The sequence below is a fragment of the Persicitalea jodogahamensis genome, assembly GCF_014651615.1.
Taxonomy (GTDB): Bacteria; Bacteroidota; Bacteroidia; order Cytophagales; family Spirosomataceae; genus Persicitalea; species Persicitalea jodogahamensis.
In genome coordinates this window covers 615802-719086 of the sequence record NZ_BMXF01000004.1, presented here as the reverse complement: position 1 = coordinate 719086, position 103285 = coordinate 615802, and the positions used below count along the sequence as shown (strand labels likewise).

The following is a 103285-nucleotide window of genomic DNA, read 5'->3' as shown; positions in this document are numbered from 1 at the left end:
AGAGAACTAAATGAGCATTTAGGTGCTTGCCGTATAAATCCGCCCATTTCCAAGAAGAACCCCTAAGGGGAGTTAGGGGTTCTTCTTGGAAATACTATTTAAACAAAACCCATTTAAATAATGCGGGGTGTTACGTATTTGAATTATTCCTTTTTATACTTTTGCTCATCACTGAGCGAAACTTTCGGTGTGTGGCAACATTAACCACCCTATATATATACCCATTCATTATTATCTTTTGAATCACAAAAGATAATAAGAACTGCCTTTACGATCAGAATCACACCTTAATCAATGTTTAACTATTATAATCCCAATAACATAAGAATTAAGGTTCTAGACCGACCGCTCATTTTATACCCACTTTATTAGTTGGATCATTTGTCAGCACCTACTGAGCTTGAAGAATTATCGATCTATCCAGCCTCTTACATCCCCGCCTTCCCTCGCCCTAATCCCTCATACACCGCATCCATAATCGACGTCCTTATATTCAGGGTATATAATCTCGTATTCTCCCGGGTAGGGTACACCCGGTTAGAGAGGAAGACAAAATCCAGGTCATAGGCCGGGTCCATCCAGACCATAATGCCCGTGTAGCCCGTATGGCCGAAACTGGCCGGGCTGGCGTAGCGCGGGGCATTGCCGGTGTACTGGAAGCTGGGCTTGTCGAAGGCGATGCCCCGGCGGCTTCCAAGCTCGGGAAACTGGTAACGCGTGAACTCAAACATCGCATCGCGGCTGATGTATTGCTTCCCGCCATAGTACCCATTTTGCAGGTACATCTGCATGATCTTCATTAGGTCATTGGCATTGCCGAAAAGTCCGGCGTGGCCGCTGAGGCCACCCAGCATGGCCGCGCCCTCGTCGTGTACCTGGCCGTGCAGTTGGGCCATTCGGAAAAACGTGTCACGCTCACTCGGTACGATTTGATCCAGTTTATAAAAACGCTTGGGGTTGAAAGTAAGCGAATTGGCCCCGATGGGTTCGTAGTAGTTCTCCTTCAGGTAATCCTCAAAGTCTACGCCCGTGATATTCTTGACGACCTGCGGATAGAGAATGAACGACAAATCGCTGTACACGTAGCCCTCTTCGGGATTGAGCGGTGAGTCCTTAATGGATTTGTAGATGACATTCTTGTAGTTCTTATGAATAAACAGACTATCCCCCACGACGGAAGTAGGGTACTTGTCCGACTTCGTAGTGCTGAAGGAGTTCTTTTTCCAGCTACCGTCGGGCTTCTGCGCCTCGCGCCAGAACTGAATCCATGATTTTAACCGGGCGCTGTGGGTAAGTACCTTGCGCCAGGGAAGGTCGGCCTTGTTGGATTTTTTGAGGAAGGGCAGGTAGTCCTTCATCGTGGCGTCGAGGTCGAATTTCTTCTGATCGTATAAGCTGAGTAAGGCCAGAGTGGAGGCGGTTACTTTGGTAACAGAAGCAAAATCGTAGAGATCGTTAATCTTGACAGGCTCATTGCCTTCGTAAGTATGCTTGCCGTACGCTTTCCGGAAAAACACCTTGCCGTCCTTAGCAAGTTGCACCACGCAACCCGGCGTGGCTTTCTGGGCGATGGCGTAGTTGGCGATGGAGTCAATCTTGAAGGTGATCCACTTTGAATCAAGCCCCACTTCTTCGGGGATCGTGTATTTCAGGCGTTTCAGGTCGGGTGTGCTCAGGCCCGTGCCGTACGGAAATTGTGCGTTGACGGTCACGGGCAGCCGCCCTTCGGCGGGAATAGCGCCAAAGATCAACTGAGCGGACAGGTCCTCGGTGTAGGGAGTGAGTTGGTAAGCCATCACAATGGCTTTGGCCCGCTCGGGACGGTCGATTTTATTCAGCACGTAAGGATTTCCAAAGAGTGTGACGGCGGCTTTGCCTGTAGCGAGCAGTTTGTCCAGCGTGGCCGTCATCTCGGGGGTCATACCAAAATTGGTGCGGGGCGAGATGCTGTATTGATGCACGCCGACCAGCAGCAGATCGTATTCCTTGATCTTGGCATCCAGCGCGGCCAATTGCGACGCGCTCGGTTTGGTCGGAATGCTGTAGGCGTCGATGGTGGTGTAAAGGTTCAGCGTCTTCTGGAAAGTGGTGATGGAATCAGCCCCAAGGGATATGGCGGCAATCTTCAGACTGTCCAGACGGCGCAGGGGCAGGAGGTTGCTATCGTTTTTCAGTACCGTGAGAGCCTTCTCAGTCAGAAGACGGTTGGTGAGGTCGGCAGCGGCGGGGTTAAGGTCTTCATAAAGGTTTTCCAGTTTGATAGGCTGAAAATTGTCGAGGCCGGCCCAGGCTTTTGCCTGAAGTACCTTGTAGCAACGCGCGTTGATGTCGGCCTGGGTAATGTCACCGGCAGCGATCGACTTCTTGATTTCGGCAATGGCCTTCGGTACATCTTCGGTAAATTCCAGCAGGTCCATGCCCGCTTCCAGGCCCATCGCGTCAGCCTTGCCGTCGGAGAAGTACTTGGTCACGCCCTTCATGTTCATGGCGTCGGAGAAAATCAAGCCCTTAAAGCCCAAGTCGTCCTGCAATAGCTTGGTTACGATGGGCTTGGATAGGGTAGAGGGCAGATTGGGCGTATTGTCCAGAGCCGGTATGCTCAGGTGGGCGATCATGGTGCCCGCCAGACCATTATCCACCAACACTCTGAATGGATACAGTTCCAGGGAGTCCAGTTGGGCGAGCGTCTTGGGAATCAGGGGCAGGTCGTAGTGCGAGTCGGTACCCGTGTCGCCGTGTCCGGGGAAGTGCTTGGCACTGGTGAGCAGGCCATTATATTGCATGCCCTTCATGTAAGCCAGCGCCTTTTCTGCCACGCGGTACTTGTTCTCACCAAATGACCGGAAATTGATGACCGGGTTGTTGGGGTTATTATTGACGTCGGCCACCGGCGCAAAGTTGACGTGTACACCCAACCGTTTGGCCTGACGGGCCAGCTGCGCGCCCATGTCGAAAATCAGATCATCGTGGCCCTGCATGGCACCCAGCGTCATCTGGTACGGATAGCGCACCGTGCTGTCGATACGCATGGCCAGCCCCCACTCAGCGTCCATTGCTACCAGCAGAGGTACCTTCGAGAGCGCTTGGAACTCGTTGGTCAGCCGCGCCTGCGGCACCGGCCCCCCCTGAAAGAAAACTACCCCGCCGACTTTGTTTTCCTGAATCAATTTCCTGACGTAGTCCGGATTGCTGCGTTCTGTGCCAATAAGCGACCGCTTGACATCTGAGGTCGCCGCCACCATGATGAGCTGCGCGATGCGCTCGTCGGGTGTGAGGCTTTGGAACACCGAATCAACCCAGGCTTGCTGCGGGGCATTCAGGCGCAGGAATTCGGGTTTGGTTTGGGCGTGGGTAGTTTTTGTTTGGATAAAAGCGATGGAAATAAGCAGCAGCAGTATGGCTTTCTTCATGTCGGATTTTGGGCGAAAGATTGGTTGGGTCAAAGTTTGGAAATAAGTGGGAGGATTGCAATTGTACGGCCCAAGCGACCGATCACTCAAAAGTGGGTACCGCTTACTTGAAAGCTCTAGCGCGGCGACGGGGGAATCGCTATTTTTGGGGGAAATGCCTCCAGACTCCATTATCTCACGGACTTAACCCCATTCCTTATGAGACTGACCCCCACCTTTTTGCCACGAATTTTGCTGCTGTGGCTGGCAGCTCATTCGGCCTTCGCCCAGAACACGGTACTGACCACATCGACGACTATCGCTGGCAAGGGTATCGATAATGTCCTAATAGGACCGTCTAACTCGTATTCTACCAGTTTCACCGGCAATGCTAACACCTTTGTTGGGAAAAACGCCGGTGTAGAAAACACCACTGGTGGTAATAACTCGTTTATAGGGTCCCATGCGGGATTCTCCAACACCACAGGTGGTGGCAACTCCTTTCTCGGCTTTGGTGCCGGACGCAGCAGTACTATCGGAAACAACAACACGTTTGTGGGTTTTTTTGCCGGATTGTATAACACTACCGGAAGTAGCAATTTGTTCACCGGCGCCTTTGCTGGGTACGCTAACTCCACCGGTAACTTCAACACGTTTATGGGAAACTCAGCCGGACACGGTAACCAAACCGGCGCTAGCAACTCGTTTGTAGGATATGAAGCTGGATACTCAAACTTTTCTGGCTTTGGCAATACTTTTATGGGCGACAAGGCCGGATATAGCAACTTCTCTGGTGATTACAACACTTTTGTGGGGTTCATGGCTGGACGTCTTAATACTGGCCGCGGCAATACCTTTATGGGCAGCAGCGCTGGGTCTGACAATACTAGCGGTGAATACAACTTGATCTTGGGCTTTCAGGCCGGAACCTACAACACCACTGGCAGTTTTAACTCATTTATGGGCAGGCAGGCCGGAGCCACCAACACCACGGGCAGCAACAACTCATTTATGGGAAACTTCGCCGGACGCTCCAACACCACCGGTAGTAAAAACTCATTCACGGGTAACGAGTCTGGATACAGTAATACCATTGGCAGTAATAACTCATTCACGGGAAACTTCGCCGGACGCTCCAACACCACCGGGGACAATAACGCCTTTTTGGGGGGCGAGTCTGGATACAGCAACACCATCGGCCATAGCAACTCGTTCATGGGGAACCTGGCAGGATATAGCAACACCAGGGGAAATAATAACTCATTCATGGGTATCTCAGCTGGATATAGCAACACGAATGGTAATAACAACTCTTTCGCAGGTGCCTCTGCCGGACACAGCAACACTACAGGAAGCTATAACTCGTTCACAGGTGACGCTGCCGGATACAGGAACACTATCGGTGACTACAACTCGTCCACAGGGGCTTCTGCTAGACTCAATAACATTACTGGTAGCTATAACTCCTTCATTGGTAGTTTCGCTGACGCCACAGGAGCCAACAAAGCGAACCTCCAGCGCGCCACCGCCCTTGGCTTCCGCTCCTTGGTCGCCGTTAACGACGGCCTGGTGTTGGGCGATACGGCCAACGTCAAAGTTGGCATCGGCACAGCCTATCCCAATCAACGCTTTACGTTACGTGGAAATATCAACTTCCTGGCCTACGACAACTCGATGATGATCAAAAACCAACCCTTCCTTCACTTCAACGAATACGAGAGCCTGGCCCTGGGCTTGGGGGCGGAACTACCCAAAGATGCCGAGGAGACGCTGGTGCTGGGCAGCGAAAGTACCCTGGTCAAGATCCCTTCCGGGTCGAAAGAGGCATCCGGGCTCGTACTTGGCCAATATGCCCGGCAAGATAACGCTGGAAAGTACCTGACAGTTAATTCCCAAGGCAAAGTGATCCTTACCCGGCCGCGCATCTACGTGCAAAGTACCTCCGAGTGGGCTGATAAGGTTTTCGAGCCAAACTACTCCCTCCGTCCTTTGAGCGAAGTAGAGGATTTTATCAAGAAGAACAAACGCCTGCCCGGAGTGCCTTCGGCGGAGGTGATGGTGGCCGAGGGCGTGGACGTGACGACGATTATTGCCAAACAGATGGAGAAGATTGAGGAGCTGACGCTTTATGTAGTGGCGCTGGAGAAGAGGCTGGCTGAAGTCGACGAGTTGCGCAGACTCGTGCTTGCCATCTCTGACACTAAAAAAGAAGAGAAATAAAACAAAGAAATTTTCAATAAGAAAGCAGCTCTGGAAATTTTGAGGCCACTTTTATACAGCGATTGCTACTTGAATTGTCTGCATGACCAACTCCTAAATAGGGTTCGCCTATCAATTCAAGGAACTCTAGCCTTTTTTAGCGTTTAAGGCAACCTGCCTCTCTTACAGTTTTTAAAATTGTATCACTCCACCCTAAAAACGACCAGTATGACACAGCGACAGAAAATCAACCTTTGCAGTATTCTGCTTCTTGCCTTGCTTTCTCGTGTGAGCTTCGCCCAGAACACCGTGTTTACCTTCTCCTCCTCCGGTCTGCCTGGTGGTGGCACAGGCACTGCAAACGTAGTGATGGGCCCATCCAATACTTACCCGGCAGCCGACAATGTCAACCAAAATGTCTTCATCGGCGAAGATGCAGGTATTTCTATCACCACCGGAAACTACAATGCTTTCGTAGGTTCTAATACTGGAAACGCTCAGACAACGGGGTTTAATAACTCATTTTTGGGCTCGTTTGCTGGAAACAAAAACACTACGGGAAACTACAATGCATTTTTGGGTTATGGTGCAGGAAGACAAAACACGACAGGAACCAATAACGTGTTTGTGGGTGCTACGTCTGGAATCAGTAACACGACCGGGAACGGCAATTCGTTTACGGGCTATTATGCTGGATATCAAAACAAAACCGGTAGCTCAAACTCATTCGTAGGATATGCAGCTGGAGCCTATAATACATTCGGTAGCAACAACACATTTTTGGGTACTTTTACCAACCCAACAGGCCCAAATAAAGATAATATTCAGCGTGCTACAGCCCTCGGGGCGTATGCCGTTGTTGGCGTCAACGACGGCCTGGTACTTGGCGACACCACCAACGTCAAAGTCGGCATCGGTACGGCCTATCCCAACCAGCGCTTCACCCTGCGGGGCAACATCAACTTCCTAGCCTACGACAACTCGATGATGATCAAAAACCAACCCTTCCTTCACTTCAACGAGCATGAAAGCCTTGCTCTAGGCCTGGGGGCAGAACTACCTGCCGACGCGGAAAGTACCCTGGTGCTGGGTAGTTCACAGACGCACGTCCAACTACCCGGCGTGGCGGCAAACTACCTTGCGAACAGTGGACAGGTACTCACCGTCGACGCCAGCGGCAAGGTACTTCTGACCAAACCGCGTATCCAGGTGCAAAGTACCTCCGAGTGGGCTGATAAGGTCTTCGATGAAAACTACCCGTTGCGGCCTCTAAATGAGGTAGAAGATTTTGTCAAAAAGAACAAGCACCTTCCGGGGCTGCCATCCGCAAAAGCCATGGTAGCTGAAGGGATGGAAACTGCGGCCTTCAACACCAAACTGCTGGAAAAGATCGAGGAGCTGACGCTGTATGTAGTGGTGCTGGAGAAGCGGCTGGCAGAAATTGAAAAAAGCCCGAACCTCGAGCAGAAGTAACGCTCGACTTTCAGGCTTTTGTTGGACTTGTCGTTTGGGCAGAGGTGCGATCAAAAATCGTCCCTGTCGCGGCGCTTGAATTCTCCTCCCTCGCGGCTGGGGCGATCCCGGTTGCGGTCGCCATCGCGGCGCTGGTAGTTGCCGCCTCCACCGCCGGGGCGTCCGCCACCCGGACGAAAACCTTCGGTGCGCTTCGTGTTCTGCGACTCGTTCACGATCAATGCCCGGCCCATTATTTCCTGGCCGTGCAATTTTTCAATGGCTAACTTGGCTTCTGCTTCGTTGGGCATTTCCACGAACCCGAATCCCTTGCTCTGGCGCGTCATCTTGTCCATGATAATTTTGGCAGAAGTCACCTCGCCAAATTCCTCGAAAGTTTCGCGCAAATCCTCTTCCTTCATCTTGAAAGGAAGGCTTCCTACATAAATGTCCATTCTATTGATGTTTAAATTTTGCTAAAAGTACGTTTTTTGGTGATTTCCAAATACTGTGCCCGAAGGAATTAGTTGTTTTTTTTGAAAGAATGGCCAAGGTGAAGGATATGGCTGCTTGCCAAAAAGCCCTAGATTTGTTTTTACGGTTGCCAAAAATCAAAAATTATCTTCGCTTTAATGAAAAGAACCTTACTCCTCTGCCTTATCCTGTTCTTTAGCGGAAATACCTTCGCACAAAATAGAAAAGGCGCCGCTAGAAGTGAATCAAAAACGGGGCAAACTCCCACAGACAGCCTGGACAAAACATTTCAGGCCCTGAAATGGCGCAACATCGGCCCATTTCGGGGCGGCCGGTCGGTAGCTTCCAGCGGCGTGGTCGGTGACCCGCTCACTTACTACATGGGCAACACGGGAGGTGGTCTATGGAAAACCGAAGACGCCGGAGTGTCGTGGAACAATGTGTCCGATTCATATTTTAAAACGTCGTCGGTAGGAGCGGTAGCCGTGTCCGAGTCCGATCCGAACGTAGTTTTCGTAGGCATGGGCGAACACGCCCCACGTGGGGTGATGACCTCCTATGGCGATGGCGTATATAAATCCACGGATGCCGGAAAAACATGGAAGAAGATGGGATTGGACAAAACGCGCCACATTGCCATGATCCGAATTCACCCGCAAAACCCTGACATCGTCTACGTCGCAGCGCAGGGCGCTCTCCACGGTCCGACGGAAGAGCGGGGCGTCTACAAATCGACGGACGGTGGCAAAAATTGGCAGAAAACCCTGTACGTCGATGAGAATTCTGGTTGCGCGGATATGAGCATGGACATGACCAACCCGCGCATCCTGTACGCGGCGATGTGGGATCATCGCCGCCTGCCCTGGCAGATGGTCAGCGGTGGCAAGGGCAGCGGTCTCTATAAGTCAACTGACGCGGGCGAAACCTGGACAAAACTGGATAAAGGCTTACCCCAGGAGATGGGAAAAATGGGAATCTCGGTGTCGCGAGCCAACCCTGAGCGTGTTTTTGCCCTGATCGAGTCCGACAGCGAGAAGGAGCAGGGGGGTGTTTTTCGCTCGGATGATGCGGGCAAAAGTTGGGAACGCGTGAGTAAAGACCACCGGACGGTTCAGCGCGCCTGGTACTACATCGAGATATTGGCCGACCCCAAAGACGAGAACACCGTATATGTCCTTAACTCTCCCGCCCTCAAATCGATTGATGGCGGCAAAACATTCAGCCGGGTTTTCAGCAAAACCCACGGCGATCACCACGACCTCTGGATCAATCCCGGTAACAATAAAAACATGGTGCTGTCGAACGACGGCGGTGCGGCCGTCAGCTTCAATGGCGGCGAGACTTTTTCGTACCAAAATGGCATGCCCACTGCTCAATTCTACCGGCTCAGCGTGGACAATCTTTTTCCCTATCGCATCTATGCCGGCCAGCAGGACAACTCTTCCGTAATGATCGCCAGCCGTAGCACCACGGGGAGCGGAATCACCGAAAGCGACTGGGACCCCTCGGCTGGTGGCGAAAGTGCATTCCTTGCCTTTGATCCCGACGCACCCAAGTACGTAATGGGGGGTAGTTACCAGGGAACCATTGAACTATTGAACCTCGAAACCAGAGAAGGGAAGGGGGTGATGATTTCGCCAATCCAGTACCAGTCGGTGCAGGCGAAGGATATGAAGTACCGTTTCAACTGGAACGCGCCGATCATCTACTCCCGGCGGGAAAAAGCCTTCTACCATGCCGGAAATAAAGTTTTGAAAACAACTGATCTGGGGAAAACCTGGACCGAACTATCGCCCGACCTGACCCGGGCCGACACCGCCAAACTGGGGCTGGGCGGTGCGCCGTACACCAATGAAGGCGCGGGCGGCGAAAATTACGCCACGATTTCGTACCTAGTGGAGGCGCCGGATGAAGCGGGCGTTTTCTGGGCGGGAAGCGACGACGGGCTGGTTCACCTCACACGCGATAACGGCCAAACCTGGACCAACGTTACCCCAAAGGGAATGAATGAAACGCTCGTGAATTGCATCGAGGTATCGCCCCACGACAAAGCCACGGCCTACATCGCTACAACGCGTTACAAATTCAACGATTTCGCACCTTCGCTTTACAAAACGACCGATTACGGAAAATCCTGGACAAAAATCAATGAGGGGATTCCCGACGGTGCCTACACGCGCGTCATCCGCGAAGACGACCAACGGAAAGGCTTACTGTACGCTGGCACCGAAACGGGATTGTACCTTTCCTACGATGGAGGAAAAAGTTGGCAGAATTTTCAACTAAATCTGCCAGTGACGCCGATCACTGACCTTAAAGTACACCACAGCGACCTGATTGCCGCCACCATGGGCCGCTCGATCTGGATTCTGGATGATTTGGCTCCGCTGCGGCAATACAACCAAAATATTGCGAAGGATGGTCTTTGGGTGTACACACCCGAGGACGCTTACCGTGTCTCCGGCCGTTCGGCCCTGGACAAGGTAGAGGGTAAGGACGATCTTCTTCCGGTCAAGAATTCCATGGTAGGCGACAACCCGGCTACGGGCGTGGTCATTTATTACAAGCTGCCAGCGGCTCCCGATACCAGTCAGGCCATGAAACTGGAAATCATGGATGGACAGGGAAATCTCGTCCGTGAATACAGCAGCAAAGAAGACGAGGAATTCGAGACCTATCCCGGTGGTCCCTCGGCAGATGACTTGCTGCCGATGAAAGGCGGACTGAACCGCTTCGTGTGGGATATGCGGGCCGAAACGATGCCCGGTGTCCCCAAGGTTTTCATCGAGGGGAGCTACGACGGGCACAAAGTCGCGCCGGGAAAATTCACGGCAAGGCTCACCTACCGGGATTCCACCCGATCCACCGACTTTACCATTCTGCCCGATCCTCGCATTGAAGCTACCACGGCCGATTACGCCGAACAGCAACGTGTCCTGACTTTGGTAGAAGATAAAGTGAAGGAAATCCACAAGTCGGTACTGGACATGCGCAAAGCCAGAAAGCAGATTTCCGAACTAGCTTCCTTGCTGGCAGAAAAGCCCGCGCAAAAAGTTGTGGCAGACACAGCAAAGGCTTTGGTGAAAAAGATGAAAACCTGGGAAGATAAACTGGTGCAGAATAAATCGGAATCCAACGACGACGTTATCAATTTTTTGAATATGCTTAGCGCTGACTACATTTTCGTTCGCGGCGAACTGGATTCCAATGTACCTATCGTGACTAATGGCCAAAAGCAGCGAATCGCCGAGCTGGACGGTCAATGGGATAAGCTGAATGCCGAGAAAGAGAAGCTGGTGGAGGATATATATGCCTTCAACGTCTTGTGTCGGTCGAAAGGAATTGAGAAAATTACAATGCCGTAGGTCAGTCAGGAGTTTTGTTTTTTATTAAACTCCTGCCCCTTAATCTTTAATCGCTCCACGTAGCCCCAACTCGACAACTTCCATGTCTTTGACTTTCCCGGATTCGATAGAAAATCGCAGCAGCGTCCGCATTTTGTGAAAACCTTCCTTTCCCGCGGCACCGGGATTGAGGTAGAGCATATTAGATAGAGCCGGATCACGCATGACGCGCAGAATGTGTGAATGGCCGCATACGAAAATATCGGGCGTCTGGGCCCGCAGGGCAGGGCGTACCTGCGGATTGTAGCGCGGCGGATACCCCCCGATGTGGGTAATCCAAATATGAACCCCTTCTACTTCGAAATGTTGATTTTCGGGAACCATGGCCCTGATGGATTGTCCATCGATATTACCCGAAACAGCGCGGAGCGGCTTGAAAGCTTCCAGCTTTGTAATAATTTCGCCGGTTCCAATGTCCCCGGCATGCCAGATCTCGTCGCAAGCCTTAAAATGGTCAAAAACGGCTTCGTCGAGGTAGCCATGAGTATCTGAAATCAATCCAATTCTTTTCATAAAAATATAAAGGGTGTGCTTCCGCTCAGGAATGCTGCCATTTTTCAGCCATTAACTAAGAGTACCTATGTCATTTAACACAAAGGTAGCCGGAATCGGCTATTACGTTCCCGAACAGGTAGTAACCAACCATGACCTGACCAAGGTGATGGAAACGTCAGATGAATGGATCCAGGAGCGAACCGGCATCAAGGAACGTCGCTACGCCAAAAAACATGAGGAAACTACCACGACCATGGCTGCCCGGGCCTCGGAAATCGCGATCGAGCGGGCGGGCATCAGCCGGGAAGACGTGGATTTTATCATTTTTGCCACCCTCAGCCCCGACTATTATTTTCCTGGCTGCGGTGTGCTTTTGCAGCGCGAGCTGGGCATTACCAAAACGGAGATCGGGGCATTGGACATCCGCAATCAATGTTCAGGGTTTATTTACGGACTTTCCGTAGCGGATCAGTTCATCAAGACCGGAATGTACAAAAATATCCTGCTAGTTGGCTCCGAAATGCACTCGATGGGACTGGAGTTCGATACTCGCGGTCGCAACGTGACCGTGATTTTTGGCGACGGGGCAGGAGCGGTCGTTCTGCAACCTACCCAGGAAGAAGGGCAGGGGATTCTGACAACCCACCTGCACTCTGATGGCACCCATGCCGAGCAACTGGCGATGCTGAATCCCGGCAGCCACGGCGGATACCATTTGGGAAAGGAAAATTTTGGCTATCCGGATGAGGAATACGGAGAGATTTTTATCTACCCAGAATTACTTGAACGCAAAAACGTGTATCCTAATATGGAAGGCCAACTCGTGTTTAAGAATGCCGTCGTGAAATTTCCCGAAGTGATCAAGGAGGCTTTGGAAAAAACCAATCTGCAAGCCAGCGACATCGATATGCTCATTCCGCATCAGGCCAATCTGCGTATCAGTCAGTATGTACAGCAAAAGCTTGGACTGCGCGACGACCAGGTTTGGAACAATATCCAGAAATATGGCAATACCACCGCCGCCTCCATTCCTATCGCTCTGTGTGAAGCCTGGGAAGCAGGGAAAATCAAGGAGGGAGATTTAGTTTGTCTGGCGGCTTTTGGGAGCGGCTTCACGTGGGGTTCCGCGCTGGTTCGCTGGTAGACTTCCTAAGTAGGGTACTGGCGAAAACATACCTATTCAATTCTTCAGAAGGATGATGCCTGGTTATCAGGCATCATCCTTTTTTTGTGAAAAAAATTATATAAGTAAGTTGTATAATAAATTATTCTTTATTTTTGGAAAAGTATGATTAGTCGTTTGTTTAAACTAATTAGATAGTTTACCTTTAAGGAATTTTAACACGGGTCTTTGCAACCTTTTACCAAAAAAGAAGACCTTGTTAAAATAGGTCCCTATGAACTCAAACAACAATTCACTCCTAAACCTACTCCGCTCTCTTGAAAAAACTCCTGCTCCCGCTCCTGCTTTCCGTAGTGGCTGTGGCCGTTCAGGCCCAAAACTCCGGTCGAATCACCATTAAAGGCACAGTTGTGGACACGGCCGGGGTCGCATTGCCAGGTGCGACGGTCATGCTGCTGGCCCCCAAAGACTCCGCGCTGGTCAATTACAATCGCTCCGACGAGGAGGGTCAGTTGGAATTCAAGAATATCAAACGCGGCTCGTACATTCTGAAAATCTCCTACGTCGGCTATATTCCCGAAGACATCCCAATCGAACCCAAGGAAAACGAAGTCGTGGATGTCGGGAGCGTCAAGCTAAAGATCCTGAACCAGGATCTTTTTGAGGTGGTCATCAAAACGGCCCGCGCCCCGCTCAGTATCCGGGGCGATACAGTCGAGTACAACGCCAGTTCATTCAAGGTGCCACCGGGCTCGACGGTGGAAGATCTGCTGCGCCGATTGCCGGGAATGCAGGTCGAGCAAGATGGAACCGTACGGGCGCAGGGACAGGAAGTACAGCGCGTCACCGTGGATGGCAAGCGATTTTTCGGCGGCGATGTGAAGATGGCCACCAAAAATCTTCCCGCAGAAGCCATCAACAAAGTGCAGGTGTACGACAGCAAATCGGAACAAGCCCGGCTGACGGGGGTAGATGACGGCAAGAAGGAAAAAAACCTTAATCTTGAACTAAAAGAAAGCCACAAGAAAGGCGGATTTGGTAAGGCCACCGTGGGGGCAGGTACCAAGGATCGCGTGGAGGCGAAAGTAAACTACAACCGATTCAACGACAAGCAGCAGTTTGCGGTAGTTGGTTTGGGAAACAATACCAACCAAACGGGTCTTTCATGGGACGACTATCAGGACTTTCGGGGAAGCCAGTCCTATAACTGGGGCGACGACGGCGATTTTGGCTTCAGCAACGGCGGGGGGATCATCTTCTATAGTGGTAATGACGATGCCGAAAGCCTGACCATTTCGGCGGGAGGGCGGCCTGAGCAAGGCTTTACCAAAAACTGGGTGGGGGGCGTCAACTATAATTACGACAACAAGAAAACCCTGTTCAGCACCAACTACTACTTTAACCAGACGGACAAAATGCAGGACGCTTTCTCGTCCCGCGAGAGCATCTTGGCTGCCAGTAGTTTCCGCCGGGAAGATGCCAACAGCCGCAATAATCTGAATGCCAACCACCGGGGAGGAGTTCGGCTCGAACAAAAGATCGACTCGCTTAACACGTTGGTGATCATAAGTAATGCCCGTTTTGGCAGCGGAAACTCGCGTTATGTTAGCGACCAGGAATTTTACCGGAGCAACGCCTCCGGTGATCTCACCCAACTGGCCACCGAGTCGGATCTTGACAACACCAGTCTTTTCAATTCGTTTTCCATGGGCAACACGGCCCTGTTTCGCCACAAATTCAAGACAAAGGGGCGCAACTTTTCGGCTAGCGTAGGCTACAACATCAACAATTCCGACGGTGAGTCGAACCAACGCTCCACCAATGTTTTCTACAACGAAAACGAGCCGGACAGTACCCTCAGGATCAATCAAACCAATGAAACCAATAGTCTTCGCACCCAATTGAAGGCCAGCCTACTCTATATCCAGCCGTTCGCCAAGCACTATTTCTGGGAAACCTTCTATAATTTCAGCTTGCGGCAGGATGAGGTCAACCGCGAAGTTTTCGACGTGAACATAGACAACAACACCTTCATACCCAATAACCAGCTGAGCCGCTACTACACCAATAATTTTCTCTACAACCGTCTGGGAACCAGCTTTCGTTATTCGAATAAAGGTTTGAACGTTTCGCTGGGCGCGGCGGCCCTGCAGTTTGACCTGCAGGGGGACTTTAAGAATTCAAAACTATCGTCTACTCTGACCCGCATAGACCGGCAGTTCAGTTTCATTACGCCCAATGGGAATGTGCGTTACGATTTGAAAAACAATCGCAACCTCAATCTCAGCTACAGCATGAGCGTCAACGAACCCAATATCCGGGATCTGCAGCCCATAGTCGATAATAGCAACCCACTCTACATTACCGAAGGGAATCCTAACCTGATACCGGAGTCCTCACACAATGTGAACGCGGGCTACCAGTATTTCAACTCGGCCAGTTTCACCCAGTTTTTTGGAAATATTTACTACAATTACCGGGTGAACCAGGTGGTGTATAACCAGCAGGTAGACGAAAACCTGGTCACCCGATCGCGGCCCGTCAATATCACGGGTGGTTCGAATACGGGCCTATACTTGAACTACGGTTTCCCGTTGAAGAAAACGAAGGCAACCCTCAACCTCAATGGCTCATTGAACGCCAATAAAAATTTGATCTACGTCAATGACATCCTGAACCGAACCAATTCGAACGGCTACCGATTCGCGACGAACCTGAGTTTGACACCCAGCGATAAATTCACGTTTTATTTAAACGGTAACTGGTCCGTCACCAACACGAAATACTCGGTGAACACAAGCCAGAACCAGCAGATTTATAATAATTCGTACGGAGCGGAGATGAATGTCAAATTCCCGGCAGAAATCTATTTTTCGAGCCGGTTTAACCTCAACACCTACGTTAATGATCGTTTTGGGTTCAATCGCGCACAGCCGATTTTGAACATGTCCCTGTACAAAATTATGCTGAAAAGCAAGAAAGGCGAAGTCCGGCTTTCGGCCTACGATGTGTTTAATCAGAACCAGGGAATCCGCCAGTTTGCCTCCCAGAATTTCGTGACCACCGAGCAGGTGAGTACTCTGGCGCGGTACTTTATGCTGAGCTTTACCTACAACATGCGGGGCGTTACCGGCAGCGTCCGGCGTCGGGGGTATTTCTGATTCTAAAGTACCAGCGGTGAGTGTTATATGTGTCTAATCGCTTCACTCATCTTTCATCACTCTTTTTCACCAGGCCATTTACAACAATGAAACAAATCCTTGCTTTTTTATTTTTTTTCCTGACGGTCCCGGCCATTGGCCAGGAATCGGAGGGTATCATCACCTACGAACAGGTGATTCACTGGTCAAGCATCTACGCTAAACTTGACTTTTTGAGTCAGGAAGAGAAAGACCGGATAAAGTTAACCTGGGGTAATGACGATGAGGGAAGAAAGACAAAGATGAAGCTGTTCTTTACCCCATCCCAAAGTAAATACACGTACGAGAGCGACCAATCTGTGAGCGATGACGGCAGATATAGTTGGCAAAATGACGAATACCTGATTTTTCGGGATTTTGACAGGGAGAAAAAAATCGAGCTGATTGAGATGCTGGGCAAAACGTACCTGATCGAGGATTCTCTGAAAACACCCAAGTGGAAGGTGATGAATAAAATCAAAGACATCAACGGGCACGTTTGTATGCTGGCTATGGCGGAGGACACTATCAAAAAACTGAAAGTGGAAGCCTGGTTTGCGCATGACCTGCCGATTCCCGTGGGGCCCGGGCAGTACTTTGGGCTTCCCGGTGCCATTTTGGAGCTGGACATGAACGACGGCGATGTGTTGATCACGGCGACCAACATTGAAATGAAACCCGTGGGCGAGGCTATCGAACTTCCAAGAAAAATGAAGGGTAAGAAGATCAATAATGATCAATACGATAAGATGATATGGGAACACATGCGCGACAGCATGGTCATGCACCGCAGTCCGTATTGGTCCATGCCTTATTAGCATGGACCTTATGGGAACACACCTACTTCGGGTGGCTGGATGGTGATGTGGGGTACTTTGGATACGACCGGAAAACCGTTTCCTGACGGTCTGTGCTCCACTTTGTTGTTCCAATGGCACGTTATTTTTGAGTATTTTAGGAATTAATTCTTCTTTTTGGTTAAACAACACTAATTTTGCGGTTTGAAATCAGCCGAGCTTTAAATCAAGGCGTTGTCCTTTCGTACCGTATTTTAACAGTTTGTAAACCTCAATCCAATTTCTTTAAAACTCACTAATACCATGCAAAAGACCATCGTAGCCATTGCCATCCTTTTCACACTGGGCTCCTGCGCCAGTAAGAAAAAAATGCTGGCCGTCCAGAATGAACGGGATCAAATTCAACTCCAACTCGACAAAGTAAGAACTGACCTTAGCGACTGCGACGGCAAAGTAGCGAAGCTGAACACGGACCTACGCACCACCCAGACTGATCTGGATGGAAAAAATGCGAAGGTGAAGGAATTGCAGGATCAGCTGGACTTTATGAAAAAGAACAACAACGCCTTGCTTGATCGCATGTCCGACCTTTCCGTCATCAGTAAGGAAGGAGCTGAGAGCATTAAAAAGTCCATGGATGTGATGAACAACCAGGGAAACTACATTCGCGACCTGAACAGCAGCATCCAGCGCAAAGACTCACTGAACATGGCGCTGGTAATGAACCTGAAGCGGTCATTGCAGGATGTTAGCGATGAAGACGTGCAAATCGAAGTGAAGAAAGGGGTAGTTTATGTCTCTCTCTCTGACAAGATGCTGTTCAATTTCGGTAGCTATGACCTAACCGCACAAGCTGAGAATGTACTTAGCAAAGTGGCCAAGATTCTGAATGACTACAAGCAGATCGATATTCTGGTGGAAGGCCACACGGATAACGTGCCTTACCGCAGCGGAAATCTGCAGGACAACTGGGATTTGAGTGTTAAGCGTGCTACTTCTGTGGTTCGCACATTGCAATCCAAGTATGGCGTTGACGCCAGCCGGATGATTGCCGGTGGCCGGGGCGAATATCTGCCCAAGGTTGACAACGGTTCTAAGGAAAGCCGTAACCTGAACCGTCGTACTGAGATTATCATTACGCCTAAGCTGGATCAGTTCTTCAACCTGTACACCCCACAGGCTGGAAAATAATTTTCTGAGCACGCAAGCCATTGTGCCAGCGCTAAATTCTAGAAAAGCCCCGTCAGAATATTTCTGACGGGGCTTTTTTCTTAAAATTTGCGAATGCTTATGGAGAATGCCGATGCGGGATTTTGAACGAGCAGTTGCTGGAAATCTGAGTCGGTGAAACCTTTCCTCTTCAACAACGGCCACACGCGGTCAAAGATGTTGGTATAGCCCGCAAAACTACCCATCGGATCGGGTTCGCCGGGGCGATACCAGCCCGCATCGTGGGATACCAGTACTTTGGATAGTAATTCATGTTTTTTCAAGAGGACAAGCGATTCCGCGTATTCTTCGAATTTTCCCCAGCCCATCCCGTCCAGGCTTACCCAGCCTCCCTGCCGGGCAGCTTTGAGGTAGTAGCTTCTGTCCGTTTCTGCCTGGGCGTGTACCCACACAAAGGCACTAGGATGGACTCCCATTTCCTTCAATAGCTCGATTTCTTCAAAGGCGGGTAGGGCAGGGCCTGTGTGTGAACAGATAGTCAGTCCGGTGGCGAGATGGGTTAGAGCGGCGGCTCGTACTAGTTTCTGATGCAGTTTTGAAAGGCTGCCACTGTTCACGCCAATTTTTATGAATCCGGGCTTTATCCCGGTCCCCTCTATTCCCTCGTTAAATTCATAAATCCAGCGGGCAGCCAGTTGGGTCTCTGTTTCGGTGAAGGCCCAGGGGGGCAGGTACTTGTTATCTACGGCTCCGTAATACCCCGTATTGGTGATAATGTTCAGCTTAGATTCGAGCGAGATTTCTCGAAGCAATTTTACGTCACGGCCCAGAAAAGCCGGGGTACAGTCCAGTAGGGTCTTCACCCCCCTTTGCCTGGCAAGAATCAAATAAGGAACTACTTTTTTTATGATCTCTTTCCTGGCCCAGCGCTCATCGGAAATTTTGTCTGCCCCCACAAAATCAACCATAACGTGTTCGTGGGCCAGGGTCATGCCCATCTCACTGGCCATCATCTGACCCCGCACGCTCATTACTTCCGAACTGGCCGAAGCCCTTCCCAACAGGAGCGGCATAGGTAACGCCGTTTTTAGAAAAGCTCTTCGTATCATGTCAGTGGCTAAAAAATGCCATTATCGGTTTTATGGATTTCTAATCGTCGACCTGGGCTTACTATAAACTACACCGCCTTTTCTATCCCAGAAGTAAATCCCTCATTTCCACCCTGATTTTCTTCTTATCCAGCTTGCCTACGCTGGTTTTCGGGATTTCCGGGACAAAGACGATGCGATCCGGCACGTACCATTTCTTTATTTTTCCGGCTTCGACTTCGGCATCCAGGTAGTTTCTTATGACTTCGTCATTGAGTTTGTTCGCGAATTCGGGCTTGGCCACCACGATCGCATAGGGGCGTTCGCCCCAACGCTCATCAGGCAGGCCTACCACCGCTACTTCGGCGACGCCTTCTATCTGGGAGAAAATGTTCTCGATGTCCAGGGAGGGAACCCACTCGCCGCCCGTTTTGATGACGTCTTTTACGCGGTCGGTAATGCTGACGTAGTAGTCGGGACCAATGGAAGCGACATCGCCCGTGTGCAACCATCCGCCCTGCCACAGCTTTTCAGAATTTTCAGGATCTTTAAAGTAGCCTTGCGTCATCCACGGACCGCGCGTCACGATTTCACCGACCGTCTTGCCGTCGTGGGGCAGGAATTCGCCAGCGTCGTCAATCAGGCGCATTTCGACAAATGGAGCAATACGGCCAGCTTTTGTTCGCAAATCCAGTTGCTTTTCCTGATTCCAGTTCTGTTGCTCATCGTTCAAATGCACGATGGACATTACGGGGGCCGTTTCAGACATGCCGTAGCCCTGGGATACGTTGATCCCTAGGTCGAGCGCGGCTTTGGCCAGCCCCCGGGTAAGGGCCGAGCCGCCGATCACCACCTTCCATTTTGACAAATCCACCTGTTTGGCTACCGGGCTATTGACCAGCATTCCCAGAATAGTAGGCACACAATGTGAGAAAGTGACCTTTTCCTTCAACAATAATTTGAGGAGCATTTCCGGTTCGTACCGACCGGGATACACCTGTTTGTTATTCAGCATGGTGGCAAACAAAGGAAATCCCCAGGCGTGAACATGAAACAAAGGTGTAATGGGCATGTAAACATCCTGGTGAGAGAACGGAACAGCCTCATAACCTGTGAACAAGGACATCAATCCCATCGTGTGCAGGAACAACTGTCGATGCGAAAAATAGACTCCTTTCGGATTGCCCGTGGTACCCGTTGTATAAAATGTGGTAGCCCATGTGTTTTCATCAAAATCTTGGAAGTCGTAGCTTTCACTGGCCTCGGCCAATAGCGATTCGTATTCACCCAGGGTATCAAATGACGTTTCGGAAAGCTCTGCTTTCGCCTCACCGTATACCTTGTCGCTCAACACGATAAACCTTTTCGTGGTGGTGATCTTATCCTTCACGGCTTCGATAATGGGCAGGAAGTCTTCATGCACCAGAATGATGCTGTCCTCGGCATGCTCGATCGTATACAAAATCTGCTCGGGTGAAAGCCGCACATTGACCGTGTGCAGAATCGCCCCCATCATCGGGACCGCGAAGAAGCATTCCAGGTAGCGGTGGCTGTCCCAGTCAAGTACGGCCACCGTGTCGCCGGCATTGATACCCACCTTCGTGAGGGCGTTGGCCAGCCGACGAACCCGCTTATTGAACTCAAAGTAGTCCATTCGGAATAAATCACGGTAGATAATCTCTCTGGTCGGGTTGAAACGAAGACTTTGCGCCAGCAGGCTTTTGATCAGCATCGGCGGTTCGTAGGCCGAGGGGGTGCGGGGAATCAGTTTGGTCTGGATCACAGGATATTTGCTAAGGGTAAGAATTAAGGTTGAGGTGTTACGCGAAGGAGAGACGTTTTCAGTAAGTTTGGTGTGCATTACAATTAACGAAAGCTTTCCGAAACTTTTACCATTTCATCTTGAAAAATTGCCAAAATGAAAAATGATCCGCTCTATCCGACACAGGACATAATTGAAGCTGCACACGACCGTATAAAACCGTATATCCACCGTACGCCAATCCTGACCAGTCAAACCCTGGATGAAATTTCGGGGGCGGAGATTTATTTCAAATGTGAAAATTTTCAGAAAATCGGCGCATTCAAGGCGCGTGGCGGAGTGAACGCCGTGCTAAGTCTGGCGTCCGGCGAGCAGGAGCGCGGCATTGCCACCCATTCTTCCGGAAATCACGCTCAGGCTATTGCCTACGCGGCTTCGGTGGTGGGTGCCAAAGCTTATATTGTCATGCCCGACAACTCGCCTCAGGTAAAAGTGGATGCGGTGCGCGGGTATGGAGCAGAGGTGACCTTCTGCAAGAATACGCCCGAGGAGCGGCAAAGAATTGTTGATGAAGTGGTAGCCAGAACAGGTGCGGTGTTTGTTCATCCTTTCAACGACTACCGGGTCATTGCCGGACAAGCGACTGCCACCCGCGAGTTGATCGAAGATAGCGGGGTAGTTTTTGACACAATCATGGCTCCCGTCGGCGGGGGAGGACTTTTGAGTGGTACTTCGCTCGCCGCGCATTATTACTCTCCCCTGACAAAGGTTATTGCTGGCGAACCTGAAGGCGCAGCGGATGCCGTGCTGTCTTTCAAGACTGGAAAGATTGAAAAAGCCCCGTATGTCGAAACGATTGCCGATGGGTTGCTTACCTATCTGGGTGACAAGACATTGGATATAATTCTAAGACATGTGTCAGATATTCTAACAGTGTCAGATAATGAAATAATCGCTGCGATGCGGCTGATTTGGGAGCGAATGAAGATTATCGTAGAGCCTTCCTGCGCAGTGCCCCTGGCCGCACTGCTAAAAAATAAGGAACGCTTTGCCGGACAGAAAGTAGGGATGATCTTGACGGGTGGAAATGTGGATTTAGGCAAACTACCTTTCTAGATTTATAGAAATGCTCCTGAATTTGGATGCTCACCACATACCTATCAATCCAGACTTATAGAAACTTTTCTCCGCATTAGTCCTGGTTTTGGTGCAAGCATTGATAGCTGCTGAATCAGGGGAAAACAAAGTCACTTGCAACGATTTTATTCCACTTTGCTGTTGTACAATAAATCAATGTATATACATTAATCATGGAAATAGGAATCAGCACTTTTGTAGAAAACACGCCAGACCCGGCCACCGGGAAATTGCTCAGCCCTGAGAAGCGGATGATGAACCTAATGGAGGAGGTGGAACTGGCCGACCAACTTGGCCTGGATGTCTTCGCCATCGGTGAACATCATCGTTCCGATTTCGTGGTATCCTCGCCCGCGGTGGTACTTGCAGCGGCAGCGGTCAGGACAAAACAGATTCGTCTTTCCAGCGGTGTGACGGTACTTAGCTCTGACGATCCGGTGCGGGTGTTTCAGGATTTTGCTCAGGTGGATTTGCTTTCGCACGGGCGGGCCGAAATCATGGCGGGGCGCGGTTCTTTCATTGAGTCATTTCCGCTTTTTGGCAACGACATGCGGGATTACAATGCCCTTTTTGCCGAGAAACTGGAACTGCTCATTGCACTGAATAAAAGCGAAAAAATCAACTGGAAAGGTAAACTGCGGCCTTCCATAGACAATAGGGGCGTCTACCCCCGGCCCTTCCAAAAAGAGCTGCCCATATGGGTTGCGGTAGGTGGCACGCCCGAATCCGTGGTGCGCGCGGCCAATTACGGCCTGCCGATGGCGCTGGCGATTATTGGGGGTGGGCCGGAGCGATTTGTGGCTTTTACAGATCTTTATAAAGAAACGTACGAAAAAGCCGGACATGACGCTACCCATCTCCAATTGGCGATCAACTCGCACGGCTACATCGCCGACGACTCGCAGCGGGCAGCTGACGAATTCTATGGACCTTATGCCCATGTGATGAGTAAAATCGGTCGGGAACGAGGCTGGCCAGCCATGAATCGCGAACAGTACGAAATGATGCGCGGACCGGGAGGCTCCCTCCTCGTAGGCAGCCCAAACGAAGTGACTGACAAGATTTTATGGGAGTATGAATTGTTCGGGAACACCCGTTTTCTACTGCACATCAGTGTCGGGACCATGCCCCATGCCCAGGTGATGCACTCCATTGAGTTGCTGGGAAATGTGGTGGCTCCGGCGGTCAGGAAAGCGACCGGAGTTTTGGTTTAAGGGCTACAGCTCGAAGAAAATCACGTAATTTGTCTGAATACAATAAAGCAGGTAAACCTTACATGGGAGAAATCGATCTCCCAATGAATGAAATGAACGATACTTCTGCCCAACTCGACGAAAGAAAAAGGATTGATGCCCTCAAAAAGTACAACATTCTTGATTCGTTGCCTGAAGCGGATTATGATGCCATCACCCAACTGGCGTCCTATATTTGTCAAACTCCGGTTGCGCTCATTAGCTTCGTAGATGAAAAGCGGCAATGGTTCAAGTCGCACCACGGATTCGACAAAATAGAGACCAGCCGTGAAGTCGCTTTCTGCGCTTACAATATTCTTGATCCATCGACTCCCTTGGTGGTTGAAGACGCCAGGGTCGACGAACGCTTTGCCAATAATCCCCTAGTGACGGGCGATCCTCACATTGTGTTCTATGCAGGGGTTCCGTTGGTCAATACCGATGGGTACGCCCTGGGTTCCTTATGTGTGATTGATCAGGAAAAAAGACAACTTACGGAGGAACAACTTACGGCTTTGGGTTTGATGTCCAGGCAAGTGGTCAGTTTGCTTGAACTTCGGAAAGCGAACAACCTGTTGTCGGCAAGTCAGGAGCAATCCAGGGTAGAAGGGATAGAGAAAGATAAAACCCGCGCGGCATTGGCCGATAGTGAAGCTTTATTCAGAATGCTTATTGAAGAAGCATCCGTGGCTACTTGTCTCTTCATGGGAAGAGAACTGATAATCGATATTGCCAATCAGCCCATGATCGACATATGGGGCAAAGGGAGAGCGGTCCTGGGCAAGCCGCTGTCGATAGCCCTTCCTGAGTTGGAAGGGCAACCATTCCTGGCTATTCTGGATGAGGTTTTTACTTCTGGGGTTCCCTATGAAGCCAAAAGTATACCCGCTGATTTACTGGTAGATGGCGTATTGAAAACAAGTTATTTTGATTTCACCTACACACCCCTTCGAAACGCCAACGGGGAGGTATTCGCTATCATGGATATGGCGGTGGATGTCACAAGTCAGGTATTGCTCCGCCAAAATCTTGAAGCCAGTCAGCAGCAGTTACTCCGGATGTTTGAGCAGTCACCAGTTGGCATTGCCATTCTCAATACCGATAGGCACACCTTTCGAATGGCAAATCCGTTTTACGGAAAACTTGTAGGCAGGACACCGCAGGAGCTCATTGGTCGGCCACTTTTAGAGGCCTTACCGGAATTGAACGGCCAGGGGTTCGATCAATTAATCGATCAGGTCATTGAAAGCGGAGAACCCTATGTCGCTAATGAAGTAGCAGCTCAGTTGGTAAGAAACCAGCAATTAGAAACCATTTATGTGAATTTTACCTACCAACCGGCGCGAGAGTTTGATAATGCTCCCATTACGGGGGTAATGGTTGTTGCAATCGACGTTACGCAGCAGGTTTTGAGTCGTAGAAATATCGAATTAAGCGAATTGCGTTACCGTAATTTGTCCGAAGAGTTGGAAGAGAGAGTGGCATGGCGAACGCAGGAGCTGGTTACTGCAAACCAGGATCTGTTGCGTTCTAACGACAACCTCCAGCAGTTTGCCTACGTTGCTTCGCACGATTTACAGGAACCTCTGCGGAAGATACAATCGTTCAGTTCCTTGTTGAAAAACAAGCTTGGTTCGGAAATGGGACCGGAGGGAATGGATTATCTTAGTCGGATGAGTGCTGCCGGCGAACGCATGTCCACGCTGATCAAAGACCTGCTCGCGTATTCCCAGATATCCACCCGCCAACAATCCTATGGCGAGGTTGCTCTCAATACTGTAGTAGCCGAGGCGCTGAATAATCTGGAATGGCAGATTCAGGAGAGGCAGGCCCGGATAATGCTGTCCGATTTGCCCGTGATCAATGGCGATGCGTCACAGCTGAGGCAGCTCTTTCAGAACCTACTATCCAATGCAGTGAAATTCACCCCGGATGGAACGACACCGCAGGTAGTTGTAAATTGTGACATTTGCGATCGCACGGAATTACCCGAAGAAATAAGCCCTAACAGCCAATCCAATCAGTTTTGCAAGATCAGCATCAGCGACAAGGGAGTGGGTTTTGATACCCGTTACCTGGACCGGATTTTTCAGGTATTTCAGCGTCTTCATGGGAAGAACGAATTTCCCGGAACTGGCGTAGGTCTGGCCATATGCCAGCGGGTCGTGGAAAACCACGGCGGAGGAATTACGGCAAGTAGCGTCCATAATCAGGGGGCGACATTCACCGTGTACCTGCCAATTGAAACAGCAGCGTAGTTTAGGTTGAGACCCTACTCCAGCCAGACAATCTGCGTAAACGCCCCATTGGCTGCTACATCCCATACTTCCAGGCGCACCCATTGGCGGCCTTTGAGGTCGGGCGAAAATTTGAATGATTTTCTGCCAAATTCCCTCGTGTCTTTCAAGTCAATCACTTCGCGGTAAACTTGCTTTCCATCTCCGGAAATGATCTCGGCGCGGTTGAGCGGGAAAGTCCAGCTGGCGTCAAACGTGATTTCTGCTTTTCCTCCCGCGCCTAGTTTGGTAGTTTCTCCTGCGCCCATGCCGTTCACTGTGAATGAGGGGAGAAGGATTTCGCCCGTAGTTACGAAAAACTTGCCGTTACGCATCGCATCCAGCACGGGTTGCCAGCCGTTTTCAAATTGGGGCATTTCGTCCAGTTGGAGGTAGTTGACATTCAGGTGGCCGTAGAGTTCATAGTCGGGTTCTATTTTGAAGAGGTCGGCTTCGCCGATAACAATCTTCTTCTGACCCCAGTTGGCCATATCGTCCATCAAATCCAGCACCCGTCCGTTCCCGAGTTTGGGCTGCGATAGGTCGGCGGGCATGGCTTTCCAGGCTGCGCCCAGAAAACGATCCGATTTGTAGAACGTTTCGTCCTTGTATTTGTCAGGATAACCCGTAGAACCCTTGGTGCGGGCGTGGGCGGTCCAGGCCAGGCCGTTCTCCAATTCCAGTAGTTTGAGCATTTCCGCTTTGTTGGCAATCCGATACAGTTTTCCGTATTCAGGACTGGTTTCAACGAAAGGTTGATCTTTTTCCCGCGACATCAGCCAGTAGACAGGTTTCGGGAAAATATTCATCCAGTGCCCTCCCAAAAAATTATTGGGCTCTTCACCGGGGAGCAATAGGAAGTTTCCGCCCGACAGCCGGGCGCATTCATCGAAGAGTGTTTTTAACTCGGGCCACCGTTTTGCTTCCGGTCCCCGGGGGCTGCCCGGCCCGTGAAACTCGCCCAGATGAACAATGTTGACGCCCGTATTGCGGAAGGCCTTGACAAATCCCGGCATGTCGGGCAAAGGCTTACGTGTAAGTACATCGTCCACGTGCTCTTGGTGAAAGTGGCTCGCCATCGTACAGTATCCCGGCAACGGGGCGTACGTGTCGCTATGGGTGAATGCCTTAACTTTTTCCAGCGTTTTTCCATCCCGCTCGGTACTTAGCAGGCAAAAGAAATTGAACCGCTGTTGGGTATTGGGCGGGGCATTGAACCAGGGTACCCAGCGACGGTCGCCTAGTAGGTCGTGGCGGATTCCCATGCCGTAGCCCAGAACGAGATTGCGGTAGTTGGTGCCGTGCCAGATGTGTTCAAGGTTATAGGCATTGTCGAGTGGATAGAAAAACTGGTGTGGTGCCGGAAAAATGGCCAAACTACCTTCTTGCCCCTGGCCAATAATAGTGCGGTACTTGACCGCCATCTGGCGAGCGGGATCATTTTCTCCGACTTTCGCATCCCGCATGAAATTCTCTGTATCCGACCAGTACAGCCTTTCCCAAGGAGTTTTTTTACTGACCAGTCCGGCATCGTAAATGACCGCGGTGGAATCCACGGTAGTACTCATTACCGCCGCCACATTCATGAGCGGACTGCCGTTATAGAGCGTAAGGTTGTACGAGCCGCTAAATCTTCCCGCCGAAGCACCATCGATAATAATTTCAGTATGCCCGCCGGAGGTCACGACTTTCACGTTCTGCTTGTCCAGTACAACCGGGAAGGTCTCGTGAGGTAGATAGGCGGTTTTGTCAAAGAAAATATTCCAGCCATTTTGTGAAATTAAATCCCGTTTCCCGATGGTCAAAATCACGGCCGGGTCCAGGTCGCTGGCGATTGTTTGGTAGTTAGATTTGGGGCCGATCTGCAAACTACCGATTAGCGGCTGGGCTTTCCGCAAATCTACCTTTACTTTTCCGTACTCGTTTTCACCGGCAGGCCACTCTACTTCCAGGAAATCTCCATTGACTCGGGCCGAAGTACCGTTTTTGGGATCGAAGCCTTTCAAATCAACGGGTACTTGCGCTTTTGTGGAGGCACAAAGGCACAGTGTAGCAAAGGCACAAAGTACAAGTACCCTGGCTGAATTCTTTCGATTCAAAAGTCTCATAACTTTTTTCAGGTAAACATCTGCTTATAAAACGCCAGCCCTTCGCTTGCCAGCTCGTCGGCGCTATTGGCCAGTGGACGCTAAATGCCATCATCTGTCCTCCCTACGTGTTGAAGGGGTGATCAAGGGGTGTCGAAACGCAGCGCTGATTGGAATAATGATGTGGAAAACCAACGAGATACCAGTATATAATGTCGTGGTGAAGGTCTGATTTGGACCTAGCCCAGCACGAAAAACGAATTAAAACTAAACATGTAGAAACATATGGTTTCCCTGTTTTGGGCGAGGGCAGTCGGCCGTTGCCGTTCGAATCTCTCCGTATCCACCAACTCCTCGAAAGATGATGCATTCGAGAAGTTTTTTATATTAATGACACAGTACTTTCTGTTCCAAGTCAAGTGGTTTATAAATGGCAAAATATTCTCAAGTAGTTCAACTCTTTATTTTAACCGTTGAGCAAGTAGTTCTTCTAATTTTTCTCCATCATCGCCTTTGAACCGGCCAATAATTTTCCCCTGCTTATCAATAAGGATTTTTGTCGGGAAGGAATGCACGGCGTATTTATGTGCTATCGCCGAACCACGCGAAGCTTCATCAGTATCTAGGATATTCTTCCAAATACCTATCTTATCCTTTTCGACTGCTTTTCTCCATGGAACTTCTTTGTCATCAGTAGCTACCCCTATAATTTCGAAGTTCCGATCTTTGTACTGATTATAAAGTTCTATCAAATGAGGGTTTCCTATCCGGCATGGAGCGCACCAACTTCCCCAGAAATCAATCAAAACGTATTTTCCTCTGAAATCAGATAGCTTGATTTTTTCACCATTAAGTTCTGATCCAGAAAAATCATGCGCCATTGTCCCGACAGAAGCCAGCTCGGTTTCTCGTATCAAATTGGCAACTTTTTGGCCATCTCTCGATTTTTTTATTTCTGGGTTGAGATTATCAAAAAGATGCTTTACTGTGTCAAATGGCCATAGGTTTCTAAAAGAACACAATTCATCTGCACTTACATAGGAATCTGGATTTTCATATATGAACTTTTGTATTGCAGCCCAAGTCTCCTTGCCAGCCTTATTTTCCAAATTTTCCAAGCTATCAATTTTCTCCTTGGGGGCTTTATCTGTCCTTGACTGTTTTATAGCATCTTTTAACGCGAAAATTCGTGCTTGGAATGGAATTAATGAATTGGTAAGTTTTACATTTTCGTCCTGAGATTTCGATCCTGAAATCTTGATTGATCTAAAATCATCATGCACTACATGAGCGGTCATCGTTCCTTTTTCCAAATAAATGCTGACCATATTCATGTTGGTTTCATCAGCGATAACCTTTCCATTTAGAAAGACACTAGAATTTTCCCGTAACATAGCATCTGTAGGCTCAAGAATTGACCCCTTAAATTGAAATTTATTATCTACGATTCTGCTACTATCTTTCAACCTTACGCCTGGTGTACTCTCGTACAATAAATAGAGGTACGGACTCTCAGCATTCTCAATTGTACCCGATAACACGAAACTTCCAGCCTGCTTTTGGCTTGTCTGGTTGGGCGTCTGGGCAATCAAATTGTTGGAGCATAGCACACACAAAGCGAAGAGGTAGATAGTAATTCCCATTACAGCCATCCTTGTTCCCATCCAACCTTTGATTGAATTGTACACACCCATTAGTGTCATTTGATTCGTAATTTGCTGTTCCATAGCCAAGTTGGTTTTTTGATCTCAACGAATCAAACCTTACGAAGATTATCAGTAGTCGTAAAATAAATCCAGAAATAATGGTAGTCTATTGTCAAACTTTCGGAAATTTCCTTTAGGAAAACATCTCCTTATAAAACGCCAGCCCCTCACTTGCCAACTCATCAGCACTATTGGCCAGTGGTCGCCAAATGCAGGTGGCGCGCGCCAATGCCTCCGAGGGTTGCCCAAAAGTTTCGATTACCATTGCTCCGTCGTAGCCAATTTCATTTAGGGCGTCGCGGATACCTTCCCATTCCAGATGGGCAGTGCCGGGCGTCCCGCGATCGCTTTCGTTGCCCTGTACGTGGCAGAGGCGGTCTTTGCCGAGCTTGCGGATAGCAGCGGGAATGTCTTTCTCCTCGATGTTGGCGTGAAAAGTATCCAGGACAAGTTGCAGGTTGGGATTGTTCACTTCATTGACCAACTCGATCGCCTGATCCATCGTATTGATCATGTCCGTTTCAAAGCGATTCAGCGGTTCCAGTCCGAGTACAATGCCGTGGTCGTCGGCTACCTTTGTGACTTCTTTCAAGATTTCTACGCACCAGGCGCGTTCCTGCTTTTTTTGCTCAGGAGAAACGATGCGCGTCTTGCCAACAGCCGAGTACAGCGGACCGCTAAATATCGGGCTTCCTACGTCCGCGGCGATTTTGATCCCCTCGATGATGTAGTCTTTCCCATTTTGGCGATAGCGTGATTCGGTACTTGAAATATCCCGATCTTCCCCAAAAGCCCCGCAAATCAAAATCTGCAAGTCCAGATCCCGGGCGACGGTTTTTATCTGTTCCCAGTCAATAAGTGCCGAGTCTTCCACGGCAATTTCAATGAGGTCATACCCCATATTTTTGACCTTAGTCAGGAGATCAATATTCTGAGTGGAAAAGGGCGAAGCCCAAACGAAGGTAGAAACACCAAATTTCATTATTTAGTAAAGTTTTGTGGTTGAAAAATAGCCACGGAGGTTATCCGTGGCTATTCGAAAATCAGGACATAGCCAGTCTTTGAATGGCAAGATATTCAAAAAGGAGCTACTCAAAACTCGGAATGTTAATTCTCTCTCCACCTTTCATCGCTGACTCGTGGGCGCAGATACCCGCGCAGGTATAGTTGGCAGCCAGGGCAGCGTCTACCGCCGAGTCGCGGCCTTCGACCATGGAGGCGACAAACTCCTGCACCAGGTGCGGATGCGAACCGCCGTGACCTGCGCCCTGGAGGAACGATACGTGGTTGGGGTCGTCGATTACTTTCCGCTTGGTAAAGTGCTTGATGGGTTCAATCAGCATTTCGTCGGTATCAGGCGCATCCAGACGCTCGGCGTCCTCACCACCCGTAAAAATTACATGGCTTTCATCTTCCAGCTGTTCCCATTCGAACGACATCTTGGTACCATATACATCATAACTCTCGCGGTACTGCCGAACTACGTCGAAGAGCGAGCGCGTGGCCTCAGCTACCACGTCGGAATCTTTCAGAGTGAAGGTTGCCGTTTCGACGGCAAAGGGTGAGTTGTAGCGGCTCGCCAAATCGTCAGATAAGCGGCCCGAACCGTGACAAACTACCGTTTCGGCAATGGTATTGTTGATGCGGAGCAATGGTGAAATGGCATGGGTACCATTCAGCATCGGTGGATAGCCCTTCCAGTACTCATCCCAGCCGGGCATGCTCATGTCCTGAATGTGTGATCCTCGCACGAATTGAATGCGCCCCAACTCGCCGGATTCTGCCTTTTTGAGACCATACAGGAATTCGCGGGTGTAGAGGGCCGTCTCCATCATCATATACACCTTGCCGGATTTGCGCTTGGCTTCCACAATAGCGGCGCAGTCTTCCTTGGTCATGGCCATCGGAATCGTGCAGGCCGTATGTTTATTGGCGTTCAGCGAAGCCAGCGTCATGCGGGCGTGGTCGGGGACGGGGGTTACGATGTGGATCGCGTCGACATCGTCGCGGCCCGGAACATCTTCAAAATGCTCAAAGACCAGATTGGGGTCGAGGTTAAATTTCTCGGTCAACTCATCGCGGACATGCTTGCGCCTGGTGCAAATTCCTACGGATTTGATATCAGGATGAGCCTGATAGATAGGGATAAACTCTTTCCCAAAACCCATTCCGACGATGACGACTGTTAACTGCTTGCTCATAAAGGATTGTAATGTTAGGTTATTTAATTTTGAATTGGTGAATGTCGGAAGTGGTGAATACTATTATTCCGACATTCACTAATTCGCTCATTCAAAATTATCTTCCCGCTGCCCACTTTACGGAATTTCGTAAAATGGTTTGGTAGGGATCAATGGTATGGGAGGCGGCGTCGTGGCCGAGGGCAATGCCGACCACACGGCCTTTGGGGTACTTTACAGTAAAAATGCTGGGAAACACCTCGGGCCCCGTGGTGGCTTTGGCCGTAGCCAGTACGTCAATGGGTGTTCCGTCCGGATCAGTCTTGTAGTAGTAGAGCTCGTCGTCGAGGTGGAAGGTAGCGGGGACGCCCTCCATAATGGGGCTATTTTTGCTGGTGATCGTTACGTCGAAAGGGCCGTACTTATTATGGCCTCGTGAGCCGCCGCCCACGAGTTTCTGGTTGTACTCGGGCCAATCTTTCCAATTGTACCAAAGCGCGGGGTGGGCCAGCACCAACCCTTTGCCCGCATCGACGAAAGAGAAAATAGCCTGGCGGGTAGCCGCATCATTGATTGGCTGGTTATTGGCCAGGTACAGGACATCGGTGCCCGGTAGTTTGGATAAGATCGTAGTCGGATCATCCGTATAGTCTACACTTGCCAGACCATCACGTTCCAGGGTTTGGCTGTCTTCCTGCTTATACCAGCGGTCGAAATCGTGGGAAGAGCCGCCACCAACCATAAGTACTTTGATCGGCTTTTTGCCCGATGAACTACTATTCTTCGAACAGGCCACGCCGACCAGGACTAAAACAGCCAGGACCAGGCCGGCTTTCAAAAAAGATTTTAACATGATACTATGCTTGAAATTGAATAGGTACTTTGATTAAAAAGGCGATACCAACTGAACTACTTCGTTACCCGCAGTATTCCGTTCATCCCGCGCCAGTGGCCGGGGAAAGTACATACGAACGGGTAGTCACCCGGCACGCTGGGAACGGTGAATTCCAGCGTCACTGTTTCCCCCGGATTCACCAGCTTGGTCGAGTGAAGTACCTCAGGTACTTGCGGGACATAGGCCATCTCGGCGGCTTTGGGATTGGAAAGCATTGCATCGGCAGCGGCTCCTACTTTTTGCAGTGAACCTACTTTAATAATCAGGAGGTTGTGCTGCATCCCGTCGGGATTTTCCAGATTGATGACCACTTTTTCTCCCGCCTTAGCGGTCAGGAGTGCTTTGTTAAATTGGAGCATTTCCGGCACCACCTTCAACTCGATAACCCGTGCGTTTGAAGATGTAGTGGGCGCAGAAGTGTTAGTTTTCACCCCATTGGCTGCCATTTCCATCGCATTCGGCTTTCGCAGTTCCAGCGAGGCGTTCTGAAAATTACCCTGAAAGCCGAATCGACCTTCGTACGGGCCAATTTTTTCGTCCCCCTCACCATCTTCACCCGTGCGCAGGGTGTTGGGTAGTTCTTCCATGAAAAGCATATGGGCATTGCCCTCAGCGGCGACTTTGCCATCGACTTCAATAGTGACTTTTCCGCCCTTAGTCAGGCTGGCCATCAAGTCAAATTTGTCGGGTAGTGGTTGGCTGGTGGCCACGCTCGTAGCCGTGCCGTGCTGATAGACATCCATGAATACTTTGCCATCCTGTATGTACAGCGCATAGCCCGTTTTGCGGTCGCCCTGCCCGGCGATAAAACCTTGCAGGGGTTTGTCGTCGGCCTTGGTCACGCTGGCGCGAATGATCAGCTCTTTGCCCTTCACGTCTGGTGCGAACAACATGGCATTGCGACGCCCCAGTGTGTAAACTTCCTTAGCCAGCATACCCGCGATCTGTTCGCTGAATTCGGACTTTTTCCCGTTACCGGCGGCAGCCATGTACCCTTTGGCATGAACTGTGGCGGCCGCTAAGAGGGCCTTGCTCAACCAGCGGTCTTTGGCATTCTCCTCAACTAATGATGCCTGGAAAATCGCTTCACCAATTTTATCAGAGGCAGGTACTTCCACAAGTCCGACGACCGTCGCCAGCCGTGTGTTCAGGTTGGGATCTTTCAGCAGCTGCTGGATAGTCCCGAAATTTTGCTCGGTTTTGGGCATTACCTGGGCGGCGGCTTTGCGTACGCCGGCCGCAGGGTGGGAGAAGGCTTTCGTTGCCGCGTCCATTGCCGCGGCGTTCGAGCCGTCGAGCAGACCCAGTCCGTGTAGCGTCCACAACGCATGTACCGCCGGGCTGTTCAATCCTACTTCATCCACTTTCTGATTGGCGATGATTTTGTACAAAGCCGGAGCCACCGATTTGTCCTGCAACTCAACCAGCAGACGCTGGGCCGTCATGCGCCAGAACATGTTATCGTTTTCTAGGGCGGCCACCAGGCCGGGAACATCCTTTTTCGACAGCTTCATGGCGGGTTTGTTCGCTGAGTTCTTATAAACTACCCGATAAATACGCCCGTGGTTGGTATCACGCAGGGGACTGATAAAGGCATTTCCCTGTCCGCGCGGCTGGTCGATAAAGGGCAGAACGAACTCCGAAGGTGCCTGACGGGGTACGAATACATTATGTTGAATGATGAAGTTGTACCAGTCAGCAATCCAGACCGACCCGTCGGGGCCCACCTGAGCCTGCACCGGGCCATACCATTCGTCGGAACTGGCCGTCAGGTTCCAACCATCACTTTCCCTGAAACCCGCGCCATCGGGCTCGATAATGGCTTTGTGAACCAGGCGCATCGTTGGCTCAGTCACGAAAGCCACGCGATTCCAGTACTCTTTGGGGTAGTCGCGGGCGGTGTAGAAATGGTGCCCGGCGGCGGCGGTATATCCGCCAACTACGTCCACCTGCCTGATGTTGGGCGTCATGGTATGGGCGTCGTAGTGGCCGTCGATCTTCTGCACAGAGTTTACCTGATCTTTCTCGCCGGGGATGGCGCGCATCAGGTAGTTTTCGGGCATGGAATAAAAGGCGGAATGCGTGTTATTGGCCGTGGAAAGAAAGATGTTATTGTCCTCCGTCACGCCCAGTCCCCACGTGTTGTTGCTGCTTTTGCCGAGGTAAGCAAAATCAGATCCATCGGGCTTGAAATGATATACGCCCATCGGGAAGCGTGTAGCCTTATCATTCATCATTCCATTGAACCCCGAATACCCAACAGTCCCCCAAATCTTGTTGTCAAATCCATAGATCAAATTGGAGGGGCCCGAGTGGGTATCGCCTTTGCCCCAGCCGTGGCTGAGTACTTCTGTGACATCCACCTTGTCGTCACCGTTGGTATCTTTCATGAAAAGAATATCGGGAGCCATGGTCACGATGATGCCATCGTTGGCGAAAATCATGCTGGTCGGGATGTTGAGGCCATCGGCGAAGACCGTGAACTTATCGGCCTTGCCATCCCCGTCAGTATCCTCACAAATCTTGATACGGTCGTTAGCCTCTCCATCGGTTTCCTTAAACGTGTTGGGGTAGTCCACCGACTCCACCACCCAAAGGCGTCCGCGTTCGTCCCATGCCATCGCGATGGGGTTGATGATATCGGGATCTGCGGCGAAAAGCTCCACCTTGAAATCGGGAAGTACCTGGGTAAGCTTCTGGGATTCCGAAGGCGAAAGCGCTTCCTGCATTTTGGGGACGATATGCCGCTTGGTGAAGGCCGCAATGGTATCCGAGTTGTAGATGTCCACGTTCGGAATGTTCAGGGCCGCGATTTGAGCATTCACCTGATCGCCCAATGCCCAATGGACACCGTTGCTTACCAAATCCAGAAAGCCGATGTTGGACCAGGTGCGGTCTTCATGGCCGTAGGCAGTATAGAACACCCGGCCTTTTCCCTCGTTGCGCACCCAGGTGTAGGGATAACGCTTTCCGTCTTCCACCCGCTCGGTCAGGACGGTCATGTCGGGATTTAGGTTTTTAAGAATATAGGTTTCGTCCCAGGTGGTGAAAGGTTTCAGGCCTTGCATGACGGGATGATCGGGTTTGACGATCACCCCGGGAAAATCACCCGTTTTGTGGGAAGCGAACTGGCCGCCAACAGCACTGATGTACCATTCCGAATTCAGAAAACAGCCCGACGCCGAATGGAGGGGTACCAGGCCCTTGCCGCTTTGTACAAAATCTTTCAGCGCACTTTCCTGAGCGGGCGAGATCTCATCGTGATTGGCGTAGATAATCAGAGCATCATACTTTGCGAGGTTATCGGGATTCAGGTCATTGAGATCAACGGTGTAAGAGGTATTGATGCCGCTTTCGAAAAGTTTGATTGCCAGCCAGGGCGCATACTTGCCTGAGTCGTGGTGCTTGCTGGTATTACCCAGGAATAGCACCTCGGCTCTCCGTGCGTCCGGGGTTTTAGAAGATTTCGACGCGGTATTGTTTCCCGAAGAATTCATATTGCTTTGAGCACATCCCAGCAATAGTAGCACGGTAAATGCAGCAATAAGGTGCGTCTTCACGAATCCATTCATGTAAAAAGATTTTAGTGGGTTAAAGCTGAATTGTAAATAAAGGAATTTCTGGTGGTCAGATACTTATACATGGCCATAGGCCATACGCAGAAGGTTCAGGCTTTTTTTGCTGCCTGTTTTACCAGCTTGCTGCTTACGGCCTATGGCTCACTTTACTCACAACTGAATCTTCTCGACTCTGGAAAAGATCATGTCCTCCACGTCCTTGATTTTCACCCCCACGCGGGCAAACACGAAATCCTGGGAGGGGCTGATGGTGGGTACATCCACTGACAAACTAAAGCTGGTTTTACCCGCTACATCCGCACCCTCTTTGTTGGTGATTCCGATATTGTTGGCACGGGAGACAAACTGAGTTCGGCTGATGAGTAGCGACACCCGTTCCACATCCCTGGCATCAGTACCCGTAATGATTTTCTCAACCTCAAAGCTTGAGCTGACCTTTTTGGGTTCTTTGGAAAAAGTGACGTTCCGTATCAGATAGTAAGGGATCACTTCAATATCCACTTGCTGGTCACCGTTGAGACTTATCATTGTGGTGTCTCTGGTGGAGGCATCCTTGTTAATCGTCTGCCATGGGCCGTCATTCCTGGTGAACACGAGTTTGTAGTTGCCGTCGAACAACCGGGCAGAGAAAGACCCGTCCTGGTCGATGGGCGCATCGATAGGGGCCAGCTTGCCAAAGCCTGGCTGCCAGAGCTGCAGCCTTACCTGGCCAAATTCAACCCCGATGGGCTCGCCCTTGTATACAATGTTGCCCGTGAGGGAGGTTTTAGGTTCGGCGTAATTGTCCTTCTCGCAGGAAGAAAAAAGGACGCCCAGGGCGAGTAATGGCACTATTGATTTATACCTGAATTTCATAATATCGTTTCTGTTGGAGGTGAACAATTAGTGATTGGGATTCCGGACCAGCTTAGGGTTGTTGCTGATAATGCCGTCAGGTATCTGGGCATAATAATTTCCCAGCTGCCAACGGTCTGAACCCGTAACGCGGCTAAGCTGCTTCTCTTTGTAAATCCACTTGCCGTCGTTCGGTGTGCCGGGGGCATACACTTTATAAGGCCACAATGCCCAGGGTTGGGTGCGGCGCTTGGTGGCCTTGCCAATATTAGACGTAAGATCGCTGACCGTGGAAATGGGTACTCCGTCGAAAATCTCCTGGCCCAGGCGCCACCTTTTTATATCGAAGAATTCAAGCCCTTCGAAAGCAAGCTCAACGCGACGCTCGTGGACTATCCGGTCAAAGGTGATCTGCGCTGGGGTTAGCGGAGTAGTCAGCCCGGCCCGGGCGCGTACCTGATTCATGTATCCGGCGGCGGCGGCCGGGTCGCCCAATTCAAAAGCTGCCTCGGCGGCAGTGAGCAACACATCGGCGTAGCGGTACCGGACGAACCACACTTCGCTTTGGGTACCGCGGCGACCTGAACCTACGATGGGGTCCTGGTACTTACGAATGTAAAAGCCCGTCTGAGCCGTGAACTCGAAGCCATCGATTGGGCCGTCGAAGCCAACTACCTGGCGGGGTACGGTGGTGCCGGGCAGTGTCTTCTGTGCCCCCCGGTCGTCCCCGCTGATGGTAGAGCCATCGGTCAACTGAACACCCGCCCAAATATCAACCGTTCTTCCTTTAAACTGGGTGCCGGGAAGCATCACCGTTCCACCCAGGCGCGCATCGCGACCCGCGAAGATGTCGGTTTGGTTGTTGTAATAAATCGGTGTTCCCGAACCCGACGAAGTACCTGTCGGGATAGGGGCAAAGGTGTTGTCCAGTTTTTCAAACGATTGGACCAGGTTGAGGGAAGGGTTGATGCGTCCACCTTCTTCTTCCTCCGCCCCAAATCGGGGTTGGTTGGAAATCGTGAAGCCAACCGTTCTATATTTCAACTGGTAGTCGTTTACAAAGATCACTTCGGGGTTGTTGGACTTGTCGTAAAACAAAGCCGCAAAATTCTCTGACAGGTCAGGCTTCTTGGTGTAGAGCGCGTAAGCTCCGGCAGAGCCGCTAATGATTTCCTTGGCTGCCCGCAGCGCGATCGTGTAGTACCCCGGAGCTTTGTCGGCCGGGATGCCTACTTCGCCGCCTGGCAGCGAAACCGTTGGCGTCTTGGTGCCGTACTTGGCGATGGAGCCCGCATACAGAGCCGCCCGTGCTTCCATGGCCAGAGCCGCTCCCTTGGTGGCCCGCGATTTTTCCGCGACCGAAGCAGGTAGTTTGACTTTGATTTCCTCGGCTTCTTTGATCACGAAATCGTACACCTCAGACTCCTTCGCGCGGGGATATTGCAAATACGTGGGATCCCCGCTGAAATCATAAGTCAGGGTTTTCAGAATGAGAGGCACGCCGCCTTCCCGTTTCACCATTTCGAAATAATAAGACGCACGAAGAAAACGGGCCTCCGCCGCGAAGCGATCTTTGGAGGCCTGCGTGATCTTGTCGGCAGCCTCTACCTTTTCCAGGAACTGGTTGATATCGCGGATATAGCCGTAGTCCCAGGTAAAGCCCAAATCATAGCCCCAACCGGCGTTTTGAAAATCACCATAGTTGCCCGCGTTGGACCAGAAGGCCTCATTGAAATTGGAAATCGAAGCCCAGTTACTGGTATTTCCAAAGTCATTGTAACGATTGTACAGGTCACCCAATACGGACAGGATCACGTCGTCATTGGCATAAACCTGGTCCTCCGTTAACAATGAGGTTGGGGGCCGGTTTAAAAAATCCTCGTCGTTGCAGCTCCAGCTCACCGTGAGCAGAAGCGTCATAATAAAGTAGGTTATCTTTTTCATGTCAATTTTTTGTTTTTAGTATCTATGAACCCGGCAACTGCGAGTGTTCACTAAATAGAGAGGTTGATGCCGATATTGATAAACTTGTTCTGCGGATATTGCAAACCGTTAGCTTCCGCTATTTCAGGATCGGTATTGAACTTCTTCGTATTGTCGATCGAGAATAAGTTATAGCCATTGATGTAGACCCGAGCCCTTGACATTTTTACCTTGTCCAGAAGGTTTTTGGGTAGTGCATAACTCAATTCAAGGGTCCGGGCGCGTAAGTACCTTACATTGTGTAGCCAGAAATCTGAATCCTTATTGTAGTTGCTGTGGCCTCCGTCGTTGTAGCGTAGGGGAGGATAGGTGCCGGGTGTCCAGGCGCTGTTTCGATCGAATGGATCGGCCCGCCGCCAGCTATCGAGGAATAATGAGTTCAGAGCGCCGTCATTCTGATAAGCCCAGCGCTGCTCCCAGTTCTGGTTCCAGGAATACAAACCCCCTCCCGAAAAATCGGCGTTGAAAGTAAACTGCTTCCAGGTGATGGCGAAGTTCAGGCCAACATTGATATTGGGTGCGCCCTGCGTTGTGTAGCCAATGGGCCGCTGATCGTATTCGTTGATCACCCCATCACCATTGATATCCTTGTAGATCAGGTCGCCGGGCAGGAGCGTGCGGTTGCCCTGGCCATCGATATTGACCGGATACTCGGCAATTTCCTGCTGGGTCTGGAACTGGCCGACGGTTTCGAAGCCCCAGAAAATGTCTTTGTATCGACCTTCGCTTGAATTTCGGTACTGGTCCCATGAATTATTAAAAATTGGCTTATAGGAAGACTCAAAGCGACTGCGGGAAAAGGAGAAGTTGCCGCCGATCTGGTAGCCGAAAGCACCAGCCTTATTATTATAAACCAGAGCAGTTTCCCAACCGCGCTGTGAATCGCTGTTTACGTTTTCATCGGGCAGGCTGTAACCCAGTTCGTTGGGTACCTGGACGTCGTACTTGCGACCCCGTAGCCCCGTCCGCTGGCGGTCGAAATAATCGAACGACCCCGTAATCTTCGTGCCGAAAAGGGAGAAATCGGCACCAATGTCAAAAATCTTGCTTTTGAACCACGTGAGGTTGTCAATGATCTGACCCTTGTTGCGGGAGGTCACAATGGAATTACCGCTCAGGATGGCATTGCCCTGGTTGTAGTTGTAGCCCGGCAGATAGGCATAGGGGTCGATCCCGATGTCGTCATCTCCCAGCACGCCGTAAGACGCCCTTATCTTCAAATCATCCAGGAAAGAACGTTCGCCGATTATATTCTTTAAAAACTGCTCGTCGGATATTCTCCAGCCTACCGATGCGGATGGGAAAAAACCAACCCGGCGATCGGGCGCAAACTTCCAGGAGGCATCACGACGGAAGGAGCCTTCGAAATAGTAACGGCTGGCGTAGTTGTAGGTAACACGGCCCACATACCCGAGCCTGGCCAACTGATCGTCGGCATCCTGGAAGGCTACAACGTTGGCGAAATAGATTAGCGGAAGCACATTGGTGGAAGGTACCGAGCGAACCCACTGGTTCTGGTCTCTCTGTTCCTGGCGCTCAGCTACAAAAGTACCCCCCACTTCGTGCATGCCGAAGGTATTGCTGTAGGTCAGCTGCCCCTGGTAAATGTTGCGGATGATTTTTCGGTTGCGCCGTTCCCGCCAGGGATTGCTGCTGCCGCCAGTCACATTGTAGCTTTCGTCCGTGGGGTTGTAGGTGTAGGCCACATAGGTGTATTCGTGTCCGTCCAGCTTCTGGTCCTCGATGAAGTAGGAATACATACCGCGCGCGGTCAGGCCTTTAATGCCGGGAATCTGGTACTCAGCATACATGTTGGATTGCAGAATACGGCGGATGTCCGTGGCATACCCCCCGAGCTTTTTGTTGTTATATGCCCAGTTGGTTTCGTTGTGCTTGATGTCATTGAGGTAGTCCGGGTTGTCGTTGGCGTAAGGCCGTTCGAACGGACGATTGCGCAGGATGGCGAAGCGGGGTAGCCAGTAATCATCTCCGCCGGGTATGCCGGGGTTGTCAGTCACTTTGATCTGACCGCTTATCTGGATTCCGATTTTCAGGTTGTTGGTGATGTTGGCATCTACGTTACTTTGCAGATTGCTACGCTCAAAGGTAAACTCCCGCCCCAGGTTGGCGAATTGCTTCAGACGGGTACCCGATACGTAATACTTAATCTTGTCTGAACCGCCCGTCATATTGAGGTTGACCGAAGTCAAAGGCGCGTTGGGTTGCACGATAAAATCTTTCCAGTTGAAGCTCTGGTAACCGGGATCGGTACCCTGCTTGTATTTGTCGAGTTCAGCGGGAGTGAGTGAGGTGGTACCGCTTTGGTTAATCTGCCCCTCGGCGCGGCCCAGCTGCCATTGGTACGAATCGTTCACCACATCCGGAAACCGTGACCAGTTTTGCCAGCCGGTGTAGGCGTCCAGGCTTACGGTATTCTTCCCGGCTTTGCCGCGTTTGGTAGTTACTACCACGACGCCGTTCGCTGCCCGAACGCCATAGATAGCCGCGGAGGCATCCTTAAGCACCGAAAGGCTTTCAATATCATTAGGCGATAAATTATTGAACTGAGTTTCATCCTGCTGGATGCCGTCGATTACGTACAAAGGGCTTCCCATATTCCTGATTTGCACTCTGGCATTGGCACCAGGCCGGCCGTCAGGCATACGAAATGTAACGCCGGGAATTTTGCCCGCCAGCCCCGAACTTACCGTAGAGCCACCATGGACGCGTTCGAGGTCTTCGCTCGTCACCACCGAAATGGCTCCCGTCAACGATTCTTTCTTTTGGGTGCCGTAGCCCGTAACTACCACCTCTTCCAAAGCCTTGGTGTCAGGCGACAGGGTTATACTGACCGTAGTCTGACCGGCAGAAACAACTACCTCTTTGCCCAGGAAGCCTACGTAGGAAAGTACCAAAGTGGCGGGACCATCGGGAACAGTTATCGAAAACTTACCCGCGGCGTCGGTATTGGCCCCGGTCTGGGTACCCTTCAAAACCACACTCACGCCCGGCAAAGGTCCGCCTGACTCCTCTGTCACGGTTCCTGTTACCGTTCTGGCCACAATTTCAGCGGTAGTTTCCGAAATTGGGTCTGCCGGAGTCAGTGAAGGGGTGGTAGTTCCTGTTGTCTCCCTTTCGGGCTTTATGACGATGAGGTCATCAGTAGCCTTGTATTGCAACTGAAGCGGGGTCAATAAATTATCCAGAACGGCGGATAAACGCTGTTCCTGTACTCTGATAGTAGCTTTCCTTTCGGATTGAATCAATTTGGAGCTAAACACGAACTTGACGTCGGTTTGCTTTTCCAATAGGTTGAGAATTCGCTTGACGCTCTGGTTCTCGATATCGAGCGATACCTTCTGATCCAGAGCAGCCTGGCCCTTGCCATCGTGGGCCAGCGCAATACCCAGCGCCAGCGTTGCCAGAAAACATTGGATTATTGTAATGCGCATAAGGGTGAAGGCAAAGCCATCAATTCGTCGAATTTTTTTCATAGTTTTGAAAGTTTTGTTGTTCAAATAGTACTAAGCAGCAAATCCTTCCCTTCATGTCTGATCACCATGTGTGGCACGACAGAAAGTAATTGAACCTGCTTTCGGGAGAACTTTCCGGGGCGAACGTGCTGCAACACGTTCGCCCCTTCTTTTATTGAGCTGTAGTTTATTTTGTCATCATAGAGTTGGTTTTAGTGGAGTAGGTTAGGGTTTAGGAAATAAGTGATATTCTTGAATCGATTTATCGGCAGCCTTTACCGGTTATGAACACCTGGTCGGCATTAATCTCGAACTTGGCATCCAGGGCAGCGCAAATGACGGTGAGTTTTTTCAGGAACGGTTCCCCCACCAGGGTGGCGTTCAGCGGGCAGTCAGCCATGAGCTTGGCATCATAGTTGATTCTGATATTGTAGGCCTGCTCCAATTCCGCAAAAACCGTTGACACCGGGGTTTCGTCAAAGAAAAATGCCTTTTTGGAAATGTCCTCTGTCGACAGCTGGGTAGTTTTATCAGTCACTGCCTGCACGGGTTTTCCGTTCAGACGGGAAACGGAAACTTTCTCGTCGTTACCAAGGACAAGCCCTTCCAAAACTGCTTTTTCCTCCACTTCCCTTCGGTCTGAATCCGGTTGAAGGCTATGGGGGAAAACTGCGACTCTTCCCGTTTTGACTTCCACATTTACTGCTTCGCTATCGGCAGGCGCATCGATCAAAAAGCTGGTCCCAAGGACTTTGGTCGCGATCCCGCCGGTATAGACGTAGAATGGTTTATCCCTGTTTTTTACAATTTCAAAGAAAGCCCGTCCGCTCAGAAATACTTCACGCCGATTGGGAAGGTCCTCCGCGGAATAATCCAGAACTCCCCCCGGCAATAAAACGATGGAACTCCCATCGGTCAGAATGACTGTCATGGGCATATCCGTGTTGTTTACCCGCCTCATCGCGTTTGGCAATAAAGGGGATGTCTTTGAGTCTGCTGATGCAATGGTACTTTCACCCCAACGCGATCCGGTAAACGGGCCCCAGTACAAGTAGCTCGCGGCACCGATGCCTATTAGCAGTGTCACTGTTGCTGCTATTCGCCAGGATTTCCAACCGGAAAAACTTTTCGGAGAATCCAGCCAATCCTCTGTATCTTCTTCTTTCGCTTCGTGGACGTAGGATTGCACCACCTGCCGCATCCGGTCGCTTTGTTCTGGTGTCGGCTTATGGCGTCCGGTGTCTTCGGCCAATAGGATCACGTAGCCTTTGGCGTTTTCTACGGTTTCTTTTTTTTCGGGAAAAGTAGTCAGGAATTCTTCCCATCGCCGATTGCTGGCTTCATCGGGGTGTAAAACCCAACTGATGAAATCATCACTTTGAATCAGTTCGGTAAGTGTGTATGGAATTTGTTTCACTGGTAGAGAGTCGACTTTGATTGAAAAGAGTGAAGCATTTCCGAATTGACCCCTCCATATTTAAAGTTTTTTTCGAAAACATTATAAAATCGAAAACTGCTATGGCCACGGAGCAAGAAGAAGGATCACCTAAGGGCAATGAGGTCAAAATTCCGAAATCAGACTCTGTTCAGGTAGCCAACTAATCTGAATGCGTTTAATGGGTGGGAATGTACAAAGTAGAATCAATTGAAATTGAATAATCCAAGGGGCAAAAAATCGAAAGTACCGGGGAGCGTAATGCAATGCTCAGCGATTTTGTTAGTGACGCTCTCTTCATGGGTCGCCGTTGCCCAAACGGCAGGAAGTACCTTATTCAGACGGTTACCCGCTTCCCAGACCGGGATTGCGTTCGCTAACCAGCTGACTGAGAGTGACACACTCAATATTCTCAACCAGGCCAACATTTATAATGGCGGGGGAGTGGGTATTGGTGATTTTAATAAAGACGGGTTGATGGATGTCTATTTGGCGGGAAACATGGTTTCCAACAGGCTGTATCTTAACAGAGGATCATTCAGGTTCGAGGACATTACGGATAGGGCCAGGGCCGGCGGGGAGGGGCACTGGTGCACGGGTGTCTCGGTCGTGGATATCAATGCCGACGGCTGGCCGGACATCTATGTTTCGGCATCCTTCCGCAGCGATCCCAAACTCCGCACAAATCTGCTGTATGTCAATAAGGGATTGAATCAGGCGGGCATTCCAGTATTTGAAGAGTCAGCGGCGACTTACGGATTGGCTGATGATGGTTTTAGCACCCAGGGGTACTTTTTTGACTATGACAAAGACGGTGACCTCGATATGTATCAGGTCATAAACGAAATCTATGATCCCAGAACGCCTATTCATTACCGGGCAAAACTGACGGACGGAAGTGCTAAGAACAATGACCGATTGTATCGGAATGAGGGAAACGGAAAATTTACTGACGTGTCAAAAGCAGCGGGGGTTACGATCGAAGGCTGGGGCCACGCAGCGGCAATCACGGATATCAATCAAGACGGCTGGCCCGACATTTACGTTGCCAATGATTTTGTGTCGAATGACCTATTGTTTATCAACAATAAAAAGGGCCGTGGGGATGGGCCGACATTCACCAATAAGCTCGATGATTATTTTAAACATACGGGCTGGAATGCGATGGGAACCGATGCGGTTGATATCAACAACGATGGTTATGTCGATGTGATTTCGCTGGAAATGCTCCCGGAAAATAATTTGCGAAAAAAGAGGATGCTGAGCGGAAATGAATACTACAACTACATCAATAATGCTCAATACAACTATAATCACCAATACGTCAGAAATGTTCTGCAATTGAATAGCGGCCCCACGCCGCTGGGGCACCCTGTGTTCAGTGATGTCGGATATATGGCGGGCGTGTATCAGACTGACTGGAGCTGGTGCCCACTGGTGGCTGACTTCGATAACGATGGCTATCGCGACCTCATCATTACCAACGGACTGCCAAGGGACGTGACAGACCTGGACTACATCGAGTACAACAACGGTCAAAGCGGCGCGGGTGAAGGCTTCACCCTGGCCATGACCGACTCACTTCCGGTGGTCAAACTTGCCAACTACGCCTATAAAAATACCAACGGGCTGATCTTTGATAATGTGACGAAGGACTGGGGTTTCGATGAACTGACGTTCTCCAACGGTGCCGCTTATGCCGACCTGGACAATGACGGTGATCTGGACGTGATCATAAACAATATCAATGACCAGGCTTTTGTGTACGAAAATACGCTCGACAAAAGGAATCATCATCTGACGGTATCCCTTGTTGGTCAAGCTGAAAATCCGGGAGGCATCGGGGCCACTGTCCAATTATTTTTTGCGGGGAACCAGCAACTATTCTATGAGCATCAGCCTACGCGCGGTTACCTTTCTACCGACGACCACCGGGCGCATTTTGGCTTGGGAAGTGTCTTGCGAGTCGATTCCCTGGTCGTGCGCTGGCCCAATAATCGGCAGCAGGTATTGAAAAACGTTTCTTCCGATCAGACGCTTACAATAGCGTATAAAGATGCTGTTTCTGAAAAAGTGAAAGCTCCACAGTTATTTACTGATTCTTATTTCAAGTCGACGGTAAAAGAATACGGCTTAGAATACAGGTCGGTTGAAAAAGACTTTCCCGATTTCGACGTACAGCCCACCTTGCCGCATAAAATAAGCCAAAGTGGACCATCCATTGCCGTAGGCGATATTAATAATGATGGATTCGAAGATATTTATGTTGGCGGTACCTCGGGTATTTCAGGTACTTTTTTCTTACAGGATATTAGCGGGAATTTTACAAAAGATTCCACGCGCTTTTCAGAAAAGGAATCCCGTTTGTATGAAGACCAGGGGACATTGTTTTTTGATGCTGACGGCGATGGTGATCTCGATTTGTACATCGTCAGTGGTAGCTACGAGATTCCGCCCAACAATTCTTTCAGCAATGACCAATTATTCCTGAACAACGGTCAGGGAAGATTCGAACGAGCGATGGAAGCCCTTCCTGCTGACCTGTCGAACGGTTCCTGTGTGAAAGCCGCTGATTTTGACGGTGACGGTGACCTCGATTTGTTTGTGGGTGGCCGGGTAGTTTCTGCGGCCTATCCTGTACCCCCCCGGAGCTTTTTGTTGAGGAACGATGGCGGAAAGTTTACCGACGTTACCGAGCAATATTTCCCGCCGCTCAAAAACATCGGCATGGTCACGGATGCACTATGGAGCGATTACGACAATGACGGAAAGCCAGATCTTATTCTTACAGGTGAATGGCTGCCGGTCATATTCCTAAAAAACCTGGGTACTTCTTTCGTCGCTTTCAAAACAGGTACTGAGCCAAACACAGGTTGGTGGAACAGTCTGGTGGCCGGTGATTTCGACAATGATGGCGATATGGATTACGTCGCCGGAAACCTGGGAGTCAACTCCAATTATGCCGCATCTCAGGAAGAGCCCATGGTGCTGATTGCCAAGGATGTCGATAACAATGGCTCGGTTGACCCCATGGTGTTTTGCTACATGAAAGGCGACGACGGAACCCGGAAACCGTTTCCCATCGCATCACGCGACGACCTGGTCAGCCAGGTAATCACGATGCGTAAAAAGTTTCCTACCTTCAAGTCGTACGGACTGGCGACCTTGAAAGAAATTTGGAGTGACAGCGATCTGGAAAATGCACTAATAGCGCAGGCCACCGAAATGCGGAGTTGCTACATCGAGAATAAGGGAGATGGTTATCTGGAAATGAAACCATTGCCACTGGCTGCCCAGGTGGCACCCGTTTTTGGTATGAAGGCTGAAGATGTAAATGGGGATGGCTATCTCGACTTATTGTTGGTCGGGAACGACTATGGCCTTGACCCAAACAGTGGCAGGCACGATGCATTCAACGGCCTTTGCCTGCAGGGCGACGGTAAGGGTAATTTCAGGGCGATGACTTTACCCCAAAGTGGATTTATTGTGCCGGGCGATGCCAAAGCCCTGTCCACCATACATACCGCGAAAAATGAAGATGTGCTGCTCGTTTCCCAGAACCAGGATAGTCTGCTGGTGTTTAGTCCGGGTATTCTGTCCACGAGGCGCATTTTAAAATGGGTCAGCCTGAAGCCCGATGATTTTTCGGCAGAAGTAGTCTATAAGGATGGTAGTAAGAGAAAGGTGGAATTTTATTACGGTTCTACCTATCTGTCACAATCGTCCCGGAGGTTTCCCATTGAAAAAAATGCAAAGAAAATTACCGTGACCAACTTTCAGGGTAAAACGAGGACGTTATTATGAAGCATACCTTACCGCTTTTGTATACTATTATTTTGCTTTGCCTGGGTGTCAACTGCTCTGCGCAAAACTGGAAGGTGAAAACTGAGCGGGCCGAATATATTCACCGGGCAATAAAGCAGGTCACGGACGTGATGGTGTATGACATTTACTCTCCGCCTGTAACCAGCCGCACCTATGCCTATGTTTCGGTGGCTGGATATGAGACTTTGATTCAAAATAGTGAAAACTACCTGAGCTTGGCCGGGCAACTACACGGTCTGACCCCCATTCCGGTGCCCGACAAGGACAAGGAGTATAGTCCTGCATTGGCGGCAGTACACGCGATTCTGGCCACCGGGAAGCCACTGGTGATTTCCGAAGAAAGGATAGGTTCCTTTGAAAAAGCATTGTTTGAGGAATTTAAAGCCTCGGGTATGCCCGCGGAAGTATTTGACTATTCTCTGGTGTACGGGCAGCAGGTAGCGGACCATATCATGGCCTGGGCGAGAAAGGATAACTACAAAAACACCCGTTCGCTGCCACAGTACCGGGTTCGCAACGATGCGGCTTCCTGGAAACCAACGCCTCCCGCTTACATCAAAGCCATCGAGCCGCACTGGAACCGTCTACGGACTTTTCTTATCGATTCAGCCGAGCAGTTTAAGCCCGTACCCCCGCCCGCTTTCTCGACCGATACCAACAGTGTTTTTTATAAGGATGCCCTGCAAGTCTACACTCAGGTCAAGGGAAACACAACCGAACAAATCGATATTGCCAAATTCTGGGACTGCAACCCCTTCAAAATGAATGTGCGTGGCCACGTCATGTATGCTACCAAAAAAATATCCCCCAACGGTCACTGGATGAACATCACTCGTCTGGTTTGTCAAAAAGCTGACGCCGACGCCCTGCAATCGGCCGAGGCCTATGCCGCTCTGGCTGTGACCTTGGCCGACTGCTTCATCAGCTGCTGGGATGAAAAATATCGTAGCGTGGTGATTCGTCCTGAAACATACATTAACCAGTACATAGATCCTACCTGGCTCCCCGTGTTGCAGACTCCTCCCTTTCCGGAATATACCAGTGGTCATAGTGTGGTGTCGTCGGGGGCGTCCGTGATGCTTGCCAAGCTTTTCGGTCAAAAATTTTCCTTCGCCGACTCCTCGGAAGTTGAGTTCGGCTTGCCCGTGAGGCATTTTGCCTCTTTTCTGGAAGCGGCTAATGAAGCGGCAATCAGCCGCCTGTACGGGGGCATCCATTACATGCCTGCCATAAAATACGGGCAAGAAGAAGGTTTCGCGATTGGGGGGTACTTTGCAGAGAGGCTGCGCACAAGGCGGGAGAAGCCGGCGAAAGAATTTTAAGAAAAAGCAAACAACAGCAAGGCACTCACCGAAACCATAATCGACTCCCGGCATTCCCTGAGGTACACCAGGGCACGGTAAATAAAATTCCTGACTGATTTTTCGCTTACTCCCATAATTTCGGCAGTCTCGGGAAAGCTGAACTCATCGAAATAACGCAGCGTGATCGCTTCCACCTGCCGGGCCGGAAGTTGGCTCAGCAGACTGTTGAGTCGTTGGGTGAGTAGCGTATTGGATTCGCGCTCCATGAGCATGGATTCGGAATTGTCGCGGATAAAAGGGATTTCCGTTCCGGTCAGGATGGAAAGATCCTTGATAGGAAGGGCTTTGATAGTTCCCATGTGGATGCGGCGACGAAGGGAGCGATAAAGGTAAAATTTGATTGAGGTGATATTGGGCGTAAGGTTTTTCCGCAACCGCCAGATGTCGATGAAAACATCCTGCACGGCATCTTCTACCAGTCCGGAATCATCACACAGCTTACAACCATAATTGAACAGCGTGGAATGATACCGATCGAAAGTCAGGGTGAAAGCCTTTTCGTCGCCTTGCCTAACCCCCTCCCATAATTCCTGATCGGTTATTTCAACCATTTAATTTCTTTCGTAGTGGTATTGTACGTCCAAATTTACCAAGTCTTTTGATATTTTATAAAGCTAATTAAATATTCCGAAAATTCCATTTGATGGAATGCTTTATTTAAATAAAATCGCTTTATAACGAGAATGTTATATAAAAATAGAGCATTGCACGATTTTTGAAGAATTTTTAATTTAGAAATACACCCAGTATCAACCCTCCCAAAATCAAGACATAAGGAGGTACCCGGGTCAAGGATAAAATCGTGAGCGTAACCAACACGGTTGCCAGGGGAATCCAACTGGTAGCCATGGGCACGAAGAGCGTGGCTGCCGCAGCCAGGGTGAGTCCCACGCTTGTGGCGTGCACCCCTTGAAGCGAAGCGCGCACGCCCCGGTATTTTTTCAACTGATCCCAAAAACGGTACACGAAGAAAATCAGAAAAGTACCGGGCAGGAAAATGCCGACCGTCGCCACCAGAGCACCGATGATCTGTCCGCTCACTCCCTGATGCTGCATGGACATTGCCCCGACATACGTCGAAATGGAAAACACCGGGCCGGGAACTACCTGCGTGAGCGCCATCCCTGTCAGGAATTCCTCCTGCGTGAGATAATGCTTGAACTCCACAAATTCGTTGTAGAGCATCGGAATCAATACCTGACCTCCGCCAAAAACCAGGCTGCCGTTTCGGTAGAAGTTCTCGAACAACCGGACAGGCAATGACTTCGTAACAGCCCCCAACACTGCTGCCCCCACCAGGACGCTGAGCCACAGAATGAAGTTGGACCAATTGATTTGTAAACGGACTTTTTCCATACGGGGTTGCTGCCGGTAGTTGAGCGAGGCAATGACGCCGCCCAATATAATGACGGCAGGTGTCATAAAAGGAGAGGGAAAAAGGTACGCTACCAGCGCGGAGGCAATGAGCAATAGCCAGCCCTGGGTGTCGCGGATGACCCGCCGGGCGATCCGGTACCCCCCGTGCATGAGCAGGGCGACGGCCATCGGTCCGACAAACCGGGCGAATTGCAGGGACACATTCCTTTGTTCCAGAAAATAGATAGTAAGCGCTGCCAACGTCATCATCGTCATGGCGGGTAGCGACCAGACAAGTACTGTAAGGTAGGCGAGCCCGGGTCCACCGATCTTAAATCCCAGGGCAGTGATCGTCTGCGTAGAGGTAGGGCCCGGCAGAATCTGGCACAGGGCTTGAAGTTCCAGCAGCTCCTCCTCGGTCAGGTAACGCCGCTTGATGACCAGCAGGTCGAGCATCATGACCAAATGCACTTGCGGGCCCCCGAAAGCAGTGAAGGCCAGGACAAGTACATCTTTCAGGAAAATGAAATACCGAATGCGACGCATAAACCGGACGATAGTTGCGTCAAGGTAAGCAGGGGAGGCATTACTTACAACTCCTTCCGGGAATCACTCCTGACTCTCAACTATCCATATTCGCTTATTTTTTGAGCCCCAACTCCCGTAAACGCTCGTCCAGAAACTCGCCTGCCGTCATGTTGACGTACATTTTAGGGTGTTCGGCATCAACGCAGTTACCCAGGCAGGTCAGATCCATGTCGCCCCGGGGGTGCATGAAAAATGGAATAGAATAGCGCGAAGTACTCATTTTCTCCCGCGGCGGATTGACCACGCGATGAATGGTCGATTTGAGTTTGTGATTGGTCAGGCGGTCGAGCATGTCGCCCACGTTCACCACGATTTGATCGGGTAAAGCCGTAATTGGAATCCAGGTGCCGTCGCGACGCAGGACTTCCAGACCTTCGGCACTGGCCCCCATCAGCAGGGTGATGAGGTTGATGTCGCCGTGGGCCGCTGCCCGTACCGCGCCTTCGGGTAGGTCGTCGGGATTGGGAATTGGGAAATAATGCAAAGCACGCAGGATACTATCGCCCTTTTCAACTTTATCGTCAAAATAGAATTCTGGTTGATCAAGATACAGCGCTAAGGCTTGCAGCAGAGTCCGGCCGGTATTCTCAAAAGTACGGTATACCAAGGTAGTGTACGCTTCGAACTCGGGCATGTTATCGGGAAAGACATTCCCTGCCATGCCCTCCGGAGGTTCCGGCTGGCCAATGTGATAGAACTCTTTCAAATCGGCTACTTTGAAACCTTTGGCCGTTTCTTTCCCTTTTCCGATATAACCGCGCTGGCCGAAGAGTTCTTCGTGTTCATATTTTTTCTTCTCTTCTGCTGGCATGGAGAAAAAACGCTTCACTGCTTCGTACAATTTCTCCCGCATTTCATCGGTTAGGCCGTGGTTCTTGATGGCCACGAAGCCGATGGTGTTAAAAGCTGCGCCAAGATCAGCCACGAATTGGGCTTTCATATCCGGGTCGCCTGATGTAAAGTCGTGTAGATCTAGGGATGGTACTTCGTTCAATATTTGATCTTGCATGGAGCGGGATTTTTGGATAGCTGTTTTTGCAAAAATAATACTTTTCGTCTACGGTCAGACAGGCTTTCCCCTGTGTGGGTAATCATTGAAACTAACGCGTCTTAATTATTTTCTCACCCAGCCAATCGCCCATCATCTTCAGAACTTCGGGTGAAATCGTTTCCGTCAGTTCCCCGTACTCATTGACCGTGCACTTGTCGCAATGCTGGAAAAGATGATTCAAACCCGGCATTTCCTTCACGGTGACATCCTTATTGCCATTTCTCTTTATTTCCGCCCAACCCAGCAAATTGGGTTTAGCTATGACCTGAATATCCTTCCCACCATTGAGGGCCAGTACCGGACAGTTTATTTTGGCTAGATTTTGCGCCGGGTCATATCGAATAAAGTAGTTCATCCAGGGGTCTTCCAGCGTTCTTGCCATCGTCCGTACGAACTGTCGTTCCGTCGACTCATTATTTATTCCTGTCAGCGAAGTGAATACGCCGGGCATGACGGTACTTCGCCAAGCATTTACAGCTTCGGTGATTTTACGGTCCAGGGCAGCGGAGTCTTTCTCGGTTGCTGCGGCTTCCATTATGGCGCGCATCATGGTTCCGTAGCTCTCAGCGACTGGTTCGCGTACTTTCATGCTTTTCAGGTTTGCGGTGTTCTGCTGGGCCATCAAATCGATGATTTTCTCCCCGGGTCCGGCCAATGAAATGATAAACGCCACGTCCTCGGGACGCTCAGCGTTAACAATTTGGGCAATCAGTCCACCCTCGCTATGGCCGATCATGCCCACTCGCTTTGGATTGATTTCCTTTCTTTTTTGTAAAAAATTCAGGCTCATCATGGCATCCTGCGCGTAGTCGGCGGAAGTGGCTTTGGTTGGACCAGTTGACAAGCCCATATTTCGGTCGTCCACGCGTAGCACCGCAATACCCCGGCGAGTCAGGTAGTCGGCAATGACCAAAAATGGCTTGTGGCCCAGAATCGTTTCGTCGCGATCCTGCAGACTGCTACCAGTAATGAGCAAAGCAGCTGGAAATGGGCCATCTCCCTTTGGTGTCGTGAGCGTTCCTGCCAAGTGTACTTTTCCGTCCGGACTGTCGTAGGCCACGTTTTCGCTGCGGTAGTCAAAAGGAGGCGAGGGGGTTTGGGGGCGATCCAGGCTTACGGCGTTGCCGCTGCGTTTGAGGTCGAGCGGTATGTTGAAACTACCTTGCCGCAACTTGCCGGTAGTTAACGAGCGAGCGGCATCAAATTTTCCTGCATAGCTACCCTGAATCATTTTAACAAAAATGAAAAGACTGTCACCTTCGACTTTAACCTCGTCGCATGGCAAGGCTTTCGCTCCTTGCGCAGGCACGTCCATCGTGGCGGATAGGCTTCCCGCACTGGCGGCCGAAATGTTGAATGCTATCAGCAGTGGCTTACCGTTTATCTCAGCAGTACCTTCCCATCGGCCAGGTACCTGGGCTGAGACAATATTTGCTGCTGCCAAGAGGCAAACTACTAATTTCAGTGTCTTCAATTTCATACCAAATTTCCCTTGCCTATCTGACATTTTTATATATCCTAAACAAATATATTCAGCGCCAATACTCCCAACAAACCCACCACTGAAACGATACTCTCCATCACTGACCAGGTCAGGAGCGTGTCCTTGATGCTGAGATTGAAATACTCCTTATAAAGCCAAAACCCCCCATCGTTCAGGTGAGAAAACATCAAACTACCTGCACCAATGGCCAACACGATCAATTCTGGAGCCACGGTACTTTGCATCAGAAGGGGAGCCAGGATGCCCACCGTTGTCAGGCCGGCGACCGTGGCCGAACCAACACATACGCGGATAATGGCGGCAATGCCCCAGCTGAGCACGATAGGGGAAATGTCGACTCCCTTTAACCCCTCGGCTATGTATTGACTCACCCCGCTTTCGGTCATGATTTGTTTGAAAACACCTGCACCGGCGATTATCAGCAGAATCATCGCTACACCCTTAAAAGCCTCTTCCATGGATTTGGTAATGCCACGCATATCCATGCCGCGCCGGATTCCGAGCACATAGGCAGCGAACAACACAGATACCAGCATACTGAAACTTGGGTCGGCCAGAATTTCTATGAATGCGTAGCCGGGAAAAAGCTTGTTAATGCCGGACATTCCGGTGAGCAAAAATACGGGTAGCAGTGCGGCCAGCGCACTTATGCCAAGACTTGGTAGCTCACCGGCAGGTCGGGGCTTTACATCGAAAAGTAACGGATCAGGCTTAGGGTTGAAGCGTTTCAGCGTACGACCAAATAGCGGGCCAGCCACTGCGATGGCAGGGACTGCGACAATCAGGCCGTAAAGTAGTGTTTTGCCCAGGTCGGCGTTGAGTTGCGTGGCGATGGCGGAAGGGGAGGGGTGAGGTGGCAAGTAGCCGTGCGCTACCGACAGAGCCGAGAGCATCGGAATCCCGACATATAATAAAGGTAGTTTTGCGGAAGAGGCGATCATGAATATCAGCGGCACCACTATCACAAAACCCGCATTGTAAAACAGGGGGATCCCGATCACAAATCCGGCCAGAGCCAGACCCCATTGAATGTTTTTGGTGCCAAACAAACCTATAAGCGCATCCGTAATTCGTTGGGCAGCCCCGCTGTCGGCCACCAATTTCCCCAGCATGGCGCCAAAACCGACGATGAGAACCAGTTCGCCCAGCGTGCCCCCTACGCCTTTCTGTACCGCTGCCGCAATTTGACTTACGTTCAACCCGCTCGCCAAACCCAGACCAATGGATACTAAGAGAAAGGAAATAAAGGTGTCCAGCTTGATCCAGGCGATGAGCAGAACAAGGCACAAAATTGCCGTAAATGTGAGTAGGAGGGGCATTCGGAAGAGTTTTTAATGTGATTTCGGGGTATAAGGCATTTTGAAGGCTAATATAACGGTGTTCAAACCGGCAAATATTTGGGCAAAACCCGAAAAATGACGAAATTTGACTCTTTAAAAGGTATGTTGTGGTGCATTATTTAAACCATGACATATTTTATCGCTCCTAAAACTAAATTCGTTGATTCGGTACTCCTTTTATGGCAGAAACTAACACTGGTAATATCATCCCCATCAATATAGAGGATGAAATGCGGGGGGCTTACATCGATTACTCGATGTCGGTCATTATTTCCCGCGCTCTCCCCGATGTACGGGACGGTCTTAAGCCCGTTCACCGCCGCGTTCTTTACGGCATGTCGGACCTCGGGGTCAATTACAACAAATCTTACAAGAAATCGGCGCGGATCGTGGGTGAGGTACTGGGGAAGTACCACCCGCATGGCGACTCCTCCGTATATGACACAATGGTGCGTATGGCCCAGCCTTGGTCGCTGCGCTACATGCTGGTCGATGGACAGGGTAATTTTGGCTCGGTGGACGGGGATTCTCCCGCTGCCATGCGATATACCGAAGCCCGGTTGAAGCGAATTGCCGACGAACTGCTAAATGATATTAATAAGGAGACGGTCGACTTTCAACCCAATTTCGACGATTCTTTGCAGGAGCCTTCGGTTCTGCCCGCGAAGTTCCCTAACTTGTTAGTTAATGGCTCGTCGGGCATTGCCGTAGGTATGGCCACCAATATGGCCCCGCACAATCTCCGGGAGGTCATCGACGGGGTAGCCGCCTATATCGACAACAATGAGATTACCATTGCTGAACTCATGGAGTTCATCAAGGCACCCGATTTTCCGACGGGCGGCACCATCTACGGTTATCAGGGCGTTCGCTCTGCCTTCGAGACGGGTAGAGGGCGGGTTATCATCCGCGCCAAAACCAATATGGAGGTCAGCAAGACGGGCCGTGAGCGGATTATCGTTACCGAGATTCCGTACATGACCAATAAGGCCAACATGATTGAACGCATTGCGGGCCTGATCAACGATAAAAAGTTGGATGGGATCTCTGATTTGCGCGATGAGTCGGATCGTGACGGAATGCGGATTGTCTTTGACCTGAAGAAGGACGCCATTCCCAATATCGTTCTCAATCACCTTTATAAGTACACCCCGCTACAAACCTCTTTTGGTGTTAACAACGTAGCCCTGGTCAAAGGTCGCCCGATGATCCTCAACCTGAAGGATCTTATCAAGCACTACGTCGATCACCGCGTGGTGGTGGTGACCCGCCGCACCGAATACGAATTGCGCGAAGCCGAGAAGCGGGCGCATATCCTGGAAGGGTTGTTGATTGCACTGGACAATCTGGATGCAGTTATCAATTTAATTCGCAGCGCCAAAGATCCCGAAGAAGCCAGAACGGGACTGATTGAGCAATTCCAGCTTTCTGAAATTCAGGCTAAGGCGATTCTAGAACTTCGCCTGCAACGCCTGACCGGGCTCGAAAGGGATAAGATCATTAAGGAATACGAGGAAATCATGGCACTGATCACCGACCTGCGTGATATTCTGGCCAATGAATTCCGCAAGTTTGAAATTATCAAAACCGAGCTTAGCGAAATTCGTGAGCGTTACGGGGACGATCGCCGCACTGAGATCGAGTACGCTGCTGAGGAATTCAGCGACGAGGACATGATCGCCGATGAGGAAATGCTCATTACAATTTCCAGCGAGGGGTATATCAAGAGAACGCCGCTGCAGGAGTACCGTACCCAGACACGGGGTGGGGTAGGTGCAAGAGGGGTGAAGACTAAGGATGAGGACTTCACTGAGCACCTTTTCTCGGCCACCATGCTCAACTACCTGATGATTTTTACGGAATACGGAAAACTGTTCTGGCTGAAAGTCTACGAGGTCCCCGAAGGCGCCAAGACATCCAAAGGGCGGCCCATCCAGAACCTCATCAGCATTGAGTCGGGTGATTCCATCCGGGCGGTGATCAATGTCAAAACGCTCAGTGATGACGACTACATCAATAATAATTACATCATCATGTGCACGCAGCAGGGAATCATTAAAAAGACCCTGCTTGAAGCTTATTCGCGTCCACGGCAGAACGGGATCATCGCCATCTCCGTCAAGGACGGCGACCGCTTGCTGGATGTAGCTCTGACCAATGGCGACAATGATATCATCATCGCGCAAAGCGTTGGTCGGGCCGTGCGCTTCAATGAAGGCGGTGTGAGGCCGATGGGGAGGACCGCAGCCGGAGTAAGAGGAATTAATCTAAGTGACAGCCCTGATCTGAAAGCGATCGGTATGGTTTGTATCAATCGTGAGGACGCGCAATTGCTGGTCGTATCCGAAAACGGTTTTGGCAAGCGTTCGCCTGTGGAAGATTACCGCGTCACTAAGCGTGGAGGCAAGGGTGTAACAACTCTTAAGACATCGGAGAAAGTCGGCAAACTTGTTGCTATCCGCGAGGTGACCGAAGATGATGACCTGATGATCATTACCCGTAATGGTATCGCCATCCGCATGAGCGTGACCGATATTCGTGAAGCAGGGCGCAATACTCAGGGCGTAAAGCTCATCCGCTTGAATAATTCGGACGAAATCGCCTCGGTAACTCGGATTTTGAAAGAAGAAGTGGAGGAAGAAATAGGGGAGGAGACGGAGATCACGGAAAACGCCGCATTGAACGGACAACTTACCGAATCCACCGGCCAGGCCCCTGATTCCGGCGATTCGGCCGATTCTGAAGTCACGGAATGATTTTTTAACTAATTTTTAACCTAAAATAGTAAGACAACCACCAACCAATCAAATCAGTATATGAAAAAGATAATTTTTGTTTTGGGACTGGGCCTCTTCAGCGGCTTAGCCATGGCGCAAAATTCCGCTGTGGATGAGGTGATGATGAAACAAGTCCAAAAGGATAAAGAGAAGAGTGACAGCGATATTAAAGACGAGAAGAGTGCCGCAAAAGCAGCTACATGGATGGATCGTGCCAAAACGTATCAGGACATTGCTCTGCAATATTCTTCGCTTGATTCCAGTGCAGTAATTGAAGCATATGATGCTTATAAGAAAGTTATAGAACTGGACGTCAATAAAAAAGGCGCACCGGGGCGCTTGTCTAAAGAAGCCACGGATATTTTGGCTGGAACTGAGGGTAATCTCTACAATGCCTTCGTGAAGCAAGGAGCAGAGCACTATCAGGGCCAGAATATGGTCAAAGCGCTTGAATTATTTCAAAGGGCGCAGGAGATCAACAAGAAAGATACCCTGGCTACTCTGTATGGCGGTATCGCTGCTCAGCAGGCCGACAAAAAGGATATTGCCATTGATGAATTCAATAAGTACATGGCCAATGGTGGCAAAGACCCCAGCGTTTATTATGGATTGGCTCAGCTGTACCGGGCGGATAACCAGTTTGACAAGGCTATTGCTACGTTGGAGAAAGGGTTGGAACAGAGCCCCGATAACAAAGATTTGAAGTCTGAAATTGTAAACATTCACCTGGCCTCCGGTAATGAGGACATGGCTATCAAACAATTGCAAGAGTTGACGGCTAAGGATCCTTCCAATGTTACGAATCTGGTCAACCTCGGTATCCTGTATGATAATATCAACATTAAGCGGGCGGGACAAATCCGTGAGCTTCAGGAAAAAATCGGAGCAACGGGTGGTCAGGCTGATAAAATGGCTAAGCAGCTTGCTGATGAAAAAGATAAGCTGAATATTTATGAGGGAGAGATCAAGCGGATCACGGGCTTACTGAAGAAGCAGCCCAAAAGCGCTGATTTAAAGCGCCAACTCGATGAAGTGACTGCGTCACGGGATGAGGCAAAGACGAATGTCGCCAAGTACGAGGCTGACGTAAAAGCAATGGCTGAGAAAGCCAACAGTCCTGATAAGGCAGCTGCCGAAAAAGAACTAGCCGACTTGCAGGCGAAATATACCGCTACCAAGAAAGACATTCTTGACAGCTATCAAAAGGCGCTGGCTGCTGAGCCTGAAAACTACGACGCATTGTTTAATTTGGGTGTAATCTATTTTAACGAAGCAGTAGAGAACAAGCGTGAGATAGACAACATGGACATGCAGGAATATCAGAAGTCAGGTAAAGTGGTTGAAGGCAAGGTGTGTGGGCTTTTCAAAAAAGCAAAACCTTATTTCGAAAAAGCCGTGAAGGCGAAGCCTGATATGGAGGAAGCCAGTTCTACACTGGAAACCTTAAATAACGTCTTAGCCCAGTTTGAAGGGAAAAAGGTAGAGTGCATTGCAGCACAATAATTGAGTAATAATAAAGCACTCATATCTATGAGTGCTTTATTATTGAAATATCTATTTAACATAATATAAATTATAAAACATTCGAATCAATATTGTTTAATGTCAAAATGCTCATTTCAAAGGAGTGAGAGAAAATTGATTTGTATAAGTAAAACAAGGCCTATTACATTTTTTACTAACTTATGCGTCGCATGACCAATATGTTGCGTACTATTTAATATTTCTTTGATGCAAGTATGAAGAAAACTTTACAATTACTGTTTTGTACTGTTTTAATAGGATATGGAATGTCTGCGAATGCGCGCCATATTGTCGGAGGTGAAATCCGCATGGAAGCAACTGCGACTGCCAACCGGTATACTATGACGCTTGTGCAATTTTGGGATGAGAACACGCTTACGAACGGAAATACTGATCAGAGTGCTGAGTTGTTATTCTATCGGAAGCGTGATAACAGGCTGGTATTTAAGAGTAATCTTCCTTTCGTTTCCCGTCGGAATGTCAGCTATCAAAACCAGGCCTGCGCTGCGTATCGCTCTCTTAAAACTATAGAAGGTACTTATAAGTCGACGGTAACGCTACCACCATCCGATTTCGATGATCCGCAGGGATATTATATTGTATGGGAAAGATGTTGCCGCAACGATGACATCAATAACATAGACGCTCCGGGATCAAACGGTATGGTTTTCTATTTGGAATTTCCGCCGCTAACTACCCAAAATTCATCACCGGTCTTTTCCTTCCCTAATGGTGACTATATCTGTAAGGATCAAACCTTCTCGATGAATATGTCGGCCAGGGATGCTGACGATGATGAACTGCGCTACTCCCTTGTCACTCCAATGCGGGGCAACACTGGCCGCACCAATCCAATCGGTAATGACTCTCCCAAGTCTGGATATGCATTGGTGAACTGGTCAGCCGGAATTTCAGACCAAAATATGATACCTGGGAGCCCCAGCTTGAAAATCAATGAGCGTAACGGGAATCTCACCGTTGTGGCCGACCAACTGGGTCTGTATGTTTTTACCATTCAGGTGGAAGAATACCGTAATGGAGTGAAGATCGGTTTAGTTCGTCGCGATTTTCAGCTTCTGGTAATTGAATGCAGCAAGAATACCCCCCCCGAGCCTTTTGTGTATCACGAGAAAGTAAAGGCTAATATTTTGGAATTTTGTGAAGAGCGTCCGATCGTACTCGACACGGAAACTGCTCCCAACTGGTCTTATCAGTGGCAACTTAACGGCCAGAACATTCCCGGGGAGACCAGCCCGTCCATTACCGCCCGGGACACGGGAAGCTATGCGGTGGTAAAAAGTTTTAAGGACCAGTGCTCCAGGGATACGGCATCGCAACTAGTCAAATTGGTACAGGGTACTCCCCCACCCGCAATAATAAGCCGGGCAACGGATACGATTTGCGCGGGAAAAGAACTGTCTCTCCTGGCCAATGAGGGAAACACCTATTCGTATGAATGGACCAAAGGATTCGAGAAGCTTTCTGAAAATGGCAAAACCCTGAAAGTATCAGAGCAGGCATGGTACCATTTGTTGGTTCGGGATGAAAAAAATGGATGCACTGCACGAGATAGTGCAAGGGTCAGCGTGGAGGAGATTTCGGTCAGTTTGCCCGCCCGCGCGAGTTTGCTGCGAGGAAGCTCCTTACCCTTACGGCCCAAAGTCGAATCAACCAATGGGCCGGTCAGTTATAGTTGGTTTCCACCAGAGGGACTTAGCAGTACTACCGACTCAGTGCCGACAGTGACCCCTGATGATAATAGAGCGTACGTTCTACAGGTTACCTCCCCTATTGGATGTATTGCGTCGGATACTATTAATTTATTTGTCATCGATCGGCTATTCATCCCAGATGCCTTCAGTCCAAACGGAGATGGTATTAACGACCTGTTTGTAATCAGAAACGGCGATGACCAAATTGAGGATATCAGGATTTTTAACCGTTGGGGAAGCGTAGTTTACCAGAACCAACACTACGAGAGTCCCTGGGACGGACGCTATAGAGAATCTTTTGTGCCTGCTGGCTCGTATATCTATCAGATTAAGACACCTTTCTTAATGTACGAAGGGGTGATAACTGTTATTTATTAGGGATCTTTCTCTGCCGAACGCTGTCTGTCGGTTATTTCTGCGTTGAGGAGGCAAAGATCTATTGCTAGCCTCCTATGAAGAAAATTCTTTCTTTCATCCTTTTTGCTATTAGTATTTTGGGTCCATTGCATAGTTGGGCCAGCCATATTTTGGGTGGGGAGATACGAATGGAGACCACCGGACAGGCCAACCAATTCACGATCTCAATGATCCAATTTTGGGATAAAGCCAACTTGACCGTAGCCAACCGGGACCCTCGGGCTGAAATGCTGTTTTATCGCAAACGTGATAATGCACTTATTCAAAGGAGTTCAATTCCTTTGCAGTCTTTCAGTAAGGTAGACTACCAGAATGATATCTGTACACAATTACGCTCTCTTGATAGCCAGGTTGGAATTTATAGCAGCGTAGTTACCCTGAACCCAGGCGAATTTAATGATCCGGGGGGCTACTACATCGTTTGGGAAAGGTGTTGCCGCAATGCGGCAATTGGCAATATCCGGTCTCCTGGTGAGAGTGGATTGGTTTTTTATCTGGAGTTTCCTCCGATATCTATAAAAAATTCTTCACCCATTTTTAATGTCCCCAATGGAGACTACATCTGTAAGGATGTTCTCTACACTACGAATGTAGGTGCAACAGATGCCGACGGTGACGAGCTCCGCTACTCGCTGGTCACGCCGCTAAGGGGAAATACAAGTCTTCAGGAACCCGATGGAACAGATTCACCGAAAGCCGGCTACCCAATAGTTGACTGGTCAGCTGGATTTTCCGCCCAGAATGCCATTCCAGGGAATCCCGCGTTGAGCATAGACGCCCGAACCGGACAAATCACGGTGACAGCTAATCAACTGGGCTTATTCGTATTTACTGTTCTCTGTGAAGAATATCGCAATGGCGTGCGAATCGGCGCAGTAAGGCGGGATTATCAGTCTCTTGTTATTGAATGCAATCCGCCACCTTCTGTTCCAATCATTCTTAGTGACTCTCAATCGGATAATAAAGCAGAAATCTGCGAAGGTCAAACGAAGATGTTTGAGGTTCAGGAACCAGGTGATTGGTTGTACCAATGGTATCGAGGTGGTCAAAGTATTACGGGAGCCACAAATCGAAAATTTGAAGCGCGCGAAGCAGGAGTATATACAGTAGCTAAGCGACCACTCAATCAGCAATGTACCGGGACTGCTACCTCCCAGCCCGTAGAACTAGTATATTCAAAACCACCCGTTGCGAATATTGTGCAATCGAAGGGTACTTTATGCGGAGGTGAAAGTTTGAATCTTACAGCTACTACAAATGAATTTTATACCTATGAGTGGAGCCGCGGCTCTGATATTTTGCCGGAAGCTGGACCAGTGTTATCCGTAAATGATGCGGGGATATATTCATTGGTAGTTCGTGATAAAGTTAGTGGCTGCATGGCAAGTACGGCCGCGGAGGTGTTTAAAGAGGAAGTCTTTGTTGATCTCCCTTCACAAATTTCGGTACTTCGTGGGGAGAGTGTCACTCTCCTACCCGATGTCAAATCTTTGGTTCCAGTCAGGTATTCCTGGTCACCTAAAACTGGCTTGGACAACTCAGCTGTGGCGCAACCCGTTGTCAGACCAAACCAATCCATAAGCTACATATTAAATGTAATGACTGAAAATGGATGTGTTGCACTGGACAGTATCCAGGTCATCGTAATTGATTGCAGCCTTCCGCCGGTTCCTCTAATTGAAAGCAACAACAGCGTTGAAACAAGTATAGAAATTTGTCCTGAGAGACCCGTACTTCTCCAAATAAGAGAACCGGGGGATTGGACCTATCAATGGAAGCTTGACGGTTCAGATATTCCAGGTGGAGATGGTGATACACATTATGCATCGAAAGTTGGTAAATACTCAGTTACACGAAGATTTAAGAATAGCGAACTGTGTAGATTGTTTTCAATTTCAAAATCGGTTAACCTGATTCCAGGCAATCCACCAATCATAGATATCAATGGAAACAATATAGCCTTGTGTCCAGGCGGATCAATTGATATTGAAACTACGGCTAATGAATCTTACACCTACCGTTGGTTATATGAGCAGAACCCCAATATCATTGGTTCCGAAGCAAGTGTTTCTGTAAATGAGATAGGAATGTATCAGTTGGTCGTAACCAATGAAGAGAACGGCTGCACATCACAGGAGAAATTCGATGTAAAATCGGACACTTCAACTATTCCCACTCCAACTATTTATTATAACGGTCAAACTACTGAGGCGATAGCGTTTTGTGCCGGAGAGACAAAAATGCTTGAAATACAAAATCCGGGTGATTGGGTATATCAATGGTACCTGGATGGCATATTAATTAAAAACGCTAATTCCGCGGCGCTGCCTTTATCCAAAGAAGGGTTTTATACTGTAGAAAAAAACTACGACGCAGGAAAGCACTGTGCCGGACCAGCGACATCCAAGCCAGTTGAGGTAGTGGTATTTGATAGTCCAGAAGCAGAAATTCTCCGAGCGAGTGAGGTTTTATGCTCAGGCAACAAACTGGATCTGGAAGCCCAGGCTAATGATTCTTATAATTATACATGGCAGTTTAACTCAAAGATATTGGCCGAAACGGGATCACGCTTGACCGTCAGCGAAGGAGGCTTTTATCAGCTTACGATAATTGACAAGCAGAATAACTGTTCAAACAGGGATAGCGTTTTTATCGCAGAGGAGATGATTGCAGTAGAGCTCCCGGACAAAATTATTATTCGACGAGGTGGAAGTACCATACTTGACCCAACGAGTTCTTCATCTGCCCAAGATGCCAATTATCTCTGGACTCCATCTTATGGCTTAGACGATCCGGATGCATTGAAAACAAAGGCTTTCCCGGACCAAACTACCAGCTATGTTTTAGTTGGCAAAACGCCCGGAGGATGTACAGCTGCGGATACCACCGAGATAATTGTTGTAGACAGAATCTATATTCCGGACGCTTTCACCCCCAATGGTGATGGGATTAATGATTTGCTAATGGTGGCCAACGGAAAAGAATTGGTGGAAAGTATAAATATTTATAATCGCTGGGGTAGTTTGGTGTTCCATAGTGAAAATTACGAAAACCCGTGGGATGGCACATTCCATAATACAAAGGTTCCATCTGGTAATTACACATATATAATCCGGACTTCCATTGAAACTTATAAGGGCAGTATAATGGTACTTTATTGAGATTTAGACCAAACGTTTACATCCCTTTCAAAGTACTTTATGACAATTGCGTAACTCCCTAATAAATAGGTAGTTATAATCCACGTGGAACAGGTAGTCCCAAATCACTGATATTCAGAAGGATAGGTGTCATATTGAGGTTTATATATGTAACTTATTTCTGAACGAGTCTTAGATTCATAGTACCTCATAAGACTTGTAATCAGCAGGTTGTATTTGGATAATTATCAGATATTTAATCCGTTTGTGGTTGAATTCAGAAAATCACCATGTCTTCTCATTTGTCAACCAAGTTAGAGTTATTGGGGGGTGTATTGTTTGAAAGTACCATCTGAATAGAATACCAAAATTCTTTCAATTGATTTTTGAGCTGTTTGGGGAGAGATTTGGTCGATTTGAATAGCCCCGAGATTTCGTTGTACGGTACTTGGTTCAGGCTTCTTTTTTTCAGGCAAATCTAAGGGGGTAGAAGATTGCCTGGGAAAAGCCTCTTGACGAATGTTTCCAGAGTTCACTTCACTACGGTCGGGCTCTACGTTTGGCAAATCCTCTTCATCCATAATCCATTCCATTCCCAGATCAGGATACCGTCTGATAATTTTCTGCACAATGTCCAGACTAGGTTTGTTTCGCCCAGCCAAAATGTGTGAAACGCTTGATCTTTGTACACCAATTTCATCTGCAAAATGGGAAGGCGATATACTTTTGTCAACTAAGATCTGTTTAATTTTGTCATTTAAGTCCATTCGATAGGCGTTTATGATTTTTACAAATGTAATATATAATGTTAAACAAGCAATATATATTTGTAAATAGCTGTAATTGTTGACAATTGTTTATAGGCATTGTGTAGTTTACAAATGTGCTATCCTCTCATACACTTACGATTGCGATGTGTTTATAAAAAAGCGCGGTCCCATTCCAATATGAGTGAGACCGCGCTTTTTAGGATTAACATTGCTAACTATTTAGCAATGTTAATTGGAGTAATACGAGCATTGCTAAACTATAACCTGATTATCACGAAGCGCATCATTCAGCGAAGTCTTAAGATCAGTGCTTGGTTTACGCTTTCCGATTATAAGAGCACATGGTACCTGATAGGTACCAGCGTTAAACTCTTTGGGAAGTGTACCTGGGATCACCACTGAATCGGCCGGCACATAGCCTTTGTATTCCACTGGTTTGTCGCCTGTGACATCGATAATCTTCGAGCTGCCAGTGATTGTAACGCCTGCACCAAGGACTGCTCTCGTCGCTATATGCGCTCCCTCAACCACAATACATCTGGAACCTATAAACGCTCCGTCTTCAATAATGACGGGTGCTGCCTGGACTGGTTCCAGCACCCCTCCTATTCCTACGCCCCCGCTGAGATGGACATTTTTACCGATTTGCGCACAACTACCTACGGTCGCCCATGTGTCCACCATGGTGCCCTCATCGACATACGCGCCAATATTAACATAAGAGGGCATTAAAATGACACCTTTGGCCAAAAATGCGCCATAACGCGCTACGGCTGGCGGAACAACTCGTACTCCCAGACTTGCATAGCCGGTTTTCAGGCGCATTTTATCGTGGTATTCAAAAATCCCGATTTCGGAGATTGACATCTGCTGGATGGGAAAATACAGGATAATTGCTTTTTTCACCCATTCATTTACCTGCCACGTGCCGTCTGATCGTTGCTCAGCTGCCCTTAACCGCCCTTTGTCCACCTCCTCAACGATGTTTCTGATGACCTCCTGATTCTCGACAGCTGAAATCAATTCACGATTTTTCCAGCAGTTTTCAATGACTTCTTGATAATTCATGTTAAAGTATTTATTTAATAAAACTAATTTAAAGATACTCAAAAACAGCAGGTTACAGGGTAAAAGATATAATTAAAAAATATTTATTCATTTTAAATGATTATCATATTGTTATCACACAGCCTAATTCTTACTGTCACTTGCGGCAAATATAAGGACAAGGCGACAGCATGCCTCGATTTTATACAAACAACCTCCTGGAAGCAGGAAATCTAGCTGTATAATAGTTGTATTATATGCATTTCTGACTTCATTGATTAGTTTGGTGACAGTTGTTCTGGTGCAGAATTCGCTTTGGAAGCAATTCAGGATCCGTGATAATGACTACCAATCCTATGGATTTCGATTCAATACGATTGGTAGCATTTTATTCACGGCCTGTATAGGAACAATGCTTGCTAGGTACTCGGCCTCCCCTACTATATAAACTCAGATAAGAGGAAAAACTTAAATACATAATACTATTATTTTTAGTAATTTTTGGGCGCCATTTTTAGTATTTTGCTAATTATTTTAGACTACTATTTAGCCTTTTATTTTAGTAAACATTGCTTTCTATGTTTATCCTTAGTCTTTACTGCACTCTCTTGATAATAGCTGCATTTCCGCTGTTTAAACATGGATTTTTATTAATATTGTCATTATTAACCAATCCTAGAATCAATAATGTCAGACGTAAAAGTTGCAATCAATGGTTTTGGCCGGATCGGCCGCTTGGTATATCGTCAAATCTACGATATGGAGGGTATTGATGTGGTTGCCATCAATGATCTCACTAGCCCGGGAGACCTGGCTCACCTACTCAAATATGACACTGCACAGGGCAGATTTAACGCAGAGGTAAAATCCACAGATAATTCAATTACAGTTAATGGAGAGGAAGTCGTAATATATTCCCAACGAGATCCTGCTCAAATTCCCTGGGCGAAGCATGAAGTGGACGTTGTTTTAGAATGCACGGGTTTCTTCACAAGTGATGAGAAGGCCTCTGCCCACCTTACGGCGGGTGCTAAAAAAGTTGTCATCTCTGCTCCTGCAACTGGTGATGTAAAGACTATTGTCTTCAATGTTAATCACGATATTCTCGATGGCTCGGAGAAGATTATCAGTTGTGCGTCATGTACAACTAACTGCCTTGCTCCCATGGCACAGGTACTTGATGAGAAATATGGCCTCATCAATGGTTTGATGACAACGATTCACGCTTATACCAACGATCAGAATTCACAGGATTCTCCGCACCCGAAAGGTGACTTGCGGAGAGCTCGAGCTGCCGCGCAAAATATAGTACCCAATACCACTGGTGCTGCAAAAGCCATTGGATTGGTCCTGCCCAATCTCAAGGGTAAGTTGGATGGTTCAGCTCAACGAGTTCCGGTATTGACCGGTTCTCTAACAGAATTAACCTGCATTGTAGGCAAATCTGTGACTGTGGAGGAAATCAATGCTGCTATGAAGGAGGCATCGAACGAAAGCTATGGGTACACTGAGGATCCAATCGTTAGTAGCGATATCATTGGCATCACCTTTGGTTCACTATTCGATGCGACACAAACTAAGGTTCAGAGCGTCGGCGACACACAAATTGTTCGTACAGTGAGCTGGTACGACAACGAGATGTCCTACGTTTCCCAATTGGTTCGTACTGTCGACTACTTTGCAAAACTGATTTGAGTTATCACAAATGCAATAAAAAAGGGGCCTTATATTGAGGCCCCTTTTTTATTTATAGCTCTTATATAATTGATATCAAACCCTTTGGAAACAAAGGCTCTCTCGTAATGGGTAGAAATGCCATGATGATGGGCTAGAAGATCTGACTGATATAAATTAGAAGTCTGACTTACTATTTCAAAATTCATTTCATCGATCGTGCCCAGACTATATTCATATAAAGGAAAGCTGTCAGTCTTCAAGTGAAATAATCCCTTTGGTTTGAGGTAGTACTCATATTTTTCAAGAAAAGAAGTATTTGTCAGCCGCTTCTTTTCATCACGATCGCGTAACTGCGGATCCGGATGAACAAGCCAGATCTCGTCAATCTCGTTTTCTACAAAAAACTCATCCATGTACTGAATCGATGTCCTCAAAAAAGCAACATTAGTCAACTTAAGTCCGGAAGCAATTTTACTTCCGCGAGCCAGACGGTCGCCTTTTATATCAACCCCTATGAAGTTACGATCAGGGAATTTCTGGGCCAAACCGATCGTATATTCACCTTTCCCGCAAGCTAATTCCAGTGTTATTGGATTGGTGTTGCCAAAATAAACCTCATTCCACTTTCCCTTTATTGTTGTGTAAAGCGGTTTGCCTCTTTCAATTACGTTTTCGGCCTCCCGGCTATACTGGTACTTGTCTAACTTATTTCTGCTCAATGTAATTACGCTAAATTTGTACTAAATCTGCCACTACAAAAGTACTACCACCCACGTAAATGGCATCATGGGATGAAGCATTGGTAATCGCCTGGGAAAGCGCCTCATTAACGTTCTTGAACGAACTCCCATTTAAACCCAGCTCATCGGCTATTAGAATCAATTCTTCCACCACAAGTGCCCGTTGGATGGAAGGCTGACAAAAATAGTAAGACGCGGAGCGTGGAAACAAGGCGAGAATGCTACGAACGTCTTTATCAGCCACGAAACCCAAAACGAAATGCTTTTGCCTGGCCGATACGGAAAGAAACTGCTCAATGGTTCGCCTCATTCCGTCCAGATTGTGGGCTGTATCGCAAATCACTAACGGATGATCCTGCAATTTTTGCCAGCGGCCTTTAAGGCCTGTGGACGTTACAACAGATGATAGTCCGGATAAGATCGATGGTGTATCAATAGAATAATTTTGCTTTTTTAGGATGTCCAGAGCGCATAATACTCCTTTCACATTATCCGTTTGATAAATTCCCGCCAAGTCCAGGTCAATCTCTACTCTGGAAGAATAGTTTAAATTTTCAACTACCACCCTCTGCCCGAATTCTGTCAAGGTCCTTTCTACTATTTTGTAGTTATTAGAGGCAAATATTAGTTCTGATTCTAACTCGTTGGCTTTGCTTACAAACACCTCGCTGACCTCAGAAACCGGGTTCTCACTCAAAACAACCGGAGTATTACGCTTAATGATACCCGCTTTTTCCACTGCGATTTTAGGTAAGCTATCTCCTAAATGCTGAGTATGATCCCAACCAACGTTGGTAATAACAGACACGAGTGGTTGTATAATATTAGTAGAATCCAGACGCCCCCCCATCCCCACCTCCACTACGGCTATATCGATTGCCTGGCTGGCAAAATATTCGAAAGCCATGGCCACTGTCACTTCGAAGAAAGAAGGCTTGTTATCCTCAATATAGGTTTGATTTCTCTCAACGAATTCTGCAACATAGGCATGAACAACTTCCGCACCGTTAATGCGAATACGTTCAGTAAAGGATTTGAGATGAGGGGAAGTGTACAGTCCTACTTTGTATCCCGCAGCTTGCAAGACTGATGCGAGCATGTGGGAGGTACTGCCCTTTCCATTTGTCCCCCCTACATGAATCGACTTGAACTTTTCGTGGGGATTCCCCAGATGATCACTAAATGCTATTATACCAGAAAGACCCGGCTTATAAGCCCGGGTCCCTTGATTTTGAAATAATGGTAATCGACTATAAAGATAGTCAATAGCTTCCTCGAAAGTCATTCTCACCGGGCGCTTATCTTGAATGTTATCGTGCCCGTAGATTCATCGGGTACATTAGCAGCCTTTTGTACGAACGTAAGTGCACGTACGGCGTCTTTGTATTTGTTTATTACTGCGTAATCGGTAACAGTAGAGCGAAGCTGTATGACATTCTTGACGCGGCCGTTACTGCCCACAATAATTTTAAAGGTGATTTCACCGGTGGCATCCGAATTATCGTTTACGGACGGGGGACGCGACCAAGCCCAGCCGTTCAAATTCAAACCAACTGCAGTGCCTCCGCCACCACCGCCACCTTTATAGGTCTTGGCATACAGGCTACCACTTTTCGCTCCCTTATCCCCCACTCCTTCGGCATCGTCACCATTGTTATTTCCTCCAACCCCTGAGGTAGTCCCGTTCGTTCCATTACTCCCAGAACCAGAACCGGAGGATTTCTTAAAGAGAGCGTCGTTGTTGATGGTCTTGGTGGGAGCCGGAGTTGTAGCACTGGAAGTACTGGGAGCGCTACTACTGACCTTTTTTGATTCATTGCGGTTTGGCTCTTCCACAGGACTTTCAGCCTTAGAAGTAATAACTGGCTTTTGAACTACTTTGGTAGTTGGTTTAGTGGGCTCTGGCCGTGGCGAAGGTGGTGTTGGACGGGGGGCCTCTGCCTTCTTCTCTATTTTTTCCTCCCCAGCCTTCATGTTCTCAGCAATTTTTGAGTCACTGGGCTTATTGAAAGTCTGGATTTTACCGCTTCCCACATCACTGGTGCCATAATTGACTTCCACAAACAATTCCATGGGAGCAACTACCTTCTCCGACTGATTTAACCGGATGAAGAAAAAGGCGGTAAGTATAAGAAGCGTTGTTGCCAATGAAATGGCCCAGGAGGCAACAATTCTTTGGCGATCTTCAGCTTGGATGAGTAGCATAACTTACGTTTTTTCGATATAACGTAAAGTTAGGATGAATTCGTCTCCTATACAAAAAAAGGCCCCGAAGGGCCTGAGTATTGTGGATTAAATTATTTCTATTTCTTGTGATACACCCAGGATTCTGCGCTTAACAGTCCATCGACTTTGGCTTTATCCTGCATGGCAGCATCATGCGTTTTATAAGAACCCGCTGAGACTTTAACCCACTTGCCGGGTGTATCTGAAAGAACGCTCGCCTCAGCAAAGCCATGGCGCAACAGCTGTGATTGAAGCTTTCGGGCATTTTTCTGACTGCCAAAACTGCCTGCAATCAAGAAGTAATCCTCAGCTGGCTGAACTGCGGTATGTTGCTCTTCGCGTAAAGAATTGGCAGCAAGCATGGTGGGATCTTCTTCACTCAGGTTTTCCTCTTCATTTGCTGGCAGTGTACTCTTAGGAAGTGTTTCCAGAAAATACACTGTTTTCACATTTGAAAACTCAACTGATCCATCCTCTACAAGTAGGGCTTCATTCCCATTCCCTGAGGCAGGCTGGTAGATATTCCTGACCAGAGATACTGGATCAAGCGAACTCAACAAGCTGTTATCGGAAGGCTCATAAAGGTAGCTGGCCGCGCTTGCAGCGCAAATAAGCGTTACTGCAGCTGCCCATCCCCATCGGAGGTTGTTTCTGCTAGACAAAGGAACAATGGATGCCTCGTCAACCTCTACCATTTCGGCGCTCTCAATCGAGTCAGCCATCGAGTTCATCCAGCCAGGCTGCCATTCCGATTTCTCAGCCTTGATCTCTTCGAAACCAAAACTTTCCTGCTCGTAGTTTTGAGAATAGTCGGGTTCGAAAATCAGCTTCCCCTCATTGTTAGTGGAAAAACTACCTATCTGATCTATGGAAACCATTTGCTGGTTTTCGAGTTCTGCCCGCAGCGACAACACAAACTTTTTGATCTCCTCAGCTGCCCTGTCGCGAGAAATGTTCTCCCCGGCAGCAAAATAGTAGGTCAGAAGACCATCATCAATTTTCAGAATCTCGTTAAAGGCCAGCCTTTTGCAAGACGGCTTGAAAATCCTGGCGGTCTCATCGTATCGCACACCGATCCGGTGGGTGAGAATACCACCAAATTCTGGAATGATGACACAATCGAACTCGAACAGCAATTTACGGATGTACTTGTCAACAGGTGTCATCTTGTTAATTTGGTTTAGCTAAACTTTAACTAAACGAAATTAGAAAGAAAATGACAAACCACCAACAAAGTTCAAACCCATCTGCGGATAGTAGAGGTACCGGGAATATTGTTTTCCCAAGATATTGTTAACCGAGACAAAAGTAGAGAAGTTCTTGGTTAACAGGTAGTCAATCTTCAAATTGAGATCAATAATGGCGGGGAGATTTATAATTTTTTCACTTTGAAAATTATTTCCCTTTAATCCGCTAATCACGTAAAAGTCACTGCTGATGAAAAGCTTCTTGTTAACCGAAAGTGCGTTAAACCAGTTTAATGAGAAGGTTGGCCGATGCCAGGCCTCCTTTAACACACCGAGTTTATAGTTGTAAAAGCTGGTTTTGAGTGACGTGCGAAGTATGTCGTTGTGAGTATAACCAACCTGCGCCGAGACGGTCAAGATATTCGTTTTGTCTCCATCATATAGTACTGAGAACTTGGATGTATCGGCCAGAGAATTATTGAAAGAGTAAAAGTTACCGTAGTTGGCATAGGAAACCTTACCTTCAAAATTTATTCCCTGCGTGTTTTCTCCTTTAACACCCGCATAGATATCCGATCGCTTATCCGTATTCAGAATTAAGGCATCCGGAGCCAACCACTGATTTTCTGAGAGCATTGAGCGCAAGGTGTTGCGTACTAAGTCACCATCCCAGCCCCCAAAGATGTGCAAACCGGGAACCGGTACAACATCCAGATTAAGTACAGGGTAAATACGCGTACTATTAATGTTAAGGGTGTTATCGGTCTGATTGACTACGTTGACCCCAGCTGTCACCGAAAAGAAATCAGATATGTACTTAAAGTGAGGTTTAATGCGAAAAACATTGCGATTGTAGGTTTCGGAATCAACCCGCTGCGAAATAAAGGCCCCCGCTTCAAAAAGTGCATTCAAGTTTTCAAATACCGGGGTTGATGCCTTGATCGTGGTTCCCCAATCCGTCTCAGAGGCATTGTAGCGATCTCTGAGATTATAAAAGTTTGTACGAACAGAATAGTCGACAAGGGATTTTGCCTCGGTATTTTCAAAGCCGAGCTGTACCCCAAAAAGGTTCGTAGTTTGCCGGATGCTATCCCGATCAATAAGGGTAGTTTCGGGTTGAGGCTGATACCCATAGAAATAATAATTCCTCCGGTCGTAATCAATTTGCCCATCTATTTTGAAAGCATTGCGAATGTACTTGCCCGCAAAGCGAAGATCAGTGGTGGAGTTTGCAGAGTTTTTTCCGTAAACTGGTCCTGTCGCCGCTGATAACTGTTTCAGATTCGCCGAAAAAACAAGGTCGTCCGACGGCCGTGTACTGACAAACCCCTCCCCCAAAAATCGACCGTAGTTTCCGCCACCGAGTTTGATATAGTTATTCAATGCTTCCGGCATATTCTGCCTCGACTTTTCATCAGAGGGTATAGATACTGACGGGGTCAATTTTGGCGAGGCCAGGTTTATTTTTGGATCTATGAACTCATAAGTGACCTTTTTGTCGCCTGTTTTAGCTTCTACGGGCTGTACCTTATCAAAGAGTCGGTTGGCCACCGGAAATTCTATACTCTTTTCCTTAACGATTTCGTAGGTCTGGCTTTCGATTTCTCCCCTTTGGGCAAAAGCTGTAACGGATGACACGAGTGTCAACACGATGAAGCCGCTGTTCCTATATTTAATCCTGTTCATAGTATGTTATTCGTTGCTCGGAGAGGGATTTTAATTTTTATTGATTTCGGCCAATTTTATTTTTGCCAGATTCACTGCTTCCACATCCTCTGAATTTTCGATGATGGATTGGAGTGTTGCTTTCGCCTGGGCTTTCTCATTCATGCCCATGTAAACATCAGCCAGCAGGATGAAAGACCTCACACGCCAGAAGTCGATTCCTTCAAATTCTTTGCTCAATTCAAAAACGATCTTTTCGGCTTCCGTAAAGTTTTTCTCCTTAAACTGAATCATCGCGATCCAGTACTTTGCTTCGGCACCGTACTCATCCTTACTGGCGGCGGCCAGTTTCCTGAACTCCTCGGTTGCTTTGGCGTAGTTGCCTCGGTCGTAAGGTACTTTACCTAAATATAATTGCGCTTTACCCAAACCGCCCGGAACTATGTTGCCAACATTAATGACCTGGTTGGCGTAATAGAGAGTCGAATCGTAACTTTTAAGGGAGTAGTAGGTATCCATGAGGCCAATCCAGGCAATGGTTTGTTCCTTCTTGTTCTCAGCATTCCGGAGCAGTACTTTAAAATTGCTTACCGCGCTGGCAAAATTCCCCCGGGCTATCTCAAGCTCAGCTGATTTTTGTGCAGCGGCGGCCACGTAATTCGATCGGTTTTCCTGCACAACCTGCGCATAGTACTGCAACGCCTTTTGGGTTTGTTCAGACTTTTCGTAGGAAGCTCCCAAAAAGTACCTCGCATCATACTGGTTTTTGCTTTGCGGATAAGCCTGTAGGTAGTCTTGCAATGCCTGAATGGCCTGTGGGTACTTTTCCGCATAAAAGAGGTTACGAGCGTTATCAAACTCCACTTCATCGAGTTTGGTATTGCCTGGGTTGTTCCTCCGCACAATAGCAAGTACCTGCGAAAACTCTTCGGGACGGCCTACGGCATTATAGCTCTCCTGAATTCCTTCCAATGCACTGCTGGCGGAGGGAGAGGCAGGAAATTCCTGTAAGATGCGCTTGAAGTCATTAATCGCCTCCTCATAAACCTGAATGTTATAGTATGATTGCGCACGACGCAACAAAGCGGCAGGAATCAGAAAGCTTTTGGGCTTTTCATTAATCATCCGGGTAAACAATCGCACGGCCTGCTGGAAATTATCCTTCTGAAATTCCAGATCGGAAATTTGGAACATGGCATCGTCCACGTAACGGGAGGCCGGATATTGACTGATTAGTAGCTCAAACTGACGTCGGGCATCCATTTCGCGGTTCATGTATACATACGCCCGACCTTTCTGAAACAAGGAATAGTCATTGTCAACCTTGCCATTGCGCGTTACCTGTTCGTACGTATTTACTGCCTCGGTGTATTTTTTAAGGGCAAGGTAACTGTCACCCAGCCGAACGTATCCATCCTCAATCATCTGGGCTGACATTCCTTCCGTATTCGCCGTAAATTCTTTGAAGTAAGGCAATGCCTCAGCGTACTTTTTCTGGTTGTAGAATGTATAACCCAATCCATAAAGGCTCTTCCGGCGATAAATGCCAGCATCCGGGTTTTTAGACAGTTGGGTGTATATGGGTCGGGCCTCATCGTATTTTTGCTGGGCAGAATAAGACTCTGCCTTGTAATACGTAGCGGCAATAAAAATGTCTTTATCATTGGGGTACTTGAGCGATTTGTCAAAATCGACTATTGCCGCAGGGTACTTTTCTGTATTAAACTCAGTAACTCCCTGGTTGAAAGTAAGCCGCTGGTAGGTGGCATTAATTCTGGGGGTTCGGTTGCGAAGCCCTTCGATGTAGGTGATAGCCCCTGCGCTGTTGTTGGAACCTGAATAAGCTTCGGCAATCAACTGAGCGACTTCATCCTGATTTTTGTTATTAGGGTACTTAGCAAGGTAATCGCCAAATTCCTTGATTGCCTCACTGTAATTCCCCAACTCCAATTGAACCTTTGCGTGGTTGTAGGCTGCCTCTTCCTGAACAAGTGGATTGAATGGCAACCGGGCCGCATTGTCGAAAGCGGTGAGAGCAAAATTAGGATTGCTGGTCTGCAGGTACCCAATCCCCACCAGGTACGATGCATACTGCGCCACTGAATCTTTTCCAGTCGCAATATTCTTCATTGTTTCAATCGCCCCTTCAAAATTGTTGCTTCTGAACTGCGAATGACCATAATGCAATGCAACGGTAGGCGCTAATCCACCACGGACCATCCGCTTGTAACGATCGTATGATTTTACCGCTGCTTCGTAATCACCTTTTTCGTACTGCACTTCGGCAACGTACAAGGCAACGTCGTCCAGGTTGTTGTTGCCACGCTGCTGGGATAGCAGGCGCTCACCGTAAGTCAGTAGGGTATCAAAATCTTTAAGTTGGTACAGGGAAGACACGATCCAGTTGGGTGCTTCATTTTTATAGTAGGTATCATTCTCGATTCGCAGAAAATCCTCGTAAGCCTGCCGGTAGCGATTTTTCTTGTAGTTGATAACCCCAGCGAAAAAAGAAGCATCGGCAGCATTTTCAAAATCAGTTTCTGTTTTAACCTGATCGAAATAAGTCAGTGCCTGGTCCAAGTTCTGCGTGTTATAGTAAGACATTCCCAGTCTATACATCGTTTCGACCCGCTTACTTCCGCCGCCGCCCGTTTGCATTGCCTTCTCCAAGTAGCCAATGGCCTGTTCGTAATCACCGCCTTCGTAATAGTACTTCCCCAGATCGGCGTATATCAGTTGCGCTTTGGGATGCTCGGCATGACTACGTACAAAGCGGTCCACTTGTACCTCGGCTTCCGGATATTTGAGGTAAAGTCCCGTTACTGCCACGTAGTATTCAGCTGTGACAGCATTATAATCACTGGTAGTGAGCAGTTTGTCCTGAGAAGCCAGGAATTCGTTGAATTCCTGACGAGCGGCCACAAAATTTGATTTCTCAAAGTATTCCAATCCATTGCGGAAGTGGACTTCAGGCTGGGTGTAGCCCATGGAGTTTTGACCAAAAACCGCCGATTGGCCAAGAAAGGCAACGATTAGCAGGGTTTTCAGACTACGCTTCAATAACATAGAGTTTGGGTAGGTGAGTGAGTGGTAGAATCGCCAAAATTAGGCTTTGTCATGCTGTATTCAAACTTAGCGTATCGGGATGCCAGCGAATACTTAACGTAATTAACGGCAAAGGGCGTTTTTGCGTATTCTGTGGGATCTTTCTTTAAATCCGATTAACACAATAAAACTGTACCCAACTCAAAATAGGAGGTCATGCCGCTTCATGCTCTCCTGCGTATCAGCGTGCATCTGTTGAAAACGGCCTGATATGGTGCTGATGAATTTTTCGTCCAATATAGACTCCAACTCTTCCACCGATTCGAACTCTGTCTCATCGATTTTGTAAATTTGTTCGTATTGGCCTCCGGCCTCAAACTTTACGATGTACTTACCGTTCCATTGATATAGGCCGATTTTGTATTGGGCATGGGGAATGTCTTTGAGGTACCGCATAAAATATCCGTTTAATTAAAATGAGAGTAAATTATCCATTCATTGTGAAGAAAGTGCATTCGAACAAGAAAAGTACCTATCCAGTAGTCGCGTTGTTACTCATTATGTTCAGCTGTCAATCAGTTGAGAAAGATGATGCATCTAATTTTTTCCTGAAAGGTAATGTTCAGTTTTCTCAAAAAAATTATGAACAAGCCTTACACTACTATGACGAAGCAGTGAATAAAAATTCGGATTTTCCGGATGCTTACCTAAACAGGGGCCTGGTACTTCTGGAATTGCAGCGGCCGGTGGATGCCTTACAATCACTCTCCCAGGCGATCGACGCGGATGAGCAGCTGTACCCAGCTTACCTTGCCCGAGCTGAAGTGGAAGCCCGACTCGGCCAGTGGGACGAAGCGATGAACGACATGATGACGATTCAGAAATCTTACGCTGATTCGTCACGATATTATCTCATTCACGGAAACATAATGGTTGGAAAAAACGACTTATCCGCCGCACTTGCAGATTTCGATCATGCCCTGCAGCTTGAACCTGCAAACACCGAAGCCCTTGTAAATCGCGGAGCTGTTTATTTCAATCAAAAGCAGTATGGACCAGCCAAGTCTGATTTTGAGGCCGCGCTGCAGATTGACCCGAAGCAACCAGAAGCGTTAAACAACCTGGGGCTACTTGCTGCTCGAAACAAACAATGGAAGGTATCCATCGACTTCCTTGATCGCGCTCTGTCGATTAATCCCGTGGATCCGCTCGCACTAAACAACAAAGGCTTTGTATTATTGAACACAAATAAACCCGATGAAGCAGTAGTTTTGATTAATCGCTCCATACAAAACCAGCCTGGCAATGGGTACGCACTTCGAAATCTCGGTTTATACTACTTGATGAAAAATAATTTAGACAAATCAACCGAAACATTCGAGCAAGCATTGGAGTTGGCTCAACCTGTCGAATTGTTGCATGGATATGCGGGAGAAGCTTTCTACAAATCAGGAAATAAATCGAAAGCGTGTGAGATTTGGAAAACAGGAGTTGTTCTGAAAGATAGTTTAGCGGACAACTACCATAAATTGAATTGCCAGTAAAAATTATTGCTTGCTAACAAACGCCTTTAAATCCCGGTAAGTTTTTTCATTTACAATTGGATCCGTTTGTATTTCAAGGATAGACACTGTATTTGCATTTACGAAACTACCCCATACATTTTCCAAACTAGTCAAAGATGTTTCGGGTAGATTTGGTAACACGAAATAATTAATTGTGGAGTCTTCCGCGGTTCGGCGGGCATTGAAATGGTGACGCGTTTCAAAATACTTCTGCAATTCAGGTTGAGATGCGGGGCCGTCGATCATCCTAAATATGGTGCCTCCCTGATTATTAAGTAAGATTATTTTAAGATTTTGAGGCAACTCTTCCATCAGTAGACCATTCCGGTCATAGAAAAACGCCACATCGCCTACTATCAGGTAAACTGGACGCATCGTACTTAGGGCCGCGCCAATGGCTGTGCTCACACATCCGTCAATCCCGCTGGTACCACGATTACAAAATACCTCAATCCCCTCTTGCTCAATTCCAAGCATATTCGCGTAGCGAACCGTCATGCTATTAGCCAGGTGAAGTTGCGAACCCACCGGAAGGTTTCTCAACACAAAATTAATGGCTGTTATATCATTTAACGACGTTAATATTTTAATAAAGTTCTCGGAAAGCGTACTTTTTGCCTGCTCCTCTTGCAACCAACTACCCTTATAGGTTTTGTACATTTCAAACTTCCCCTCCTGCGAGTCATTTAACTCTTTAATTAGCTTTTCGAAAAAATATTCCGGTGCAACATTTAATTGTCGAGTAAGCGACTGGAATGTGTCAATTAAATGCGAATCTTCACTTACACACCAATGTTTTTGCGGCGGGTTATTTTTTATAAATTTCTTAAGGTTTTTCGAAATGAATGATTTGCCCATTGTGATTAACAAATCCGGAGCTAAATGTTTGACATTATTTTCACTTAAAATAAGATCTTGTTTACTTATAAACAATTCATCGCTCTGAATATTACTTATGACATCCCCTATGATTGGGATGCTAAATTTCTCGGAGAGATTTAATAATAGTTGGTATAAATTTTCATTGTATTCACTTTGTCCAACTGCAATCAGGATTTTCTTACTTCCCTCCCACTCTATTAAAATATTTTTCCATTCCTCCGAAATGATTGAATTTTCGGTTTTCGCTCGTTCAATAACTCGTATATTCGCGGAGGGCGAAAAACTCTCCTCTTCTGTTGGATAGAAAGGCTCTCTGATCGGAATATTTATGTGCACGGGTCCTTTGGGGAAATCCTGGGCTGAGAGCAACGCCTCGTTCACACTTCGATTTATAAACCATACCGAGTCAGGATGCGTATAGTCAGCGGGCAGTTCCCAAAAGCCTTTGACGTGCCGACCATATATTTCAGTCTGGTATATCGTCTGCCCATCGTTTTGGTGGATCCATTCTTTGGGTCGATCAGCTGTTAGGACCAAAAGGGGTACTTGCTGAAAAAAAGCTTCCGCAATCGCTGGCGCGTAATTGTAGGCTGCCGACCCGGAGGTACAAATTAATGCCACGGGCTTTTTTCCCTGCTGCGCCATGCCAAGCGCAATGAAAGCAGCGGACCGCTCGTCCATAACTACCCGGCAATCGATTGATGGATTTCGGGAAAACGCCAATGTTAGCGCGGCAGACCGAGATCCAGGTGAAATAATTGCATTAGTAATGCCGTGCAAATGACAAAGTTGCGCCAAATCTATTAGGGGTTGCAATAAAGCCATATGGGTTTTGAGTCGAAAGTACCCCTACAAGTAAGTGTAGGTTTTTCATAAAAATAGGTTAGAAATTCTACCAGAATCGCATAGGTACAAAAAAAGCCTCTCAATTGAGAGGCTTTTCGAATGAACTATTGTTTCATTACTTTTTGAAACAAGTACTGAATACTTGGTGCCAAACACTGTTATCCAAGATACGTTTTCAAAGCTTTGCTTCTGGAGACGTGACGCAGTCGGCGAATTGCCTTTTCCTTAATCTGGCGGACGCGCTCGCGAGTAAGATTAAATTTCTCACCAATCTCTTCGAGAGTCATGGCATGCTCGCCGTTCAAACCAAAGTATAATGCAATGACATCAGCTTCGCGCTGAGTCAGTGTGCAAAGCGCACGCTGTACTTCCTTGCGAAGGGATTCGTTGACAAGACCCGAATCAGGCTTGTCTTCAAGATCATTCTCAAGTACATCTAGCAGACTGTTTTCTTCACCTTGGACAAAAGGAGCATCCATGGATACGTGGCGACCCGATATTTTCATGGTGTCCACTACTTCCGAAGAAGATATTTCCAGCACCTCTGCAAGCTCTTCGGGTGAAGGTTCACGCTCGAAACGTTGCTCCAGCTCAGAAAAAGTTTTAGAAATCTTGTTTAAAGAACCAACACGGTTGAGCGGGAGACGTACAATCCGGGATTGCTCGGCCAATGCCTGCAAAATGGATTGGCGGATCCACCACACAGCGTAGGAAATAAATTTGAATCCACGTGTTTCGTCAAAACGTTGAGCAGCTTTTATCAATCCCAAATTCCCCTCATTAATCAAATCCCCCAGCGACAACCCCTGATTCTGGTATTGCTTGGCCACCGACACTACAAACCTTAGGTTTGCCTTGGTCAAACGTTCGAGCGCCAATTGGTCACCTTCCCGAATTTTTTGGGCAAGCGTTACCTCCTCGTCTGGGGTTAACAAATCCACCTTACCAATCTCCTGCAAATATTTGTCAAGGGACTGGCTTTCCCGGTTGGTAATCTGTTTGCTGATTTTTAGCTGTCTCATTTAATTCTTTTTAGTGTCTTGATGTATATAACGCATTACTTCGCCAAATCATTTCAGATTGGAAAAATAATATATTAAAATTATTTATTTTCCGGTTTTGGTAGCAGGACTTTCCGGGACAAACGGTACTTGCCAGTCTTCTTATCAACGTCTACGAGCTTGACCTGCACTTCTTCACCTACCTGGAGAACTCCATCCATGTTTTCTAACCGTTCCCACTTAATCTCGGAAATGTGCAATAAACCATCTTTTCCGGGCACGAATTCAACAAATGCACCAAACGGCATTATGGTTTTGACCTTACCAGTGTAAACCTCACCAACCTCGGGAACCATGACAATGGCTTTGATTCGGGCGAGTGCCTTATCCATCGCTTCTTTGTTGGCAGAAAACACGCTTACAAACCCGGCATTGTCTTTTTCCTCGATGTTTACGGTAGCACCTGACTCCTTTTGAATGTCTTGAACCACTTTACCACCAGGTCCGATAACGGCTCCAATCATTTCGCGCTCAATCTTGATCACAGTCGCACGTGGGGTATGCGGCTTGAGGTCTTCCCTTGGGCCTGACAAAGCTTTGCTCATTTCATTTAAAATATGCAAACGCCCTTGTTTTGCCTGCATCAATGCTTCGGTCAGCACTTCATAGGAAAGACCGTCCACTTTGATATCCATTTGGCATGCGGTAATTCCTTTGGCGGTGCCGGTAACCTTAAAGTCCATGTCGCCAAGGTGATCCTCGTCACCCAGAATATCCGACAGCACTGCGTACTTCCCGGTTTCGGGATCAGTAATCAATCCCATGGCCACACCAGACACAGGGGCCTTAATTTGCAGACCAGAATCCATCAGTGCCAGCGAACCCGCACAAACTGTCGCCATTGACGAAGAACCGTTCGATTCCAGAATATCGGATACGATACGAATTGTGTACGGGTTATCCTCTCCTTGGGGCAGTACTTTTTTCAGAGCCCGCAAGGCCAGGTTACCGTGCCCGACTTCGCGGCGTCCGGGTCCACGGTTTGGTTTCACTTCACCGGTAGAATACCCAGGGAAGTTGTAGTGCAACATGAACTTGCTATAGCCATAATACATGGCCGTGTCAACAATCTGTTCGTCCAGTTTAGTACCTAGTGTTACCGTAGTAAGCGACTGGGTTTCACCACGGGTAAACAATGCAGAACCATGCGCACCAGGCAGGAAATCGACCTCACACGCGATAGGCCGGATTTCATCAAGCTTACGGCCATCGATCCGGATACGCTCATCCAGCACCAGACGCCGGGTGGCTTCATATTCCAGATCATGAAAGTACCTTTTGATTAAAGACTCATCCACTTCTTCGTCTTCACCGATGCTGGCCATAAATTCTTCGCGAATTGCTTTGGCTCTTTCCTTACGCACCTGCTTGTCATTTGAGGTCTGGGCTATGGAAGTCGTCAACTTATCGTAACAGAATGCCCGGACACGAGCTTTAAGTTCTTCGTCCTCAACATCACCTTCGTACTCACGCTTTTCGGTTTTGCCGACTGCGGCTTCCAGCTCTTTCAATACCCGGCATTGAGCCTTGATCACTTCATGAGCTACTTTAAGCGCTTCAATTATTTCATCCTCCTGTGCTTCTTCCAACTCACCTTCCACCATTGTGATGTCCTTTTCGGTGGCACCTACAATAAGCTCAAGCGTGGCACGGGCCAGGTCGGAAGTCTTTGGGTTGACAATGTACTGGCCGTCGATTTTAGCGACGCGTACTTCAGAAGCAGGTCCCTGATAAGGAATATCCGAAACGATAAGAGCAGCCGAAGCGGCCAGGCAGGCCAGGGCATCGGGCAACACTTCCGGATCGGCGGAAGCCAGCATGATATTGATTTGTGTATCGGCGTGGTAGTCGTCGGGGAACAGAGGACGGAGGGCGCGGTCCACAATACGGCAGATAAGTACCTCATGGTCCGACAAGCGGCCTTCACGACGCATAAAGCTGCCGGGAATACGGCCGGCAGAAGCAAATTTTTCTTGGTAATCGACGGAAAGTGGAAGAAAATCGACGCCGGGTTTGATATCGGTTTTGGCTACAACGGTAGCCAGCAGCATGGTGTCGCCCATGCGAACGACCACCGCTCCGTCGGCCTGCCGCGCCAATTTACCGGTTTCGATGGTGATGGTACGATTGTCAGGCAGGGTGATCGTCTTGGATACGACGTTAAATTGCATAAAAATAAGTTTGAATAGATTGTTGAATGACCGCTTAATATTGACCGCTATAACAAATATTGACTAGCAAAGGCATTGCTAGTCTTATTATATCTGCTTTACGTAAGGAAATGTTCGATAAATTATCGAATGGCGAAAAAATGGGGAGTAAGCAAGGAAATAATTATAAAAATCGGGGAATCTGCCTTTGGCCAGATTCCCCGATTCTCTCTTCCCGTTACTTTCTCAAGCCAAGCTCGGCGATGATAGAGCGGTAGCGGCTGATGTCCTCCCGGTAAAGGTAGTCCAACAGACTGCGGCGCTTGCCGACTAATTTGAGTAGGCTCAGGCGCGTATCGTGATCCTTCTTGTGCGTTTTGAGGTGCGCCGTCAGGTGGTTAATGCGATAAGTGAAGAGCGAGATTTGTGATTCGGGCGATCCGGTGTCGGTTGCCGATTTGTTGAATCCCTGGGTTTCGAAGATTTCTTTCTTCTTGTCCGTGGTTAAATACATGATTGTAACGACAGATTAAAATGTAAATATTAATATAAAAACAGCCGCAAAAGTAATTCTTTTAGTTGACACTTAAAAGCAGAGTGCGATTGGCGCTGTTTTTTTTCTTTAAGTGGCTGACTTGAAAATGCGTCCGTTCAAGAGATTGCTGTTTTTGTCTTTTGCGCGAGACGAAACTCTGAAAATTTATTAATCAGTTTTTTCCAGTACATCTGATAGACATCTTTTTCGAAGAGTCGCGAATCGTTTCTGGCCTTTTCCACAAAGTACACACCCGCCAGGAGCAGGATAGTGTTGGCCAGCCATGCACCGATCGTAACATCAAGTAGCCCTTCCTTGACAAACTTGTCTCCTTGAATGGTGAGCACGTATAAAAGAATAAAGAAAACGATCGATACCAGGACCGGCACGCCAAAACCGCCTTTCTTAATAATTGCTCCCAGTGGTGCCCCGATCAGGAACATAACAAAGCAGGAGAACGCCTGCGTATATTTATGAAGCTTTTCCAGTTCGTATTCATTTCCCTTTTTTCGCTTGTTTTCTATGAATTCCGAATTGGTCGATGCAAAGCTCTTAACGTTAGTGGCCGCGTTTTTTGCATTTTCCAGAATGACACTTTTAACGCTGTCAGTTACCGACATATTGAGCAGCGAATCCAGCCATTTACCGGCCTTGGGCTTGGTGCCGTAATTATTCTCAACCTGAAATTTGTAGGAAAAATATTGACGGCTGTTAGGCTCGAGATTCTGCTGAGCCCGATTGTATTCCTGGCGCAGGGAATCGGTAGTCTGGTTAAGAACTTCAATGTTCTGCATGAACTGGTGGTACTTGAACATATCCTCATCCGTTCGCTTCATGTCAAAGGACTCCATGCTCACCACCATCTCGTACTTATCGAAACGGCTTTGCATAAAGTTTGTGTTTTGGTTCTCCCCTCCGTCCGAAGTACTCAAATAAGCCATTGACCGGTCCTGATTGGCATTATCCATTTCCTGATAGTTATTCCCGTTGAAGAGCTCAATTTTCAGGTAGCCATTATTGTTGATCGTGAACATCCTTCCCGAATCGGCCAGGATTACCTGCCTGTTTCCCTTCCCATAGGAAGCATTATCGTGCTTGTAGATAATCATCCCAAGCATAGTATTGGAGTTGGGGACTTTCTTATTCACCTTAATACTATAGCCAGGCAAATCATTATAAAAGATTCCTTCCTTAATATTTAAAGTAGCTTTCGTTGTTTTTATGTCATACAATAAACTGTATCCCTTGAGATTGGCCCAAGGAACGACACGATCATTATAAAAGAATGAAAAAATACTTACGAAAAGCGCCACAAAAAAAAGTGGCATCATAATCCTGACAACCGATACACCGGCACTTTTCAGAGCAGTCAACTCAAAGAATTCCCCCAAATTTCCAAAAGCCATAAGGGATGACAGCAACATCGCCAGCGGCAGAGCGATGGGAACGGTGCTCATGGCGAAGTACGAGAATAGGCGCGAGTACTCTGAGAGGCCTATGTCTTTCGATACAAATTCGTCTATATAGAAAATGACGATCCGCATCAGGAAGATGAAAACCACTACTGACAAGGTGATGACAAAAGGTCCCCAAAAAGCTTTCAGAACCAGTTTATCAATTTTTTTCATGAGCTACCCACTATTTCTTTGAGACTATCCATCAATCCTCCCCAGAGGGACGAAAGTTCCGCTTCGTCCATGTTTTGCGAGTAATCAACGACCCGGAGATAGGTAGATTGCGTCAGATCACTCACTTCGAGTTTCATCTCCACATAATTCCTTTCTACCGAATCGTCATCGGTATCGCCGTTTTCTATAAACTCAAAACGCACCGACCTGTTGAGACGGTGCGAAGTACGTTCGGCGGGGTGACTCTCGCCATCCCATTGGAAATCGAAGAGATTGTCGGGCATGATTGTCACCTTTTCGGCAAACCATTGTTCCAGCCCTGCCGCAGTGCTTATGTACGGGTACAGGACTTTGGGTGAGGAGCGAATCTCGAATTCAGTAGTAAACAGATGCTTTTCCATAATACGATAGGAATAATTTATTTTGAAAACTCCGTCGCCTTTCAATTTCACGACGTTAGCGCCAAAAGATGTTCTGTAATGTAAGATTCCGAACTGAAATAAACAAAATTGTTTGCGGCATTATTTTTTTCATCTTAGCTTTGCACCTCAATTCGGCGGGGTAGCTCAGATGGTTAGAGCGCAGGATTCATAACCCTGAGGTCGGCAGTTCGATCCTGCTCCCCGCTACCAAGTTGTAAAAAGGCGAACCGTATCTGGTTCGCCTTTTTTGTTTAACCATTTTTGATTCAACAATTTGTACTAAAAACAGTGAGTTATCATGGCTAAAAATTGAAGCATAAAACCAGTGAGCCTTTGGTGTTAAGTTTGGCCGACGGCATGTTTTTAAACACACACAACACACTGCAAATCGGAAATTTCAGCTTCTTGCTTATTCAATGAATTATTTCGAATACAAGCTGCTTGAGTAGCTCTCCATCGTCAACGCTCCCGGCATCGACACCTTTCATCTGGGCGTCAGCGTACCGGAGGTCATGAATAATCTTGGCTACCTTACCCATAGAATAATTCCTCGCGGCAAGCGTGTAGTCTTTCACAAAAAAAGGATTTACGCCCAAGAGCGATGCGAGGCCGCCGTCGCTTCGGTCAGTAGCGGCATGGGTGAGCATGACCTTGGTGAAGAATGAAAAGAGAATAATCAGAATCGGTGCCAGGGGATTGTCTTTGGGGTTGGCCGCAAAATGATGGGCGATGTTATTGGCCTTGAGCACATCCCGTTGGCCCAGTGCTTTTTGAAATTCAAAGACATTGTATTCTTTACTGATACCGACAAATCGTTCGATTGCGTCGGCGTCAACTCCCTCCCCCGCTTTCAGGTTGATCACTACTTTTTGGATTTCGCTGACAATCCTCTTTAAATCATTGCCTATGTTGGTTACGAGCATTTGCTCGGCCTTTGGGCTGATTTTTATGCCCTGAGCATGGCAGTAGTTTCTTACCCATTCGGGTAGTTTGTTATCATATAAGCGTTTGGAATGCACGACAGCACCAGATTTTCCACACGCTTTGATGAAAGACTTCCGTTCGTCGGCCTTGTCGTGGTAGCATAAAACCAGAACCGTACTGGTCAGTGGATTAAGGGCATAGTCTTCCAGCCGTTGCAATTGTTCCTTTTCTTTTATTCCTGACAAATGATGAGCATCCTTGACCCAAACCAATTGCCGTTCGGCCATGAAAGGATAGCGTTTGGCGTAGCCCAAGGCTCCCGCCATATCAGTGTCTTTCCCATAAATGACAAATTGGTTGAACCCTTTTTCGGCAGCAGGTACCACACGCTTTTCCAGCTCTTCTGCGATCAGATCTATATAATAAGGTTCATCCCCGTAAAGGAAGTACACGGGTTTGAATTGCTTGGCGCGGATTTCTTTAAGGACAGATTCGGGCGTTTGGGCCATTTTTTCACAGTAGGTGATGACGCCACCTAAGCGGCGTGATTTTATATATGCTACTAGATTAGTGTCAGTAGTTTTCGATAAACTTCTCGCAGGCACGTTTTAACTTTGGATAAAACTCCATGAAAGCGTCCTGATAAATCTGCTGATTTCGTTGAAGCTCTTCCTCAGCGCCTTTTATAGCGCCCATGAATGCAAATCGCCGGGAAAGACCATCGAATGACCTTTTAATACCGGAAATATCTTTATAGTTAAGCAGCCAGTCATGCCGGATCATCGCTTCTGCCATGGAAAGCATGGCCGCCGGGATCAATTGTCGGTTCCTTTGAATGATTTCATAGGAGCCCATTACAAAACCGGCCAGATCTTCCTGATAGAATTTCGAAAAGTGGTTAGCCAGGAAATAATCGAAGTAGATATCCAATGCCACTCCCGCAACTTTCGGGTGCTTTATCGCGACAATCCGCTTTGCCTGGAGCACCCCCTGATTCGTATCCGTAAAGTTATCAATGAAACGGTGCAGTTCCACGCCTAGTCGAAAATCGGCTGGCCAGGATTCTGTTCTGAGCTCCGTGAGCTGACCTTTAATAAAATCGCCAACGTAGTTTCCCATCAGTATGCCTTCGCGCTCTCCCGATAATGCCACGTGTGCCAGAAAATTCATGATCGAAAGGTTGGTGTGCCTAAATTCCCGTAGATTTGTTTTAGCCAATGTGCTGAAAGAGTATTTGTAGCATCACTAACCACCATTTTCTCAAAACTACCAAATGAATATTGAAAAAAATAAAGTTGTAAGCCTTAGCTATAATCTGAGTCTTCCTGACGCGGACAACACGATGTCGGTTGTCGAGATCGTCAACGCCGAAGATCCACTGCTGTTTATTTTCGGCATGAGTGGCTTACCGGAAAAATTTGAAGAACAACTCAATGGCCTTACTATAGGTGACACTTTTGACTTCACGATCGACCCGGAAGAGGGCTATGGCGATTATGACGATGAAGCGGTGGTAGAGCTGGCTAAGTCGCTTTTCGAGGCCGAAGGTGTCGATCTGGAAGAAATGCTTCAGCCCGGCCACATTATCCCCATGACCAACGAAGAGGGTGAAACCCTGCAAGGCATGGTCATCGATGTGGACGACGATTCGGTAATGATGGACTTCAACCACCCCTTGGCCGGAAAATCGATGCGTTTTGAGGGTGCAGTCCTTGACATCCGTGAAGCTACCGAAACGGAGCTGGAACACGGGCATGTGCATGGTGCTGACGGAGAGATGGAACACTAACGATGGTGTGGAGTTGGGTCGTTTGGCTAATTATAGAAAAAGATAAACGACTCAACTTTACAATCCCATCACAACACTGCTCCACCAGCCCCCACACCATATTGCTCAACCTCCACCCCAAAAGTTTTAAGGAATTCGGCACCTTCCTCTACGCCAATTCCTTTGTAGGCTGCATAGGAGTCTAAGAATATCACTTTGCTGATTTTCATGGTATAAATCACACGAGCGCATGAAATGCATGGGGCAAGTGTTACGTAAAGTGTCGAGCCTTCAATTTTCGAGCCGTTCTTAACTGCATAAAGAATAGCGTTTTGTTCGGCGTGCAGCGCCAACGAACAACTTCCCTTTGAATCACGAGGGCATCCTGTTAGAGGAAATTCTTCGTCGCAATTGTGGGTCTCAGCTGGGGGGCCATTGTATCCAATTGAGATAATACGGGTGTCGCGCGCCAATACAGCACCCACCTGCGCCTTGATGCAGTGTGACCTTTTCGCTAAATTTATAGCCAATTCCATGTAGATGTCATCAAAATTCGGCTTGGGATTCGTTATAGGCATAGTCGTTCATCGCTCTGATATGTTTATGCAAGTTATAGAAAGCTTTTCCAACTGCCCAAACAAGCCATTTTTTAAGGTACTTTCCTGGATAACCATCCCTTCCCTTTTGCTGGTTAGTATTCTGGTTTTGAGTCCATGTATCGGATCGGGACAGGATTTATCCTTCAAAAAAGAAAGAATCCCTCTGAAACACGGAAAATCATACTACCTATTGGCAGTCTCTGACAAGCGCGCAAACAAGCCCAACCAATTGGGCAACATATTCGTCTATGGCAAGTCCGTCCCCCTGGCGTTGAGCCAATCGTTGGAAAAATCACTATTCGATCACTGGGACTATTCCCTAAAAACAAAGGAAGAGGATAGCTTACCACTGGAAATACAGTTGGACGAAGTTTCGGTAAGTGAGCGCAAGGTTGCCCCCAATAAAATCGCCGGAGAAATGAAAGTGAAAATCACTTTCCGCTGGACACGTAACAAAGTACCCCTTTTTCTAACGGGTTACTCATCCGGAAGTACCTACACGCGCCCTGAATCCACGTATGATCACGAAGCCTTACTGAGGCGCTTGCTGGATGGAGCCATCCGGCAGTTCGATCAATGGTATGGATTGAATGACAAGAAAAACCCACAACTGGCCCGCGGCCTCAAACTGGTTCTGAAAGATGAACCACCATCCGATCAAGCCGACACAGTGTTCTACCACCCCGATAAAAAATTGACCTGGTTGGATTTTCAGGGCAAATCCAACCGGCCAGGAAGTAAGTATGCTGCCGCGGTATTTTCCAGTATGTCGTACGAAGGAAATTCCAGAATGGCAGACAACTACCTGCAGGCAACCATTTCGTTGAAGGTTTTCATGGTGCGAAGCATGTCGTGGGGGCGCGAGGAGGCCCGCAACACCTATACCTTGGCCCACGAGCAGACCCACTTCGACATTACTCGTATTATTGCCGAACGTTTTAAAGAACGGTTAAAAAAAGTGGATCTGACCATCGAAGATTACGATAGCCAAATCCAATATGAATTTTTGGAAGCATTCCGGGAAATGAACACTGAACAGGAAAAGTACGACGCTGAAACACGACACGGACTCAACACAACCACTCAGGCGGCGTGGAGCCGGAAAGTTCAGGAGGAAATTTCGCGAATATACCAGGGAAGCTGATCAGGCAGGTTGAGCAGCTTTGTTGCTCACGAGCCAGGCAGGTTTATGGGTCACCACCTTTGCTTTCAGTTCATTGAGCATAGAGTACAGACCGAAATACGTTCGATTGATGTACAGTCCATGCTGCGACCCCCGGGCTACCTTTGAGTTCTTGAGTTCTTCAACCTTTGCTAGTTCGTCGGCAAACTTATAAACTGAATCAAAATAGGTTTCGTCTCCAAAGTCGAACTCATCGACGGCGAAGGGCTTTCCGAGCAGCCCGATCATTGTTTTAAAGAGGTCAGAAAACATTCGCTTGTCAGCCGAAGTATCAGATTCAACCAAAAATTCCAGGTTGTAGAAAATCTCTTCAGTTCGGGCTTCATCCTCCACAGTGTCGGGATTGATAAGCGCGAAGTAGTTATCGTAGAAAAAATCAGGAATAACTTTCACACAGCCAAAATCAATTACGCCCATGGTACCGTCGGCACGCATCAGGAAATTGCCGGGGTGAGGGTCGGCATGAACCTGCCGCAACTGGTGAACCTGAAAATCGTAAAAATCCCAGAGTGATTGCCCAATCTGATTCCGGATTTCCTGGGACGGGTTCGTCAATAAAAAATCCTTCATGTGTTTGCCATCCAGCCAGTCCATGGTCAAAATTCGACTGGCCGAGAGTTCGGCGTAGTACCGGGGAAATAGGAGATTCGGAATGTTGGCGCACGCCTCCGATATTTCGATCGAGCGTTTCAGTTCCAAATCGTAATCGGTTTCTTCCAGTAATTTTGACTCGACTTCACCCATGTACCGCTCGATGTCATTCTCATTCAAACCAAAAAGCCGGACAGCCATCGGTTTAACCATTTTCAGGTCTGAGCTTATACTATTGGCTACACCCGGATATTGAATCTTCACAGCGAGTTTTTTGCCGTCTTTGGTTGCCAGGTGCACCTGACCAATAGAAGCGGCATTGACGGCAGACATCTCAAAAGTGTCGAAAAGCTCGCCCGGCGTCTTTCCAAAGTAATTCTTGAACGTCTTAACTACCAATGGCCCTGATAAGGGAGGAGCGGAATATTGTGACATTTGGAACCGGTCCACATAGGCCCGTGGCAGCACGTTGCGGTCCATGCTCAGCATTTGAGCCACTTTCAGGGCCGACCCTTTGAGCTCGCTGAGCGAATCATATATATCCGTGGCATTATCGGTGTGAAGTTCGTCCTTGGTAGTACTTGAATCTACAAACTTCTTGACATTGTATTTCAGATAGTTGCCACCAATTTTAACGCCCGTTTTTACAAACTTCGTAGCACGGGCAACCTTTGAGGTCGGAATGGATTGTTGTTCTTTCACGATTTGCGGTTTTGATAAACGAATTTGGCCAAATCCAACACGGAATCCACCACAGATTTTCCCATCAGGTCAAACGAAGTATTGACTGACTTCTCAATGGCAGTATCTGTACTTTCAAAGCCGCGGCTAAGGTCTGTCACCCAAAAATCAAGTATGTAAAGCAGTTGCATCCACAAACCGTCCACGTAACGGTCAGAAACTACCGGTCTCGTTACAATTTCGCGGCTCTCACGGCCTTCCATCATCAATTCGGTGGCGAAGTTGTAGAAGCCATCCTTAAAAGGTTGCAACGGACCAGTGTATCTTGCCACAGGCTGCCGTAGTTTATGGTAGCTCTGCACAACGAAACTGCGGTCTTTTTTCAAAACCTCAATCCAGGTATAATAGAAGGCAAGCAATTTCTCACGCACTGAGTACTGATCGTAAGCAGCATCAGCATGGAGCGAGAGCAATGTTTGGCGTAGGTAATCAAGCCAGGCATCGGATTCGATGGCCTCAAAGCTATTGTAGTATTCGTAGAATTCTGCCTCAGGCATTTTCAGCTTCTTGGCAAAAAAGTATACCGATGGCGGTTGGGTGCCATTTTCCAGTACGTACTGTTTATACGCCTTTTGGATTTTTTCTTTTTTATCTTCTTGATCCATATACCACTAATAACCCCTGATAGCGTAAAAGGTTTGCCTTGAACCAATAAATTAATTTTCACATTACCTAAGCTCAACCGCCCCGATTTCAGCCAAGTCTATTGTGCGGTTGCGAGCTTCGCTCAAGACCATTTTCCATTGGTTTTTGGTTTTGTATCCTAATTCCTGGCTGAGAATAAAGGTAGTTTGGGGAGAATTCTCTAACCTTGCCCCATTGGGGTATTTTCTAGAACGGACGATCGAAAAGCTGCTGCCTTCAAATAAACCACCTTTCGAATCAATGCCCAATGAATTGCTTTTCCAACTGATGAGCGAAGGAGCGTTCAAAGATTTATCGGGCAAATCCACGTATTCTATTCTCCTTATGCCCTGGTAGTTCAGATAATTTTTAATGTGAAAGTCAAAATTTATTGAATCAAATTTAAATTCCGGATCAGCAATGACATAAGCCATCTGCCCATTCTTAACTGAAAGTACAGTGTGCCTTGGCACACTATGAATGACCATTTGTGTGGTAGCGTAGGTTACCGACAATCGCGCTGTGGCGTAGCTAAAGAACACAACACAACATAGAGCAACTGCCTTCAGCCAATCCAATTCTCTGTTCACCAATACCCTATATACAAAAATCATTAAAATAACGAGCAGAGCAACCTCGACAGCATCAAGATTAAGGTTTGTCATTAAATACTTGGGTAGTTTTTGAGGAACCTGAACGACAGCATTCAGGGCCTGAGCGATGCCATCCGTTAGATAGGCCAAAATATCGGTGAGAAATTGAAAATGCAACAGGCTGATTAACAGCAAAACTACTGCTCCGTAAATGAGTAAGGTTGTGAGTCCAATGACGAACGGATTGAGGAACAAAAAATAGGTAGGGAATTGGTGGAAATAGTAAATGCTGAGTGGAAAGGTAAACACCTGCGCAGAAAGGCTGACCAAGGTGATTTGCCATAACCACCGGGCTGGCAAAATTTCCGTTTCAACATAATTCTTGAACATGGGATAAAATAAGATGATACCCAATACCGCTGCGTAAGACAACTGGAAACCCACGGAAAACAGGGACAATGGGTCCAACAATAAAATGAGAAACGCTGAAATCGCCAGGGTATTGACACTGTGATTTTGCCGGGTAAAAGTTTGGGAAAGGGCAAAGATTACACACATCAAAGATGCCCTGATAACGGAAGGCGAAAGCCCGGTAATAACCGCATAAGTACCTAGAAGAAGTACAATGCACAGTAAGTAAATCCATTTTCCCCGTTTCCCTCTTTTCAACCGCGAAAGGATCCAGGAAACCATTAAGAAAAATACACCGACGTGCAATCCGGATACCGCCAGCACGTGAACTGCGCCCGCGCTGATATAAGAATTCAACAAATCAGGCCCCAACTCATCCCGCCGTCCCAGGATCATTGCTTTCAGCAATCCATAAGAATCAGGAGATTTCAATTGGGATTTAAAAATCCCATCTACCTTCTGAGAGATTGTTAATGCCCAGTTGGATGCGGGCATCACACTATCAGATTGTATTATCCGGTAGGTGTCTTTGGGTAGATATACCGTCCAGGCAATCCCCTTGCGCTCAAGGTACTTGCGGTAGTCAAACTCGTCAGGATTCAGTGGCGTGGGTGGACGGTTAGGAACGCGAGATTTTATCACCAGGTTATCTCCTGCCCTTGGTAAAATAGTCGCCGAGTCTGGAAACGATACCAGGATCTGGACATTCACTTTTCTCCAACCAGTACCTGAACGAACAGCCTTTACTTCGGCATCATAGCGGACTGAAGCCCTGCGTTTCTGACCTAAGGATTTTATTTCCAGCAGATAGTCATCAAATTCCAGATTGGCCAGGGAATCGACCTCCTTCTGAAACGCTTCATGCTTTCGCCCGGCTACAAATACACCGAGCATAAAAATGCCGATCATCAATAGAAGAGACTGCAGCTTCGGCATTTTTCTGAGCAAAATTGCTCCCACCAATGTGGGGATAAGCCCTACCCAAAAAATAAGGAGTGAAAAGCTTTGGACATTTAACCCAATCTTATCACTCCCGATTTCAACCGCTAAAATTCCCGCAATCAATAAAATAACGTATCGAAGGAAAGGTTGAGTTGTAAACATACTGTCATTTAACAAGGAAGCGTTGCGTGACTGTTTCCATTTCTGTTGCGACACGGAATAGGTACATCCCGGGCGGAAGCAGACTCACATCTAACTGCAGCCTTCGACTATACACATTTCGAAAACTGTCGGATGCCAAAGTATGGCCATTCAAGTCGAAAATTGTGTAGGTAAAGTTCTGAAAATCAAGAAAACGCACATTGATTGTGAGATCCGATACGGCGGGGTTTGGATATATTTCAACCGTCAGATTATTTGCCGGATCGAGTCTCCCTTCCTTGCCAAACTCTACCATTCGGGCGCGACGGGGACTTAAAGCAAGCACGGCCCTCATCCGGCCAACCTGATCTTTGGTGAAAACATTCATACAGGAATCAGGAGAGTAATCGAGGTAGTTCTCAATCATGTTACGGGTACGAACACCATTGCAATTAGAAAATTTCTCCTGACAAACGGTAGTTTGGTTTGGCCCTTCTATGGTCGGAGTGTCTGCACAGTAATCGGTACCACAATTGGTATCCCCCCATGTGTGGATGAGCCCCAACCAGTGCGCCACTTCGTGAGTGGTGGTACGCCCAAGGTTATAAATCCTGCTGGTAATGGCGCCCGTTTTCTTGCCAAAATAACGGTAATCAATAATTACACCATCAGTCAATTCATTGGCTTCATTCGCCGTATCCAATCCTTCCACCTTGTCGGTGGCGGGAAATTGGGCAAGCCCCAGGTAGCTATTCGTCAGACGGCACGTCCAGATATTCAGGTACTTGTCGGAAGGCCAATAGGCAATATTGGCAAGTAACAAATCATCCGAAAAAGGGTTAAAACTGGTTTTGGTCGTGTACCGGTGCCGGGTAATTCCCGAGGTGAATCGTCCATCTGGATCATAATCTGCCAGATAAAACTGGATCATCGCCGAGGCTCCCACTGGATTGGTGTTGTAGCCCAATGTATTCGGAAGTCGGTTATAGTCTTCATTAAGCACCTCAATCTGCGATCGGATTTGCTCCTCTGAAATATTGGGGTTGTTCAGCCCGCCTATGGAATTTTCATCCTGATCGTGAATGACATGTACCACCACTGGGATGCGGATAATGTCATCAGCGGTAGTTCGCAGGTTTTTGTGCTCCTGCACATAATCCTGAATCAACTTTTCCATCTGAACCCGCTTTTTCAACCATTGAGGATTTGACCCGGATTTTAACTGGTCGCGTTCTACGCTGGCGCAGCGGTTCAAATTTGCTTCGGGTACCTGAGCATTCACTACCCAGAGCGCACTAAAATAAAAAAGTAGAGCGACTAGCGCCGCCCTACTGTTCGTGTTTTTCATAAGCTGCCAAAATATCCTTCACCAACCGATGTCGTACTACATCAGTCCCGTCTAACTCCACGAAGGCAATCCCCTTGATCCCTTCCAGCACACGAAGCGATTCAATTAATCCAGACTTGTGATTTCTGGGTAAATCGACCTGAGATTTATCACCCGTGATTATCGCCTTGGAGCTTGGCCCCATCCGCGTCAGGAACATTTTCATTTGCATGGGGGTGGTGTTTTGCGCCTCATCCAGCAGAATGAACGCATTGTTAAGGGTCCGGCCCCGCATATAAGCCAAAGGAGCAATTTCCACAATACGGTTATCCTGGTAGAATTTCAGCTTCTCCGGCGCTATCATGTCATCCAGTGCATCGTAAATTGGACGCAGGTATGGATCAATTTTTTCGGTCAGATCGCCGGGTAAAAAACCCAGGTTTTCTCCGGCTTCAACGGCTGGTCGTGTAATGATTATTTTCTTGACTTCGCGATTTTTCAGCGCCCTGACAGCCATCGCCACGGCCGTGTAGGTTTTTCCGGTACCGGCAGGCCCGACCGCGAACACCAGGTCGTGACTGTTGGCCGCTTCCACCAATTTTTTCTGATTAAGCGTTTTGGCTTTAACGACTACGCCCTTATTGCCATAGATGATAACATCGGGGTCATCCTGTTCCTTGGAATTTTTTGTGGGCTTGGTGCTGATACTCAAATGCCCATTGAGATACCGCACAACGTTGTCGTTGGTGACCCGACCATATTTTTGATAATGAGCCAACAGGGAATCCAGTACGTCGGTGATTTTGACAATCTCAGGGGCGGTACCCTGAATTCTGATTTCGTTACCGCGAGAAAGGATTTTGCTTTCCGGGAAAGCGGCCGCCACCTCGCGGATGTTGGAATTGTGAACGCCCAGGAAGTCAACGAGCGACACATCGTCAAGGGTAATTACTTTTTCTACCAAACGGATGATATTTAATGGATGGATGAATTCAGGAGAAAATTTAGGGATAAAATTCCGAATCGCCGAAAGTTTGATGCCCAATTTTCTGGAAATATTTAAATCTACCAACGTTAAATAAATATCCTGGGTTCAACCCCTTAATAATCAAGGAAGGGTAGTGAGTATTAAAAAAATACTTCATCCTACCTCTTTTCATCCTCCTGCGCAATTCGTAATATTGTGTTCATCTATGGATACCGATCGCCCCTTCAATTTCCTGAAAAACCAGAGCAACTCTGCCCCAGCTGCCCGCCGTACCAATCGACTGCTTGGTAGTGACCAGGGTAATGCCAGCATGGGCAAACTACCCCCGCAGGCTACCGACATGGAGGAAGCCGTGCTGGGAGCATTAATGATAGAGAAGGACGCGCTTTCTACCGTAGCTGACATTCTTAAGCCTGATAGTTTTTACAAAGAATCCCACCAAAGGATTTACAGCGCTATCATCAATCTGTTCGTCAATTCCGAACCAATCGATCTGCTCACCGTTACTTCCAAACTGCGGAGCACTGGTGAATTGGACCTGATCGGCGGGGCGGCCTTCATTACCGAGCTTACATCGAAGGTCAATTCGGCGGCCAACATTGAGTACCATGCCCGGATCATTTCTCAGGCATCCATTAAGCGTGAGCTGATTGCCATTTCATCCGAAATTCAGAAGGAAGCTTTTGAAGATACTACTGACGTCTTCAAATTGCTGGATAAAACTGAACAAGCATTATTCCAGATTTCGGAGTCGAATATCAAGAAAAACTATGCCGATATGGGTGCGCTCATGCGGCAAGCCCTTGAAGAGCTCGATCAAAAGAAGAATAACCAGGATGGGCTCACTGGTGTACCCTCCGGCTTCACTAGTCTTGACCGGCTTACATCCGGCTGGCAGAAGACTGAATTGACAATTCTGGCCGCCCGGCCTGGTATGGGAAAAACCGCCTTTGTGGTTTCGGCCCTCCGGAACGCCGCTGTGGAGTTCCAAAAGCCGGTGGCCATTTTCTCTTTGGAAATGTCCTCAGTTCAGCTGGTCAATCGTCTGATCTCGGCCGAAGCAGAAATCGACAGTGAGAAAATACGGAAAGGTAATCTTGCTCCGCATGAATGGGCTCAGATTCACCACCGTATCAGTGGGCTAACCAATGCGCCAATATATATTGATGACACCCCTGCCCTTTCCATTCTCGAACTGCGGGCTAAATGCCGGCGCTTGAAGGCACAACACGACATTGAGATGATCGTGATTGACTACCTGCAATTGATGACCGGAGACAGCAGTGGTAAAGCGGGTGGCAATAGGGAACAGGAAATTGCCTCTATCTCCCGTTCCTTAAAAAATCTGGCAAAGGAACTTGACGTACCGGTTATCGCGCTTTCGCAGTTAAGTAGAGCTGTTGAAACGCGGGGCGGTGAAAAGCGTCCGCAACTATCAGATCTTCGTGAATCGGGATCAATTGAGCAAGATGCGGATATGGTACTGTTCCTCTACCGTCCGGAATACTACGGAATCACTGCGGATGATACCGGAAACTCTGTTGCCGGCATAGGCGAAGTGATTATCGCCAAGAACAGAGGTGGTTCACTTGACACTGTTCAGCTGCGATTTGTTGGCAAATACACGAAGTTTATGGACCTGGACTCCTTTTATGCCCCTTCTCCAACTCCCGCCGACCGTCCGCTCCCCCCGGCTTCTTCAAATCCGATTGCATCTTTTGAAAGCAATCAATCCAGCCCGGCCGTATTCAAGAGTAAAGCGAACGATCGTTCCAATTTTGAATTCAAGGGGCCAGGCGAAGAGCCGCCATTTTGATTTGGTAGCGTGATGAAATTGGCTGCGCTTTTGTATGGATCTCGTTTAGTTTCCTGAGATTTTATTTAATTATTGCCTCTTCACCAGCAAAGCGACATTCTCGACGTGGTGTGTATGGGGGAACATGTCTACGGGTTGTGCTTTGACGACCTTGTATTTATTCGACAATAATTCAAGGTCCCTGGCCTGAGTGGCGGTGTTGCAGCTCACGTATACGATCCGATCTGGCTCAGCTGTGAGAATCGTTCCGATTACTGAAGGGTCCATTCCAGCACGTGGAGGATCAGTAATAATTACGTCGGGTTTGCCGTGCTTGGCTATGAAATCAGCATTAAGTACTTTTTTCATGTCACCAGCAAAAAACTTTGTGTTGTGAATTCCGTTCAGGTCGGAATTTTTCCGGGCGTCCGCTACCGCCTCCTCTACAAACTCCACCCCGATGACTTTCTTGGCATTCCTGGCGACGAAATTTGCGATTGTACCTGTTCCTGTATACAAATCGAATACAGTTTCGGAGCCGGTAAGTTCAGCGTAATTGCGAGCGATTTTGTATAGTTCGTATGCCTGCTGAGAATTGGTTTGATAAAAGGACTTAGGCCCTACCAAAAACGTTAGACCTTCCATTGTTTCACGGATATACTGATCCCCAAAGTAGTGATGCACATCCTGATCCTGGTAAGAGTCATTGCCCTTTTGATTGATGATGTAATGCAAGGAAGTGATATTCGGAAATTCTGTTTTCAAGAATTGCATCACTTCTTCAATAACCTCTTCCTGCGGCTCTGCAAACTGGACGATCACAAGCACATCCCCCGTGTTAGATGTTCGGATGATCACGTTTCGCATCATCCCTTCATTTGTCTTGATATTGTAGAATACATACCCTTTCTTTTCAGAGAAATGGTAGAGCGCATTCCGGATAGCATTGGAAGGATCAGGCTGCAAATGGCATTTCTCAACCTGAAATATCCTGTCAAAACGTTTTGGAACGTGATACCCCAAAGCATTGCGAGAAAACTCCTCACCAGAATTCATGTCGTCGGTGGTGAGCCATCGATAATTTGAAAAAGTATATTCAAGTTTATTCCGGTAGTATCGCTGAATTTCGGCGGCCACTATGGGTTCGTACTCAACCTCTTTTATTTTCCCAATGCGTTCGAAATGGTCACGAACTTGTTTCTGCTTGAAATTCAGCTGTTCTGAATAATCGATATGCTGCCACCGACAGCCGCCACATACATCAAAATGCTGGCAAAATGGTTCAGCACGCAATTCTGAGAAAGAGTGGAATTTCGTAACGATGGCTTCACCCATCTTTTTCTTACGACGCACCACCTCAATGTCCACTACATCGCCCGGGGCTACATGTCCCTGGATAAAAATGACGCCGTCTTCTGATTTATATATACACTTGCCTTCAGCCGCGAAATCAGTAATTGTAATATTTTCGTACCTTTTGTTGGTAGGCATGGATAAGAGTTTATGAAATATTCGAAATGAGAAAAAATCTATTCACCTTAACATTGTTGATTTTTTCTTCTTTTTATGCCACGGCTTCTCATATAGTAGGTGGGGAGCTGGTTTTCATTACCCTGTCCAATGGGTCCGCTTCCCACCGCATCGGTCTGAATCTTTATTTCGACGAACTTAACGGCATTCCGCAAGCCGAAGACCCGGGCGCAACATTATACATATTTAGAAAATCGGACAATCAGAGGATCGGTTCCGTTCAAGCCCCAAAAGTAGGGCGAAAAAACATAACCTACGCCAATCCGCAATGCGGTACTTCAGGATTGCGCACTCTGTTAATTTCTTACCTGGTTGATGTTTTCCTCAATCCTATGGATTACAGTGCGCCGGATGGATATTACATTGTTTGGGATAGATGCTGCCGCAACAGCGTGATCGACAATATCAAAAATCCCGGCGACGTAGGTAGTCTATTTTCAGTATTTTTTCCTCCATTACTCAAAAATGGTACTCGATTTATTGACTCTGTCCCTGAATTCAGTGAGATTCAGGGTGATTATGCCTGTCTCAATGCCGATTATTATTTAGATTTCAGCGCTTCTGATGCTGATGGCGACAGTCTGGCCTATTCGCTCACGACTCCCGTAACTGGATTCAGCAACCGCGCCCTTCCCAGCCCACTTGCTGGCGGATCCAGCAACTACCCGGTCGTTTCTTGGACTGATGGAATTTCACTCGCCAATGTCATTCCCGGTTCAAGACCATTGCGGATCGATGCACAGACAGGCCGTTTATCATTTACAGCCTCGCGGCTGGGGCTTTACGTTTTCTCTGTTACTGTGACGGAATACCGTTCCGGCCAAAAGATCGGTTCTGTCTCCCGTGATTTTCAGATCAAGGTCATCGACTGCTTTGAAGCATTACCGCCAAAGATACTGGCATTTGAAAACTCTCGGAAAGAAAACCTCGGAAACAACAGCGTTTTGCGATTGTCCAGAACAGACTCGGCCTGTTTCACCATTAAAGTAACGGATCCTAATTTTAACCAACTCGTTAAAATAAAAGGACGTGCAGTAAACAGCGCTCGGAGAGATTTTTATTTCTTACCAGCCGAATTCCGTACCCAAAAGAGCAACGACACCCTGACTTTTCAATTCTGCCTTGATGCTTGTTTTGAAACGGACGATAACCGCCCTGTAAAAATAGAACTCATTGCCGAGGACGAGAGCTGCCCGGTCCCTCTAACCGACACCCTTACTATTTTAATTTACCGAGAAAAAGCACCTAATGCTGCACCGGTTATTAACTCCTCACTATCATCAGTATATGTCGATGCGCTGCCAGATCAACCGTTAACTTTTGATGTATTTGGAAAAGATATCGATCTAGATAGTATTGTTCTCTCGGCATCGGGCAGAGGTTTTGAGCTGACTGAGTACGGCTTTGTTTTTCCTCCCAAATCAGGACGAGATACAGTCTCGCAGAAATTATCGTGGAAGCCTCCGTGTACGTTAAATGTAGCGGACACAATAGCAGTTGATTTTAAACTAACTGACCTGCGCTGTGAGGCCAATTCAAAATCATCAGTTCTGACCGTGTACTTTATCGTACAAGATGCCAAAAACAATGCACCCCGTGTTCGAACAACTGCCCAAACTGATACGATCACCATCCAGTTGGATGCAATTAATCCCTTGTCAATACTATTTGAAGTGATTGCCAGTGACCCTGACACAGCTCAGCTTTCTCTTTTTGGATTGGGGCGGGGTTTTTCCTTGGCTGAGGCGAAAATGGACTTTTTTAACAGGATTGGGAGCAGGGAGATCACAAGTACCTTCTCCTGGACACCGGACTGTTCACTATTACAGGGTAAATCAGAGATGCTTTTTGCCGTCGACTTTATTAGTGAAGACAAAAGCTGTTTGGCGGCGCGTGATTCGTCAACCGTTTTCTTATTAATCAGGGATAATTTAAACGACGCTGCCCTGGATTTGCCGAATGTCATTACACCCAATCAGGATGGTAAAAATGATTGCTTCATTGGCGCTGATCTCCCTACTGACAACTGTATCCAGCGTTTTGAGGAGGTAACCATTTTTAACCGCTGGGGAACGCGTGTTTATTTAAGCCGCGACAGGAATTTTACCTGGTGCCCGGTAGATGCCCCAGCGGGCACCTACTTCTACCAGGTCAAGTACTCTATCAACGCTTACAAAGGCACTATTTCCCTACTAAAATAAGCGGGTTGCCGATTAAGAGATCGGCAACCCGCTTATTTTCTCAATTGAGTGCATGATCCTAAATGATCAAGGCTCATTAATCGGGACGGGTAACACCTGGCCTCTGATTTCACCGGCAGGGTACTGAGCTGTGTGCAGATTGATATAAAGATTGCCTAACCGCAAAAGCGTCTCCAATTCGTTGTCAAGCTGCATTGAGCCAGTAATGGGTGACGTGCCTACATTGTTGAATGGAATCACGACTGGTCCGGTTTCCCATGCTGGCTGAGCCTTATGAATATGCCCGGCAGTTGGAACCAGTCCTTGGTAAGTAACATTATAGGTCAGCATTCTGGTAGTTTTATTGTATTCAAGCGATGCTGAGCCTTGTGCAGACGATGTACTGCGAGGTACTGTATTCTGGCTGTTAATCGTAGCCTGATACTTTACAATATCATCTTGGTCTGGACCTTCTATTTCACATGATTGCATACCAACTGTTGCCAAGGCTGCAATCACTAATACGGTAAATTTTTTCAATGACTTTTGCATAAAATGAATTTGTTAAAAAAAGGCTGAAACATGTTCCAATATTCTTTCAAAATCGTGCCAGACCGGTATTAAAACCAAATTGGGCTGCCGCGATTGTTCACAAATTTAGGGTAAAAACATCAAACAAAATACGCGAATCTAAATAATCCAGATGTCGCTATCACGCACGAAGACGATGTTTCCTTTCCAAATCACTCTTTTCCAATGGTCCCGGCTTCCAATGATGGTTAATTTATGTCCCCTCCCAACAATTTCTACCACCGGTGATGCCGCAGATGGGAACGCCCTAATATGCACTAATTTTCCTTTGAGCACACCGGATTCATAATTGGCCGGTACATTGAGAAGCGCGAGCAGTGCGAGTAAGTAGGCTACCGCTGTCCATTTGTGTCTTTTCTGAATTCTTTCCTTTCTTAGTACTTTGATAAACATCACTGCCACCACATATATCCCCAAAGTAAGAAGCAGTATTGGTATGTACCCTCCGTATCGACGGTAGAATATCAAAAAGTAGCTTAAATCGTTAAATTCATAGCCCGATAGGTTTTGTTGAGTCGCCAGTTGGCTCATTTTTTCAAGTAGTGTCCTGCTTGGCTGTTTCATTGCCAAAACGCTCAGATAATATAAGCTCCGGGCAGGATTGTTGGCCTGCTCAGCCAAAAATGACAGCTTCAATAACAGGTTTGGATTAAATTTTTTACCTTTTTGATAGAAGGATTGATATAGTCGATCTGCCTCGGCAAAACGCCCTATAGAAAACAGAGAATCAGCGGTGTGCAAATTTGACGTGGCCCCGTAAGACCAGTGATTATCGGCCAAAGTGGCTAGTCCGATCATCAGAAAAACAAGGCAATTGTTGCGTAGCATTTGCATAATAAAGGCAAGAACTCTAATTTTGCATCGCAATTACGGGAAAGGCCCGCTCCTCTCCAACAAATTGTTTAATTCCGATTCTGTAGCTCAGCTGGTAGAGCAATACACTTTTAATGTATGGGTCCTGGGTT

General features: G+C 48.0%; 68 protein-coding genes and 1 tRNA gene. 23 read left to right on the top strand and 46 right to left on the bottom strand.

Annotated elements, in window-relative coordinates:
- Positions 1–428 precede the first annotated feature (428 nt).
- Complete coding sequence (locus IE117_RS21295) at positions 429–3410, bottom strand: serine hydrolase domain-containing protein (RefSeq protein ID WP_189566936.1); 2982 nt, start codon at positions 3408–3410, stop codon at positions 429–431.
- Between the two features lie 198 nt (positions 3411–3608).
- Here IE117_RS21295 and IE117_RS21290 point away from each other — a divergent pair, with 198 nt between their 5' ends.
- The gene (locus tag IE117_RS21290; RefSeq protein WP_189566934.1) at positions 3609–5609 is read left to right on the top strand and encodes an autotransporter outer membrane beta-barrel domain-containing protein; all 2001 of its coding nucleotides are present in this window, start codon (positions 3609–3611) and stop codon (positions 5607–5609) included.
- A gap of 207 nt (positions 5610–5816) precedes the next feature.
- The gene (locus IE117_RS21285) at positions 5817–7061 is read left to right on the top strand and encodes a hypothetical protein (protein ID WP_189566932.1); all 1245 of its coding nucleotides are present in this window, start codon (positions 5817–5819) and stop codon (positions 7059–7061) included.
- Between the two features lie 50 nt (positions 7062–7111).
- On the opposite strand, the gene rbp is transcribed toward IE117_RS21285, so the two are convergent.
- On the bottom strand, positions 7112–7495 hold the full coding sequence (rbp, locus tag IE117_RS21280) for an RNA-binding regulator (RefSeq protein ID WP_189566930.1): 384 nt from the start codon (positions 7493–7495) through the stop codon (positions 7112–7114).
- A 177-nt stretch (positions 7496–7672) separates the two neighbouring features.
- Between rbp and IE117_RS21275 the strand changes: the two genes are divergently transcribed.
- Positions 7673–10879 carry a WD40/YVTN/BNR-like repeat-containing protein gene (locus IE117_RS21275; RefSeq protein WP_189566928.1) on the top strand — a complete coding sequence of 1069 codons (3207 nt, stop codon included), beginning with the start codon at positions 7673–7675 and terminating at the stop codon, positions 10877–10879.
- A gap of 39 nt (positions 10880–10918) precedes the next feature.
- Here IE117_RS21275 and IE117_RS21270 read toward each other — a convergent pair whose 3' ends face one another.
- The gene (locus tag IE117_RS21270) at positions 10919–11431 is read right to left on the bottom strand and encodes a metallophosphoesterase family protein (protein ID WP_189566926.1); all 513 of its coding nucleotides are present in this window, start codon (positions 11429–11431) and stop codon (positions 10919–10921) included.
- Positions 11432–11498: 67 nt separating this feature from the next.
- Here IE117_RS21270 and IE117_RS21265 point away from each other — a divergent pair, with 67 nt between their 5' ends.
- From IE117_RS21265 to IE117_RS21250, 4 genes are all read left to right on the top strand, one after another.
- Positions 11499–12557: a 3-oxoacyl-ACP synthase III family protein gene (locus tag IE117_RS21265; RefSeq protein WP_189566924.1), complete on the top strand. Its 1059-nt coding sequence runs from the start codon at positions 11499–11501 to the stop codon at positions 12555–12557.
- Between the two features lie 296 nt (positions 12558–12853).
- Positions 12854–15697, top strand: coding sequence for an outer membrane beta-barrel family protein (locus IE117_RS21260; RefSeq protein WP_189566922.1), 2844 nt, complete (start codon positions 12854–12856; stop codon positions 15695–15697).
- Positions 15698–15783: 86 nt separating this feature from the next.
- A complete protein-coding gene (locus tag IE117_RS21255) occupies positions 15784–16533 on the top strand; it encodes a GLPGLI family protein (protein ID WP_189566920.1) in 750 nt (249 codons plus the stop codon).
- Between the two features lie 282 nt (positions 16534–16815).
- Positions 16816–17703 carry an OmpA family protein gene (locus tag IE117_RS21250; protein WP_189566918.1) on the top strand — a complete coding sequence of 296 codons (888 nt, stop codon included), beginning with the start codon at positions 16816–16818 and terminating at the stop codon, positions 17701–17703.
- Between the two features lie 80 nt (positions 17704–17783).
- On the opposite strand, the gene IE117_RS21245 is transcribed toward IE117_RS21250, so the two are convergent.
- Both IE117_RS21245 and IE117_RS21240 read right to left on the bottom strand, forming a co-directional pair.
- Entirely contained in the window at positions 17784–18755 is a 972-nt protein-coding gene (locus IE117_RS21245; RefSeq protein ID WP_229581235.1) for a phosphotriesterase family protein, read from the bottom strand.
- A 118-nt stretch (positions 18756–18873) separates the two neighbouring features.
- Positions 18874–20553: a fatty acid--CoA ligase gene (locus tag IE117_RS21240; RefSeq protein WP_189566914.1), complete on the bottom strand. Its 1680-nt coding sequence runs from the start codon at positions 20551–20553 to the stop codon at positions 18874–18876.
- Between the two features lie 135 nt (positions 20554–20688).
- Between IE117_RS21240 and IE117_RS21235 the strand changes: the two genes are divergently transcribed.
- The 3 genes from IE117_RS21235 (at position 20689) to IE117_RS21225 (ending at position 25159) form a co-directional block, all read left to right on the top strand.
- The gene (locus tag IE117_RS21235; protein WP_189566912.1) at positions 20689–21648 is read left to right on the top strand and encodes a threonine ammonia-lyase; all 960 of its coding nucleotides are present in this window, start codon (positions 20689–20691) and stop codon (positions 21646–21648) included.
- Between the two features lie 194 nt (positions 21649–21842).
- Positions 21843–22883: an LLM class flavin-dependent oxidoreductase gene (locus IE117_RS21230; RefSeq protein ID WP_189566910.1), complete on the top strand. Its 1041-nt coding sequence runs from the start codon at positions 21843–21845 to the stop codon at positions 22881–22883.
- Positions 22884–22975: 92 nt separating this feature from the next.
- Positions 22976–25159, top strand: a complete 2184-nt coding sequence (locus IE117_RS21225; protein ID WP_189566908.1) for a GAF domain-containing sensor histidine kinase — start codon at positions 22976–22978, stop codon at positions 25157–25159.
- Between the two features lie 14 nt (positions 25160–25173).
- Here the strand turns inward: IE117_RS21225 and IE117_RS21220 are convergent, their stop codons facing one another.
- The 10 genes from IE117_RS21220 to IE117_RS21175 all read right to left on the bottom strand — a co-directional run bounded on the left by IE117_RS21220 (position 25174) and on the right by IE117_RS21175 (position 43330).
- Complete coding sequence (locus tag IE117_RS21220; RefSeq protein ID WP_229581232.1) at positions 25174–27276, bottom strand: CehA/McbA family metallohydrolase domain-containing protein; 2103 nt, start codon at positions 27274–27276, stop codon at positions 25174–25176.
- A gap of 449 nt (positions 27277–27725) precedes the next feature.
- Positions 27726–28991: a TlpA disulfide reductase family protein gene (locus tag IE117_RS21215; protein WP_189566896.1), complete on the bottom strand. Its 1266-nt coding sequence runs from the start codon at positions 28989–28991 to the stop codon at positions 27726–27728.
- A gap of 112 nt (positions 28992–29103) precedes the next feature.
- Positions 29104–29952 (bottom strand): sugar phosphate isomerase/epimerase family protein, encoded by an 849-nt coding sequence (locus IE117_RS21210; RefSeq protein WP_189566895.1) that lies wholly within the window; start codon positions 29950–29952, stop codon positions 29104–29106.
- Positions 29953–30058: 106 nt separating this feature from the next.
- Positions 30059–31171 (bottom strand): Gfo/Idh/MocA family protein, encoded by a 1113-nt coding sequence (locus IE117_RS21205; protein ID WP_189566893.1) that lies wholly within the window; start codon positions 31169–31171, stop codon positions 30059–30061.
- A 97-nt stretch (positions 31172–31268) separates the two neighbouring features.
- Positions 31269–32003, bottom strand: coding sequence for a ThuA domain-containing protein (locus IE117_RS21200; RefSeq protein ID WP_189566891.1), 735 nt, complete (start codon positions 32001–32003; stop codon positions 31269–31271).
- A 56-nt stretch (positions 32004–32059) separates the two neighbouring features.
- Positions 32060–35617 carry a PVC-type heme-binding CxxCH protein gene (locus IE117_RS21195; protein WP_189566889.1) on the bottom strand — a complete coding sequence of 1186 codons (3558 nt, stop codon included), beginning with the start codon at positions 35615–35617 and terminating at the stop codon, positions 32060–32062.
- Between the two features lie 156 nt (positions 35618–35773).
- Positions 35774–36478: a DUF3823 domain-containing protein gene (locus IE117_RS21190; RefSeq protein ID WP_229581230.1), complete on the bottom strand. Its 705-nt coding sequence runs from the start codon at positions 36476–36478 to the stop codon at positions 35774–35776.
- A 27-nt stretch (positions 36479–36505) separates the two neighbouring features.
- Positions 36506–38401 carry a RagB/SusD family nutrient uptake outer membrane protein gene (locus tag IE117_RS21185; protein ID WP_189566887.1) on the bottom strand — a complete coding sequence of 632 codons (1896 nt, stop codon included), beginning with the start codon at positions 38399–38401 and terminating at the stop codon, positions 36506–36508.
- Between the two features lie 50 nt (positions 38402–38451).
- Positions 38452–41934 carry a TonB-dependent receptor gene (locus IE117_RS21180; RefSeq protein WP_229581228.1) on the bottom strand — a complete coding sequence of 1161 codons (3483 nt, stop codon included), beginning with the start codon at positions 41932–41934 and terminating at the stop codon, positions 38452–38454.
- Positions 41935–42175: 241 nt separating this feature from the next.
- Positions 42176–43330: a FecR family protein gene (locus tag IE117_RS21175; protein WP_189566885.1), complete on the bottom strand. Its 1155-nt coding sequence runs from the start codon at positions 43328–43330 to the stop codon at positions 42176–42178.
- Positions 43331–43564: 234 nt separating this feature from the next.
- On the opposite strand from IE117_RS21175, the gene IE117_RS21170 reads away from it, so the two are divergent.
- Together IE117_RS21170 and IE117_RS21165 are read left to right on the top strand one after the other, a co-directional pair.
- Positions 43565–47152, top strand: coding sequence for a VCBS repeat-containing protein (locus tag IE117_RS21170; RefSeq protein WP_189566883.1), 3588 nt, complete (start codon positions 43565–43567; stop codon positions 47150–47152).
- Positions 47149–48495, top strand: a complete 1347-nt coding sequence (locus tag IE117_RS21165; protein WP_189566881.1) for a vanadium-dependent haloperoxidase — start codon at positions 47149–47151, stop codon at positions 48493–48495. Before IE117_RS21170 ends, IE117_RS21165 begins: the two co-directional genes overlap by 4 nt.
- Here the strand turns inward: IE117_RS21165 and IE117_RS21160 are convergent.
- From IE117_RS21160 to IE117_RS21140, 5 genes are all read right to left on the bottom strand, one after another.
- Positions 48492–49088, bottom strand: coding sequence for an RNA polymerase sigma factor (locus IE117_RS21160; RefSeq protein ID WP_189566879.1), 597 nt, complete (start codon positions 49086–49088; stop codon positions 48492–48494). The two genes, IE117_RS21165 and IE117_RS21160, sit on opposite strands and share 4 nt — an antisense overlap.
- Before the next feature lie 175 nt (positions 49089–49263).
- Positions 49264–50439 (bottom strand): chromate efflux transporter, encoded by a 1176-nt coding sequence (gene chrA / locus IE117_RS21155; RefSeq protein WP_189566878.1) that lies wholly within the window; start codon positions 50437–50439, stop codon positions 49264–49266.
- A 94-nt stretch (positions 50440–50533) separates the two neighbouring features.
- Positions 50534–51490, bottom strand: a complete 957-nt coding sequence (locus tag IE117_RS21150) for an isopenicillin N synthase family dioxygenase (protein WP_189566876.1) — start codon at positions 51488–51490, stop codon at positions 50534–50536.
- Between the two features lie 91 nt (positions 51491–51581).
- Entirely contained in the window at positions 51582–53012 is a 1431-nt protein-coding gene (locus tag IE117_RS21145; protein ID WP_189566874.1) for an alpha/beta hydrolase family protein, read from the bottom strand.
- A 38-nt stretch (positions 53013–53050) separates the two neighbouring features.
- Complete coding sequence (locus IE117_RS21140; RefSeq protein WP_189566872.1) at positions 53051–54355, bottom strand: gluconate:H+ symporter; 1305 nt, start codon at positions 54353–54355, stop codon at positions 53051–53053.
- A gap of 200 nt (positions 54356–54555) precedes the next feature.
- Between IE117_RS21140 and gyrA the strand changes: the two genes are divergently transcribed.
- The 4 genes from gyrA (at position 54556) to IE117_RS21120 (ending at position 63967) form a co-directional block, all read left to right on the top strand.
- Positions 54556–57132 (top strand): DNA gyrase subunit A, encoded by a 2577-nt coding sequence (gene gyrA / locus IE117_RS21135; RefSeq protein ID WP_189566870.1) that lies wholly within the window; start codon positions 54556–54558, stop codon positions 57130–57132.
- 60 nt (positions 57133–57192) lie between these two features.
- Positions 57193–58656, top strand: coding sequence for a tetratricopeptide repeat protein (locus tag IE117_RS21130; protein ID WP_189566868.1), 1464 nt, complete (start codon positions 57193–57195; stop codon positions 58654–58656).
- Positions 58657–59018: 362 nt separating this feature from the next.
- Entirely contained in the window at positions 59019–60767 is a 1749-nt protein-coding gene (locus tag IE117_RS21125; protein ID WP_189566866.1) for a T9SS type B sorting domain-containing protein, read from the top strand.
- A gap of 74 nt (positions 60768–60841) precedes the next feature.
- Entirely contained in the window at positions 60842–63967 is a 3126-nt protein-coding gene (locus IE117_RS21120; RefSeq protein WP_189566864.1) for a T9SS type B sorting domain-containing protein, read from the top strand.
- Between the two features lie 299 nt (positions 63968–64266).
- Here the strand turns inward: IE117_RS21120 and IE117_RS21115 are convergent, their stop codons facing one another.
- Together IE117_RS21115 and IE117_RS21110 are read right to left on the bottom strand one after the other, a co-directional pair.
- On the bottom strand, positions 64267–64713 hold the full coding sequence (locus IE117_RS21115; RefSeq protein WP_189566862.1) for a helix-turn-helix transcriptional regulator: 447 nt from the start codon (positions 64711–64713) through the stop codon (positions 64267–64269).
- Positions 64714–64968: 255 nt separating this feature from the next.
- Positions 64969–65784 (bottom strand): 2,3,4,5-tetrahydropyridine-2,6-dicarboxylate N-succinyltransferase, encoded by an 816-nt coding sequence (locus IE117_RS21110; RefSeq protein ID WP_189567016.1) that lies wholly within the window; start codon positions 65782–65784, stop codon positions 64969–64971.
- Positions 65785–66450: 666 nt separating this feature from the next.
- Between IE117_RS21110 and gap the strand changes: the two genes are divergently transcribed.
- Entirely contained in the window at positions 66451–67458 is a 1008-nt protein-coding gene (gap, locus tag IE117_RS21105; RefSeq protein ID WP_189566860.1) for a type I glyceraldehyde-3-phosphate dehydrogenase, read from the top strand.
- A gap of 29 nt (positions 67459–67487) precedes the next feature.
- Here gap and trmB read toward each other — a convergent pair whose 3' ends face one another.
- From trmB to IE117_RS21070, 7 genes are all read right to left on the bottom strand, one after another.
- Positions 67488–68159 (bottom strand): tRNA (guanosine(46)-N7)-methyltransferase TrmB, encoded by a 672-nt coding sequence (gene trmB, locus IE117_RS21100; RefSeq protein ID WP_189566851.1) that lies wholly within the window; start codon positions 68157–68159, stop codon positions 67488–67490.
- Positions 68160–68169: 10 nt separating this feature from the next.
- Positions 68170–69465 carry a bifunctional folylpolyglutamate synthase/dihydrofolate synthase gene (locus IE117_RS21095; protein ID WP_189566849.1) on the bottom strand — a complete coding sequence of 432 codons (1296 nt, stop codon included), beginning with the start codon at positions 69463–69465 and terminating at the stop codon, positions 68170–68172.
- Between the two features lie 2 nt (positions 69466–69467).
- Complete coding sequence (locus tag IE117_RS21090; RefSeq protein WP_189566842.1) at positions 69468–70385, bottom strand: hypothetical protein; 918 nt, start codon at positions 70383–70385, stop codon at positions 69468–69470.
- Positions 70386–70483: 98 nt separating this feature from the next.
- On the bottom strand, positions 70484–71572 hold the full coding sequence (locus tag IE117_RS21085; RefSeq protein ID WP_262893117.1) for an HU domain-containing protein: 1089 nt from the start codon (positions 71570–71572) through the stop codon (positions 70484–70486).
- Between the two features lie 39 nt (positions 71573–71611).
- Positions 71612–73279: a TonB-dependent receptor gene (locus tag IE117_RS21080; protein ID WP_189566837.1), complete on the bottom strand. Its 1668-nt coding sequence runs from the start codon at positions 73277–73279 to the stop codon at positions 71612–71614.
- Positions 73280–73309: 30 nt separating this feature from the next.
- Positions 73310–76324, bottom strand: a complete 3015-nt coding sequence (locus IE117_RS21075) for a tetratricopeptide repeat protein (RefSeq protein ID WP_189566836.1) — start codon at positions 76322–76324, stop codon at positions 73310–73312.
- Positions 76325–76504: 180 nt separating this feature from the next.
- Complete coding sequence (locus tag IE117_RS21070; RefSeq protein WP_189566834.1) at positions 76505–76759, bottom strand: hypothetical protein; 255 nt, start codon at positions 76757–76759, stop codon at positions 76505–76507.
- Between the two features lie 20 nt (positions 76760–76779).
- Between IE117_RS21070 and IE117_RS21065 the strand changes: the two genes are divergently transcribed.
- Positions 76780–77847: a tetratricopeptide repeat protein gene (locus IE117_RS21065; protein ID WP_189566832.1), complete on the top strand. Its 1068-nt coding sequence runs from the start codon at positions 76780–76782 to the stop codon at positions 77845–77847.
- 3 nt (positions 77848–77850) lie between these two features.
- Here IE117_RS21065 and menD read toward each other — a convergent pair whose 3' ends face one another.
- From menD to IE117_RS21035, 6 genes are all read right to left on the bottom strand, one after another.
- Entirely contained in the window at positions 77851–79575 is a 1725-nt protein-coding gene (gene menD / locus IE117_RS21060) for a 2-succinyl-5-enolpyruvyl-6-hydroxy-3-cyclohexene-1-carboxylic-acid synthase (protein WP_189566830.1), read from the bottom strand.
- A 179-nt stretch (positions 79576–79754) separates the two neighbouring features.
- Positions 79755–80618, bottom strand: a complete 864-nt coding sequence (locus IE117_RS21055; RefSeq protein ID WP_189566828.1) for a sigma-70 family RNA polymerase sigma factor — start codon at positions 80616–80618, stop codon at positions 79755–79757.
- A gap of 80 nt (positions 80619–80698) precedes the next feature.
- Positions 80699–82828 carry a polyribonucleotide nucleotidyltransferase gene (gene pnp, locus IE117_RS21050; protein ID WP_189566826.1) on the bottom strand — a complete coding sequence of 710 codons (2130 nt, stop codon included), beginning with the start codon at positions 82826–82828 and terminating at the stop codon, positions 80699–80701.
- 217 nt (positions 82829–83045) lie between these two features.
- Positions 83046–83321, bottom strand: coding sequence for a 30S ribosomal protein S15 (gene rpsO, locus IE117_RS21045; RefSeq protein WP_189566824.1), 276 nt, complete (start codon positions 83319–83321; stop codon positions 83046–83048).
- Positions 83322–83458: 137 nt separating this feature from the next.
- Positions 83459–84970 carry an LptF/LptG family permease gene (locus IE117_RS21040; RefSeq protein ID WP_189566813.1) on the bottom strand — a complete coding sequence of 504 codons (1512 nt, stop codon included), beginning with the start codon at positions 84968–84970 and terminating at the stop codon, positions 83459–83461.
- On the bottom strand, positions 84967–85371 hold the full coding sequence (locus IE117_RS21035) for an START-like domain-containing protein (protein WP_189566811.1): 405 nt from the start codon (positions 85369–85371) through the stop codon (positions 84967–84969). The genes IE117_RS21040 and IE117_RS21035 overlap by 4 nt, the downstream gene beginning before the upstream one ends.
- Positions 85372–85525: 154 nt before the next feature.
- On the opposite strand from IE117_RS21035, the gene IE117_RS21030 reads away from it, so the two are divergent.
- Positions 85526–85602, top strand: a tRNA-Met gene (locus IE117_RS21030).
- A 203-nt stretch (positions 85603–85805) separates the two neighbouring features.
- On the opposite strand, the gene holA is transcribed toward IE117_RS21030, so the two are convergent.
- Both holA and IE117_RS21020 read right to left on the bottom strand, forming a co-directional pair.
- Entirely contained in the window at positions 85806–86825 is a 1020-nt protein-coding gene (holA, locus tag IE117_RS21025; protein WP_189566809.1) for a DNA polymerase III subunit delta, read from the bottom strand.
- 64 nt (positions 86826–86889) lie between these two features.
- On the bottom strand, positions 86890–87486 hold the full coding sequence (locus IE117_RS21020; protein ID WP_189566807.1) for an acyl carrier protein phosphodiesterase: 597 nt from the start codon (positions 87484–87486) through the stop codon (positions 86890–86892).
- 103 nt (positions 87487–87589) lie between these two features.
- On the opposite strand from IE117_RS21020, the gene IE117_RS21015 reads away from it, so the two are divergent.
- Positions 87590–88105 (top strand): FKBP-type peptidyl-prolyl cis-trans isomerase, encoded by a 516-nt coding sequence (locus tag IE117_RS21015; RefSeq protein WP_189566805.1) that lies wholly within the window; start codon positions 87590–87592, stop codon positions 88103–88105.
- Positions 88106–88173: 68 nt separating this feature from the next.
- Here the strand turns inward: IE117_RS21015 and IE117_RS21010 are convergent, their stop codons facing one another.
- Entirely contained in the window at positions 88174–88662 is a 489-nt protein-coding gene (locus IE117_RS21010; protein WP_189566803.1) for a deoxycytidylate deaminase, read from the bottom strand.
- A 25-nt stretch (positions 88663–88687) separates the two neighbouring features.
- Between IE117_RS21010 and IE117_RS21005 the strand changes: the two genes are divergently transcribed.
- Positions 88688–89827, top strand: coding sequence for a DUF922 domain-containing protein (locus IE117_RS21005; RefSeq protein WP_189566800.1), 1140 nt, complete (start codon positions 88688–88690; stop codon positions 89825–89827).
- Here IE117_RS21005 and IE117_RS21000 read toward each other — a convergent pair whose 3' ends face one another.
- From IE117_RS21000 to IE117_RS20980, 5 genes are all read right to left on the bottom strand, one after another.
- Entirely contained in the window at positions 89828–91159 is a 1332-nt protein-coding gene (locus IE117_RS21000) for an ABC1 kinase family protein (protein WP_189566798.1), read from the bottom strand.
- Positions 91156–91803 (bottom strand): TetR family transcriptional regulator C-terminal domain-containing protein, encoded by a 648-nt coding sequence (locus tag IE117_RS20995; protein WP_189566796.1) that lies wholly within the window; start codon positions 91801–91803, stop codon positions 91156–91158. Before IE117_RS20995 ends, IE117_RS21000 begins: the two co-directional genes overlap by 4 nt.
- A gap of 63 nt (positions 91804–91866) precedes the next feature.
- A complete protein-coding gene (locus IE117_RS20990) occupies positions 91867–93930 on the bottom strand; it encodes a ComEC/Rec2 family competence protein (protein ID WP_189566794.1) in 2064 nt (687 codons plus the stop codon).
- A 4-nt stretch (positions 93931–93934) separates the two neighbouring features.
- Positions 93935–95257, bottom strand: a complete 1323-nt coding sequence (locus tag IE117_RS20985) for a M43 family zinc metalloprotease (protein WP_189566792.1) — start codon at positions 95255–95257, stop codon at positions 93935–93937.
- Positions 95238–96200, bottom strand: a complete 963-nt coding sequence (locus IE117_RS20980) for a PhoH family protein (protein ID WP_189566790.1) — start codon at positions 96198–96200, stop codon at positions 95238–95240. Before IE117_RS20980 ends, IE117_RS20985 begins: the two co-directional genes overlap by 20 nt.
- A gap of 229 nt (positions 96201–96429) precedes the next feature.
- Between IE117_RS20980 and dnaB the strand changes: the two genes are divergently transcribed.
- Complete coding sequence (gene dnaB, locus IE117_RS20975; RefSeq protein WP_189566788.1) at positions 96430–98040, top strand: replicative DNA helicase; 1611 nt, start codon at positions 96430–96432, stop codon at positions 98038–98040.
- A 69-nt stretch (positions 98041–98109) separates the two neighbouring features.
- Here the strand turns inward: dnaB and rlmD are convergent, their stop codons facing one another.
- The gene (gene rlmD / locus IE117_RS20970; RefSeq protein ID WP_189566786.1) at positions 98110–99510 is read right to left on the bottom strand and encodes a 23S rRNA (uracil(1939)-C(5))-methyltransferase RlmD; all 1401 of its coding nucleotides are present in this window, start codon (positions 99508–99510) and stop codon (positions 98110–98112) included.
- Positions 99511–99536: 26 nt separating this feature from the next.
- Here rlmD and IE117_RS20965 point away from each other — a divergent pair, with 26 nt between their 5' ends.
- The gene (locus tag IE117_RS20965; RefSeq protein WP_189566784.1) at positions 99537–101750 is read left to right on the top strand and encodes a T9SS type B sorting domain-containing protein; all 2214 of its coding nucleotides are present in this window, start codon (positions 99537–99539) and stop codon (positions 101748–101750) included.
- 66 nt (positions 101751–101816) lie between these two features.
- Here IE117_RS20965 and IE117_RS20960 read toward each other — a convergent pair whose 3' ends face one another.
- Positions 101817–102281, bottom strand: coding sequence for a CHRD domain-containing protein (locus tag IE117_RS20960; protein WP_189566782.1), 465 nt, complete (start codon positions 102279–102281; stop codon positions 101817–101819).
- A 138-nt stretch (positions 102282–102419) separates the two neighbouring features.
- The gene (locus IE117_RS20955; RefSeq protein WP_189566780.1) at positions 102420–103148 is read right to left on the bottom strand and encodes a hypothetical protein; all 729 of its coding nucleotides are present in this window, start codon (positions 103146–103148) and stop codon (positions 102420–102422) included.
- Positions 103149–103285 lie beyond the last annotated feature (137 nt).

Bases quoted from the DNA above. Each gene is read 5' to 3' on its own strand.
- IE117_RS21040 (WP_189566813.1), bottom strand. From the start codon at position 84,970: ATGAAAAAAATTGATAAACTGGTTCTGAAAGCTTTTTGGGGACCTTTT.
- IE117_RS21005 (WP_189566800.1), top strand. From the start codon at position 88,688: ATGCAAGTTATAGAAAGCTTTTCCAACTGCCCAAACAAGCCATTTTTT.
- IE117_RS21110 (WP_189567016.1), bottom strand. From the start codon at position 65,784: ATGAATTATCAAGAAGTCATTGAAAACTGCTGGAAAAATCGTGAATTG.
- IE117_RS21285 (WP_189566932.1), top strand. From the start codon at position 5,817: ATGACACAGCGACAGAAAATCAACCTTTGCAGTATTCTGCTTCTTGCC.
- IE117_RS21020 (WP_189566807.1), bottom strand. From the start codon at position 87,486: ATGAATTTTCTGGCACACGTGGCATTATCGGGAGAGCGCGAAGGCATA.
- IE117_RS21295 (WP_189566936.1), bottom strand. From the start codon at position 3,410: ATGAAGAAAGCCATACTGCTGCTGCTTATTTCCATCGCTTTTATCCAA.
- IE117_RS21010 (WP_189566803.1), bottom strand. From the start codon at position 88,662: ATGCCTATAACGAATCCCAAGCCGAATTTTGATGACATCTACATGGAA.
- IE117_RS21160 (WP_189566879.1), bottom strand. From the start codon at position 49,088: ATGGTTGAAATAACCGATCAGGAATTATGGGAGGGGGTTAGGCAAGGC.
- IE117_RS21075 (WP_189566836.1), bottom strand. From the start codon at position 76,324: ATGTTATTGAAGCGTAGTCTGAAAACCCTGCTAATCGTTGCCTTTCTT.
- rpsO (WP_189566824.1), bottom strand. From the start codon at position 83,321: ATGTATTTAACCACGGACAAGAAGAAAGAAATCTTCGAAACCCAGGGA.
- IE117_RS21235 (WP_189566912.1), top strand. From the start codon at position 20,689: ATGAAAAATGATCCGCTCTATCCGACACAGGACATAATTGAAGCTGCA.
- IE117_RS21245 (WP_229581235.1), bottom strand. From the start codon at position 18,755: ATGCCGCTCCTGTTGGGAAGGGCTTCGGCCAGTTCGGAAGTAATGAGC.
- gap (WP_189566860.1), top strand. From the start codon at position 66,451: ATGTCAGACGTAAAAGTTGCAATCAATGGTTTTGGCCGGATCGGCCGC.
- holA (WP_189566809.1), bottom strand. From the start codon at position 86,825: ATGGCCCAAACGCCCGAATCTGTCCTTAAAGAAATCCGCGCCAAGCAA.
- IE117_RS20965 (WP_189566784.1), top strand. From the start codon at position 99,537: ATGAGAAAAAATCTATTCACCTTAACATTGTTGATTTTTTCTTCTTTT.
- IE117_RS21120 (WP_189566864.1), top strand. From the start codon at position 60,842: ATGAAGAAAATTCTTTCTTTCATCCTTTTTGCTATTAGTATTTTGGGT.
- dnaB (WP_189566788.1), top strand. From the start codon at position 96,430: ATGGATACCGATCGCCCCTTCAATTTCCTGAAAAACCAGAGCAACTCT.
- rbp (WP_189566930.1), bottom strand. From the start codon at position 7,495: ATGGACATTTATGTAGGAAGCCTTCCTTTCAAGATGAAGGAAGAGGAT.
- IE117_RS21085 (WP_262893117.1), bottom strand. From the start codon at position 71,572: ATGACACCTGTTGACAAGTACATCCGTAAATTGCTGTTCGAGTTCGAT.
- gyrA (WP_189566870.1), top strand. From the start codon at position 54,556: ATGGCAGAAACTAACACTGGTAATATCATCCCCATCAATATAGAGGAT.
- IE117_RS21130 (WP_189566868.1), top strand. From the start codon at position 57,193: ATGAAAAAGATAATTTTTGTTTTGGGACTGGGCCTCTTCAGCGGCTTA.
- IE117_RS20955 (WP_189566780.1), bottom strand. From the start codon at position 103,148: ATGCTACGCAACAATTGCCTTGTTTTTCTGATGATCGGACTAGCCACT.
- IE117_RS21180 (WP_229581228.1), bottom strand. From the start codon at position 41,934: ATGAAAAAAATTCGACGAATTGATGGCTTTGCCTTCACCCTTATGCGC.
- IE117_RS21165 (WP_189566881.1), top strand. From the start codon at position 47,149: ATGAAGCATACCTTACCGCTTTTGTATACTATTATTTTGCTTTGCCTG.
- IE117_RS21090 (WP_189566842.1), bottom strand. From the start codon at position 70,385: ATGCTACTCATCCAAGCTGAAGATCGCCAAAGAATTGTTGCCTCCTGG.
- IE117_RS20985 (WP_189566792.1), bottom strand. From the start codon at position 95,257: ATGAAAAACACGAACAGTAGGGCGGCGCTAGTCGCTCTACTTTTTTAT.
- IE117_RS21035 (WP_189566811.1), bottom strand. From the start codon at position 85,371: ATGGAAAAGCATCTGTTTACTACTGAATTCGAGATTCGCTCCTCACCC.
- IE117_RS20960 (WP_189566782.1), bottom strand. From the start codon at position 102,281: ATGCAAAAGTCATTGAAAAAATTTACCGTATTAGTGATTGCAGCCTTG.
- IE117_RS21250 (WP_189566918.1), top strand. From the start codon at position 16,816: ATGCAAAAGACCATCGTAGCCATTGCCATCCTTTTCACACTGGGCTCC.
- IE117_RS21055 (WP_189566828.1), bottom strand. From the start codon at position 80,618: ATGAGACAGCTAAAAATCAGCAAACAGATTACCAACCGGGAAAGCCAG.
- IE117_RS21095 (WP_189566849.1), bottom strand. From the start codon at position 69,465: ATGACTTTCGAGGAAGCTATTGACTATCTTTATAGTCGATTACCATTA.
- IE117_RS21205 (WP_189566893.1), bottom strand. From the start codon at position 31,171: ATGAGCAAGCAGTTAACAGTCGTCATCGTCGGAATGGGTTTTGGGAAA.
- IE117_RS21210 (WP_189566895.1), bottom strand. From the start codon at position 29,952: ATGAAATTTGGTGTTTCTACCTTCGTTTGGGCTTCGCCCTTTTCCACT.
- IE117_RS21145 (WP_189566874.1), bottom strand. From the start codon at position 53,012: ATGAAATTGAAGACACTGAAATTAGTAGTTTGCCTCTTGGCAGCAGCA.
- IE117_RS21015 (WP_189566805.1), top strand. From the start codon at position 87,590: ATGAATATTGAAAAAAATAAAGTTGTAAGCCTTAGCTATAATCTGAGT.
- IE117_RS20990 (WP_189566794.1), bottom strand. From the start codon at position 93,930: ATGTTTACAACTCAACCTTTCCTTCGATACGTTATTTTATTGATTGCG.
- IE117_RS21080 (WP_189566837.1), bottom strand. From the start codon at position 73,279: ATGAACAGGATTAAATATAGGAACAGCGGCTTCATCGTGTTGACACTC.
- IE117_RS21265 (WP_189566924.1), top strand. From the start codon at position 11,499: ATGTCATTTAACACAAAGGTAGCCGGAATCGGCTATTACGTTCCCGAA.
- IE117_RS21125 (WP_189566866.1), top strand. From the start codon at position 59,019: ATGACGCTTGTGCAATTTTGGGATGAGAACACGCTTACGAACGGAAAT.
- IE117_RS21070 (WP_189566834.1), bottom strand. From the start codon at position 76,759: ATGCGGTACCTCAAAGACATTCCCCATGCCCAATACAAAATCGGCCTA.
- menD (WP_189566830.1), bottom strand. From the start codon at position 79,575: ATGGCTTTATTGCAACCCCTAATAGATTTGGCGCAACTTTGTCATTTG.
- IE117_RS21200 (WP_189566891.1), bottom strand. From the start codon at position 32,003: ATGTTAAAATCTTTTTTGAAAGCCGGCCTGGTCCTGGCTGTTTTAGTC.
- IE117_RS21225 (WP_189566908.1), top strand. From the start codon at position 22,976: ATGAACGATACTTCTGCCCAACTCGACGAAAGAAAAAGGATTGATGCC.
- rlmD (WP_189566786.1), bottom strand. From the start codon at position 99,510: ATGCCTACCAACAAAAGGTACGAAAATATTACAATTACTGATTTCGCG.
- IE117_RS21290 (WP_189566934.1), top strand. From the start codon at position 3,609: ATGAGACTGACCCCCACCTTTTTGCCACGAATTTTGCTGCTGTGGCTG.
- IE117_RS21215 (WP_189566896.1), bottom strand. From the start codon at position 28,991: ATGGAACAGCAAATTACGAATCAAATGACACTAATGGGTGTGTACAAT.
- IE117_RS21185 (WP_189566887.1), bottom strand. From the start codon at position 38,401: ATGAAAAAGATAACCTACTTTATTATGACGCTTCTGCTCACGGTGAGC.
- IE117_RS21255 (WP_189566920.1), top strand. From the start codon at position 15,784: ATGAAACAAATCCTTGCTTTTTTATTTTTTTTCCTGACGGTCCCGGCC.
- IE117_RS21190 (WP_229581230.1), bottom strand. From the start codon at position 36,478: ATGAAATTCAGGTATAAATCAATAGTGCCATTACTCGCCCTGGGCGTC.
- IE117_RS21275 (WP_189566928.1), top strand. From the start codon at position 7,673: ATGAAAAGAACCTTACTCCTCTGCCTTATCCTGTTCTTTAGCGGAAAT.
- IE117_RS21230 (WP_189566910.1), top strand. From the start codon at position 21,843: ATGGAAATAGGAATCAGCACTTTTGTAGAAAACACGCCAGACCCGGCC.
- IE117_RS21150 (WP_189566876.1), bottom strand. From the start codon at position 51,490: ATGCAAGATCAAATATTGAACGAAGTACCATCCCTAGATCTACACGAC.
- IE117_RS20995 (WP_189566796.1), bottom strand. From the start codon at position 91,803: ATGGATCAAGAAGATAAAAAAGAAAAAATCCAAAAGGCGTATAAACAG.
- IE117_RS21140 (WP_189566872.1), bottom strand. From the start codon at position 54,355: ATGCCCCTCCTACTCACATTTACGGCAATTTTGTGCCTTGTTCTGCTC.
- pnp (WP_189566826.1), bottom strand. From the start codon at position 82,828: ATGCAATTTAACGTCGTATCCAAGACGATCACCCTGCCTGACAATCGT.
- IE117_RS21195 (WP_189566889.1), bottom strand. From the start codon at position 35,617: ATGAATGGATTCGTGAAGACGCACCTTATTGCTGCATTTACCGTGCTA.
- IE117_RS21115 (WP_189566862.1), bottom strand. From the start codon at position 64,713: ATGGACTTAAATGACAAAATTAAACAGATCTTAGTTGACAAAAGTATA.
- chrA (WP_189566878.1), bottom strand. From the start codon at position 50,439: ATGCGTCGCATTCGGTATTTCATTTTCCTGAAAGATGTACTTGTCCTG.
- IE117_RS21270 (WP_189566926.1), bottom strand. From the start codon at position 11,431: ATGAAAAGAATTGGATTGATTTCAGATACTCATGGCTACCTCGACGAA.
- IE117_RS21065 (WP_189566832.1), top strand. From the start codon at position 76,780: ATGAGAGTAAATTATCCATTCATTGTGAAGAAAGTGCATTCGAACAAG.